The sequence below is a fragment of the Burkholderia sp. Bp9016 genome (assembly GCF_003857765.1).
Taxonomy (GTDB): Bacteria; Pseudomonadota; Gammaproteobacteria; order Burkholderiales; family Burkholderiaceae; genus Burkholderia.
In genome coordinates this window covers 230,687-343,869 of record NZ_QTPY01000003.1, presented here as the reverse complement: position 1 = coordinate 343,869, position 113,183 = coordinate 230,687, and the positions used below count along the sequence as shown (strand labels likewise).

Genomic DNA, 113,183 nt, shown 5'->3' with positions numbered 1-113,183 from the left:
GCGGAGATCGTTGCGAAGAGCCCGGCGGCGGTGCGTTACGGCAAGCAGATGTTCTACCGGCAGCGCGAGTTGCCGCTCGATGACGCGTATGCGTTCGCGGGCGACGTGATGGCGCGCAACATGATGGAAGAGGACGCCGGCGAGGGGATCGACGCGTTTCTGGAGAAGCGCAAGCCGACATGGCGTTCGTAACGCGTAGCGCAGCGGCAGGGCGGACGCGCGTTCTCGTCAGCAGGGTTTGCGTCCCGCACGCTTCATCGCATCGAGAGTCGTCAAGACAAACGGGCCGCTCGTGGCGGCGGCCCGCAAATGAACCCGGAAGAGCCGGATGCGGCGGCACGCGAGCGTGCCGCCGCATCCGCGACCTGCGTGCGTTAGCGCCCGTAGCTGCCCGTGCGCAAAGCCGGCTCGACCGTCGACGCGCCCGGCGGCACGATCACGACCGGCACGCGGCGCGCGAGTGCGCACATCAGCTCGTAGCCGATCGTGCCGCTGGCTTGCGCGACGTCGTCGACCTTCACCTGATCGCCCCATAGCTCGACGCTCGATCCGATGCCCGCCTGCGGGCACGGCGTCAGGTCGACGGTCAGCATGTCCATCGACACGCGGCCGACGACGCGCGTCATCACGCCGTCCACCGCGATCGGCGTGCCGGTCGGCGCGTGGCGCGGATAGCCGTCCGCGTAGCCGCACGCCACGACCCCGATCCGCATCGGCTGGTCCGCCGTGAAGTGGCGGCCGTAGCCGACGGTTTCTCCGGGCGCGAGCGTCTGCACGCCGATGATCCTGCTGGTGAGCGTCATCGCGGCCATCAGCGGCGTGTCGGCGATGTGCCGCGCCGCACCGGTCGGCGATGCGCCGTACAGGATCGTGCCGGGCCGCACCCAGTCACGATGCGCGCGCGGATGCCACAGCACGGCCGCCGAATTCGATGCCGAGCGCTCGCCCGGAATCCCGGCGGTGGCCGCATCGAACTGCTCGAGCTGCCAGTCGACCTCGCCTTCGTCGGCGTTCGCGAAATGCATCATCAGCGTGATCTTGCCGATCGACGGCGCGGCCGCCACGCGTTCCCATGCGGCGCGAAACGCGTGCGGCCGGTAGCCGAGCCGGTTCATCCCGGAATTCATCTTGAGCTGGATGTCGATCGGTTGCTGCGGCTTCGCGGCGATCAGCAGGTCGAGCTGCTGGTCGCAGTGCACGGCCACCGTCAGCCGGTGGCGATCGGCGAGTTCGACGTCGGCCGGCTCGAAGATCCCTTCGAGCAGCAGCACCGGCTTGTCCCAGCCGAGCTCGCGCACGCGCACGGCTTCGTCGAGATCGAGCAGCGCGATGCCGTCGGCGGCCGCGAGGCCCGGATAAATGCGCTCGATTCCGTGACCGTATGCGTTGGCCTTGACCACGGCCCACACGCGCGACTGCGCGGCGGTGCGGCGGATGAAGTCGAGGTTGTGGCGGACGGCGTCAGGACGGATATGGGCGACGATGGGACGGGGCATGGGCGGGCTCGGGTCGAAAGTCGTTCGGTGCGCGCGGCGGCGCCATTCGGGTCGGCAGGCTCGCGCGGCAACGCGTCAAGCCAGTGTTGATCGCTATATTATTGGTGTTCGACCAGTTTTAATTAACGTATTTGTCGACGATTTGGTGGAATTTTTGGTGTCGGACCACTGCCGTCGCGGCGTCCGATAGCCGCCGATGCCGAGTCTCCCGTCTAGAAAACCGGTGCGCGATCGGCGCGGCGCAATGCTAAGCTTCCGGCAATCATGTCATTGAACAATGTAATCATAAAGGAGGAGACTTTGATGACGACGTCCCAGCTGTGCCTGTTCATCGTGGCGCTGTTGCCGTTCCCGATGACGTTCCTGGCCAAGGCCCGCAAGGGTTACGACAACCATGCGCCGCGCGAGTACCTGGCGAAGCTCGCCGGCTGGCGTGCGCGGGCACAGGCCGCGCATCAGAATGCATGGGAAGCGCTGGCGCTGTTTACCGCTGCATTGGTCGTGGCATGGCACAACGGCGCGAACGCGCACCACGTCGACCAGCTCGCGATGGCGTTCGTCGCGACCCGCGTCGTCTATGCGTTGATGTATCTGCTGAACTGGGCGTCGCTGCGCTCGCTCGTGTGGTTCGCCGGCATGGCCTGCGTCGTCGCGCTGTTCTTCGCTACGCCGTGACGCGATGACGGGCGGCCGGCAGCGGCTTCGCGTGCCGGCGCGTCATGCGCCGCCCGCACCGCGCGCATGACTGTCGTTGGATGCGGGCGCAACGATCTTCGCGACATCGAACGGCGGGGCATCCGCTTCGCGGTGCAGGAACGCGATCAACGGATCGAGCAGCCGGTGCCGCGTCGCCGGATTGCGGCGCAGCACGAAGCGCCATGACGCATCGCGCGCGAGGCCCGGCACCAGCGGAACGAGACGGCCGCTGCGCAGTTCCGGCTCGATCAGCGGCACGCGGCCGAGCGCGATGCCCGCGCCGCCGACCGCCGCGCCGATCACCTGGCTGAAACTGCTGTAGCGGACGATCTTCGTTTCGAAATCTCCCGGCAGCCCGAACGCGGACGCCCAGTTGCGCCAGTCGATCTCGGGGCTGTCCTCGTGCATCTCCTGCAGCAGCCGCGAGCGGCACACGTACCCCGATGCGTACGGGAACAGCTCGGGGCTGCAGACGGGGAACACGGTTTCCCGTATCAGGATGTCGTCGTCGGCGCGCAGCCGATGCGCGGGCACGTGCACGATCGCAAGATCGACACCGCTGCGCGCGAAGTCCGGTTCGTCGTCGACCACGACGGCGTGCAGCGGCGTTTCAGGGTGGAGCGACGAGAATTCGGCGAGACGGCGCGCGAGCCACATCGACGAAAACGGTGCGTTGGCGGACACCGTGAGCCGTTGCGTGGCGGTGCCGCGAATCTCGGCGCACGCGTCGGTCAGCTTCGACAGCGCGTCGCTGACGGCCGGCAGCAGGCGGGTGCCGGCCGGTGTGAGGCTGATGCCGCCGAGCCCCGTGCTGCGTTCGAGCAGCCGTGCCCCCAGCGATTCCTCGAGCGCGCGGATCTGGTGACTGATCGCGCTGGTCGATACGTTCAGCTCGGCCGCCGCGCGCGCGAAACCGCCGAGGCGGACGGCCGCCTCGAAAGCACGCAACGCGCTGAGGGGAGGAAGGTGCGACATGCGGGGTATTGTAGTTGACTCAACACCCGTTGAAAAATCATCTTTTGCCGCGCGTCGGGTGCGCGGGTAGCCTTGGTTCGGTCAATAAAACCGCAACGAAAATCCGACCGGAGGGCTTCATGTATTTCGACCGACGACTATGGGCAATGATGGCGGGATTGCGTGGGCGGGTCGCCGCGGCGGTCGCGCTCGGGCTGCTCGCGATGGGCGTCGGCATCCTGCGTTTCGTGTTTCTCGGCCGCGTGCTGGCGCTCGTGTTTTCCGGCGCAGCGGCGCGCGATGTCGCCGAAACCGTCGCTGCGACGGCGGCCTGCGTGCTGTTGCGCGCATGGCTCGACCATCGCCGCACGCTGCTCGCGCAACATACGGCCGGGCGCGTGCAGTCCGCGCTGCGCGCGCGGCTGTTCGACCGGATCGCCGCGCTCGGACCCGCGTGGTTCAGCGGCGAGCGCACCGGGGGGGTGATGCTGGCTGTCGTCGACGGGGTCGAGCAGTTGCAGACCTTTTTCGGCGTCTACCTGCCGCAGCTCGTGATCGCCGCGTGCGCGCCGGTGATGATCTTCGCGGTGCTCGCATGGTGGGACGTGCCGACGGCCGCGGTCCTGCTGGTCGCGGCGCTCGTCACGCTCGCACTGCCGCAGCTCGTGCATCGCGCGGATCGTCGCGCGGCGCTCGCGCGTTCGTCGGCGTTCAAGGCGTTCGGCGAGGAGTTTCTCGACGCGGTGCAGGGCCTGCCGACGCTGAAGGCGTTCGGTCAGAGCCGCGCGTTCGGCGCGAAGCTGGCAGAGAAGGCGCGCGCGTTGTCCGACAGCACGTTCTGGGTACTCGCGCTCGGGCTGCTGACGCGGCTCTTCACCGATCTCGGCACCGGGCTCGGCGCGGCGGCGGCCATTGCGGTCGGCGCATGGCGCGTGCGCCACGGCGACATGAGTCTCGAAGCGCTGCTGATCGTGCTGATGGCCGGCAGCGAGATTTTCCGGCCGCTGCGCGACCTGCGCGCGGTACTGCATCAGGGGATGATCGGCCAGTCGGCGGCGAACGCGATTCACGCGCTGCTCGACGCCCGCAGCGAGACGCCGGCCACCGCGGCACCGCGCGTGCCGCACGTGCGGCCGGAGATCGCGTTCGACGGCGTCAGCTTCGCGTATCCGGGACGTCGCGCGGATGCGCATGCGGCGCTGAGCTTCACGGTCCGCGAAGGCGAGACGGTCGCGATCGTCGGCCCGAGCGGTGCGGGTAAGTCGACCATCGTGCGTCTGCTGCTGCGCCAGCACGATGCGCAGGGCGGCGCGATCCGCATCGGCGGTCACGACGTGCGCGCGCTCGACGCCGGCCAGGTGCGTGAAATGATTGCAGTGGTCGCGCAGGACGCGACGCTGTTCGACGGCAGCGTCGCCGACAACCTGCGGCTTGGCCGTCCCGACGCGAGCGACGCCGACATGATCGCCGCCGCGCACGCGGCCAACGCGCACGATTTCATCTCGGCGCTGCCCGAAGGCTATGCGACGCGCATCGGCGAGCGCGGGCTCATGCTGTCGGGCGGCCAGCGCCAGCGGATCGCCATTGCGCGGGCGCTGTTGCGCGATGCGCCGATCCTGCTGCTCGACGAGGCGCTGTCGTCGGTCGACGCGGAGAACGAGGCGCTGATCCAGCAGGCGCTCGACCGGCTCACGCGCGGCCGCACGACGCTGGTGCTCGCGCACCGGCTGTCCAGCGTGATCGGCGCGGACCGGATCCTGGTGCTCGACCAGGGGCGCGTCGTCGACGAAGGCGCGCATGCCGAACTGATCGCGCGCGACGGTCCGTATCGCCGGCTGATGGGGCCGCAGCTCGAAGCGGCGACCGAAGCCGTCGGCATGGCCGCGGCCGGCAGCGGCGCGGGCGCGCGTGCCGCATCGGGCCCGCAGGTCCGGCCCCTGAACGACGACGCGGCGACCATCGGCTGGCCGGAAACCCTGCGCGCGCTGTTGCGATTCGTGCGACCGTGGACGGGCAAGGTCGTGCTGACCGTGCTGTTCGGGATCGGCCGCGTGCTCGCGTTCATCGGCGTCGGTGTGATCGGCGCGCTGGTGGTCGGCGGCGTCTCGACCGGGCATGCGAACGGCGCGCTCGTCACGGCGCTGCTCGTCGTCGCGCCGGTCGCGGCCGTGCTGCACTGGCTCGAATCGTGGCTCGCGCACGACATGGCGTACCGGATGCTCGCGGAAATGCGTATCGCGTTGTTCGCGACGCTCGAACGGCTCGCGCCGGCCGGGTTGCTGCGCCGTCGTTCCGGCGACCTGGTCGCGCTCGCGACGCAGGACGTCGAGACCGTCGAGTACTTCTATGCGCATACGCTCGCACCGGCGTTCGTCGCGGTGCTGGTGCCGGCCGGCGTGCTGGTGCTGCTCGCGTCGATCGCATGGCCGCTCGCGCTGGTGCTGCTGCCGTTCCTGCTGTGGGCCGGGCTGGCCCCGGTGCTGGCGCGGCGCGATGTCGACCGGCTCGGCACCGGCGCCCGCGAAGCGCTCGGCCAGCTCGGTGCACATCTGACCGAAACGATCCAGGGCCTTGCGGAGCTCACCGCGTTTCAGGCGATCGCGCGGCGGCGCGCCGCGTTCGTCGCGCAAGCCGATGCGTACCGGCGGCAGCGCGCGAAGCTGCTCGACGATCTGTCGACGCAAAGCGCCGCGCTCGAAGTCGCGAGCGGGCTCGGCGGGCTGGCCGTCGCGGCGCTGGGTGCGCTGCTCTGCGCGCGCGGCTGGTTCGCCCACGAGTCGCTGCCGCTGCTGGTGCTCGTCGCGGTGGCCGCGTTCATGCCGGTTGCGGAGATCGGTCAGGTCGCGCGGCAACTGGCCGACACGATCGCGTCGACCCGCCGCTTGCGGGCGCTCGAGAAGGAACCGGTGACGGTCGTCGACGGCTTGCATGCACTGTCCGGCAGTGCGACCGTGCGGTTCGAGGAAGCGGGTTTCACGTACCCGGGCCGCGGCGTGCCGGCGATCGATCGCGTGAGCTTCGAGGTGCCGCCTGGCAGCACGGTCGCGCTGGTGGGCGCATCGGGCGCGGGCAAGTCGACCGTCGCGAGCCTGCTGCTGCGCTTCTGGGATCCGCAGCACGGGCGCGTGACGCTCGGCGGCGTCGATCTGCGCGACATGCGGCTCGACGATCTGCGCCAGCACATCGCACTCGTTGCGCAGGATACCTACCTGTTCAACGACACGCTCGAAGCGAACATCCGGCTCGCGGCGAGCGATGCGTCGGCCGCCGACGTGCAGCGCGCGATCGACCAGGCGGCGCTCGGCGATTTCGTCGCGCGGCTGCCCGACGGACTCGCGACGCGCGTCGGCGAGCGCGGCGTGCAACTGTCGGGCGGGCAGCGCCAGCGGATCGCGATCGCGCGCGCGTTCCTGAAGGATGCGCCGGTGCTGATCCTCGACGAAGCGACGTCCCATCTCGACACGATCAGCGAGCAGCAGATTCGCGCGGCGCTGGAGGACCTGATGGCGCAGCGCACGTCGGTGATCATCGCGCACCGGCTGTCGACCGTTCGCAATGCCGACGCGATCCTCGTGATGGAGCACGGCAGGATCATCGAGGCGGGAACGCATGCGCAACTGATCGCGCGGCAGGGCGTGTATGCGCGGCTGGTCTCGCATCAGGCGAGCGGGGTAGCGGCCTGACCACCGTTGGCGAAGGGCGGCGATTTCCGCACTTATTGTTGTTTATGATAATTTGTTGACAACATATGTTGTGTGGTTGTCTAATTCCTCGTCGCGCCAGGCGTGGCGGGCGCCCGGCATCGTTTGACGGGCGGCGCCGTCCGGGCGCGCGGTACGCCATCGGAATCAGACCCTAACGCCCGACATGCCGCTTTCCCTTTCTCCCGTCATCGCCGGCACGCCGTTCGACATCGGCGTGCGCCTCGGCGAACTCGCGCGCCCCGTATTCGATACGTACATGCAACAGAGCAGCGCATGGCTGGCCGTGCGCCGCTGGCGCGGCCATCCGTTCGTCGACGCGCTGCGACAGGCCGCGCTGGCCGCGTACCCGGATCTCGTCGCGGAGCTGGACGGGATCGCAGCGGGAGTCGGCTGGCCGGCCGAGGACATTTTCCTGTGGAACTGCCGAGGCGAACTGATCCACGACGCGCCGGACGGCTGCACGACGCTCGCCGCGCCCGGCGCGGACGGCGCGCGCTGGATCGCGCACAACGAGGACGGCGACCCGTACCTGCGCGAGCGGTGCCTGCTCGTCGACGTGCAACCGCATGGCAAACCCGGCTTCATCAGTTTCTATTACCCCGGCTCGCTGCCCGGCCATACGTTCGCCGCGAACCGTGCCGGCATCGCGCAGGCGATCAACAACCTGCGCATCCGCACGCCCGCGGCCGGCGTGCCGCGGATGATCCTCGCGCGCGCGGTGCTCGATGCGCCGTCGCTCGATGCGGCCACCGACGTGCTGCGCACGCATGCCCGCGCAAGCGGTTTCCATCACACGCTCGGCGCGACCGGCGACATGCGGGTGCTCAGCATCGAGGCGAGTGTCGCGCGTTGCTCGGTCGTCGATGTCGCACGTCTCACCGGCCACGCGAACCATCTCGTGCATCCGGGTTGCGACGCGGAAGCGCAGATCGTCACGCAGTCGTCCGGCGATCGGCAGCGGCGCGTCGATGCGCTGACACCGGATATCGACGCAATCGACGCAGCCGCGTTGCTGCGCGTGCTGGGCGATCGCGCGCCGGAAGGGTTGCCGATCTATCGCGACGACCCGGCCGACCCCGACGACGAAAACACGCTGGCCACCGCGGTGTTCGCGATTCGCGACGCCGCGATCGACTTCACCATTCATCAACACGGCACGCAGCGTTTCGCGACGCGCATCGTGCCGGTCGCGCACGCGCCGAGCGCGTCCTGAGCCATGAGGCAACGCATGACGACCGTTTTTCATCGCGCTCCGCGCGCCACCTTGCCCGTTGCCGTTGCAGGCGACGGCATCGAGATCGTCGATTCGACCGGCAAACGCTATATCGATGCGTGTGGCGGGGCGGCGGTCTCGTGTCTCGGGCACAGCAACCAGCGCGTGATCGATGCGATCAAGCGTCAGGCGCAGCAATTGCCATACGCGCATACGTCGTTCTTCACGACCGAGGTGGCCGAGGAACTGGCCGACCGGCTTGTCGATGCGGCGCCGGCCGGCCTCGAGCACGTGTATTTCGTGTCGGGCGGGTCCGAGGCAATCGAAGCTGCGCTGAAGCTCGCGCGCCAGTATTTCGTCGAGAGGGGCGAGCCGTCGCGCCGCCATTTCATCGCGCGGCGCCAGAGCTATCACGGCAATACGCTCGGTGCGCTCGCGATCGGCGGCAATGCCTGGCGACGCGAACCGTTCCTGCCGCTGCTGATCGAAGCGCATCACGTGAGCCCGTGCTACGCGTACCGCGATCAGCTGGCCGGCGAAACCGACGAAGCGTATGCGCAGCGTCTGGCCGATGAGCTCGAGCAGAAGATCGTCGAGCTCGGTGCGGAAAACGTCGCCGCGTTCGTCGCGGAAACGGTGGTTGGCGCGACGGCTGGCGCGGTGCCGCCGGTGCGTACCTATCTGAAGAAGATTCGCGCGGTGTGCGACAAGCACGGCGTGCTGCTGATTCTCGATGAAATCATGTCGGGGATGGGGCGCACGGGTTACCTGTTCGCATGCGAGGAAGACGGCGTTGCGCCCGACCTGCTGACGATCGCGAAAGGACTCGGCGCGGGCTACCAGCCGATCGGCGCGACGCTCGTCAGCGACCGCATCTACCGGACCATCGTCGACGGCTCGGGTTTCTTCCAGCACGGCCATACATATCTCGGCCACGCAACGGCATGCGCGGCCGCGCTCGAAGTGCAGCGCGTGATCGCCGAAGAGAAACTGCTCGACAATGTGAAGGCGCGCGGCGAGCAACTGCGTGCGTCGTTGCGCGAGCATTACGGCGCGCATCCGCATGTCGGCGACGTGCGCGGCCGCGGGCTGTTCGTCGGCGTCGAACTCGTGCATGACCGCGACAGCAAGGCGCCGTTCGATCCCGCGTTGAAGCTGCATGCGGCAGTCAAGCGCGAGGCGATGCAGCGCGGCCTGATGGTATATCCGATGGGCGGCACGATTGACGGCGTGCATGGCGATCACATCCTGATCGCGCCGCCGTTCATCTGCACCGCGCGGCAGATCGACACGATCGTCGAGCGGCTGTCCGGCGCGATCGATGCGGCGCTCGCATCGGCCGGCGCGTAAACAACGACCTCACGGAATCCTCGCCATGACAGACAGACTGCCTCCCTTCGATCCCGCATCGGCCACCGGCGAGCAGAAGGCCGTGCTCGCGGAGATCCTCAGCGGCCCGCGCGGCAACCTGAACGGGCCGTTCCTCGGCTGGATCGCGAGCCCCGAGCTCGCGCAGCACGCGCAACGCCTCGGCGCGTTCTGCCGCTATCGCACGGGTTTGTCGCTGCGCCTGTCGGAGCTCGCGATTCTCGTGACCGCCGCGCGCTGGCGCTCGCAGGCCGAGTGGCACATCCATCATCCGATCGCGCTCGATGCCGGCGTGCCGGCCGCGACGGCCGACGCGATCCAGCGTGGCGTCGAGCCGGTGTTCGAATCGGACGACGATGCGCTGATTCATGCGTTCGCAACCGAGCTGTACGACACGAAGCGCGTGAGCGATGCAACCTTCGCGCGTGCGCAGGCGCGTTTCGGCCACGAGACCGTCGTGAATCTCGTCGCGCTGCTCGGCTATTACGCGCTCGTCGCGATGACGCTCAACACGTTCGGTATGCGCGCGGACGGGCAAACTGTTTTGCCGTTTCCGGAATAATCGCCGCGCGCACGCGCATCCGCACAGGCCGAGCGTACGTTCCGATTGCGTCGAAAAGCCCGTCTGCACGGGCTTTTCGCATGTTGGGCCTGGCTCGATCGACAGGCTCGCTGCGTCGTGCCGACGCATATCGCACCGCCTGCGCTTCAGCGCAGGAAATTCTCCTCGTCCATAGAATTCCGGCAAACAGCTGACGGGGGAAATGACGATGCGCTGGGTCCTGTTGATCGTGTTCATTGCGTGTGTGGTGTACACGCATCGGCGCGGCAAGGTTCGGCACAGGTTGTTCAGGCAACTATCCGATCACTCGACCTTCACTGCACCGCTGAACTGCTTTTCCTACGCATTCTCGTCGGTGCCCACCACGCCGTTTCTCGACCTGCAGCACTTTCCGGAACTCGCGGTGCTGCAGCGCGAATGGCAGACCTTGCGCGGCGAAGCGCTTGCATTGCGCGACGCAAGCCGGATCAAGGCGTCGGTCGAGTACAACGACATCGGCTTCAATTCATTCTTTCGCAACGGCTGGAAGCGCTTCTATCTGAAGTGGTACGACGCGCCGCATCCGTCCGCGCAGGCGTTGTGTCCGCGGACGGTCGAGATTCTGTCGCGGATTCCTTCGATCAAGGCCGCGATGTTCGCGCAGCTGCCGCCGGGCGGCAAGCTCGGGCTGCATCGCGATCCGTATGCGGGCTCGTTGCGCTATCACCTCGGGCTCGACACGCCGAACGACGCTGCGTGCCGGATCGTCGTCGACGGCGAGTCGTATGCATGGCGCGACGGCGAGGCCGTGATGTTCGACGAAACCTATCTGCATTGGGCCGAGAATCGCACCGGGCACGATCGCGTGATCCTGTTCTGCGATATCGACCGGCCGATGAAATATCGCTGGGCACAGCGCATCAACGATACGTTCGGACAACTGCTGATGCGCGCGGCCGCGTCGCCGAACGAAACGGGCGACCGCACCGGCGGGCTCAATCATGCGTTCAGGTACCTGTATGCGATTCGCCGTGCCGGCAAGCGGCTGAAAGCGTGGAATCGCACGGTGTACTACATCGTCAAGTGGGTTCTGTTCGGCGGGATAGCGGTAGCGATCTTCTGCATCTGAAGGCGGAAGGCAGGCGCAGTCGAACCATCTGGCGATAGGACGGCGCGCTGTTGCGCGGCCCCGGCGACGTGGCGTCGACATCAATGCAACCAAATGTATTCGCGCGGGATCAAGCGCGAACGCACGCGTATGATGGCTTGCTCACGTCGATAAGCTCGGTGAGCAAGCATGACTCGTACCCGAAAAACCTTGATGATCGCCGGCGGATTGCTGGTAGCCGCGGCAGGCACCGGCTACGTGATTCTCCTGCGTGCGGACCACCGCGCGATCGCGGAAGCCGGCATCGGCGATTTCGCCACACCGGTCGCCGTGGCGGCCGTGAACGACGGCCACACCGCGGAAGGTTCGATTGCACCGCCTGCGGCGGTCGCGGTCCCGTCCGCGCATGTGGACGACACAGTGCCGCAACAACCGCCCGCCGCGCGCACGAGTGCGGCGCCGGTATCCGCTGCCGCCGTGCCGGGGATCGCCGCGCACGCGCCATCGGCGCAGCCGAGCGTGCCGCCGCCGACCGTCCATGTCGTGACGGTGGAGCCGGAGGGCGCGACCCCGCCGAAGGCCAAACCGGCGCAACCGGTGCAATCCACGCCGCCGGTCCAGGCGGCACAGGCGGGTCAGCCGAGCCAGCAGGCGTATCAGCAGGCGTATCAGCCGTCGCAACACGCGGCGAGCAAGCGCGATGGACTCGAGCGGCATGCAGCGGCGACCGCGGCCAGAAATGCCGAAACGCCGGAAACGGCAGAGCTCGTGCGCGAATCGGCGAAGCTCGATCCGTCGTTGCCGCCACCGCAATACGTGCCGCCGTCGAACCCCGACCGGCAGCACGCGTCGGCGGGCTCGAACGCAGTGGCTGCCGCGCTGACGGACCAACTGGTGCGCCAGTCGAGCAGTTTCACGGCACCGGCCCCGGCGAACGCGGGCCCCGCCGTGGCTCAGTAAGCGGGGCTCGGTAAGACAAGCGCGGCCGGCCAGTGCACTCGCACATCGCAAACCGACGCCGGATGAAAAAGGACCCCGCACGCCGACCAGGGCATGCGGGGCCAAGAGAGACTATTCGGTGTGGCGTGTCGCGCGTTACGCGGCGATCGCTTCTTCGGCCTGCGGCGCGGCGGCCGCAGCCGGCGTCGCGTCTTGCCGGATCAGGTAGTCGAACGCACCGAGCGATGCCTTCGCGCCTTCACCGACTGCGATCACGATCTGCTTGAACGGCACCGTCGTCACGTCGCCGGCCGCGAACACGCCCGGCACCGATGTTGCGCCGCGTGCATCGACGACGATCTCGCCGTGCTTCGACAGCTCGATCGTGCCTTTCAGCCATTCGGTGTTCGGTACGAGGCCGATCTGCACGAACACGCCTTCGAGATCGATGCGCTTCGTGTCGCCCGAACGCAGATCCTTGTAGACGAGCCCGTTCAGCTTGCTGCCGTCGCCGGTCAGCTCGATCGTCTGCGCCTGCGTGACGATCGTCACGTTCGGCAGGCTGCGCAGCTTGCGCTGCAGCACTTCGTCCGCGCGCAGTTGCGTGCCGAATTCGATCAGCGTGACTGCCTTGACGATGCCGGCCAGATCGATCGCGGCTTCGACTCCCGAGTTGCCGCCGCCCACCACCGCAACGCGCTTACCCTTGAACAGCGGGCCGTCGCAGTGCGGGCAGTACGCGACACCGCGGTTGCGGTATTCGCGCTCGCCCGGCACGTTGATTTCGCGCCAGCGCGCGCCCGTTGCGAGAACGATCGTCTTCGCCTTCAGCACCGCGCCGTTTGCGAGGCGGATCTGGTGCATGTCGCCGGGAATCAGTGCATCGGCGCGCTGCACGTCCATGATGTCGACGTCATACTGCTTCACGTGTTGCTCGAGCGCGGTTGCGAACTTCGGCCCTTCGGTTTCCTGAACCGACACGAAATTCTCGATCGCCATCGTGTCGAGCACCTGGCCGCCGAAACGCTCGGCCACGACACCTGTCGCGATGCCCTTGCGTGCCGAGTAGATCGCGGCTGCCGCACCGGCGGGGCCGCCGCCGACGATCAGCGTGTCGAACACCGGCTTGTTCTCGAGCGACTTCGCGGCGCGGGCGCTTGCGCCCGTATCGAGCTTCGCGAGGATTTCCTTCACGCTGCTGCGGCCCTGGCCGAACGATTCGCCGTTCAGGAACATCGTCGGCACGGCCATGATCTGGCGGGCTTCGACTTCGTTCTGGAACAGCGCGCCGTCGATCGCGACGTGGCGGATGCGCGGGTTGACGAGCGACATCACGTTCAGCGCCTGCACGACTTCCGGGCAGTTCTGGCACGACAGCGAGAAATACGTTTCGAATGCGTAGTTGCCGTCGAGCGCGCGGATCTGTTCGATCACATCGTCGTCCAGCTTGATCGGGTGGCCGCCCGTCTGCAGCAGCGCGAGCACGAGCGACGTGAATTCATGGCCCATCGGGATGCCGGCGAAGCGGATGCCGGCCGGCTTGCCGGGCTCGCCGATCGAAAACGACGGCTTGCGCTCGGCGTCGTCGCGGCGTTCGACCACGGTCACGCTCGACGTCAGCGACGCAATCTCGTTCAGCAGCGCAAGCAGTTCCTGCGACTTCGCGCTGTCGTCGAGCGACGCGACGAGTTCGATCGGGCGCGTGATCTTTTCGAGGTACGCTTTCAGTTGGTTCTTGAGATTGGCGTCGAGCATGGCGTTTCGGATTCCGTATTGATGATTCTGGTCGGGCACGTCGTGCCGGAGGAGGGCGCGGGCCGCGCGAGGCGGCCCGAGGTGATGCTTGTTGCGCGCCTCGTGCAAGGCGCGCAACGACCCTTAGATCTTGCCGATCAGGTCGAGCGACGGAGTCAGCGTTTCCGCGCCCGGCGTCCACTTGGCCGGGCACACTTCGCCCGGGTGCGCTGCGATGTATTGCGCAGCCTGTACCTTGCGCAGCAGTTCGCCCGCGTCGCGGCCGATGCCGTTGTCGTGGATTTCGCACAGCTTGATCTCGCCTTCCGGGTTGATCACGAACGTGCCGCGCAGGGCCATCCCTTCTTCCTCGATCAGCACGTCGAAGTTGCGCGACAGCGTGAGCGTCGGGTCGCCGATCATCGGATACTTGATCTTGCCGATCGTGTCCGACGTGTCGTGCCATGCCTTGTGCGTGAAGTGCGTGTCGGTCGACACGCCGTAGATTTCGACACCCAGCTTCTGGAATTCCGCGTAGCGGTCGGCGAGATCGCCCAGCTCGGTCGGGCAGACGAACGTGAAGTCGGCCGGGTAGAACACGACGACGGACCACTTGCCCTTGAAGTTCTCTTCAGTCACGGGCACGAAATCGCCGTTGTGGTATGCGGTTGCCTTGAACGGTTTGATTTGGGTGTTGATGATCGGCATCTTGCGAGTTCCTTTTGCTTGGGTGTTGATGAAGTGTTCCCAGTATCGGGGTTCACCCCAGGTTTGGGAAATTGCTTGTTTCAATCCGCGGCATCGGGAATTTCTATCTGCTTCCGGCCCCCGTTCGCGGCGGTCGATCCGTTCCGCGAGATAGTGCGCATGCTGTTGCCGGTGATCGACAACCCGGCCGTCGTGTCGGCGCTCTGCGTGCCGTCGCCGCCGCCGCGCGTGAAGGGCAACGGCGAACATCGTGACGCTCACCTGCGTATTGGGCGTATTGGGCGTATTGGGCGGGATGGGGGAAATGAGGCCGCTGGCCACGGGCGACCTCATGCGCCGCGTGATTCGATTGACACGCACGCGACGCTCATGCGCGGGGCCGTCGGCGTTGCGGTGATGAACTGCATGGAAATGCCGATCGCCGCATGCGCGCTGCCTGATGCGCAGTTCGCATATGCCATCGGGCACGGCTGGAGCGCGCAGCGTGATGCGGCCGGGCGGGTGTCCGTCGGGCCCGACGGACACCGCTCGCGCTAGATCTGATAAGGCGCGCGGACGCCGGGCTCGGTGACGGGAAAGTCCTTCGTGTTGCGCGACACGAACAGCAGGCCGTTCACTTGCGCGGACGCCCAGATGATCGCGTCGGGCAGGCGCATGCGATGTTCCTTGCGAATCGTTACGGCCCGATTCGCGACCGTGCCATCGAGCGGGATGATCTCGAACGACGAAAGCCACGTGCGGATCGCCGCGTCGTCGCCGGCCGTCGCGCCGACCAGGACTTCCATCCAGGAAACCATGCTGATCGCCCGGTAGTCGTAGCGGGCGAGTTCCGCTCGTGCGGCCTCCACGCCACCCAGGTAGTCGATCAGGATGTTGGTGTCGAAGAGGGCTTTTACCATTCTGGGCGCAGTGCCTCCTGATAGGCGAGCCCGTCGAGCGCGCGGTTTCTCCAGAGGCCGAACACGGTGTCGGCAGATTGCTGCCGGTGCTGCGCGCGGCAGGCGTCGGCCGGATTCGGGCGGCCGGAATGCCGGGCCGCACCGTGGGTGTCGATGAGTGCTTTTACCATTCTGAGCGCAGTGCCTCCTGATAGGTGAGCCCGTCGACCGCGCGATCCTTCCAGAGACCGAACACGTTGTCGGCATGCGAACGCTTGTGCTGCGCGATATACGCGTCGATCGCATCGCGAATGATCGCGGCGCGAGGGCGTTGCTCAGTCTCGACGATGGCGGCCAGCGCGTCGAGCTGGCCATTCGACAGATCAACCAGGATACGGCTCATCGTAACCTCCGATATACGATATGCATATCATATATATGCCTGTCGGCACCCGCAAGGCGCCGGCGTGGCAGAGCGGCCCGACGGGGGCGCAGGCAGCCGGCCGCCCGCGCGTTCACGCCGCCATCTTCCTCAGCCATTCGGCCAGCCGTCGTGCGCCGTCCGGCATATCCGCATCCTCGCGCGTGCACAGGTAGTAATCGCGCCCGTCGTCGAGCGCGTGATCGAACAGCTTCACGAGCGCGCCGCTGGCCAGTTCGCGCTCGACCAGCGGCGCGCGCAGCAGCGCGGCGCCGAGATCCGCGCGCGCCGCGCTCAGCGTGAGCTGCCCGTCCTCGAACATCGGCCCGACCGCGTGCGACACATGGCGCACGCCGGCGCCCTGCAGCCAGTTGACCCACGTGCTGCGATCCTCGTCGTGCACGAGCGGGACATGCGCGAGGTCGGCCGGCGTGCGGAACGGCCCGTGGCGCTTCAGGAACGACGGGCTGCACATCGGCACCATCGCGCCCGGCAGCAGCCGCTCGCAGCGGTAGCCGGGCCAGTCGCCGGTGCCGAAGCGGATCGACAGGTCCGACGCGTCGCTTCGGTAGTTGCGGTGGTGCGCATACAGCACCGTCACGTCCACGTCGGTGTTGTCGGCGAGGAACCCATGCAGCCGAGGAATGAACCAGCCGATACCGAGCAGCGGGATCAGGCTGATCGTGATTTGCCGCAGCGACGAACGATCGCGCACGAAGCGCGTCGCGCTGCGCAGCACCGAGAACGCGGCGCTGATCGAGCGGTAATAGTCGCGCCCTTCGTCGGTGAGCGCGAGCAGCCGCCCTTCGCGCACGGTCAACGGCGTCTGGATGAATGCCTCGAGCAGCTGCAGTTGATGACTGACCGCGGATGGCGTGATGTCGAGCTCGTGCGCGGCCCCGGTCACCGAGCCGAGACGTGCGAACGCCTCGAACGCGCGAACGGCGCGCAGCGGCGGATCGTGCGGCAATTGTTCGATATTTTTCATGTATCGAATTTTATAGAAAAGTCAGGGTAAGCGACAACAATAAAATATCCTGTATTTACAGGTAATTACGCTATCTTGTCGGGATTGGCATAAGCATCCAACAATTGAATATTTGGGGTGTGGGTGCTTAATATTTAATATTTTTCATGTTTTGATCCGAATCGGTGATCCCCGCACATGAAAATCGCTTTCCTTCCCGCCAGCCTCGCATTCTCCGCGCTCGCGCTGATCGCGTCCGTTCCCGCCTTTGCGCAATCCGCGCCGCAGACGATCCTGATCGGCCTCGCCGCGCCGCTCACCGGGCCGTCCGCACGGATCGGCAAGGACCTGCAGAACGGCGCGCAGCTCGCGATCGACGACGCCAACGCGAAGCATCCGAGCATTGGCGGCAAGCCGGTCGTCTACAAGCTCGTCGCGGCCGACGATCAGTCCGACCCGCGCACGGCCGTCGCGGTCGCGCAGCAACTCGTCGACCAGCACGTGATCGGTGTCGTCGGCCACTGGAACACGGGCTGCAGCGTGCCGGCGTCGCGCGTCTATCGCGATGCGGGCATTCCGCAGATCGCGCCGGCGTCCACCGGCCACCAGTACACGCAGCAGGGCTACGCGACGGCGTTCCGGATCATGGGGCACGACGATGCGGGCGGCAACTTCACCGGCGCCTATGCGGTGAAGACGCTGAAGGCGAAGCGCATCGCGGTGATCGACGATCGCACGTCGTTCGGCGCCGGACTGGCCGACCAGTTCATCAAGGGCGTGCAGGCGAACGGCGGCACGATCGTCGATCGCCAGTACGTGAACGACAAGACCACCGACTTCAGCGGCGTGCTGACCGCGATCAAGGGCAAGCGCGCGGATCTCGTGTTTTTCGGCGGGCTCGACGCGCAGGCGGCACCGATCGCGCGCCGGATGCGCCAGCTCGGCGTAAGCGCGCCGCTGCTGGGCGCCGGCGGCTTCGTGAGCCAGACCTTCCTGTCGCTCGCGGGCAAGGACGGCGACGGCGTGACGGCGCTCGAACCGGGCCTGCCGCTCGACCGGATGCCGGGCGGCAAGGCGTTCGACGCGCAATATCGCGCACGCTTTCGCGCGCCGATCGAGCTGCACGCGCCGTTCGCGTACGACGCCGCCGCCACGCTGATCGCCGCCGCGCAAAAGGCCGGCACGACGCAGCCGGCGAAGCTCGTTGCGGCGGTGCGTACGATCGACCGTGCCGGCGTGACCGGCCGGATCGCGTTCGATGACGAAGGCAATCTGAAGGACCCGGCATTCACGATCTACCAGGTGCGCGGCGGCAAGTGGACTGTCGTCGACGTGCTCGGCGGCGCGCGCACCGCAGCGAAATAACGACGGAGACGACCCCATGACCGATACCACCCAGGCATCCGCCGCCGCAGCGCCCGAGGACACGCGCCTCGGCATCCTCGCGCGGCGCCGCATCGAAGCGGAAATCATCAAGCCGATCTACGAGATCATGAAGCGCGACTTCGGCACCGAACGCGCGCAGGCCGTGATCGCGGAAGCGGTGCGCGGCGCGGCTGTCGACGCGGGCCGCGCGTTCGCCGCGCAGGAGCCCGGCGGCACGAGCGTGCAGTCGTTCATCGCGCTGCAGGTGCTGTGGGAGAAGGACGATGCGCTCGACGTGGAAGTGCGGCGCGCGGACGACGCGCACTACGACTACGACGTGCATCGTTGCAGCTACGCGGAGATGTATCACGCGATGGGGCTTGGCGAGATCGGCCACCTGCTGAGCTGCGCGCGCGACAGTTACTTCATCGACGGCTACGACCCGCGCATCGCGCTGACGCGCACGAGCACGATCATGCAGGGCGGCAGGCGCTGCGATTTCCGCTACGCGCTGCAGACCGCGCCGGGCGACGACGCAGCGGAGAGCGGCAATGCGTGACGACCTCGCGCTTGCGCCGCGCGTCGACGGCGAGCGCCTGTGGGCGTCGCTCGAACGGATGGCGCAGATCGGCGCGACGCCGAAGGGCGGCGTCTGCCGGCTCGCGCTGACCGATCTCGATCGCGAGTCGCGCGACCTGTTCGTGCAGTGGGCGCGCGACGCCGGTTGCACGGTGCGCGTGGACCGGATGGGCAACGTGTTTGCGCGCCGCGCGGGCCGCAATCCCGATGCCGCGCCGGTGCTGACCGGTTCGCACGCGGATTCGCAGCCGACGGGCGGCCGCTACGACGGCATCTACGGCGTGCTCGGCGGCCTCGAAGTCGTGCGCGCGCTCAACGACGCGGGCATCGAGACCGAGCGCCCGGTCGACGTCGTGATCTGGACCAACGAGGAAGGCTCGCGTTTCGCGCCGGCGATGATTTCGGCCGGCGTGTTCTCGGGCGTCTATACGCTCGAATACGGACTGTCGCGCACCGATGGCGCGGGCAAGACGATCGGCGAGGAACTCGAGCGGATCGGCTACGCGGGCACGGAGCCGGTCGGCGGCTATCCGCTGCATGCCGCGTACGAACTGCACATCGAGCAGGGCGCGATTCTGGAGCGCGCCGGCAAGACGATCGGCGTCGTGACGGCCGGGCAGGGGCAGCGCTGGTACGAGGTGACGCTCACGGGCGTCGATGCGCACGCGGGCACGACGCCGATGGAATTCCGTCGCGACACGCTCGTGGGTGCCGCGCGGATGATCGAATTCGTCGATGCGCTCGGCCGTCGCCATGCGCCGCACGCACGTGCGACGGTCGGGATGATCGAAGCGCGGCCGAATTCGCGCAACACGGTGCCGGGCGGCTGCTTCTTCACGGTGGAATTCCGCCATCCCGACGATGCGGTGCTCGATGAACTCGATGCCGCGTTGCGGGCAGAGCTGGCGCGCGTGGCCGACGCCGCCGGGCTCGGCGCGCAGATCGAGCAGATCTTCAAATATCCGCCGGTGCCGTTCGCGCCGGCCTGCGTCGGTGCGGTGCGCGATGCAGCGCAGGCGCTTGGGCTGTCGCACATGGACATCGTGTCCGGCGCGGGCCACGACGCGTGCTATATCGCGCGCGTCGCGCCGACCGGCATGATCTTCGTGCCGTGCGTCGACGGCTTGAGCCACAACGAGGCCGAGGCGATCACGCCGGAATGGGCGGCGGCCGGTGCCGACGTGCTGCTGCGCGCGGTGTTGCGCAGCGCGCAGGAAGTCTGAGCCTCGCGCGGGCGGTCTCCGGGCCGCCTGCCCGATGGCGCGACGTCGTCATGCCGCGCGGCATCGACGCGCGCCGGCACGGTTCGATTCCGTGCGATCGTCCGGCGCGGCGGCTGCTGGCTCACGGCATCGACCCGTTTGCCCGGCGGCCGTGGCACTATAGCAACCCGTTGGAACGACAGGAAAAGGCGGCGCCCGGCATGCAGATCGTGCTCGACTATTACGCGTGGAAACTGGACAACGGCGTCGACAAGACCAACGTGTTCGCGGGAACCTGGAAAGACAACTTCGCGTTTTACGCGTCCAGCCCCACGCATCCTGTTTCCCGGATTCGGTTCATCAAGGGCGCGCTTGTCGGCGGCTACGGGCTGATCGGCACGATGATCAACGACCTGACGGCCAACCCGGCGGAAATCGCGCATCTCTACGGGCTGATGCGCAGCCGCTACACGATGCTGGCCAGCGCGTTCACGCTGGCGGCCGGGCAGCCGGTCCTGACGACGAGCGTCGCGTGGAAATACATCGAGCAGTCGGAACGGACGGTGGCCTCGTTCCTGCTCGGCGGCGCGTGCGCGTTCTACGGCGTCACGACCTGGCTGAAGTCATGGCAGGTGCCGCAGGGCGTCGCGGATTTCTATCACTACGGCATTTACACGGATCCGGCGCTGTCGAATCTGGGATTGATGCCGTTCGGCGCGGCCGAGCAACGGCCGGATTATCTGTGTCGCGCATACGGCGATGGTCACACGCACTGGTTCTGGGTCGAAGCGAAGGCGCGCCTGAACAAGGGGCTCGAATGGGGCGACGAGGATGTCGCCGGGGCGATGGCGCAGGCTACGTCGGTTCCGGTACTGGTCGTCGCGGGTGTGCCCGTAGAGGTGCACTTTCCGGAGCCGGTCGTGACTTACGCCGGGATGTCGAGGAAGGGGCCGCTGTCCAGGGTCAGGCTGTCGCTGATCGATCCGCCCGCCGATCCGCTGCCGGACCAGCCCGCTCGCGATGTGCCGCGTTTGTTCGTGTCGGACGTACTGTTGCGTCTGTCGAGTATCGTCGGGGCTGTCGTCACGCGGGACGCGCTGGCGCCGCGCGAAACGCAATCGATGATGTCCGACTCGGGATACGATTTCTTTCCTATCGATGCCGACGTCTGCCTCGGATTGCCGCATTTCATGGCGGAAGAGATCGACACGCCACGTGGTGTGCGGACGATCGCGGAAGCCCTCGTTGCGGTCTATTTCGATCTAGCGAAGATCGGCGCGGCATGGTTGCGGCTGTCGTCGGCGCGTGAACGGGATGCGCTCGATCGAGCAGGCGTGCTTCGCTACTTGGAAGAGGCGGTGGCGGCCGTGGGCGGAACGTCGGCGTTTCGCGCCATGCTGGACACCATCGAAGCCGTCGAGCGGCAGCCGCCGCACACAGACGATGAGATTGTGGACGGTGCGCGATTCGTCGATCTTCTGCTACCGGAAAGACAGTCGGCGATATTGCCTGCCGACTTGCTCGTCAGGTGGCTGAACTGGATCGGCGTCGTCTCGATGGTGACTTACGTGGAAAGGCAGACGCTGGCATCGGTGCGGCTGACGAGACTCAACCTGAATCGCGGGAATGCGCTCGCCTATGGCGACTTGACGAATCCGGTCGAAGACGCTGTCGCTTGCGGCGGATTGTGGATCCTCGAGTCCGAGGTCGCGACGCGCTTGCAAAGGGCGGAGTAGCCCGCGGTAGGGCAATCGCGGGCCGGGGGCGGCCGATTCCTCTCGTTGCCGGATCCTGCCGTCCGGCGTGATCGCTGCGCTACGGCGCGCACATTACTTCCCCGTCTTGCGCCGCGCCATGTACGCGAGGTAGGCGACGATGTCGTCGAGTTCCCGGTCGCTCAGTTGCTCGGGCGGGAAGGCTGGCATCACGCGGCCCGGCCAGTCGCGCACCGACGCCGGGTTGCGGATGTAGCGGCGCAGCGCGGCGGGCTGGAAGTAGTCCACCGGGTTCATCGGCGTGTTCAGGTCCGGGCCGGCATGGCTGCTGCCCGCGCCGTCGAGCCGGTGGCACGCGAGGCACTGCGTGACGAACAGCCGCTGGCCCGCGCGGGCCGGATCGTTCGCGGGCAGCGCGGGATCCACGGCGAGCGACGGCCAGCGCGCGAGCGGCGACGACTCGATCGTGATCCGCACGATCTGATAAGGCCACTGCTCGCCGCGCACCGACGACGCGTCCGGCCCCAGCCACACGAGATAGAACGGCCCCGCGCTGACCGGCTTGCCCGGGAGCTTCGGCCATGGATGAGCCGGGTCCTCGATCGCGAGCCACGCGACGGCGCCGGCCGGCGCGCCGCGGCGCACGAGATCCAGCGGCAGTTGCGCGGCGAAGCCGTCGGCCGCACGCGTTTCGAGCACGCCGGCCGTCGGCAGCGGTGTGTCGCCGAGCAGCGCGGCAAACGGCACCGCGCGGAACGTCATCGGCCGGCCGTACGCGATGTCGCGCGGCACGTGGATGTCGGTCGCGTCGGGGCGGGCAAGCAGCGCCTGCCGAGTCAGGACGCGCGGCGTGCCGTCGGTATCGAGTTCGAGCGAGCCTTGCGCGCACGCGCGCGCGGCGATCAGGCACATCGTCAGCAGCAACAGCGAAAACCACTGGCGCTTCAGCATTCGTTCTCCGTGGAAGGGTATTCCGGCGGCGGCGGGAAGGCGAGCGCCGCGGCCGATGGATGGAATCGGGCGACAGTCTATCCGGTGCGGGCGGCGCTGGCGACTTCGGCGCGGGGGCGGCGTGGTGTCCCGGATGGAGCCGACCGGCGGATGGCGCGGGCAATCGCGCTACGCGCGGCGCGATGCGGGTCTGCGCTTCGAGACCGAACGTCGGCACGAGTTTTTGCCGCCCGTTGAGGAAAGAAATACACGTCGGACTCGCAAACGTCTGGCGATGCGATGACGTCGATCGAGCGTGGCGAACACGGCCCGATCATCGAGCAGGATCGAAAATACGCCGCGCCGGACGAGGACGCATCGCGCGAGCGCAGCGTTACCGGCTGCCGCCTGCGCTGCGACGCGCGATGCGAACGGCCGGCCCGACCGGCTGTTCGGCTGCGATGGTGCCGTCGGCCGCGGCGCGCGGCCGGTTCATGATGTAGGCCCACAGCTGTTCGGCGGCGAGCCCGCGCTTGCGCGCCGACCGGTACAGGCGGATCTCGAGTTCGGTGATCCAGTGTTCCGAGCCTGCGCGCACGAGCGAGCCCTCCGTGAGTTCCTTCGCGACGCAACTCTCCGGCAGCCAGCCGATGCCGTGCCCGGCCACGACCATGCCCTTCAGCGCCTCCGACATGTGCGTCTCGAAGCACCGGTGCAGCGCATACGATTCGGACGCGTTCAGCAACAGCATCTCCACGACGTTGCCGAGGAATGCGCCCGACGAATACGCGAGCAGCGGCAATGGCGCGTCCGGCGTGCCCGGCAATTCGAAGACCGGCTTGCCGCGCGCGTCGGGTGTCGACACCGGCAGGATCCGTTCGACGCCGAGCGTGACGAACGGGAAGTGGTTCGGATCGAGCACGATCGGCAGTTGCGGATGGTGATAGCCGAGCAGCAAGTCGCATTCACCTTCGACCAACTGCTGCACGCCCTCGGGCACGTTCACTGCATTGACGCGCGCGGTCACGTGGCCGACTTCGCCGTTCAGTTGCTTGAGCCATTCTGGAAACAGCGTGAACACGAGCGTATGCGCGACCGCAAAACGCACGACCTGGTCGCTCGCCGCGAACTGGTCGTAGCCGTTCACGAGATTGCGTGCCGCATACATGCTGCGCAGGATGTCCGCAGCCAGCCCGCGGAACATCTGTCCGGCCGGCGTCAGCGTGATTGGATTGATGCTGCGGTCGACGAGCTTCGCATCCATCCACGTTTCGAGCGCGGCAATTCGTCTGCTGAATGCCGACTGCGTGAGATGCCGATGACGCGCGGCCCGGGAAAAGCTCTTGGTATCCGCGAGGCTCAGGAAATCTTCCAGCCACTTTGCTTCCATTTCGATCTTCGCTTTTTATAGTCGGGCGCCCACGCGGGTGGCGGCGCCGTTTCGCTGCACGAACCTTCTAGCCTACCGCGCCTCGCGCGTGAGCAGCCGATGTTTTTTTTCGATTGGTGTCAGTCGAAATATGCATGAGCGTTGTCGGCGGCATTACGGCTGCATACGTTTGAGGCGCCGGACCCGGCTAACCGGTTGGTTCATCGCGTCGAACGACGGTGCAGCCGCAGACGGTACTTCCCCAGGGCCGGCCGCGCCGGTTGCGTGGCTGGCCCGCCCATCGCGAAACCCGTCGCGACGGGCGGCCACGGAAGCCGGGACGGTGGCCGGCGCGGGCCGCCGCGTCGCACAAGGGGCGCGCGACGCATGCATGGGTGCGGTGCAGATTACATACGCGTGACATGCGGGGAAACTATGTTCGGCAGGCGCGGCGCCAGCCGCGCGATCGCGACGCCTCGATGCGCCGGTTCGAGCTGTCTTGCACCGTCGTGGTGCGGCGTGGCGCGCAGGCGTGCGCGAATGACGCGAAAAGGGGGAATCGACGGGGGTCAAGCAAGGCACGTTCCTTGCAAAGCAGTGATTACGCCGGTCCGGCATGCGCAATGCCGGGGAGAACGATGGAGAACAATTCGATGAAACCGTTCGATGAAATGCTGCAATCCGGCGAAATGGTCAGAGCGCCTTATGCGCGCCTGAAGCAGTGGCTCGACACGCAGAACCCCGCGAGCCTCGCCCAGAAAGCCCACGATGCGGAAGGCGTGTTCCGCAGGACGGGCATTACGTTCGCCGTATACGGCGATGCACAGGCCGCCGAGCGGCTGATTCCGTTCGATATCGTCCCGCGCATCATTTCGGGTGCCGAATGGAGCCGGCTGTCGCTCGGCATCGAGCAGCGCGTGATGGCGCTCAACGCGTTCCTCGACGATATCTACCACCGCCAGGAAATCGTGCGCGCGGGCATCGTGCCCAAGCACCTGATCGCGCACAACGAAGCCTTCATCCCGGAAATGATCGATTTCCGGCCGCCTGGCAACGTTTATACGCACATCATCGGCGTCGACATCGTGCGCACCGGCGAGAACGAGTTCTACGTGCTCGAGGACAACGCGCGCACGCCGTCGGGCGTGTCGTACATGCTGGAAAACCGCGAGACGATGATGCAGCTCTTCCCGGAGCTGTTCCAGCAGGTCAAGGTGCGCCCGGTCGAGACCTATCCGCAGATGCTGCGCCAGTCGCTCGCGGCCGTGTGCCCGCCGGGCGGCAACGCCGACAACCCGACCATCGCCGTGCTCACGCCCGGCATCCACAATTCCGCGTACTACGAACATTCGTTCCTCGCCGACCAGATGGGCGTGCACCTCGTCGAGGGCAGCGACCTGCAGGTGGTCGACGGCCGCGTCGCGATGCGCACCACCGAGGGCTTCCGCCCGATCGACGTGCTGTATCGCCGCGTCGACGACGCATTCCTCGATCCGCTCACGTTCCGCCCCGATTCGGTGCTCGGCGTGGCCGGGATCATGGACGTCTATCGCGCCGGCAACATCACGATCGCGAACGCGCCCGGTACCGGCATCGCCGACGACAAGGCGATCTATTCGTACATGCCGGAGATCGTCGAGTTCTACACGGGCCGCAAGGCGCTGCTGGAGAACGTGCCGACCTGGCGCTGCGGCGAGGCCGACAGCCTCAAATACGTGCTCGACCATCTCGACGAACTGGTCGTGAAGGAAGTGCACGGCTCGGGCGGCTACGGCATGCTGGTCGGACCGTGCGCATCGAAGGCCGAACTCGAGGCATTCGCCGCGAAGCTGCGCGCGCGGCCCGCGAACTACATCGCGCAACCCACGCTGGCGTTGTCCACGACGCCGATCCTGACCGAAGCGGGCCTTGCGCCGCGCCACGTCGACCTGCGGCCGTTCGTGCTGGTGTCGGACCGGATCCGCATCACGCCGGGCGGGCTCACGCGCGTCGCGCTGAAGGAGGGATCGCTCGTCGTCAACTCGAGCCAGGGCGGCGGCACCAAGGACACCTGGGTGCTGGCCGACTGAGCCGGGCACGACCGCGCGCGCCGCAGCCGGCGCGCGAACCGAACGAAGACGGAGTGGACACGAGATGCTTCTGGGACGAACTGCGAGCGGTCTCTACTGGATGTACCGCTATATCGAGCGCGCGGAAAACATCGCGCGCATCGTCGATGCCGGGCTGCGGATGGCGCTCACGCGCACGTCCGATGCACCGGCCGAATGGTCGTCGGTGCTGGTCAGCTCGGGCGCGGACGACGGCTATCGTCAGAAGTACGACGCATATGCCGCCGATACCGTGACCGACTACCTGCTGCGCGACCGCGACAACCCGTCGAGCGTGCTGTCGTGCATCGAGGCCGCGCGCTCGAACGCGCGGATGGTGCGCACGGCGCTCACCCGCGAAGCGTGGGAGAGCGTGAACGGTGCGTGGCTCGCGCTGCGCGGCGCGCTCGCGCAGCCGGTGCCGGAGAGCGCGCTGCCGGCCGTGCTCGACGAGGTGAAGCGCGAAACCGCGCTGATCCTCGGCAGTTTCTACAGCACGATGCTGCGCAACGAGATTTTCGACTTCGCGCAGATCGGCGCATTTGTCGAGCGCGCGGACAACACCGCGCGCATCCTCGACGTGAAATACCACCTGCTGCTGCCGTCGGTGTCGCACGTCGGCACGATCCTCGACAACTACCAGTGGGAGACGATCCTGCGCTGCGTGGCCGCACACCGGTCATATCGCTGGGTGTACGACGTGCAGTACAAGCCGATGAACATCGCCGACTACCTGATCCTGAACGGCCGCATGCCGCGTTCGCTGCGCTATTGCTACGGGCGCGTCGTGTCGAGCCTGAACCTGCTCGCGAAGGATTACGGCGTGACACACCCGTGTCACGACACGGCCACGAAGATCCTGCAGATGCTGTCCGATACCACGGTCGAGCGGATCTTCAAGAGCGGCCTGCACGAGTTCCTGACCGACTTCATCGGCCGCAACAACAGCCTCGGGATCGACATCGCCCAGGCCTACAACTTCGACTGAGACTTAGCCATGCGACTCGCCATTCGACACATTTCGCGTTATCAGTTCGACGATCAAGCCACCCATGCGCTGCAACGGCTGCGGCTGCGCCCGCAATCGGGGCCCGGGCAGACGGTGCGCGCGTGGCAGGTCACGATCGACGGCGTCGAGCCGACGCTGTCGTATGCGGACGGGCTCGGCAACCGGATCGATCTCGTGCGTCACGAGCGCGGTGCGAAGCACGAGATCGTCGTGGTCGCCGCCGGCGTCGTCGAAACACAGGATCGTGCGGGCATCGTCGGCAATCCGGAGGGTTATGCGCCGCCCTGGATCTTCGAGCGCGAGACCGCGCTCACGAAAGCGGGCGAACTCGTGCGCGAGCTGGCGCAGGCGCTGCCGATCGAGCCGCACAGCCTCGATGCGCTGCACTGGCTGATGACGGAAGTGCACGGTCGCATCGCCTACGCGCCGAACCTGGCGGCGGACGCGCCCGTCGATGCCGAAACCGCGTTGCAAAACGGCGAGGGCACGAGCCGCGACCATGCGCACGCGTTCATCGCGGCCGCGCGTGCGTTGAAGGTGCCCGCGCGCTATATCTCCGGCTACGTGCTCGCCGACAGCGCGATGCAGCGCATCGCCGACGCGAAGCAGAGTGCCGGCGGCGAAGACGCGGAGGAAGCACTCGCGCTGCAGAGCGGCGATGGCATGCAGCAGGCGCTCGGCGCGTCGCATGCCGCGCAGTCGCAGGGTGCGCCGCACGCGGCGCTCGCCGCGCAGCAGCAGGGCGTTGCGCTGAGGCAGCAGCCGGCCGGCCATGCATGGGCCGAGGCCTATGTCGAAGGGCTCGGCTGGGTCGGCTTCGATCCGTTCATGAACCGCTGTCCGGACGAGCGCTATGTGCGCATCGCCGTCGGCCTCGACTATCGCGATGCGCAGCCGGTCACGGGGCTCGGCGCGTGCGCCGTCGGCGTCGAGATCAGCGTCGTGCAGTCGCCGGAACTGGTCTGACACGTACTTTCGCCGAACCCGTCGTGCCGTGCCGCCGCAGCAGCGGCGACGCGGCGCGCGCGGGCGGCCCAACCCGAACCGAGCGGCTTCCCCATGCCCATCCACGTCGCGCTGCATCACACCACCCGCTACCGCTACGACCGGCCCGTGAACCTCGGCCCGCAGATCGTGCGGCTGCGGCCCGCGCCGCACTGCCGGACGCCGATCGTCGCGTATTCGATGACGGTCGACCCGGCGCAGCACTTCATCAACTGGCAGCAGGATCCGTTCTCGAACTATCTCGCGCGGCTCGTGTTTCCGGAGCGCACCGAGCACTTCGAGATCACGATCGATCTGGTCGCCGAGATGTCGGTGTACAACCCGTTCGACTTCTTTCTCGAAGCGAGTGCGGAGCAATACCCGTTCAGCTATGACGACGCGCTGAAGACCGAACTCGCGCCGTATCTCGCATGCGATCCGCAAACGAGTGCCGCACCGCTGTTCCGTGCATACGTCGACGGCGTCGACCGCACGCCGGCCGGCACCGTGAACTTCCTCGTCGCGCTGAACCAGCAGTTGCAGCGCGACATCGGTTATCTCGTGCGGATGGAACCGGGCGTGCAGACGCCCGAAGAAACGCTTGAACTCGCATCCGGATCGTGCCGCGACAGCGCATGGCTCCTCGTGCAGCTATGCCGCCATCTAGGCATCGCCGCGCGCTTCGTATCCGGCTACCTGATCCAGCTCACGCCCGACGTGAAGGCGCTCGACGGCCCGAGCGGCACGTCGGTCGACTTCACCGACCTGCACGCGTGGTGCGAGGTCTACCTGCCGGGCGCGGGCTGGATCGGCTTCGACCCGACGTCGGGCCTGCTCGCCGGGGAAGGCCATATCCCGCTCGCGTGCACGCCGCAGCCGACCAGCGCGGCGCCGGTCGAAGGGCTGATCGACGAATGCGAAGTCTCGTTCGAGCACGCGATGACGGTGACGCGCGTGTACGAATCGCCGCGCGTGACGAAGCCGTATACGGAGCAGCAATGGGACGCGGTGCGCACGCTCGGCGCGCAGGTCGACGGCGCGCTGACGGCTGGCGACGTGCGGCTGACGCAAGGCGGCGAGCCGACCTTCGTGTCGATCGAGGATCGCGACGGCGCCGAATGGAACACCGATGCGCTCGGCCCGACCAAGCGCGGTTATGCGACCGAACTCGTGCAGCGGCTGCGCGCCGAATACGGCGAGGGCGGTTTCCTGCATTTCGGGCAGGGCAAGTGGTATCCGGGCGAGCAGTTGCCGCGCTGGGCGCTGTCGATCTTCTGGCGCGCCGACGGGCAGCCCGTGTGGCACGATCCGTCGCTGTTCGCCGACGAGCGCGAGCCGTCCGCCTGCACGACCGGCGACGCGAAGCGCTTCATCGACGCGCTGGCCGCGCGGCTCGGGCTGACCGACGAATTCGTGCGGCCCGGTTACGAGGACGTCTGGTACTACCTGTGGCGCGAACGCCGGCTGCCCGTCAACGTCGACCCGTTCGATTCGCGTCTCGACGACGAACTCGAACGCGCGCGGCTGCGCAAGGTGTTCGAGCAGCAGCTCGACAGCGTGGTCGGTTACGTGCTGCCGATCAAGCGCACGGAGAAGGTGCCGGGCCTCGATCGGCCGGACCTCGACGGCCCGCACTGGCAGACGGGGCCGTGGTTCTTCCGCGACGAGCGCATGTATCTCGTGCCCGGCGATTCGCCGATGGGCTATCGGCTGCCGCTCGATTCGCTGCCGTGGGTCGGCAGCGCGGACTATCCGTACCTGGTCGAACGCGATCCGTTCGCGCCGCGCGACGCGCTGCCGGACGCGGCGGCGTTGCGCGCGCGACACGCGGGCGCCGCCGATGCGCCGCGCTATCTGGCAGGCGTGCATCGTGAAGCGTCTGCCCAGACCGTCATGCAGTGGCGCAACGACGGCACGGGAGCAAGTGCCGGGGTCACCGCACAAGGCGCGCAGGACGCACACCGTCGCCCCGAGCGCTTCGAATCGGCCGCGTGGATCACGCGCTCCGCGCTGTGCGCCGAAGTGCGCAACGGCATCCTGTATATCTTCATGCCGCCGCTGGCCGCGCTCGAGGATTATCTCGACCTGCTCGCGGCGATCGAGCTGACCGCGCACGCGCTCGACGTGAAGCTCGTGCTCGAAGGCTATCCGCCGCCGCGCGATGCGCGGCTCAAGCTGCTGCAGGTCACGCCCGACCCCGGCGTGATCGAGGTAAACATTCATCCGGCCAGGAGCTTCGGCGAACTCGTCGATCAGACCGAATTCCTGTATGACGCCGCGTGGCAGTCGCGGCTTTCCAGCGAGAAGTTCATGGTCGATGGCCGGCACGTCGGCACCGGCGGCGGCAACCACTTCGTGCTTGGCGGTGCGACGCCGGCCGACAGCCCGTTCCTGCGCCGCCCGGACCTGCTTGCGAGCCTGATCGCGTACTGGCACAACCATCCGTCGCTGTCGTACCTGTTCTCCGGGCTCTTCATCGGCCCGACGAGCCAGGCGCCGCGCGTCGACGAGGCGCGCAACGACCAGCTCTACGAACTCGACATCGCGTTTGCCGAGATCCAGCGCAACAAGCTGCTGTACGGGCAGGACATGCCGCCGTGGCTCGTCGACCGCGTGCTGCGCAACCTGTTGATCGACGTGACCGGCAACACGCACCGCAGCGAATTCTGCATCGACAAGCTGTATTCGCCCGATTCGCCGACCGGGCGGCTCGGCCTGCTCGAACTGCGCGCATTCGAGATGCCGCCGCACGCGCGGATGAGCATCGTGCAGCAACTGCTGCTGCGTGCGCTGGTCGCGCGCTTCTGGGCCGCGCCGTATACGACGCCGCTCACGCGCTGGGGCACCGCGCTGCACGATCGCTTCATGCTGCCGGCGTTCCTGCGGATGGATTTCGACGATGTGCTGGCGGAACTGCGCGACGCCGGTTTCGCGTTCGATTCCGCGTGGTTCGCGCCGCACTTCGAATTCCGCTTCCCGCTGTTCGGCCAGATCGCGGTGAACGGGATGCAACTGTCGCTGCGCGGCGCGCTGGAGCCGTGGCACGTGATGGGCGAGGAGGGGGCGAGCGGCGGTACCGTGCGCTATGTCGATTCGTCGGTCGAACGGCTCGAGGTGCGCATGACGGGGCTGAACGACAACCGGTACGTCGCGACCGTCAATGGCCGCGCGCTGCCGCTGCAGCCGACCGGCACCGTCGGCGAGTACGTCGCGGGCGTGCGCTACAAGGCGTGGGCGCCGCCGTCGGCGCTGCATCCGACCATCGGCGTGCATGCGCCGCTCACGTTCGACATCGTCGATACGTGGCTGCAGCGCTCGCTCGGCGGCTGCCGGTATCACGTCGCGCATCCGGGCGGGCGCAATTACGCGACGTTTCCCGTCAACGCCTACGAGGCCGAAAGCCGCCGGCTCGCGCGCTTCGTCGCGATGGGACACACGCCGGGACGGATGACGGCCGAGGCCGCCGCGCCGAGCCGCGAATTCCCGTTCACGCTCGACTTGCGACGGCCCTGATCTCCGGATGAAAGGACGGATGTCGATGCGCCATTCGCGCGTTCCCGGCCCGCTGGCCGATGGCGAGCCCGACGGAGTGCTAGGATGCGGGCAGATTGCGCCCGCTCGCCGCGCCTGCCGAGTTCGATTGCCGATGCGGCGGCGCGCGGGCGCTGCCGCATCCTGACGACGGAACGACCCCCGTGCCGCCCATTCACCCCGACGATCTCGCCGCCGACGACGCGATGTCCACGCTCTTCGATACCGGCGCGCAGCCGGACGCCGCCGAACTGGCCGCCGCGCTCGCCGCGCCTGCCGCTGCAGGCCGCTACGACGAACTGCGCGGCAGCGCCGCCGGCCTCAACGCGCCGCTGCTCGCACCGGCGTGGCGCAGCTTTTTCACATCGCTCGGCAGCGACGGCGTGGCCGACCTCGATCGCCGCGCCGATGCGTTGCAGCGGCGCATGCGCGAGAACGGCCTGTTCTATCAACTGCACGAACAACGCGCGGGCGACGGCGCGGTCGGGCCATGGTCGCTCGACCTGTTACCGCTGATCGTCACGCCCGAGGACTGGGTTGCCATCGAGCGCGGCGTACTGCAGCGCGTACGGCTGCTGAACGCGACGATGGCCGACCTGTACGGGCCGCAGACGATCCTGCAGCGCGGGCTGCTGCCGCCCGCGCTCGTGACCGGGCATCCCGGCTACCTGCGCGCGATGCGCGGCGCACGCGTGCCGGGCGATACGTGGCTGCACGTCGTCGCGTTCGATCTCGCGCGCGGGCCCGACGGGCAATGGCGGATCGTCGCACAGCACACGCAGGGCGCGGCGGGCCTCGGCTATCTGCTCGAAAACCGGCTGATCGTGTCGCGGCTCTTTCCGCGCGGATTCCGCGGGCTGCGCGTGCAGCGGCTCGCGTCCGCGTACCGTTCGCTGCTGCAGAGCATGCAGGCGCTGAGCCCGGCCGCCAGGAAATCGCGGATCGTGCTGCTGACGCCGGGGCCGCACAGCGCGACCTATTTCGAGCATGCATATCTCGCGCGTTATCTCGGCCTTACGCTGGTCGAGGGCGGCGACCTGACCGCGCGCGACAACCGCGTATTCCTGAAGACGCTGCGCGGGCTCGAACCCGTGCACGGGATCCTGCGCCGCGTCGACGACGCGTGGCTCGATCCGCTCGAGTTGCGGCCCGATTCGCTGCTCGGCGTGCCGGGGCTGCTGCAGGCCGTGCGCGCCGGCAACGTGCTGCTCGCGAACGCGCCGGGCTCGGGCTTTCTCGAATCGCCGGGCGTGCTCGGTTTTATGCCGCGTCTCGCGGAAGGGCTGCTCGGCGAAACGCTGACGCTGCCTGCCGTGCATTCGTGGTGGTGCGGCGAGGCAGCCGCGTGCGACGATGCGCTGCCGCAACTCGCGCGCAGCATCGTGAAGCCTTCGTATCCGCCCGATGCGCAGGCGGGCGGCGCGTTCGATCCGGTGATCGGCGCGCGGCTCACGCAGGCGCAACTTGCCGAGTGGCGTGCGCGGATTCTGGCGCGGCCCGAGCATTACACGGTGCAGGCCGACCTGCCGCTGTCGCAGGCGCCCACCTGGCCGGGACACGACGCGCACGACGGCAACGGCGGCGCGCGCATCGTGCCGAAGCCGCTGCTGCTGCGCGTGTTCGCGTTCGCCGACGGCGCGCAGCGCTGGCGTCTCCTGCCGGGCGGACTGTCGCGGGTCGGCACGCGCGACACGCTGTTCAATGCGCCGATGCCGAGCGGCGGCAGCACCGTCGATACGTGGGTGATGACCGAAGGCATCGTCGATTCGACGACGCTGCTGCAGACGCATCTCGGCCCCGACGATCTCGTCGGGCGCCCGCGCGCGATCGCGAGCCGCGCGGCCGAGAACCTGTTCTGGCTCGGCCGCTACACCGAGCGCGCGACCAACCTGATGCGTCTTGCACGTGCCGCGCTCGAGCGGCTGCGCGGCGAGGACGACGTCGACAGCCCCGCCCATCTGGAGCTGATCGACACGCTGTGCCGCGATACCGGCTTGATTGCCGCTGACGCGCCGAACGCCGTCGATGCGCCGCGCGCGTTCCAGCATGCGCTCGCGACGTCGCTCACGCGCGGCGCGGACCGCACGTCCGGCATCGCATCCTGCCTGTTCGGGATGCGCGGCGCGGCCGCCGCGATTCGCGAGCGGTTGTCGAGCGATCAGTGGCGGTTGATCGACGACGCGACGCAACTCTTTGCCGACAGTGCCGATCATCCGGAAGCCGAGGAGCAGATCGGCAACGAGGCGCTGCAACTGCTGGAACGCCTCGGGCTGCTGCTCGGCGCGATCACCGGCGCGCAGACCGACAACATGACGCGCGACGACGGCTGGCGGCTGCTGTCGATCGGCCGGCAGATCGACCGGCTGGACTTCCTGTGCAGCGTGCTGAAGTTCGCGTTCGAAGAGGGCGCCGTGCACCGGCAGGACGGCTTCGAACTCGTGCTGGAGCTGTTCGACAGCACGATCACGTTCCGCTCGCGTTTCCAGCGCGGCTTCGACGTCGCGCCACTGCTGTCGCTCGCGGTGCTCGACACCGACAACCCGCGCTCGCTCGGCTGGGTCGTGCAGGCGCTGCGCGGCCGGCTGACGAAGGTCGAGCGCGGCGAAGGCTATGCGCTGTCCGAGCTGGCCGAGACGATTCCCGACGTGCCTGCCTGGTCGCTGCACGAACTGTGCGAAACCGGCAATGACGGCCGGCACGACAAGCTGCTCGAAGCGCTCGATACGACGGTGAAGGCCGTGTGGGATCTGTCGAACCGGATCGGCGAACGCTATTTCAGTCACGTGCGCGAGGCGGGCAGAACGCTATGGTGACGCCGAAACACACGGCGAAGACGCCGCCTGCATCCGGTTCCGGCAACGCCACGGCTGCGACGGCGGCGACACGCACCGAGTCGAAAACACCGGCAGCGTCGACCGTGCCGGCCACGCCGGCTGCCGTCGCGCCCGGCCGTTTGCTGCGCGTGACGCACGATACCGAGTACCGTTACGCCGCGCGCGTCGAATCCGCGCAGCATCAGGCGCGGCTGCAGCCGCTCGCGACGCTGCGCCAGCAGGTGCTGTCGTTCGCGCTGGAGATCGAACCGAGGCCGGAAGCGGTCGGCACCGAGATCGACGCATTCGGCAACGCACGCGCGTCGTTCGCGCTGAATCAGCCGCACGACACGCTGTTCGTGCGCAGTCGCAGCACCGTACGCGTGACGACCCCAGTGTGGTCGCAAGGGGCACGCGGTGCGCCGCCGCCCGCGATCGCGAACCCCGATGCCGAACGTGCGACGGCCTGGGAGGCCGTGCGCGAGCGCCTGCGGTTTCGTGCGGGGCAACCGTACGATGCCGCGAGCGAATTCGTGTTCGCGTCGCCGCATGTGGCGTGCGATCCCGAACTGGCCGCATATGCGGCCGAGAGCTTCACGCCGCAGCGGCCGCTCGTGCAGGCGGCATGGGATCTGATGCGGCGGATTCACGCCGATTTCGCATACACGCCGAACAGTACCGACATCACGACGACCGCGCTCGATGCGCTGCGGTTGCGCAAGGGCGTGTGCCAGGATTTCGCGCACGTGATGATCGGCGCGCTGCGCTCGCTCGGGCTTGCCGCTCGCTATGTGAGCGGCTATCTGCTCACGCAGCCGCCGCCAGGGCAGCCACGATTGATCGGCGCGGATGCGTCGCACGCGTGGGTCGACGTGTACGACCCAGCGTGGCCGGAGGATGGCGGCTGGCTGCAGCTCGATCCGACCAACGACCGCGCACCGGGCGACGACTACGTGATGCTGTCGATCGGCCGCGACTATGCGGACGTGACGCCGCTGCGCGGCGTGATCCGCGGCGGCGGCGCGGATCAGGAACTGAAGGTCGGCGTGACGGTCGAGCCGCTCGACGAGGAGGCGCCGTAACACGGCGTGATCGGCCCGCGGTGGCGCTGTTGCGGCGTTTAAGTCCTCGTTAATACTGCACGCCTAGCATGGTCATGCCGGCGAATGGATCGGACCCCGATCCGGCGCCGGCGGCACGCGCGGGTGCGTCGACGTTATGGCGCCGCGCCGTCGCGCGGCGCCATACCCTTGCAACGGCGGCGGACATGATCAAGCACTTCGATTACACGCTCGGCAACGAGACGATTGAGCTTTGCGCGAGCTTCGGCGCGGGCCCGGCGTTCCGCCGTGTGCTCGTGAGCCGCGCGGATTCGATGGAGACGCTGGTGGTGCTCGATGCGCGTGGCCTGTCGGGTCTGCTGAAGGTGGCGACCGAAGAGCCGGAAGGATTGCTCGACGATGCGATCCGCAAGGTCGGGGACGAACAGCTCGTCGAGCGCGCGATCCACGGCAGGACGATTGTCGAAGCCGCGCTGTGATCGGGCGGCGCGGGCAGGCCGGCAGGGCCGGCTGCAGCGCGCCGTGTGGTGTCGTACCGCGGCTTATGCGGCTTATGCGGCGAACCGGTCCGTCGCCGCGAGCAGCGCCTTCAGGATGCCCGGCTCGTTGTACGCGTGCCCGGCATCGGCGACGATTTCGAACGTCGCGTCGGGCCACGCCTTGGCGAGATCCCACGCGGTGCGCGCCGGCGTCGCGACGTCGTAGCGGCCCTGCACGATCGCGCCAGGAATGCCGGCGAGGCGATGCGCGTCTCGCAGCAACTGGCCTTCGTCGACGAACCCGCGATTCACGAAGTAGTGGTTTTCGATCCGTGCGAACGCGAGCGCGTAGTGGCCGTCCGCGAAGTGTGCGGCCAGCGCCGGATCGGGCAACAGCGTGATCGTGCGGCCTTCCCAGATGCTCCATGCGCGCGCGGCTTCGAGCTTCGCGGCTTCGTCATCGCCTGTCAGCCGGCGATGGTAGGCGGCCATCAGGTCGCCGCGCTCGGCTTCCGGAATCGGTGCGAGGAATGCTTCCCACAGGTCCGGGAACAGCCACGACGCGCCTTCCTGGTAGTACCACAGCAATTCCGCGCGACGCATCGTGAAGATGCCGCGCACGATGAGCGCGCTCACGCGTTGCGGATGCGTTTGCGCGTAGGCAAGGGCGAGCGCGCTGCCCCACGAGCCGCCGAACACGAGCCACTGTTGCGCGCCGACCATCTCGCGCAGCCGCTCGATGTCGGCCACCAGATCCCATGTCGTGTTGTGCTCGAGGCTCGCGTGTGGCGTCGAGCGCCCGCAGCCGCGCTGGTCGAACAGCAGGATGTCGTAGCGCTCGGGATCGAACAGGCGGCGATGGTCGGGGCTGCAGCCCGCGCCCGGGCCGCCGTGCAGGAACACGGCAGGCTTGCCGGCCGGGTTGCCGCAGCGCTCCCAGTAGATGCGATGGCCGTCGCCGGTATCGAGGTGGCCGTGGGCGTAGGGTTCGATCGGTGGGTACACAGGCTGGCTCCGGTTGAGGGTCGGTAGAAGGGCGGATGCAGCACGGCCGGTGCGCGGGCGCGATACGCGCAAGACGGAAAGCGCATATTGCAGCGCCGCAAGATTCGTTGTGTGGGCATCGGACCGGCCGCCGCCGGACAAGGCTTGTCATTATGCCCATTCATCGCGGCCGCTGCGCGCCGATCGGCCCCGTTTTGCCGGCCGGTATTTCGCGCTGGCTTCGCCTCGGGATCGTGTGGGCGCTGCTGGCCGCGAGCGCCAGTTACTTCGTCGTCGAGAAGCCATTCCTGCGGTTGAGGGGTCGCTTCGCCGCGCGCGAGGCACGACGGGTAAATGACGATGCGTGGCGCGTTGCGACGGCCTCCGAGGCGCGCGGACCGAAAGTGGTGGAGTAGGCGGGCAGGGTGGGCCGCCGCGGTTTTACTTGAAGCGCTTCATCGCGGCGGGCGAATACCAGAAGTTTCGGAACATATCGATCCCATACGTCTTGCCGTCGTAGTGGACGATCGTTCGCGCGGTGCGCTTGCCCGTCTCGGAATAATTGCCGTCCTTGCGTTGCGTCTTCGTGATGTGGGCGGTGATCGACAGGTCCGCGAGGCCGTGGCTCGAAGTCTTCTCGACGGCAATCGTCATGCGCGCCTCTTCGCTGTTCGCGTCGCCGACGCCCGGGCCGCAGGCTTCACCTTCGACGGCGACCCATCCGTAGCGGTTGGTGCCGAACACCGGACGGATGCGGTTGCCTTCGCGCACCCACAGCGTCAGCTCCTCGCTGGCATCGGCATCGGGGCAGCTCGGCCCGCGTGCGCTGCTCGTGAATACGACGCCGAACGCCCGCACGTCGGGCGACAGGCGGTAGGGTGCCGTGTCGATTTGATAGCTGTGCTCGCCGATCTCCGTCACGACATCTTCCTGAACCACCGACCGTTCGGCTGCCACGACCTTGCCACCCTCGACGAGCGCGACGACCTGCAGCTTGTTGCTGTCGTCCGGGTTCTCGCTCTTCGGAAGCGAGTCGAATGCGGCAGCCACGATCGTTGTTTCCGGCGCGTTCGGCATGACCTTGCACGCCGACGCGACGACGAGCCGGTCCGTGTCGCGCGCGGCAAGGCGCGCGTTCGTGATGCCGGCCCAGCGGGCAACTGCGACGAGGGTTGCGTCGTCGCAAGTCTGGTTCTCGGCGGCTTGAGCGGCGGGGGCGGCGGCGAGCGCCAGTAGCGGGGCGAAGCGGAGGATTTTCATGGTCGCGTTGGGAGAGGGTTTCACCGATTTTCGTGGGTGTCGCTTGCTGACCCACAAGGGACGATCAACTTTCCGCGAAGCGGACATTAAATTAATTGAGGCGCCCGAGACGACGTGGACCGAGTAACGGCCATCAGTCGAAGGCATCGCAACTGGCAGCGAGGTTCATCTAGGTGGCAGGTTCGAACGTCTCTGCCCCAAACGACATCGACGTGCGCTGCCACATGAAGCGGATGCTCGCTGCACGGACGATTTCAGCGTCTTGAGGACGCAAGAGGCGCGATCTGGCTGTGACGTTCGGATAGAAACGCGTCGCGAGCCCGCAATCCGACGGGCGTTTTCTGCGGTCCCGCACCATCGTCCTGTATCAGTCTCGCGAACACAAGAGTCTTGCCGTCACGCCGCGCCCATCCGACGAACCATCCCCAGCCGTGCGTCATGCCGTCCGACCCGTCAGCGTTGGCGGGGAGCCCGGTGCCGGTTTTTCCATGGACGTCCAGCGACCGACCGATGCACCGGATGCCCCTCGACGATCAGATAGATTTTGCGTGTTGCCTGCCTGAGCATGCGCTTCATGAACTCGATAAACACGGCTTTCTTGAACTTGCCCTCGAAGATCATGAAGGACAACTCACCGCGATTGGTGATCGCCGAGATCATGTTGCAACCAAAGCGCTGGCCGGTGGCGCGCACCACTGGCGTTTGGCCCATTGGCGCAAAGCTCTTTCCGTTCACATGGTCACTGCGCAATCCCATTTCATCGCCCCAATGGATGGTGGCCTTTTCTTGCGTCGCTTCCTTCACGAGCTTCGGGTAGTCCTCATTCAGCCAGCGGGCGATCGCCGCATCGTTTCGTTCGTACCCGCGGCGCACCGGCTTCCGGGCACTCGTGCCCCACGCCTTGAGATAGCGCCCGGCTGTCGTCGGCGAAACCGTGACACCATATTCCCGCTCGATCAGGCTCGCGACGCACTCGCGCGTCCACAGGTAGAACGGCATCGCCAGATGGTCCGGCATCCTGCTCACGATCAGCCCACGAATCCGGCTACCCTGACGAGCATCCAACCGTCCGCCGCCAGGGCGGCGGCCCTTTTTGCGGGGCTTCAACGCTCGTACGCCGCCTTCTCTGGACAACTTCATCCATTTGCTGACCGCTCGCAGGCTTACGCCAAACGTCGACGCCGCTCCGGTCTGCGTCATTCCCCTCGAACCGCTTCCACCACGAGTCTTCTCAGGTGGGCTTGCGTCGCGACATCCGGTTTTCGGGCATCAGTCTTTGTCTTCATGCCCGTATCACGCACCACGCACTATTTGGTGCGCACGGCAGTATCTCTCGCCTCAGCAAAGCCAGGGCCGAGGGCGACCGGCGCGATTCGCCCCATGATGGGCCGACAACGTTCCGTTGGCGAACCGTCATGATTGATCGGTGTGTGGCAGGCCCGCCAGGAAGTTCGACATGTGATCCGTTGACCGCTCGAAAGTCGAAGCCTTACCGGATGCTATCCCGGTGTATTACGAACGTTTCGGCTCGGGTACGATAATGCTTCGTCACCTCGGCATCGGCCATCAGTTTGGACGATTTCAGTATTGGTCCCGCTACCATATACAGTCGATCGGGATCGGGACCGTACATATACAAATATCCGTCATTGCCGTCAACATGAAACTCGGTCTCGCCAAGTTCGCCGACGCCCGCACGCTTTATCGCGCTTGCTAGCCGATGTTCCAGGGCCCGAATTCGCGCCCGGTCCTTGGGGTAGAAATCGAAATGGACCATCATTACTGGCCCAGGTGGCCTCTGTGGTTGTTCTGAAGATGCGTTGCCTGTGAACAAAGCCATGCATAGAAACATGACGAATACTTCTCTTCTCAACATGGGTGCGATATCGTCTGCGAAATGAAAATCAATTGTCGGCGATGTAGACAGTCTCGTCGAGCATCCTTGTGTGGTCGAATCTGGACCCACGATACGGTTGGTGCTGAGGCAACTATCTGCCTGCGCAACGCGTTTCTGCAGGCGCTACCCACGTCCGCAGACGCGACGCCGGGACAGAGACCGTGAGCCCGGCCCCCGCAATCTGCGGATCGATACGCAGCGCGGCGTGTCGATCCTGCTCGATCTGCTGCACCACTTCAACATAGCGTAGGTGCTGCGCGATACGGCCGTCGCGTAGGCATTCGGCTGGGATGCCATGCATGCCGTGGTCCGGAACGGCAACTATGGCGTCACGATGTTCTTCGTCATCTCCGGCTACCTGATCACGTCAAATGCTCGGCGCCGATGGGGCTATCTCGGTGCAATCGATGCGCGAACTTTTTATGTGTCGCGCACCGCACGCATCATGCCATGCCTGCTCCTGTTGCTCGTCCTCGTCAACGGGCTTGCGGCGGTCAGCGTGGCAATATTCAGCAATCATGCGCCGCTCGGCGTGGCCGTGTCGTTCTGGCTCGTCAATTTCGCGTCGTTGACTTTCTGGATTGCGTGGCCCATCGCGCAAAGCCACGTCTTCGGCGTGACCGGCATCGCGCTCGGCACGGCCGTGCTGCTGATCAACGCGCACGCCAGCGGTGCTCCCGGAAGCGCTCGCCTGCTGGCGCCGCTACGCTGGAGCGGCAAACTCAGCTACGAGCTTTATCTGTTTCATCTCGTTGTGCTCGGGGGGGCCTTCGCACGCTGTACCCACCATCTGCGATGCACGGTAATGAGAAACTGCTATTGCTCGGCGTTTATCTGGTGCTGTCGGCTGCCGTGAGTACACTGATCGCACGAGGCTATGCGACGCCGCTCGATCGCTTCGTTAAGCGGAAGTGGCTTCGCGTCTCGGCGTGAGCTCCGGACGGCGCTCGCCTTTGACACCACGACGCGGGTTCCCATCAGTTGCATCGATTGTCAGCGATCTAGACATCAACCGCGAATGGCCGAAAGTGGCCGGCCGCCGACGTTCGTCCCCGGCGCTCCCCGGAATCTGCGATGAACCTTTTTGTCTGGATCGGGTTACAACGGCGCGGTATGCAGTGTCGGTGGGTGATCAGGAACATCAATCGAGTGCATCGCGTTGTACTTGCAAGGGCAGCACGAATCCGCATCTCCCTTGAGCCGACCTGCACGCGGTAAACATGCAATCGTGAAGACCTGGGTGTTGTCGGATTCGTACGTCCATGCAGGCTATTCGTCGTCGGGAAGCTCGCTGGCGCGTTGCCCACGAAAGGTGGGCAAGCGCCAGCCAAACCGAAGCGAAGCAAGCCGAATGGCGACGCAGAGGATTGTCGCGAACCATGGCGTCCACCATTGCGTCCAGTGCGCGGACGAGAACAGAACTTGTGCGCCCGCACCGGCGAGCGCAGCCGTCGCATAGACCTCGCGGTCCAAAATGGCCGGCAGGCGCGAAAGCACGACGTCGCGCATGACACCGCCGCCGACCGCAGTCACGATGCCGAGCAAAATGGCGAGCTCCGCATTGTGTCCGAAGCTCAGTGCCTTTTGCGCACCCGCAACGGAGAACAGGCCGAGCCCAATCGCATCGAAGAAGAGGACGGGCTGCCGTAGACGGCGTACCGGCGCATACGCGAAAATCGCGACCGCGGTCGCGAGCACGGAAGCCGCCAGATATCTCCAGTTTGAAAGCCCTGCCGGCGGAATCGCGCCAATGCAGACGTCACGCACGATTCCGCCGCCGCATGCCACCATGAACGCGATGGACAAGATGCCGAACAGGTCCAGCCGCTTTTGGCGAGCGGCAATAGCGCCGCTCATGGCGAATACGAAAGTCCCGACCAGATCGAGGGCGAAGTAGGCCGCGTGCGAATTCACGCCGATGTATCTCGCTTGTCGAGCCACGCGCCGGCCGCACATAGCATCGCTTCCAGCCCCGTACGCAGCGTCGGGTCGAGTACCGGCGCGAACTTCGGCGAATGGTTGCTGGGGATCTCGTTGAGCTTTTTCTCTGCCAACGCTTTTCTAAACGTATCCGGATCGGTTCCGCCGATGAACCAGAACCCATATGGCACGCCCCATTCGCGCCCGAATACGCTGAAGTCCTCGCTCGCCGCTGCCGGGGGCGTTTCGTAGGCGCGCTCGCCAAAGTGTGCTTCGAAAGCCGCCTGCACACGCTCGCTTGTCTGCGCGTCGTTGATCGTCAGCGGATAGCTCGAGAGCGTCGTGAATTCGGGCTCGCGTGGTGCGTTGGAAGCCATGCATTCCGCGCAACAGATGCGACGGATCGCACCCAGCATGTATTCGCGCACGTCTTCGTCGAAGGTGCGCATGTTGAGCTTGAGCGTCGCGTCGTCGGGGATGATGTTCTCTTTCGTGCCCGCCTGCAGCGCACCAATCGTCAGCACCGCACTATCGCGCGGGGAGATTTCCCGCGATACGATCGTCTGCAGACGGAGCGTCGTCGAAGCCGCCATGATGACCGGATCGATCGAGGTTTGTGGCTGCGATCCATGCGAACCGCGTCCAAACAGCCTTACCTTCAAACTGTCGCCCGCCGAAAGAATCGTGCCACTCCGATAGCCGACCGTGCCCGCCGCGCCAACCATGACGTGCTGGCCAAGGATCACGTCAGGCTTCGGGAAGCGTTCGGCCATGCCGTCGTCAATCATGCTGCGGGCGCCGCGCGCCACTTCCTCGCCCGGCTGAAAGACCGCCATCAGCGTTCCGCGCCAGGCGTCCCGGTGCGCTGCCATCAGGTGCGTCACACCCATCAACCAGGTCACGTGCATGTCGTGGCCGCACGAGTGCGCGACGCCCACTTCGAGGCCATCCTCGTCCTTCGCCCTCGCCGTGCTGGCATACGGCAATCCGGTCGCTTCTGCCATCGGAAGCGCATCCATGTCGGCGCGCAACATTACAGTCGGACCGTCGCCGTTGCGTAACACCGCCACGACGCCGGTCACGCCGACACCCCGCGTAACGTCATAGCCGACATTTTCGAGATAATCGGCTGCAATACGTGCGGTGCGCACTTCCTGCATCGACAGTTCGGGATGCTCGTGCAGGTCCTTGTAGATCGCCTCGAGCTCAGGCAAGAGGCTTTCGATGGCGTCCTTGGTCGCTTCCACCAATGCAGGCATGATCGATCCTTTCAAATGGTTCGTTGCGGTGGCCGATGTCGCATCGCACGCACCGGCCGTCGGTGAAGCCTGGCAGCGCTTGCGCCCGATCTGGCGACCCGGCGGCAGGAGCGCGGTACGCAATCCGCCGACTCGTCCGATGTATGCGACAGGGCGAAACACGGAACATCCGGGCGAGCCGCCTCTACCCTGGCACTTCGGTTTGCGTTTCCGTCAAATATCGCCTACTGCCCCTAAGCGGGACAGGAATACAAGAGAACCATAGTCTCGATAGCGGCAATCCGGAAGTTCCTGTCGATTCATGAGACAAAGCGGTCGCCCGCAGGTCCGGCTCGGCGAGACGGCGTACGACTCCTTCTGACCGAACCTGGACAAATGTGCCGCGTTCCCCGGAATTCCGCGTTGAATCAAAAAAAGGCCCTCGCGGGCCTTTTGTCTGCACGGTGCGGGCGAGCGCTTACCGCGTCAACGCCGTAAACCCGTCCAGCAACCGATCGACATCAGCCGCCGCAATCGCGCCCATCGTCGAGATCCGGAACAGTTCCTTCGACAACCCGCCTTGCCCCGCATAGATCACGAAGCCGCGCGCCTTCAACCCGTCGTGCAGCGTCTCGTATGTGACGCCTTGCGGCAGCCGATACGCACGCAGCACGACCGACGAAGCACCTTCCGGCAACACGAGCGGCATCCCGCGCGCGGCAAGTCCGGCCTGTGCCTGATCGGCAAGCGCCTTGTAGTGCGCATGCCGCGCACGCCAGCCACCCGCCTCATCGAACTCGCGCAGCGCCTCGACAAGCGCGTAATACGCATGCACGGACGGCGTAAACGGCGTATTCCGCTGATCCTGCAGCTTGGCGAGACGACCGAGGTCAAGATAGTAAGTACGGCTCGCGGCCTTCGCGAGCGCGCTGCGGCGCACGATCACGAATGCCGCGCCCGGCACGCCATGCAGGCACTTGTTCGCGGTCGCGGCAACCGCGTCGATCACGCCACCGGCAAAATCGATCGCTTCGGCGCCGAAGCTGCTGACGCCGTCCACGAGCATTTTCACGCCACGCGAACGGCAGACTTCCGCGATCGCGCCGAGATCGTTCAGCCGGCCGGTCGTCGTTTCGTGATGAATCACCGCGACGTGCGAATAGCTGCCGGCGTCGAGCCGCGCGGCGATCTGCGCGAGATCGGGCGCCTGCATCCATTCGTGCTTCAGCACGTCGTGCGCGATGCCGTACTGCGTCGCGATCTGCGTGATGCGCTCGCCGTACACGCCGTTCTCGATCACGAGCAGCTTGCCGTCCTGCGGCACGAGCGCCGCGACCATGCTTTCGACGGCGGCGGTGCCCGAGCCCGTCATCAGCACGGCGGCCCATTCGGCCGGATCGAGTTCGTACGCGGCGACGAGTCGCGCACGCGCTTCATCCTGCAGATCGAAGAATTCGCTTTCGCGATGACACAGGTCGGGTTGCAGCAGGCTGCGGCGCACGCGTTCGGTCAGCGTTACCGGGCCGGGGTTCAGCAGCAGCATCAGTGCGCTCCTTCGGTATGGGCTTGCGCCTGCGCGGCGCCGATATGCCGCATCAGACGGGTCTTCACGTCGACCGGCGTCACGGTCGGGCGGGGCAGGCCGTCGGGCACGCCGGTGCGGATCGCGAGTCGCACGAAGCACGTGCCGTCGTTCGGGTTCGATGCGTCGAGCGCGGCGTCGAGCACGTCGAGCGTGTCGCCTTCGACGGCCGACGCATAGCCGCATGCGGCCGCGACGCCCGCGAACGACACATGTCGCGACACCGTCGCCTGGCCGCCCGTCGATTCGTGCGCGCCGTTGTCGAGCAGCACGTGCGTGAGGTTGGACGGCCCGTAGGTGCCGAGGGTCGCGAACACGCCCATGCGCATCAGCGCGGCGCCGTCGCCGTCAACGGCCACCACGCGCAGGTCGGGGCGCGCGAGCGCGAGACCGAGCGCGAGCGGCGTCACGCAGCCCATCGAGCCGACCATGTACAACTGGTTCGGGCGATCGTCGAGCGCATAGAGTTCGCGGCCGCAGAAACCGGTCGACGCGAGCACGACGGTCGAATCGACCGGCGTGTGTGCGATCACGCGTTGCAGTGCGTCCTGGCGGGTCGGCCACGCGGCCGGCGATTTCGCACGGGCCGCCGACTGCGCGGCGACATGCGCACGCGGCGCGGCCGCCGGGTTCGCCTTCAGCTCATACGGCGAGACACTGCCTTTCTGCATCACGAGCGCGTACGGGCGGCCCGTTTCGTCCATGTGCGCGATCGCGCGGTCGAGCGCCGGGCCGACCTGTTCGGGGTCGGTCGGGAACGTCTCCCATGGGATCTCCATCGTGTCGAGCATCGCCGGCGTGATCGGGCCCATCAGCGCGTGCTGCGGCTCGTCGGACACACCGGGCTGGCCGCGCCACGTGACGATCAGCAACTGCGGCAGCCGGAACGTCCACGTCAGCGACGTGAGCGGGCTCACCGCGTTGCCGAGGCCGGAGTTCTGCATCATCGCGATCCCGCGCTTGCCGCCGAGCGTGGCGCCCGCGATCAGCGCGACCGCGTCGCCTTCGTTCGCGGCCGACAGATAGTGCAGCGTCGGGTCTTGCAGCACGTAATTGATGAACGGCGTCAGGTACGAGCAGGGCACGCCCGCGTACCAGTCGAAACCGCGCTCGCGCGCGGCCTCGACGAACTGGGCCGCTTCGATCATTGCGCACTCCCGTCGCCGAGCGGCGTCTGGCCGTGCGCGAAGTCGCCCGCGCGGCGGAAGTCTTCCAGATCGTTGACGCCGCGCCAGTGGCCGTGCACGTACTGCACCTCGATCTTCTCGCCGGCGGCGATCAGCTCATTGAGCAGCATGGGGATGTCGAGCGTGTCGAAATCGGGGCGCGCCTGCAGCGTCGCGAGCATTGCCTTCAGGCGTTCGACGCCGGCGCCGCGCACGTTCAGCAGGCCGATCCAGCGGCCGTGCGGCGTGCCCGCGGCGACGTCGCTCGACACGCGTTGCAGGTAGGTTTTCTGGCCGAACAGGCCGCGGTCGTCCGCAGCCGAGCAGAGCGCGAAGTCGCGCACGCTCTGGTTGGTCGGCTCGGTGAGCGACGAATCGACGACGACGCTGAACTCGGCCTCGCTCTCCGCGAGGTCGCGCAGGATATAGCTGCGGAACAGCAGGTCGCCGTACGAGATCACGGTGTCGCCGTTCAGCCGTTCGGCCGCGCACGCGAGCGATGCGAGCTCGCCCGTCTGCGCATGGCGCTCGTTGACGACCAGCTTGATGCCCGACGTGTCGATCGCGTCGGCGCGATAGCCGCCGACCACGGTGATGTCGTTGACGCCATGCTTCTTGAAGCCGTCGACGAGCCAGCGCAGCAGCGGCTTGCCGGCGACCGGCAGCATGACCTTGGGTTTATCCTCGGTGACGGCTTCGAGGCCCTTGCCGCGGCTCGCGGCGAGCACGATCGCCGCGTTCGATGCGCGCGACGCCGACGACAGGTAGATGCGCTCGGCAGCCGAGTATTCGTCGGCGTCCTGCAGGCGGAAGATCTCGTTGACCGATGCGACGCGGTCCTCGACGTTGATCAGCGTCTGGTTTTCATGGATCTCGCGCGCGACGGACTGCATCGCCGATGCCGACGCGCGGATCAAGTGGTTCGCCCAGATCACGGTGCTGATGCCGGCCTGGCGGAACACGTCGGTCGGCGTGCTGTAGTACTTGGTCGGCACGATCACGAGCGGCGCCTTGCCGCTCCATTCGCGCGCGAACTGCAGGATCTCGTCCGGGCGCGACAGCTTGCTGTGGATCAGGATCGCGTCGGCGCCGGCTTCCGCGTACGCATTCGCGCGGCGCAGCGCCTCGTCCATCCCCCAGCCCGCGATCAGTGCCTCGACACGCGCGACGATCGAGAAGTCGGGATCGCTCTGCGAGTCCTTGCCGGCCTTGATCTTGCCGCAGAATTCGTCGATTTCCGCGAGCGGCTGGCGCTCGCCGCCGATGAAGCTGTTGGTCTTCGGGAACTGCTTGTCCTCGATGCACACGCCGGCGATGCCGCGCTGCTCGAGCTTCTTCACGAGGCGGCGCACGTTGTTGAAGTTGCCGTAGCCGGTGTCGCCGTCGAGCAGGATCGGCAGGTCGCTCGCGTCGGCCATGAACTCGAGCACGTCGACGACCTGGGTCCAGCTCGCCTCGTTGTTGTCGCGCACGCCGAACTGCGCGGAGATCGCGAGGCCCGACGCCCAGATCCCCTTGAAGCCGGCTTCGCGGACGATCCGCGCGGACAGGCCGTTGTGCGCTTCCATCAGGAATTCGAGTTCGTTGCTGACGAGCATGCGGCGCAGGCGTGCGCTGCGCGATTCGGAGAAGTTGGGTTCGCGTGCATTCATCGTGCGGCTCCTGCGGTCGTGCGTTGAATCAGGGGGAGGATTTCTTGCGTCGCGCGAGCGACGTCGTTCGGGAAGTCGATCTCGATCCACGGCGAACCGGTGACGTCGGCGACGTCGAACGAATGGCCGCCTTCGAGCAGCAGGTCGCGCACGGCTTCCTCGTGCGGCATGTTCGCGCGGCCGCTGTCGACGTAGCCCGCGACGATCTTCGCAAGGCGGCGCGCGGTGCCTTCGGTGAAGCGGAAGAAGCCGACCGATTCGCCGATCGTGTCGTAGTCGAGCTCGACCGCGAGCTGCTTGCGCAGCTCGACCGGCACGCCGTTCTTCAGGCACAGCTTCACGGGTTCGTCGCCGGCCTCGAAGTCGCGGTCGATCAGCAGGCGATCGACCGCCTTGTCCTGATCGGCCACCAGCGCGTGCAGGATGTTCTCGTCGTACAGCACGTCGGCGTCCATCAGCAGCACGTCGCCGCCGCGCGTCATCGCATCGGCGACGGTGTGCACGGTCAGCACGCTGCCAAGGTCGTAGCGCTCGTTCAGCACGATCTCGGCGGTGCGGCCGAGACGCTTCAGCTCCTGCTCGACCTTCTCGGACTGGAAGCCGAGCCCGAGCACGATTTCGTCGACGCCCGCGGCATCGAGCACGCGCAGATGGCGCTCGAGCAGGGACACGTCGTCGAAGCGCAGCAGGCACTTCGGGAACTGCGCTTCGGGCGGTTGTTGCAGGCGCAAGCCGAGGCCTGCCGCAAGAATGATGGCTCGCATGGGTTCTCCAACCAAAAAGCCGGCGGATCTGAACGATCAGTCGGCGAGCGGCTGCGGCGCGCGGCGCCGCTGCCAGTTTCTTTCACTGAAATGCAGATAGAGCAGGCCGGGCAGGCCGAGCGCGAGTTCGCGCGCGCGCTTCGCGAGCGACAGCGCGAGCGCCGCGTCGGGCGGCAGGCCGACCAGCGGGGCGAGCAGCAGGTAACCGCCTTCCTGTGCGCCGAGCGAGCCGGGAATCGCGAACGCCGCACCGCGAATCGCCTGGCCGACGCTCTCGAGCAGCAGCGCGTCGAGCCAGCTGACCGGGTGCCCGAGGAAGTGCAGCGCGAGCCACACTTCGGCGGTGCCGACGATCCAGCCGACGAGGCTCAATGCGAAGGTCTTCGCGACCTTCGCGCGATCGCGGTACAGCGCACCGACCGCGTCGTCGATCGCGTCCGCGCGGGTCGCCAGCGACGACCAGTCGCGCGGGCCGAGCAGCTTCGACGCGATGCGCAGCCCGCGGCCGAACAGCCCGCGCCGCTGCGCCGCGTAGAACGCGATGGCGAGCGCGCCGAGCACGCCGGTGGCGATCAGCGCGGGCGTGCGCAGATGCGCGACCGAATCGTGCGTCGCATAGAGACTGAACGCGGCGATGCCGATCAGCGCGAACGCCATCTGCGCGAGCGCCTGCATCGTCGTGCTGACGGTGACGACGGCGGCTGCATCGGCCATGCGCGTGCCGCGCTGCGCGAGATGGCGCACCATCAGCACCGGGCCGCCGATCTGTCCGGCGGGCAGCAGGCTGTTTACCGATTCGCCGACCCAGCGCGCGCGCAGCGCGTTGCCGAGCTCGGCGCCCGGCTGGCCGCGGCGGAACATCACGGAAATCGCCATCGCGTCGATCACGAGCGGCACGACGTGGAATGCCGCGACGAGCGCGAGCCCCCAGCCTGCCGCGAGGAACGTCGACGCAACCGCGCCGACACCCTGCCACGCGAGCAGGGCGACGAACAGTGCCGTGCCGAGCGACAGCAGGATCAGGCCGGCGCGTGTCATGACCCGCTCGTCCGTCGCGACGCCAGTTGCTTGAACACCTGGCGGAAACCGAAATACGCGATCGCGTCCTTCATGTTCGAGATGAAGCGCTTCCACGGCCGCATGCCGGGGTTCGTGACGTATTCGAAGGTGAGCGACACGCGCATCTCGTTCTGGCCGAGCGGCGTGATGCGATGGCGCAGCTTGTCGCCGTCGAACAGCACGATGCCGCCGTCGGCGATCTGCACGGAACCCGGTTCGTCGGGCACGTCCGGGTTGCGCGTGTGCAGCTCGTAGTCGAGCCGGCACGACGATTCGTCGATCACGCCGATCAGCAGCGTGTAGCGGCGGCCGTCGTAGTACGACGTGTCGTAGTGCCAGCCGATGTGGTCGCCCGGCTTCGTGTAGTAGTACAGCGCGTAAGCGTGCGGATCGTTGTCCGGCGACAGCATCAGCTTGTCGCCGGTGACCTTCTCCAGGAAGCCGAGCAGCGCCTTCGAGCGGTACAGTTCCGCGATGTACGGCGCCTGCTCGTCGATCGTATGACGGCTCACGCTGCCGCCCTGCTTGTGGCCGGGCAGGTAATTGCGGTTCAGGCCGGGCTGCATCGCGCGCGCGGCATCCGCGAGTTTCGCGTAGGCGTCGGGCGGCAGGAACGCGTCCAGATACAGGAACGACCCCTGGCGCGTGTAGTCGCCGCGCAGACGGTCGAGATCGAGGCGGCCGACGCAGTCGGCCACGGTGCGATCGGGATCGGCCGCAACCGCGCGCGCAGGCGCGGGGCGTGCCGGGCTCAGCACGGAGTCGTCGCGCGTGCTAGGAGTCATTTGGAAGCCTGGATTTCGGTTGGGTTCTGCGCGGCCGGGTTCTGCGGGCGGTTGCCGCGCCGCACGACGCGCCACCAGTCGATCACGACCCAGGCGGCGAACAGCGGAGCGCCGATCGACGCCGCGAGCAGAAACGGCTGGACGCCGCTGGTGAGGGTCACGAGCGGCAGTAGATAAAGGACGTCCTCCGTCTCGAAGCCGCCGGCGAATGCCTGCTTGGTGCCGGCCTTGCCCGCGATCGATTCGATCCGCATGCGCAGGAAGAAGATCAGCGCGACGGCCGCGCCGGCCACCGCGCCGAGCAGTACCGGCGACGTGACCATCTGGCCGCCCTGGGCGACGATGCCGACGCCCATGCTGACGAACAGCGCGACCGTCACGAGCGCATCGGCCGCGAGGTCGTAAAAGTGACCGATCTTGCTGGTTTTGCCGCTGATGCGCGCGAGTTCGCCGTCGGTGTGGTCGACGAAGTTCGACAGCACGATCAGGAATGCGCCTGCGTTGCTCCAGCCGAAACCGCCGTGCGCAAGGCACCAGGCGCCGGCGAGGCCGATCAGCAGACGTACGGTGGTGAGGTGATTCGGGGTGACGGGGGTGTCGACGAGCGGTCGGACAAGCGAGCGCGCCAGCCGCGCATCCCAGGTGCGCGGCAGGGGGGGCTCGGAGCGTGTTGCAGTTTTTCTTTGGTCCATCGGCGAAATATATACGGAATTGTAATTTGTTGCTTTTTATTCGATCAATGTCCTGACATGCGGGAGTGTTACCGCGTATTCCAGACATCGGCCGGTTGCGAACCGGATGCGCGAAACGGCGTTCGGACAGGCGGGCCATACCTGATCCAGTGTGGTTCGCGTGGCGCGACTGTCAAGGGCGCCCGGGCCTGTCGCGCGGGCTCGGCGGCGTTTTCATGCGCGTACCGCCGGTGGCTGCGCGCGTGCGCGGTTTGATGTCGATCAGGCAGGAAAAACGGTGGCGGGCGACAAATGGTCGTGCCGATCACGCGTCGGTTCTTGCAGATTCATTACGGCCGTGAGCGCGGACAATGTGCGCGTGTTTCGGCCGATTCGTCGTTCGCTTTCGCGCACCTTTCGGGTGCATCCGCTGCGTGCGCGGCGCAGCGCGCCGAGGGTTCGCGCCTGTCACAGAACGGCCGTTCGATACCCGATACATTCAGTAAGTATCTTTTGCATTCAGCGGACATTTCGCGGCGATGGCCTCTGCGATACTCCGACCGTGCCTGTGGTGCCGGCCGCTCCTCGCGGCCCCAAGGGCTTCGCGTCGCTCCGGAGACACCCCCCGCGACGTCAACGACAGACCAAAAGCGTCAGATATACAGCCATGTCTTCTTCACGCATCCTCGCTCCCGCCCTGCGTTCGCTCGTCCGCACCGCCGACGAAGCCGCCGCGCTGATCCGTCCCGGCATGACCGTCGCGATGAGCGGCTTCACCGGCTCGGGCTATCCGAAGGCCGTGCCGGCCGCGCTCGCCGCGCATATCGACGCGGCGCACTCGCGCGGCGAGGACTTCCGGATCAACGTACTGACGGGCGCCTCGACCGCGCCGGAACTCGACGGCGCGCTCGCGCGCACCAACGGCATCTCGATGCGCCTGCCGTACCAGTCCGACCCGACGCTGCGCGACAAGATCAACGGCGGCGAAGTCGACTATCAGGACGTCCACCTCAGTCATGTCGCGCAATACGCGTGGTTCGGGCTGTACGGCGACCTCGACGTCGCGATCGTCGAAGTCGCGGGCATCCGCGAAGACGGGCTGCTGATTCCGTCCGCGTCGATCGGCAACAACAAGACGTGGCTCGAGCGCGCCAGGCATGTGATTCTCGAAGTCAATGCGCGCCAGCCGCTCGGCCTCGACGGGATGCACGACGTCTATTACGGTACCGCGCTGCCGCCGCATCGCAAGCCGATTCCGCTGACGAAAAGCGACGACCGCATCGGCGAGCCGTACCTGCGCTGCCCGGCCGACAAGATCGTCGCGATCGTCGAGACCGATGCGCCGGACCGCAGCAACGCATTCTCCGCGCCGGACGCTACGTCGAAGCAGATCGCGTTGCAACTGATCGACTTCCTGCGCCACGAAGTGAAGCGCGGCCGTCTGCCGGAAAACCTGCTGCCGCTGCAGTCGGGTGTCGGCAACATCACGAACGCGGTGCTCGCGGAACTGAGCTCGGCCGGCTTCTCGAACCTGACCGCTTACACCGAAGTGATCCAGGACGGCATGCTCGACCTGCTCGACGACGGCACGCTGAGCTTCGCGTCGGCCACGGCGCTGTCGCTGAGCCCGGCCGCCGTGCAGCGTTTTGCCGACGAGATCGCGACGTTCCGCGAAAAGATCCTGCTGCGTCCGCAAGAGATCAGCAACCATCCCGAACTCGTGCGCCGCCTCGGCTGCATCGCGATGAACGGGATGATCGAGGCCGACATCTACGGCAACGTGAACTCGACGCACGTGATGGGCACGAAGATCCAGAACGGCATCGGCGGCTCGGGCGACTTCGCTCGCAACGGCTACCTGTCGTGTTTCATGTCGGCCAGTACCGCGAAGGGCGGCGCGATCTCGCGGATCGTGCCGATGGCGAGCCACGTCGACCATACCGAGCACGATGTCGCAGTGGTGGTCACCGAGCAGGGGCTCGCCGATCTGCGCGGCCTGTCGCCGAAGCAGCGCGCGCGCAAGGTCATCGCGACCTGTGCGCACCCGGATTACCGGCCGATGCTCGAGGACTACTTCGAGCGCGCGTCGCGCGAGAGCTTCGGCAAGCACACGCCGCATCTGCTCGCCGAGGCGCTGTCGTGGCACGAACGCTACGTGCGTACCGGCACGATGAAGGCCTGACGGGAGGTTTGACACGACGCAACGGGCGCGCGCGATGCATGCGCCCGGCGTGTCGTCAATCCATCGCCGCGTGCGAGACGTCGACGCTCGCCGTTTTCTGCGGCGGGCGGATCAGCAGCAACAGCGGGATCATCAGCAGCGTCGCGACGAACATCAGCTTGAAGTCGTTCAGGTACGCGATCATCGCGGCCTGCTGGTTGATCGTGCGGTCGAGCAGCGCGATGTCCAGATTGCTGCCGGCCATCGCCTGCACGGCCGGGTTGAACGGCGTGATGTGGGTCGCGAGGTCGGCGTGCGCGACCTGCGTGTTGCGCGTCATCAGCGTCTGCACGATCGAGATGCCGATACTGCTGCCGATGTTGCGCATCAGGCTGTAGGTCGCCGTGCCGTCCGCACGCAACTCGGGCGTCAGCGTCGAGAACGACAGCGCGCTCAGCGGCACGAACACCAGCCCCAGCCCGAAGCCCTGGACCACGCCGGGCCACACGATGTCCGCCTCGGACAGCACGATCGTGTACTGCATCATCTGCCACAGCGCGAGCGCGGAAATCGCCAGCCCGGCGAGCAGCAGCGCGCGCGCGTCCACGTATTTCAATAATCGCCCGACGAACAGCATCGCGATCATCGTGCCTGCGCCGCTCGGCGCGGTGACGAGGCCCGTCGTCGCGACCGGATAGCCCATCAGGTTCTGCAGCATGGGCGGCAATAGCGCACGCGTCGCATACAGCACCGCGCCGACGACGAAGATGAACAGCGTGCCGGTCGCGAAGTTCGGGTCGCGCAGCAATTCCGACTTGAAGAACGAGGCCTTGCCGACGGTCGCCGTATGCACGAGGAAGAACGCGAAGCCGAGCGCCGCGACGAGCGCCTCGATGCGGATCTCGTACGAGCCGAACCAGTCGAGCTGTTCGCCGCGGTCGAGCATCGCCTGGAACGCACCGATCGCGAGCGCGAGCGTCGCGAAGCCGAACGCGTCGAATTTCACGTGCGGGCGCGGCGCGCGCGCGGGCAGGAAGGTCAGCACGCCGGCCAGCGCGAATGCGCCGATCGGCACGTTGATGAAGAACACCCAGCGCCAGTTGTAGCTGTCGGTGAGCCAGCCGCCGAGCGTCGGGCCGAGGATCGGGCCGACCATCACGCCCATCCCCCAGATCGCCATCGCCTGACCCTGTTTCTCGCGCGGGTTGATGTCGAGCAGGATCGATTGCGACAGCGGCACCAGCGCGGCGCCGAACACGCCCTGCAGTAACCGCGCGCCGACGATCTGCACGAGCGACTCGGACAGCCCGCACAGCGCGGACGCGATCGTGAAGCCCGCGATCGAGATCGTCAGCAGCCGCTTCATGCTGAGCCGGTCGGACAGCCAGCCGGTCAGCGGCGTCGCGATCGCCGCGGCGACGATGTAGGAGGTCAGCACCCAGGTGATTTCGTCCTGCGACGCGGACAGCGTGCCCTGCATGTGCGGCAGCGCGACGTTCGCGATCGTGCTGTCGAGCGTCTGGATCAGCGTCGCGAGCATGATCGACAAGGTCAGCATCGGCCGATTGAGGGCGGGCGGCGAGGCGGCAGCGTCGGCGGCGGGGGGATTCAAGCGGTGTCTCCGTGGAGCGGTCGCCGTGGGCGGCAATCCGGTATGACCGGAATTATAAGCACGCTTATTATATTTGTGCTCATCGCCGCAGCCGTGTCGCGCGGGTCATGAACGGCTTGACCCTATAATCGCCCGATGGACAAGACCTACGAGAACCGGATCGGCTACCTGATCTCCGACGTGGCACGCCTGCACGGACGCCTGTTCGACCGGCGCGCGAAGCGCCTCGGGCTGACGCGCGCGCAAAGCCGCGTGCTCGCGTATCTCACGTGGAAAGGCGAGATGAATCAGGCGCGGCTTGCGGAATGGCTCGAGATCACGCCGATCTCGCTGACACGGCTGCTCGACCGGATGGAAGGCTACGGCTGGATCGAGCGGATCGCGAACGACGAAGATCGCCGCGCGTTCGTGATCCGTCTGACCGACAAGTCGCGCGCGATCTTTCCGCAGATGCTGGAAGTGGGCGATACCGTGTCCGACGACGGGCTGCGCGGCTTCACCCCCGACGAGCGCGACACGCTGGTGCGCCTGCTCGGGCGCGTGCGCCACAACCTGATCGACAGCGGCGGCGAATGATGCGGGCGTCCGTCAGGGCGCGCCGTTTGCAACAACAATAAAGAGAACACCGAGAGATGGCACAGGCACGACGAATCGGCCGGAAGACCCGTATTGCAATTTTCACCGCGCTCGCGCTGGTCCTGATCCTCGGGATCGGCATCGTCTGGCTCGCGCACGACGACGATGTGCCCATGACGTTCGACGAGGCGATGGCGAAGGCGAAGCTCGGCGACCCGGTCGGCGAGTACAACGTGGGCGTGATGTACGAGACCGGCAACGGCATCGAGCGCAATGTCGACGAAGCCGCGAAGTGGTACAGGCGTGCGGCCGATCAGGGCGATTCGTCCGCGCAGAACAATCTCGGCACGCTTTACGAAGACGGCACCGGCGTCCCGCAAAGCGCGTCGGAGGCCGTGGGCTGGTATCGGCGCTCGGCCGCGCAGGACAACGCGAGCGCGTGGGGCAATCTTGGCCGCGCATACGAGGATGGTCGAGGCGTGCCGCAAGATCTGGCGGAGGCGGTGCGCTTCTACCGGCTTGCGGCCGAACACGGCTCGGCCAAAGGGCAATTGTTCCTCGGGATGATGTACGACGACGGCAAGGGCGTGCCGCAGGATTACGCGGAAGCCGCGAAATGGTATCGACGGGCGGCCGAGCAGGACAACCCGAAGGCGCAGAACAGCCTCGGCTATCTGTACGACGTCGGGCACGGGGTGCCTCAGAGCGATACCGACGCATTCAACTGGTACCGGCGTGCCGCGGAACAGGGCAATGCGAACGCGCAGAACAATCTCGGCCTGATGTACGAAAACGGGCAGGGCGTGCGCAAGGACGACGCCGAAGCCGTGAGCTGGTACCGGCTGGCTGCCGAGCAGGGCATCGCATCGTCGCTGTTTCGTCTCGGCCTGATGTACTACTCGGGGGAGGGCGTCGGATACGATCCGATCGCCGCGAATGCGCTGTTCGGTCTGGCCGCTGCAGCGGGCGATACGCGTGCGCAGACGTATCTCGATCAGGGCGCGAAACTCACGGCGCCGGCCGATATCGAGAAAGCCGCGCGGCTGAAGGCGGCGATGAGCCGGCCGGGCAAACTGCTCGACGCGCTCGACCATTACGAGGAAACGGCGCAACGCAGCGACGGCGGGTGAGGTCTTGATGGCCGCTCCGCTTGGATGGACGTGGAGCACGCTTTCTCCACCGGGCAGCGGTTGCGCGACTGTTTTCGGCCTGGTCTGTCAGCGACCCGGCGCGGACAGCGCGATCGCCGCCAGATAAAGCCCCGCGCCGAACGCCAGATGCGCGACGATGCTGCGCCGGCGCACGATGGCCGGCTGCGGCGTGCGCGATGCGGCGACGCCCAAGCCGAATGCCGGCTGCATCACGAAGAACGGTGCCGCGACGCTGGCAAGGCCCGCGACGAGCGCCGGCACGGGCGTCGGCGCGCCGACCCATTCCGTGCCGGCGATCGCGACGGGCAGCACGGCGAACGCGGCACCGATCGCGTAATGCGCGATCCAGCCGAACGCCCGTTCGCCCGGCACGGGCGGCGCGGTGACGATCGACGCGTGCCGGAACCGGCCGCGCATCATGTGGCCTAGCCAGCGGCCGACCAGCGCGTAGTCGAGCGACGGAATTCCGAACATCCTGCGCCGGAACAGAGCCCACAAATCCATCAAGAGCGTGGCGCCTGCGCCGATCAGCAGGATGCGCGGCAGGAGGCCGGACGAGGTCATCGAGCGCCTCCGCAGGGAATGGCGGCGGCTGCGTGGCGCAACGGGCGACGGGACGGTTTCGGCGGTGTCATGGCGGTGGGCTTGTGTTGAAGGATGCGAGCGACTATCTTGCAACTTCAAGTTCACTTGAGGTCAAGCATGAGTCGTCTGGACATCGCCGAAGTCGCGCGCCGCTCGGGATTGCCCGCGTCGACGCTGCGTTACTACGAGGAAAAGGGCTTGATCGTGCCGATGGGTCGTCACGGGCTGCGGCGCCAATACGACGAGTCGGTGCTGGAACGCCTCGCGCTGATCGCGCTCGGCCGGGAGGCCGGTTTTTCGCTGGACGACATCCTTGCGATGTTCGGCGCGGACGGCCGGCCTGCGATCGATCGCGCGAAGCTCGACGACAAGGCCGACGAGCTCGATCGCACGATCCGCCGTCTCGGTGCGGTGCGCGATGCGTTGCGACATGCGGCCGTTTGCCCGGCGCCGAGCCATCTCGAGTGCCCGTCGTTTCGCAAGCTGCTGCGTATCGCCGCGCATCGTCATCCGGCGCGTCGTACAAAGGCGGAGGGTACGTAGGCGGCCTGGCCAGGCATCATTGCGCAACGGCCTGCCGCACCTCGCTAGTGCGCCGCTCGCCTCATCCCGCGTAATACACGCGGCATTCCATTTCGCGTCCGCGCACGATGCGCTTGCCGACGAGCGTGCCGAGCGTTTCGGTGACGATCGTCCGCTGATGCTCGCATTGCAACGCGTCGTAGAAGTAGAGCGCGACCCAGTCCGCCGTGCGAACGGCGTCCTGCGGGCGCGCGGGATACGGGCACAGCGCGGTGAAATGCCAGCCGCCTTTCGTCATGTGCATCACCGGCGGCGACACGCTGACGTCCGCGTTCACGCGCCGGGGCACGAGCGTCGGCAGGATGCCGGCGGCGGCCTTGTTGCGATACAGGCGATCGATGTAAAGCAACAGTTCGACGGGCGGTTCGGTGCCGGGGTCGGCGTTGCGCGCATGGCCTTGCCAGCGCCGCCGCCGGGTCAGCACGTCGTCGAGCGTGGCGCGGATGCCGGCCGCGCGGCGCGGGCCGACGCCGGCGATCGTTTCGAGCTGGCCGCTGCGGGCCGCGCGTTCGAGATCCTCGAGCGTATCGATGTGCAACTGGTCGTGAATCCGCAGTGCGAGCGCGTGGCCGATGCCCGGCACGGCTTCGAAGGCGGACGCGCGTTCCGCTTCGCCGCGCAGCCGGTCGAGCAGGCGCCAGCGTCCGGTCACCAGCAGTTCGGCGATCGCCTGCGCGACGCCCGTGCCGGTCTCCGGCAGCGCGCCGAGCGCATTGACACCGCCCGCGTCGAAGCGTGTGCGCAGGCTGTCGTCGAGCGACTCGATCGTGTCGGCCGACGCGCGATATGCGGCAACCCGATAGGGGTTGGCGCCCTGGTCGGCAAGCAACTGCGCGGCTTCGCGCAGGCATGCCGCGATCTGCCGGTTTTCCTCGTTCGTCTCGCTGACGCTCGTCTGCATGGAGAGGGGCCCGGGAAAGCGCAAGCGGAATGGGCGCGGCGCATCACGCGCCGGTCTATCTTGCATGTCAGCATATTGTCGCGGCAAGCGACGAACAAAACTTGATGCGCGTCAATGGCAAACGTTGCACCGGCGTGAACCGGGCCGCGCGCGGCGCTGTCGGCGTTCGTGCCGGGATGCAGCACCAACGCGCGGCCGCGCGCCGCGGCCGGTTACGCGTCGAGGAACGCGTGCGCGCCTTCGGCCTCGGCGGCCGTGCGCAGCGTCGCGAGTGCGCGCTTCTCGATCTGCCGCACGCGTTCGCGCGACATCCCCGCGTCCTGCGCAATCGCGTCGTAGGTGTCGGGCTCGGCGCCGCCGAGACCGAACCGCCGGCGCAGCACGTCGGCCTCGGCCGGCGTGACGGAGCGCAGCAGCGACGTCACGCATTCGCGCATGCGCGTGTTCGCCAGCCGCTCGAACGGGCTCGCCGAAGTCTGGTCCTCGACCAGGTCGACGAGGCCGGTGTCCGTGTCGGGCATCGGCGTGTCGAGCGACAGCGGCTCCGCGGGCAGCGCGAGCACGGCGCGCAGCTTGTCCTCGGCCATCCCGGTTTCGGCGGCGAGGTCGGCCGGCGTCGCGCGACGGCCCGTGCGCTGGCGGAAGCGCAATGCGTGCCGCTGCACGCGCTGGTACTGGTCGCCGACGTGCACGGGCACTCGGATCGTGCGCGAGCGGTCGGCGACCGCGCGGGCGACCGCCTGCCGGATCCACCAGGTCGCATAGGTCGAAAACTTGAAGCCGCGCCGGTATTCGAACTTCTCGATCGCACGCATCAGGCCCAGGCAGCCGTCCTGCACGAGGTCCGGCAGTTCGACGCCGCGGTTCATGTACTTGCGCGCGATCGACAGCACGAGCCGCAGATTCGCTTCCAGCATCGCGCGGGTGCCGTCGCGCACTTTCTGCTGACCGTCGCTCAGCGCGGCGCCGAGTGCCCGCCGCGCGACTGCGTCGAAGCAGGCGGCGTCGCTGCCGGCGGGCGTGTCCGGAGCATCGGACGGCATGGACGCGAGCGTACGCACGACGCGGCTCGCGTCGTCGACGGCCGGTGCAACCCATGCGAGCGTATCGAGCAACGCGGTGAGCCGGTTGCGCGCGTCGCGGTATTCGGTCGAGCGGCAGCCTTGCGCGTGCAGTGCGCCGCGCACGGCCGCGACCGCGTCGAGCAGCGTGTCGTAGCGCGCGGGGGCTGGCGTGTCGGCGTCGCCGTCCTTGACTTCATCGCCCTCGTCGCCGGCCGCGCCGGTTGCAGCCGTTGCGCCGTGGCGCGCGAGCAGCACGTCGACCGCCGCAGGACAACCGGCGAGCGCATGCAGGATCTGGTGGCGGCCCGTTTCGATTTCGCGCGCCAGTACGATTTCGTCTTCGCGCTTGAGCAGCGGCACGGCATGGATGCGCCGCATGTAGAGCGCGAGCGGATCGGTCGAGGCGCTCGCGCCGCGGGCGAGATCGCCTAGCAGCGCGCGGCCCTCGTCGAGCGCGTCGCGATCGACGTCGGCCTGCGCTGTGCCCGCGAACGGCACCGGCGCGGCCGGCTCGTCGAGCACGGCAATGCCGATGTCCGCCAGCGCAGCGCGCACGACGTCCAGCGCGTCGGGGCTGTCGCTTTCGGGCGGCAGCGCGTCGACGATGTCGGCGTGCGTCAGATAACCCTGCTCGCCGGCAAGGGCCAGCAACTGGATGATCGGATCGAGGGGCGTGTCCGCCCGGAGTGTGGGGCGTGGCGTGGTCATGTCGATGGCGGCGCGAGCCGCGTTCCTGTCTGGGCGGGCCGAAGTCCGCGGGTTTTTCGGGCTGCCGGTGTCCGCGGACGCCCGTCCGCGCCGGCCAGCCTGGCTAGGTTCAAGTTGAGGGCATTTGCGCGAACTTCAACTCGGGCGCGGCAGACGCGCGAGCACGCCGCATGCTCGCGGCAGCCGGGAACCGCCATTCGGTGCGGGAAACAAAAAGTAACCGATCATACCCCGCGGAAATATGCAGGAGACGTAAGCTAGAGGCAGGCGCGCGCCACGCGACGCCGCAAGGATTCCTGCGGAGCATTGTATGAACGCTATCACCGCCGCGAGGCCGATCGCCATGGCGCTGGCCATGCTGACGCTGAGCGGCTGCTATTACACGGGGCCGTATGGTTATGGACCGTATTACGCGCCCGTGCCTGCCACGGTAACGCAGCGCGAGTTGCCGGTTGGACCGGCGAGCCCGGCGCCGTCTGTCTCGTCGGCGTCTGCCGTGCCGACGGTGCCTGCCGCGCCGCCGCCGGCGGACGACTACGCGCAAGCCCCGGCTTATGTCACGCCGGCCTACGTGCCGTACCCGGCCTACTATCCCGCGTATTACCCGGGCTGGTACGGCCCGCCCGTCACGATAGGCCTCGGCTTCTGGGGGCACTGGGGCGGCGGATACCGGGGCGGATACTGGCGCCGTCCGTGGGGAGGCGGCCACTGGGGTGGCGGACATTGGGGCGGTGGCCATCGACACTGACCGGCGCGCGGCGGAACCGCGCGGGAGAGCATCATGAGCAATACCCTCATTCGAAGTCTGTGCGCCGTTCTCTTCGGCATCGCGGCCATACCGGGCATCGCCGACGCACAAAGCAGCGCCTACACGAACTCGGCGGCCGAACTGTATGCCGGGCCAGCGCCCGATTACCCGGTCGTCGCGCAGATCCCGCCGGGCACCGCGCTGGACGTGTTCGGCTGCCTGAGCGACTACACGTGGTGCGACGTCGCGCTGCCGGGCGTGCGCGGCTGGATCGACGCGGAGCAGCTCGACTATCCGTACCAGGGCAACTACGTGCCGCTGCTCCAGTACGGCGCGATCATCGGCGTGCCGATCACCGGGTTCGCGATCGGCGCGTACTGGGATCGCTACTACCGGAACCGGCCGTGGTTCCATGACCGCGACCGCTGGGAGCATCGCCCCGAGCCGCGGGTCGGCCCGGGGGGAATGCCGCCGGCACCGGGGCACCCGCAGCCGGGCGGCCCGATCCTGCACGCACCGGGCGGTGCGCCGCCCGTACAGCATGATGCACGGCCGTCGGCCACGCGCGGCGGCTGGAACGGCGCGAACCGCACACCCGCACCGATGCCGGGTGCCGGCGGCAATGCGCGTGCGCCGAGCCCGCCGCCGACTGCGCCGAGTGGCGGGCCGCGGATGATGGTGCCGCAGGGGCATCAGGGCGGCGGCGGGTATGCACGCCCGCAAGGCGGCGGAAACGGCGGCGGAAACCACGGTGGCGGTGGAGGCGGCGGTGGTGGCGGGGGCGGCGACGAATTCCGTCATTGACTGACGCCGCCGGCGCCGCGGCCCCGCCTGGCGCCGGACGAAAAAAGCCGCTCCGGGGAGCGGCTTCCTGATCAGGCAGGCGGGCCGTTCGCACGACCCGCCGTCTTGCATCAGTCGTCGAGCAGCGACAGGTCGCGCACGGCGCCCTTGTCGGCCGACATGACGAGCTTCGCATAGGCCTTCAGCGCCGCGGACACCTTGCGCGGGCGCGGTTGCGCCGGCTTCCAGCCCTTCGCGTTCTGCTCTTCGCGGCGGCGCGCGAGTTCCTCGTCCGACACCAGCACGTCGATCGTGCGATTCGGAATGTCGATGCGGATCTTGTCGCCGTCGCGCACGAGGCCGATCGCGCCGCCCGCTGCGGCTTCCGGCGAGCAGTGGCCGATCGACAGGCCCGACGTGCCGCCCGAGAAGCGGCCGTCCGTCAGCAGCGCGCACGCCTTGCCGAGGCCCTTCGACTTGATGTAGCTCGTCGGGTACAGCATTTCCTGCATGCCGGGGCCGCCCTTGGGGCCTTCGTAGCGCACGATCACGATGTCGCCGGCCTTGACCTTGTCGTTCAGGATGTTCTCGACGGCCTCGTCCTGCGACTCGGTCACGTGGGCCGAGCCCTCGAACACGTGGATGCTTTCGTCGACGCCGGCCGTCTTCACCACGCAGCCGTCGAGCGCGATGTTGCCGGTCAGCACGGCGAGGCCGCCTTCCTTCGAGAACGCATGCTCGTACGAGCGGATGCAGCCTTCGGCGCGATCGAGATCGAGGCTCGGCCAGCGCGTGTTCTGGCTGAACGCGACCTGCGTCGGAATCCCGGCCGGGCCGGCGAGATAGAACGTGCGGACCGCTTCGTCCTGCGTGCGGACGATGTCCCACTGGTCGAGCGCATCCTTCAGCGTCGGTGCGTGCACGGTCGGCACGTCGGTGTGCAGCTTGCCGGCGCGCTCGAGCTCGCCGAGGATCGCCATGATGCCGCCGGCGCGGTGCACGTCTTCGATGTGGTACTTGTTCGTGTTCGGCGCGACCTTGCACAGCTGCGGCACGATGCGCGACAGGCGATCGATGTCCTTCATCGTGAAGTCGATGCCGGCTTCCCGCGCGATCGCCAGCAGGTGCAGGATCGTGTTGGTCGAACCGCCCATCGCGATGTCGAGCGTCATCGCGTTTTCGAACGCCTTGAAGCCGACCGAGCGCGGCAGCACGCGCATGTCGTCCTGCTCGTAGTGCTGGCGCGTGAGTTCGACGATGCGGCGGCCGGCGCGCTTGAACAACTGCTCGCGATCGGCATGCGTCGCGACGACCGTGCCGTTGCCCGGCAGCGACAGGCCGAGCGCTTCGGTCAGGCAGTTCATCGAGTTCGCGGTGAACATGCCCGAGCACGAACCGCAGGTCGGGCAGGCCGAACGTTCGACTTCGGCGACGTCCGCATCCGAATACGACTGGTCGGCGGCGATCACCATCGCGTCGACGAGGTCGAGCTTCTTCAGTTCGACGGTCTTGGTCACCGGGTTCGCGAGGCGCGTCTTGCCGGCTTCCATCGGGCCGCCCGACACGAAGATCACCGGGATGTTCAGGCGCATCGCGGCCATCAGCATCCCCGGGGTGATCTTGTCGCAGTTCGAGATGCAGACCATCGCGTCCGCGCAGTGCGCGTTCACCATGTATTCGACCGAGTCGGCGATGATGTCGCGGCTCGGCAGCGAATAAAGCATGCCGTCATGGCCCATCGCGATGCCGTCGTCGACGGCGATCGTGTTGAATTCCTTCGCGACGCCGCCCGCGGCTTCGATTTCGCGCGCGACGAGCTGGCCGAGATCCTTCAGGTGCACGTGCCCCGGCACGAACTGCGTGAACGAGTTGACGACCGCGATGATCGGCTTCGAGAAATCGTCGTCTTTCATGCCGGTGGCGCGCCACAGCGAGCGCGCACCTGCCATGTTGCGGCCGGCGGTGGAGGTTTTGGAACGGTATGTGGGCATTGTGATGGCTGAAGAAATATCGCGGAAAAGGGTGGAGGCACGGGAATGAAGGCCTCTCGCGCGCCCGTGCGAACAACCTCTTGAGCTGCGCCCAGGGCAAACCCGGCGATTATCCCACAGCCGATGGGGCAGTGGCGCCCACGCGGCGGGCAATGCGCCAGGTACGCTGCGCGCAGGCGGGGCGCAGGCGGGGCGCAGGCGGGGCGCAGGCGGGGCGCAGGCGGGGCGCAGGCGGCGCCAGACGGAGCGGGGGCGGGGGGCGCACCGCCGTTCCGCTGGCGATGGAGGCCGCCGCCGCTCGCGCGTCAGTCGAGCAGCGTCAGGATTTCGTCGTACAGCGCCTGCGGAATCCGCACGCCGTTCGCGACGCTGCGCGCGCGGGCGTCGAAGCGCCGTTGCGACGGCAGACGCGCGCCTTGCCCGGTGATCGCCCCGAACATCCGCTCGCCGCGCGCGAGGCCCGCGTCGAGATCGTCGCCGAGGAACACCTTCGGGTCGAATGCGATCACGAGTTCGCCGTGGCACGGCGTCGCGCCGACGCCTTCGTCGAAGTCCATCGATTCCCGGCTCGTCATGTCGCCGATCAGCGCGCCGCCGAGCAGCTCGACCATTGCCGCGAGCGCCGAACCCTTGTGACCGCCGAACGTGCGCATCGCACCCTGCAGCGCGGCCTTCGGATCGGTGGTCGGCTGGCCGTCGGCGTCGATCGCCCAGTGCGGCGGGATCGCCTTGCCTTGCTTCGCATGCAGCTCGATGTCGCCGCGCGCGATTGCGCTCGTCGCGAAGTCGAACACGAACGGCACGCCGTCCGGGCGCGGCCATGCGAACGCGATCGGGTTCGTGCCGAACACCGGCTCGCGGCCGCCTTCCGGCGCGACCCAGCTATGGCTCGGGTTCATCGCGATGCCGACCAGTCCTGCGGCGGCGATCGCTTCGACTTCGGGCCACAGCGCCGAGAAGTGGTAGCAATTGTTGATCGCCATCGCGGCGATCCCGTGCTGCTTCGCCATCTCGACGAGCACCGGCAGGCCGGTTTCGAAGCTCAGCAGCGAGAAGCCGCGATGCGCGTCGACCGCGACGATCGACGACGACAGCCGGCGCAGCGTCGGCACCGCCTGCGGATCGACCTTGCCCTTCCTCAGCGAGCGCACGCACACGAGCAGCCGGTACACGCCGTGCGAGTGGCACTCGTCGCGCTGGCCCTGCGTGATCACGTTCGCGATCGCCTGCGCATGCGCATCGGACATCCCGTTGTGCGTCAGCACCCGCAGCGCGAGTGCGTGCACTTCATCGAGCGACAGGACGACTTCGGCGAGCGGCTCAGACATTGCGTGCTTCCCGCGGTGCGGGCACGCCGTCGATGCGTTGCGGCACGTTCAGCGGATTGCCGTCGCGGATCGCATCGGGCAGCAGGGCGTCCGGCACGTCCTGGTACGACACCGGACGCAGGAAACGCTCGATCGCGCGTGCGCCGACCGAGGTCGTGCGCGTGTCGGACGTGGCCGGGAACGGGCCGCCGTGCACCATCGCGTGACCGACCTCGACACCCGTGCCGAAGCCGTTGACGAGAATGCGGCCGGCCTTGCGCTCCAGCGTCGGGCGCAGCGTCGCGAACAGCGCGGCATCGCCGTCGGCGAGATGTGCGGCGATCGTCAACTGGCCTTCGAGCGACTTCAGCACGCGATGCAGCGTGTCCGCATCCGGGCAGCGCACGATCAGCGATGCGGGGCCGAACACTTCTTCACGCAGTTCGGGGTGGGCAATGAAGGCATCCGCAGACGTTGCGAACAGCGCCGCGCGCGCCTGATAGCGGCCGCCTTCGACGCCTTCGGCCAGCGACTCCACGGCTGCGTGATTGCGCAGCGCGGCAACGCCTTGCGCATAGCTCGCGTGGATGTGCGGCGTGAGCATCGTCTGCGCGGCGCTCGCCTGCACGGCGGTGGCCGCCGCGGCTTCGAATGCGCGCAGTGCGGGGCCGTCGATCGCGAGCACGAGGCCCGGGTTCGTGCAGAACTGGCCGGCGCCGAGTGCGAGCGACGCGACGAATTGCGGCGCGATCGCGTCGTGGCGCGCGTCGAGCGCGGCCGGGAACAGCAGTACCGGGTTGATCGAGCTCATTTCCGCGTAGACCGGAATCGGCTCGTGGCGCGCGGCCGCGATGTTCATCAGCGCGACGCCGCCACGGCGCGAGCCGGTGAAGCCGACGGCCTTGATGCGCGGATCGGCGACGAGCGCCTGGCCGATTTCGCGCGACGCGTCGAACAGCAGCGAGAACACGCCCGCCGGCAGGCCGCATTCGCGCACTGCTTGCTGGATCGCGCGGCCGACGAGTTCGGACGTGCCCGGATGCGCGGAGTGCGCCTTGACGATCACCGGGCAGCCGGCCGCGAGTGCCGATGCGGTATCGCCGCCGGCGACCGAGAATGCGAGCGGGAAGTTCGATGCGCCGAACACGGCGACCGGCCCGATCGCGACGTTGCGCAGGCGCAGGTCGACGCGCGGCAGCGGCTTGCGGTCCGGGCGGGCCGGGTCGATGCGCGCATCGACGTAACCGCCGTCGCGCACGAGCGATGCGAACAACGCGAGCTGGCCGACCGTGCGGCCGCGTTCGCCTTCGACGCGTGCGCGCGGCAGGCCCGTTTCCGTGACGCAGCGCTCGATCAGGCCGTCGCCGAGCGCCATGATGTTGCGGCCGATCGCGTCGAGAAACGCCGCGCGTTGCTCGGGGCTCGTTTCGCGGTACGTGTCGAATGCGTCGTCGGCGAGCGCGCAGGCCGTCTCCAGGTCCTGCAGGCTCGCGCCGCCGAACGCGGGTTCGAGCGTTTCGCCGGTGGCGGCGGCAATCGCGTGGAGGGTGCCGTTCTGTCCGGCGATGGCCGACTGGCCGATCAGGAGCTGACCTGTGAGTTGCATGGTTTTCCTCGGAAAATGCGGGGCCGGGCGTGATGCGCCCGGCCGGAGTGAGAAGGGAAAAAAGGGCGGCGTCAGCCTTCGTCGTCTTCGAGCTGGAGCTTGTCGGACCGGATGCCGGTGTTGGCGCCCCAGTAGTAGATGACGAGCGCGACGGCCGCAACGACGACCGTGTCGTACGGATGCGCGAGCTGGCCGGTGCCGCCGAAGCCGCCGAAGTACGACAGCACGATCATTGCCGCGTAGAACGCGATCAGCCATGCCGACGAGCGCACCTGCTCGGCGAGGCTCAGGTGCGCGGTCGGCACCCAGCGGCGGCACGCGAGATAGATCACGAACATCACGATCTGCAGGCCGAGCAGCCAGGACACCGTGCCCCAGCCCGACCAGTAGACGATCAGCGCGGCAATCACGAACGATGCGGGACCGGTGATGCCGAACGCGACCGCGCGGAACGGCCGCGGCAGGTCGGGGGCGGTGCGGCGCAACGCGGCGACCGACACGGGCGCGACCGCATAGCTCAGCACGAGCGCGGCCGACACGATGTTGATCAGCGCTTCCCACGACGGGAACGGCATCGTCCAGAAGATCGCGAGACCGAACGTGAGCCAGAGGCCAGCGCGCGGGATGCCCGACGCTTCGTCGACGCGCGTGAACACCTTGAAGAACGTGCCCGTCTTCGCCCAGCCGTAGACGACGCGCGGCGTCGCGTTCATGTAGATGTTGCCGCAGCCGCTCGGCGAGATCATCGCGTCGGCGACGACCATCACCGCGAGCCAGCCCACGCCGAGCGCGAGCGCGATGTCGCGATACGGCAGCGAGAATGCCTTGCTCACGTCGTGCCAGCCGGCGGCGAGCATGTCGGTGGGAATGCTGCCGATGAACGCGAGCTGCAGCAGCACGTAGATCAGCGTCGACAGCAGGATCGACAGGATCAGCGCGATCGGGATCGTGCGCTGCGGATTGCGCACTTCACTCGCGACCGACACGATCGGCGTGAGGCCGAGGTACGCGAAGATGATGCCGCCGGCCGACACGGCCATCTCGATGCCCGGCATGCCGAACGGCGCGAAGCCGTGCACGGTCAGGTTGGCTGGCTTGAAGAACGTGAACAGCACCGCGATCACCGACAGCGGCACGATGAACTTGAAGACGCTGATGACGTTGTTCGCCTTCGCGAACGTCTTCACGCTCGAATAGTTCAGGTAAAAGAAGAAGCAGAGCAGCCCGGCCTGCAGGAGCCAGCCGAGCGTGGTCGGATCGCTCGAGCCGGCCTTGGTCAGGCTCGGAAACCACGCGGCCGCGTACTGGCGCGCGGCGACCACTTCGATCGCGATCAGACTCGAGAACGCGATCAGCGTGATGAAGCCCATCAGGTAGCCGAGCAGCGGTCCGTGCGAGAACACCGGGTAGCGGACCACGCCGCCCGCGCGCGGCAGCGCGGCGCCGAGCTCGCAGTAGACGATGCCGAGCAGCAGCACCGAGAAGCCGCCGAGCAGCCACGAGAAGATGCCGGCCGGGCCGGCGATCGTCGACACGTGACTCGCGGCGAACAGCCAGCCCGAACCGAAAATCGCGCCGAGACCGATGAACGTCAGGTCGGTCAGCGACAACTGCTTCTTGAACTTGCCGTGACCCGCGTCGGCGGACGCTGGACCGGAAATCGGGACGGACGAGGATGTGTTGCCTTGGCCTGGCATGGGTTTGTCTCCTGGGTAATGTCGGGGCAGGTGCGTCGGGGCAGGTGCGGTTGCGCCGCGCTCTCACGGAGCAGCGGCGCACACCTGCCGGCCGGCGTGCGACCGGTGCGTGCGACCGGGGCGGGCCGCAGGGCCGTTCATGCGCCGCCGGAGGCGGTGACGCAGCGAGCGGGCCCGAACGGGCCATGCCGGACCGGAAGTGGCGACGCGACGGGGGAAGCCGCTGCGCCGCCAGGGGGGAAATCGATCGGCGCGGTCAGCGGTTCGCCCGGTTCTTTTCGGCGCGGTGCGCGGCGTCGCAAGCGATGGAAGAGCCCGGTGCGACCCCTTTGCTGATGACGGGGAAAACTCCGGCCCGCTGGATGGCGTTTCGACTCACTGCAATCTCCTGCTTCGTATCGATCGACGACAGGCGCGTCGACGTGCAACCAGTATCGCCGTGCAAACACCCATCACGCTTGAGTCGTATCGCGGAGCAAAATGACGAAATCGGCATAGTGCGCGGAAGGGCCGCGAAAGGCGCTCCTCACTATGCCGATTTCGTCGCCGTCCTCATCGAAAAGCCACAAGCGGACGGAAGCGCGACGGAGGAAGCTATGCTCCTTTCCCCACTTCGGACGGCTCATGATGAAGCGCATCCAGATCATCGATTCGCACACGGGCGGCGAACCCACGCGGCTCGTCGTGTCCGGTTTCCCCTCGCTCGGCAACGGCACGATGGCCGAGCGCCGCGACGTGCTCGCCAGCGAACACGATCGCTATCGCACCGCGTGCATTCTCGAGCCGCGCGGCAGCGACGTGCTGGTCGGCGCGCTGCTGTGCGAGCCGGTGTCGCCGGAAGCGGCGGCCGGCGTGATCTTCTTCAACAACAGCGGTTATCTCGGGATGTGCGGGCACGGCACGATCGGCGTCGTGCGCACGCTGCATCACATGGGCCGCATCGAGCCGGGCGTCCACCGGATCGAAACGCCGGTCGGCACCGTCGAGGCGACGCTGCACGACGACCTGTCGGTCAGCGTGCGCAACGTGCTCGCGTATCGCCATGCGAAGGGCGTCGCCGTCGACGTGCCGGGTTACGGCCCGGTGAAGGGCGACATCGCGTGGGGCGGCAACTGGTTCTTCCTGATCGGCGATCACGGCCAGCGCGTGGCGGGCGACAACGTCGCCGCGCTGACCGCCTATTCGTCGGCGGTGCGCGCAGGCCTCGAACAGGGCGGCATCACCGGCGCGAACGGCGGCGAGATCGACCATATCGAACTGTTCGCCGACGATCCCGAACACGACAGCCGCAGCTTCGTGCTGTGCCCGGGCCATGCATACGACCGTTCGCCGTGCGGCACCGGCACGAGCGCGAAGCTCGCGTGCCTCGCGGCCGACGGCAAGCTCGAACCGGGCGTCGTGTGGCGGCAGGCGAGCGTGATCGGCAGCGTGTTCCAGGCGAGCTATACGCAGGCCGACGGCGGCATCGTGCCGACGATCCGCGGCAGCGCGCACCTGAGCGCGGAAGCCACGCTGCTGATCGAGGAAGACGATCCGTTCGGCTGGGGCATCGTGTCGTGAGCGAGACCAGGACCGACGTCGTCGTGATCGGCGCCGGCATCGTCGGCGCGGCATGCGCGCATGAACTCGCGCAGCGCGGGTTGCGCGTGCTCGTCGTCGACGACGCGAGCGGCGGCGCCACCGGCGCCGGCATGGGCCACCTCGTCGCGATGGACGACAACGCGGCCGAGCTCGCGCTGAGCCATTACTCGATCGAGCTGTGGCGCGCGCTTGCCGCCGAGATGCCGGACGGCTGCGCGTACCGCAACTGCGGCACGCTCTGGCTCGCAGCCGATTCCCACGAGATGGACCTCGCGCGCGCCAAGCAGGCGACGCTCGCCGCGCACGGCGTGGCGGGCGATCTGATCGACGCGGCGACGCTCGCAGGACTGGAGCCGATGTTGCGTCCGGGCCTCGGCGGCGCGCTGAAGATTCCCGGCGACGCGATTCTGTACGCACCGGTTGCCGCGAGCTGGCTGCTGCAGCGCGCACCGAACATCACGTTGCGGCGCGATCGCGCGGTGGCGGTCGACGGCCCGGGCGTGATGCTCGCGAGCGGCGATACGCTGCGCGCGGAACGCGTCGTCGTCGCGAACGGCGTCGCGGCGCGCACGCTGTTGCCCGAACTGCCGCTGCGCCCGAAGAAGGGCCACTTGCTGATCACCGACCGTTATCCGGGCCAGGTGTCGCACCAGCTCGTGGAGCTCGGCTATGCGGCGAGTGCCCATGCGAGCGACGGCACGTCGGTGGCGTTCAACGTGCAGCCGCGGCCGACCGGCCAGTTGCTGATCGGTTCGTCGCGCCAGTTCGACACCGAGGACGCGCGCATCGAGCCGCCCGTGCTCGCGCGCATGCTGCGCCGCGCGGTCGGCTACCTGCCGGATCTGGCCGACCTGAACGGCATTCGCTCGTGGACGGGCTTCCGCTCCGCGAGCCCCGACGGCCTGCCGTTGCTCGGCGAGCACCCGGCGCGCCCGGGCGTGTGGCTCGCGGTCGGGCACGAAGGGCTTGGCGTCACGACCGCGCCGGGCAGCGCGCGGCTCGTCGCCGCATTGATGGCCGGCGAGCGTCCGCCCATCGACATCGAACCATATTTGCCGGGACGTTTCCTGACGACGTCCCCCGTAGCCGGAGCGCTGACATGAAACGACCCCCACGCTCACTTCGTTCGCTTCGGGGAACGCAGCCCCCCCATCCCTCGAAGGCCGATTCCCGTACGTGCAGGGCGGCCCTGCGGAGGTTGACATGATCATTCATCTGGACGGCCGCGCGCTGACGGTGGCCGACGGCGCGACTGTCGCGGCCGCCATCGCGGCGAGCGGCGACGACACGACGCGCGTGTCGTGCACGGGTGCGGCGCGTGCACCGTTTTGCGGGATGGGCATCTGCCAGGAGTGCAGGATGACGATCGACGGCCGCCGCCGTCTGGCTTGCCAGACGCTGTGCCGCGACGGGATGCGGGTGGAGCGCACGCGATGAAACAGGAACGACTGAGCGTCGACGTCGCGATCGTCGGCGCGGGCCCGGCCGGGCTGTCGGCCGCACGGGCCGCCGCGGGTAGCGGCGCAACGATCGCGATCATCGACGACAACCCGCGCGCGGGCGGGCAGATCTGGCGCCAGGCGGCTGCCGCCGCGCCGGTGCCGGCCGCCGCGGAACGCCTTGCCGTGCTGCGGCAGCCGAACGTGACCCATCTCGCGGCCACGCGCATCGTCGCCGAAACGCAGCCGGGCACGCTGCTGCTCGAGGACGACGAGCGCGGGCTTCTGCTCGAATTCCGCACGCTGATTCTTTGCTGCGGCGCGCGCGAGCTGCTGCTGCCGTTCCCGGGATGGACGTTGCCGGGCGTCACCGGCGCGGGCGGTCTGCAGGCGCTGATCAAGTACGGTCTCGACGTGCGCGGACAGCGCACGGTGATCGCCGGCAGCGGTCCGCTGCTGCTCGCGAGCGCGGCGACGGCCCGTCAGGCCGGCGCGCAGGTGTCGCACGTGCTCGAACAGGCGGAGTGGGGCGACGTGGCCGGTTTCGGCGCGGGGCTGTGGCGCTGGCCGTCGAAGGTCGCGCAAGCCGCGAAGCTCGTCACGGCGGCCTACCGGCCCAATGCGCACGTCGTCGAGGCGTTCGGCGACAAGCGGCTCGAGCGCGTGCGGATCCGGCAGGGCGAGCGCGAATTCGAGATCGACTGCGACCGACTCGCGTGCGGCTTCGGTCTCGTGCCGAACACCGTGCTGCCGAGCCATCTCGGTTGCCGGATCGAAAACGGCGCGGTGGCGGTCGACGCGCATCAGCGCACGAGCCGAGACGGGTATTTCGCGGCAGGCGAGTGCACGGGCGTCGGCGGCAGCGAACTGGCGATGGTCGAAGGCGAAATCGCCGGCTATGCGGCCACCGGGCAGACGGCGCCGCTGGCCGCGCTGGTCGCGCAGCGCGCGCACTGGCAGTCGTTCGCCGACGCGGTGCGCGAGCGCTTCGCGATCCGCGAGCCGATCCGCCGGCTCGCGCGGCCCGATACGCTGCTGTGCCGTTGCGAGGACGTGCGTTTCGACGCGGTTGCGCCGGCGCCCGGCTGGACGGCCGCGAAGCTGCAGACGCGCTGCGGGATGGGCGCATGCCAGGGCCGCGTATGCGGCGCGGCTGCGCAGGCGCTGTTCGGCTGGACGCCGCCGGTGCCGCGCACGCCGCTCGTGCCCGCGCGGGTCGGCACGCTGATGCTGGACGACACGGCATCCTGCGACGGCGCGTGACGCGCGACGGCGAAGCGGCCCCGCTCAGGCGGGCCGCTTCGCCGCTTGGTCCTCCGTCACCTTCTCCCAGCCGCCCACCTGCGGCGCCGCACAGGCGCGCAGGCATTCGATCGCGGTCGCGACGGCCGCGCGGTTCGCGCTGTCCGGATGCCAGTACATCGATACCGCGCCCTGGCCCTCGAGCTGCATCGGCAGGATGCGGATCGCGTTCAATTGTTCGAAGCGTCGTGCGGCACGATGCGACGCGACGCCGAGCAGATCGGTGTTGTTCAGCAGCGTGAGGTTCAGGATCGACGAATTCGACTCGACGCAGTGCGGCGGCTGCACGCGGCCGGCGGCCGTCAGCGCAACCTGCAGCGCGTTGTGCACCGGCGTGCCGGGCGGCCAGACGATCCACGAATAGGCGAGCACCGCGTCCCAGTCGATAGACCCTGCGCCGACGAGCGGGTGATCGGGCCGCGCGACGAACACCACCGGATCGACATACAACGCCTCGGCGTGCAGGTGCGGATCGACGGACGCGGACCCTGAGCGGCCCAGGACGATGTCGAGTTCGCCGCGCGCGAGTTGCGGCATCAGCTGGTTCATGGTGCTCTCGGCGAGCCGCACCTGCGCGCGCGGCATTCGCTTCAGCAACTGCGACACCGCGAGCGGCACCGTATCGGCGGCCGCGACGCCCGACGTGCCGATCGTCACGAGGCCGCTGCCGCCTTCGCGCAGCGCGGCCATGTCGTCGCGCGCGACGTCGAGTTGCGCCTCCACGCGGCGCGCGTGCTCGATCAGCGCATCGCCGTAAGGCGTCGGCCGCAAGCCGCGCGCGTGCCGCTCGAACAGCGGCAGCCCGACATCCTCCTCCAGCTCCTTCAGCCATTTCGACAGCGCAGGCTGCGTGGTCGCGAGCGCGGCCGCCGACTGACTCAGGTTGCCCGTACTGGCGAGGCTCAGCAGTACCTGCAGGTGGCGCAGTCGCAGCCGGTAGGTCCAGTCCATCGCGTGCTCCGTATCGGAAGGTATATCCAAAATTACATGAATTAGATGATTTAATCATTTTACTGGATATGTCTGCGTCGAATATAAATTCGTCAACGGATCGCCGCACGCGGTCCTCGACCCGACACCGAGCCGACCGCGATCGGCAGCCTCAAGGAGACATCATGACCAGCCGACACCTCGACACCACACGCGCCGACTACTACGCGCGGATCACCGGGCAGCGCCTCGCGCCGCTGTGGGAGTCGCTGCACAACCTGGTGCCGAAGACGCCGCAGCCGGCCGCGCAAGCCGCGATCTGGAAGTACGCGCAGGTGCGCGACCTGGTGATGCAGGCCGGCAACGTGATCAGCGCGGAAGAAGCCGTGCGCCGCGTGCTGGTGCTGGAGAATCCGGGGCTGCCCGGCAAGTCGAGCATGACGCCGAGCCTGTACGCGGGCCTGCAGCTGATCCTGCCGGGCGAGATCGCGCCGAGCCACCGGCATACGCAGTCGGCGTTGCGCTTCATCGTCGAAGGCAAGGGCGCCTGGACTGCGGTGAACGGCGAGCGTACGACGATGCATCCGGGCGACTTCATCATCACGCCGTCGTGGGCCTGGCACGACCACGGCAATCCGTCCGTGGAAGACGGCGGCGAGCCGGTCGTCTGGCTCGACGGTCTCGACATCCCGCTGGTCGGCAGCCTCGACGCGGGTTTCGCGGAGAACTATCCGCAAGCCGAGCAGCCCGTCAGTCGCGCGGAAGGCGACAGCTTCGCGCGCTTCGGTCACAACATGGTGCCGGTGCGGCATCGCGCGAGCGATCCGACGTCGCCGGTATTCAGCTATCCGTATGCGCGCACCCGCGAGGCGCTCGACGCGCTGTACCGCAACGGGGAACTCGACGCGTGGGACGGCGTGAAGCTGCGCTACGTAAACCCCGCGACGGGCGGCTGGCCGATGCCGACGATCGCAACCTTCATGCAGTTCCTGCCGGCCGGCTTCGACGGCCGTACGTATCGCGGCACCGACGCGACGATCTACTGCGTCGTGGAAGGCAGCGGCATCGCGCACATCGGCGGCGACGCGTTCGCGTTCGAGCCGCACGACATCTTCGTCGCGCCGTCGTGGGCGCCGGTAAGGCTGTCGGCGTCGTCCGACAGCGTGCTGTTCAGCTATTCCGACCGACCCGTGCTGTCCGCGCTGAACCTGCTGCGCGAAGCGCGCGACTGACGCCGCGCCTTTCCCGCTTTTCCCGATTCGTCGGGTGCGCCGCCCGGGCGGCGCGCATTCCTTCATTCATGCCTACGCTGGAGCCGTTCATGACTTACGTTTTCCCGCCCGAAGCGCCGGTGGCGCTTCCCGTCGCCGGTAGCGACGCCCGTTTCGCCGTCCGCCGCGTGTACTGCGTCGGCCGCAACTACGCCGCCCATGCACGCGAAATGGGCTTCGATCCCGATCGCGAACCGCCGTTCTTCTTCTGCAAGCCGGCCGATTCGATCGTGCCGGTCGCGTACGGCGAAACGCTCGAGCTCGCGTATCCGTCGCAGACGCAGAACTATCACTACGAAGCCGAGCTCGTCGCGGTGATCGGCAAGGGCGGTTCGGACATTCCGCTCGAGCAGGCACTCGAGCACGTGTGGGGCTACGCGGTCGGTCTCGACATGACGCGCCGCGACCTGCAGATGAAGATGCGCGAGATGGGGCGGCCGTGGGAAATCGGCAAGGCGTTCGACCGCTCCGCGCCGATCGGGCCCGTGCATCCGGCGAGCGAAGCCGGCCATTTCGAGCAGGCCGGCCTGTGGCTGACCGTCAACGGTACGACGAAGCAGAAGAGCGACGTGTCGCACCTGATCTGGTCGGTCGCGGAAACGGTCGCCGACCTGTCGAAGTTCTTCCGCCTCGAACCGGGCGACGTGATCTTCACCGGCACGCCCGAAGGCGTCGGCGCGGTGGTCAAGGGCGACGAGATGAAGGTCGGCGTCGAGCGTCTCGGCGAGCTGACCGTGCGCGTGGTCTGACGCGCGCTCGTCGATTTCCTCGAAAGGTTCCATCGTGCAACTGCATAGTTTTTTCAACAGTTCGACATCCTATCGGGTGCGTATCGCACTCGCGCTGAAAGGACTGTCGTACGACACGCTGCCCGTGAACATTCGCACGGGCGAGCATCGCGATGCCGGCTACGTCGCGCGCGTGAATCCCTCGGCGTCGGTGCCCACGCTGGTCGACGGCGATTTCAGTCTCGGCCAGTCGCTCGCGATCATCGATTACCTCGACCAGCTTCATCCGCTGCCGCGGCTCATCCCGCTCGAACCGCAGCGTCGCGCGCGCGTGCTGGAACTCGCGGCGCTGATCGCGTGCGACATCCATCCGGTCAACAACCTGCGCGTGCTGCGCTACCTCGATACCGAACTGAACGTCACGCCGCAGCAGAAGAGTGCGTGGTATCGGCACTGGGTCGCCGAAGGGATGGCCGGCGTCGAGCGGCTGCTCGCGCGCGCGGATACCGGCCCGTGGTGTTTCGGCGCTGCGCCGACGCTCGCCGACGTGTGCCTCGTGCCGCAGATCGCGAACGCGCTGCGGATGGACTGCGACCTGAGCGCGTATCCGCGCAGCCTCGCGATATATGAACACGCGCGGCACGAGCCGGCGTTCGACGCGGCGCAGCCGCAGCGGCAGCCGGACTACGTCGCGTAACACACGAAGAAGGAGACAGACATGGGCGAGACAAACAACTCGAGCCGACGCGTGCTCGTGATCGGCGGCGGCATCGGCGGCCTCGCGACGGCGCTGGCGCTCGCGCGCCAGGGCATTCGCGTGAATTTGCTCGAGCAGGCCGAGCAAATCGGCGAGATCGGCGCGGGCATCCAGCTCGCCGCGAATGCGTTCAACGCGCTGGACGCGCTGGGTGTCGGCGAGGCCGCGCGCGGTCGGGCGGTGTTTACCGACTGGCTGCAACTGATGGATGCCGTCGATGCGCGGGAAGTCGCGCGCATCGACACGGGCGCCGCGTATCGCGACCGCTTCGGCAACCCGTATGCAGTGATCCATCGCGCGGACATTCACCTGTCGATCTACGAAGCGGTCAAGGATCATCCGCTGATCGAGTTCCGGACCAGCACGCAGGTGTGCGCGTTCGAGCAGGATGCCAATGGCGTGACCGTGACCGATCAGCGCGGCGAGCGCTATCGCGCCGATGCGGTGATCGGCTGCGATGGCGTGAAATCCGCGATCCGTCATGCGCTGATCGGCGATGCGCATCGCGTGACGGGGCACGTCGTGTACCGCGCGGTCGTCGACGTCGACAACATGCCGAAGGATCTGCAGATCAACGCGCCGGTCGTGTGGGCCGGCCCGCATTGCCATCTCGTCCACTACCCGCTGCGCGGCGGACGGCAATACAACCTCGTCGTCACGTTCCACAGCCGCGAGCAGGAAACCTGGGGCGTACGCGAGGGCAGCAAGGACGAGGTGCTGTCGTATTTCGACGGCATTCATCCGCTGCCGAAGCAGATGCTCGACCGGCCGACGTCGTGGAAGCGCTGGGCGACCGCCGACCGCGATCCGGTCGAACGCTGGAGCGCGGGGCGTGCGACGGTACTCGGCGATGCCGCGCATCCGATGACGCAATACATCGCGCAGGGTGCGTGTCAGGCGCTCGAGGATGCGGTGACGCTCGGCGCGGCGGTCGCGCAGACCGACGGCGATTTCGAAGCCGCGTTCGCGCTGTACGAGCGTGCACGGATTCCGCGCACCGCGCGCGTGCTGTATTCGGCGCGCGAGATGGGGCGGATCTATCACGCGAAGGGCGTCGAGCGGCAGGTGCGTAACGCGCTGTGGGTCGGACGCACGCAGGCGCAGTTCTACGACTCGCTCGACTGGCTGCATGGCTGGCGTGCGGAGGATTGCCTGAAGTCCGTCGACTGACGCGCACTTCAGCCCGAATCCGGCGGCGCGCATTCCAACGACATCGCGCGCGACCGCCTTCATGGAGGAGACACCATCATGGCCGATACGCTGTCCATCGACGTCAGCGAGTGGATCGACCGGCATCGCGTTGCGCCGTTTCAGGCCGCGATCGTCGCGCTGTGCTTTCTGATCGTCGCGATCGACGGCTTCGACACGGCATCGATCGGGTTCATCGCCCCCGTCATTCGAGCGGAATGGGGGCTGTCGCCCGCGCAGCTCGCACCGGTATTCGGCGCGGGCCTTGCCGGGCTGATGGCCGGCGCGCTCGCGTTCGGGCCGTTCGGCGACCGGTTCGGCCGCAAGCGCCTGCTGCTCGCCTGCGTCGCGTGCTTCGGCATCGCGAGTGCGGCGTCGGCAAGCGCGGGCGGTTTGACCGAACTGATCGCATGGCGCTTCGTGACGGGCCTCGGGCTCGGCGGCGCGATGCCGAACGCGATCACGCTGACATCCGAATACTGTCCCGCGCGGCGGCGCTCGCTGCTCGTGACGACGATGTTCTGCGGCTTCACGATCGGCTCCGCGCTCGGCGGGCTGGTGGCTGCGTCGCTGATCGAGCGCGACGGCTGGCGTGCGGTGCTCGTCGTCGGCGGTGCCGCGCCGCTGCTGCTTCTCCCGGCGCTTGCATGGCGGCTGCCGGAATCGGTGCGCTACCTCGTCAACACCGGCGCGGCGCGCGAGCGGATCGCGGCGATGCTCGCCCGCATCGCGCCGGACCCGCATCTCGCGCACGCGTCGTTCATCGCGCCGAGCGGCAAGCCGGCCGGCTCGCCGTTCGGCCGGCTGTTCGGTGCCGACCTGCTGCGCGGTACGCTGCTGCTGTGGCTCACGTTCTTCATGAGCCTGCTCGTCATCTACCTGCTGTCGAGCTGGCTGCCGACGCTGTTGCGCACGACCGGCGCGACGCTGCAGATGGCCGCCCGCGTGACCGCGATGTTCCAGGTCGGCGGCACGCTCGGCGCGATCGTGCTCGGCTGGCTGATGGATCGCTTCGATCCGCACCGCGTGCTGGCATGCAGCTATGCGGGCGCCGGTGTGTTCGTCGCGGCGATCGGCGTGCTGGCCGCATCGCCGTCGGGGGCCGCGCTGGCCGTGTTCGCGGCTGGCTTTTGCGTGTCGGGCTCGCAGGTCGGCGCGAACGCGCTGTCGGCCGCGTTCTATCCGACCGAATGCCGCACCACGGGCGTGAGCTGGGCAAACGGAATCGGCCGCAGCGGCTCCGTCGTCGGCTCGATGGCGGGCGGCGCGATGCTCGCGATGGGGCTGCCGTTGCCGACCGCGTTTGCCTGTGTTGCCGTGCCTTGCGTGATCGCCGGGGGCGCGGTGTTCGTGCTCGGCGTGCAGAGGGCCGGGCGGACGGCGGCCGATGCGATTGCCGGCGAGCAGGCGTAGCGACGGGTGGGGTGGCGTTGTGCCGCGGGTGCGTTGAGGTGGCACTGGTGGCATAGGCGGCAACGCGGAGTAACGATATATAAATTGATATAATATTGATTCATTAATCGTTGATCTTCGTCCTCCATGAACATCGATCCTTCGGCCGGGCTGCTGCCCGCGCCCGAACTGATGCGCGCGGCAGCAGAATCGGCATGCGCGCTGCTCAAGGCGTTGTCGAATCCCGACCGGCTGCTGCTGCTCTGCGAACTGTCGCAGGGCGAGCGCTGCGTGAGCGATCTCGAGATGCGGCTGGATATCCGTCAGCCGACGCTGTCGCAGCAACTCGGCGTGTTGCGGGACAACGCGCTGGTCCGCACGCGCCGTGACGGCAAGAACATTCACTATTCGCTCGACAGCGCGGCCGCGATCGCGGTGATGGGCGTGCTGTACGAGCAGTTCTGCGGCCCGGCCGCGAAGGGGGCGCGCGATGCAGCTTGATGCGCTTCATTTCACGCCGTGGCTGTCGCTTGCCGGCGGCGTGCTGATCGGGCTCGCGGCTGCGTGGCTCGTCGCGTTCAACGGGCGCATTGCCGGGATCAGCGGCATCGTCGGCGGGCTGTTGACGGCAGGTGCCGCGGAGCGCGGCTGGCGTGCCGCGTTCGTTGCCGGCTTGATTGCCGCGCCGCTGGCGATGCGCATCGCCGGTGCGGGCGTGACGCTGCAGATCGATGCCGGTTGGGGCGAACTGCTGGCGGCCGGCCTGCTGGTAGGAATCGGCACGCGATACGCGGGCGGGTGTACGAGTGGCCACGGAGTCTGCGGGCTGTCGCGCGGTGCGTCCCGGTCGATCGTCGCGACGGCGGTTTTCATGGTCGCGGGCTTCGCGACCGTATTCGTGCGGCGGCACGTGCTCGGGGGCTGACATGCAGGCAGGATTCGCGTTTCTGGCGGGGCTGCTGTTCGGCGCCGGCCTCATCGTGTCAGGGATGGCCAATCCGCAGAAGGTGCTCGGCTTTCTCGACCTGGCCGGCCGCTGGGATCCGTCGCTCGCGTTCGTGATGGCCGGTGCGGTCGGCGTCGCCGTGTTCGCGTTCGCGTGGGCGAAACGTCGGACGCGCTCGTGGCTGGGCCTGCCGATGCAGTGGCCGGCCGCGCGGACGATTACCGTGCGGCTCGTTGCCGGCAGCGCCGTGTTCGGCATCGGCTGGGGGCTTGCGGGGTTCTGCCCGGGGCCCGCGATCGTGTCGATCGGGCTCGGGTCGGTGAAGGGCATCGCGTTTGTTGCTGCGATGCTGGTCGGGATGGCGCTGTTCGAATGGATCGAGCGTCGGCGGAAGGCGGGTTGAGCGGGTGGTGGGTAGCGCACCGCGTGCTGCAATGGGCGGTGGTGGTCGAGTCGGTCGAACGCGCGCAGGCGTTGGACCGCATCGCGGTCGTCGTCAGGCGAGGGCGATGCGATCGTTGCCTGGCGACAGCGGCGACAGCGGCGACAGCGGCGACAGCGGCGACAGCGGCGACAGCGGCGACAGCGGCGACAGCGGCGATTCCGGCGATTCCGGCGATTCCGGCGATTCCGGCGATTCCGGCTCCGGCGCGCGCCGCCGCGTCAGGACGGTTCGCGCGCATGCCGCTCGCCCGATACCTGCCCGACCAACCGGCGTAAAACCACGCGCCACCCGGCCAACCCGCCGCGCCCGCGCGCGGGTTCCACGACGGTCGCGCTGGCCGGCCCGGCGCCGCTGGACGTCAACGCCACGTGAGCGCCCATCTCGATCGTCAGGCATTCACCTTCTTCGAGCACGCGGCGAACGTATTGCGGTGCATCGGGCAGCCAGTCGAGCCCGCCGTGACGCAACGTGACCGCGAGCGCGCCGTCCAGCACGATGATCTGGCTATCCTTGTCGAACCACGCAAAGTGGCTTTGTCCGGCGTCGAGCCGGATGTCCTGCGTCCGCATGGCGAGTCCTTTTCCCGGTTGCGCACCCTCGCGACGGCGAGGCGACAGCGTGTCGTCAGGTTAGGGAAACGCGCGCGAGCGGGACAGATTCAGGGGACGGGAATCTGTTGCGGTGCAGCCGGCGATTTTGCATCGCTGTATCGGTGGGTTTACCCCGAATCTGTATCTGGCGAGCGTCCGCGCGCGCGGGCACGATGGCCCGCATGACGCCCATCACCGACCTGTCACGCACGCCTTTGCCGCTGTCCGGCGAGCCGCTTTACGAACGGCTCGCCGAGCATTACCGCCGCATCATCGCGGCTGGCACGCTGTCGCCCGGCGACCGGATGCCGTCGGTGCGCGCGTTCATGGCGCAACACGGCGTGAGTTTGTCGACCGCGATCCAGGCGTTCCGGCGGCTCGAGGATGCGGGCTGGTGCGAAGCCAGGCCGCGCTCGGGCTATTTCGTGCGGCGGCGTGCGGCGGCCGTGCTCGACACGCTGCCGGAAAGCGACGGGCCGCCGCAGAGCGTCGAGCCGCCGTTCGCGGGCCTGCACGAACGCGTGTCGCGCGTGATCGATCGCGCGAACGCGGCGCCCGATGCGCTGAACCTCGGCGGCGCATCCGCGCAGGCGACGCTGTATCCGGCCGAGCGCCTGCAGACGCTCGCGATCCGGCTGCTGCGGCGCAAGCCGACGTTGCTGACCGACGCGGGGCCCGTCGGCGGTTCGCCCGAATTCCGGCAGACGATGGCCAAACGCGCGGTGTCGTACGGCGTGACGGTATCGCCGGACGATGTGATGTCGACGAGCGGCGGGGTCGATGCCGTGAATCTCGCGCTGCGTGCGGTGGCGCGCCCCGGCGACACGATCGCGATCGAATCGCCGGCCTTTTTCGGCCTGATCCAGTTGCTCGAAAGCCTCGGCCTGCGCGCGCTCGAGATTCCGGCTAGCCCGACGACCGGGTTGTCGATCGAGGCGCTCGATGTGGCGCTGAGCGCGTATCCGGATATCCGGGCCGTCGTCGTCGTGCCGAACCTGCAAAACCCGCTCGGCAGCGTGATGCCGGACGACCGCAAGGCCGCGCTGGTCGCTCTGTGCGCGCGCCGCGGCGTGGCCGTGATCGAGGACGAGCCGTATCGCGAGCTCGTCGAAGCGCCGCATGCGGTGAAACCCGTGAAGGCATGGGACCGCGACGGCACCGTGATCTACTGCCCGTCGTTCAACAAGGTGCTGGCGCCCGGGATGCGGCTCGGCTGGATGAGCGCAGGGCGTTGGCACGCGCGTGTGAAGATGCTCAAGTTCGCGCACAGCCGGCACAACGCCGCGCTGCTGCAGGCTGTCGCCGCAGAGTTCGTCGGCTCGGGCGCGTTCGATCGCCACCTGCACCGGTTTCGCGAGCAGCTTCGCGTGCAGCGCGACGTGACGATCGACGCGATCGCCCGCCATTTTCCGGCCGGCACACGGATGAACCGGCCGCCGGGCGGCATGCTGCTGTGGATCGCGCTGCCGGACGGCGTACATTCCGAAGCGCTGTTCGACGCTGCGCTGGCGCGTGGAGTAAGAATTGCGCCGGGCTCGATCTTTTCGAATTCCGATCGCTTTGACGCGTATATCCGGCTTGCCTGCACACGCGTGTTCGACACCGCGCATGAAGCGGCACTCGAAACGCTCGGCCAGTTGATACGCGAGGCAGCAGCGGCCGCGTAACCGGGCTGATCGGCAACCGGGCTGGCGACGGCGCGCCCGAGCGCTGCCGACGCAGCGGATGCGCGAGCCGGCCGATCCGGCACGCCGTCTCTACGGCAACCTCTTGCCGCGCGATGCCGCACCGGCGATACGATTTCGGCGATTTCATCGCCCGACCGAATGCGTGGCGAGGTGCTGGCGGATCAACGACAGGTAATGATCGCCGACCGAGAAGTCGCGTGCGGCACGCGGCCGCTCCGCCTGACGCAGCGTGGCTGGCGCGCTCATGCCCAGATACCGGCACACCGCCGACGGAAACGGCTTGCGCGTATGCCCGAGCTGGCGGGCCGCGCGTTCGATGCGGGCGTCGCCGACCTGTGCACGCAGCCACGCCAGCACTTGGCGATCGGTGTCGTTGACGATACGAACCAGATGTTCCATCGCGCACCCCACTGTTCATAAATACAGTACTGTAAATATAACCAGTAAGCGGGGCGACCGCAAGCGGGTGCGCTTGCACCTGGCCGTTCGGCCAGGGTCAGCGCGCCGGCACGGCGGTTCGGGCGGCGGGAACGGCGGGGGCTGCGGGTGCTGCAAGCTTGGCGTAGCGCGCGTCGGTGAGCGTGCCGAGGAACGCGACGATGTCGTCGATTTCCGCGTCGGTCAGCGCGGGTGGCGTGCCGGGCCGGCGGTTCATCGGCGTCGAATTGACGTTGATGTTGCCGCGATAGGCGGCCGGCACGTCGTCGAAGGTTTGGGTGCCGTGATACCAGTAGCCCGGGTCGGTCGAGCGCGTGTTGTAGAACGCGACCGCGTCGCGCAGCGTCGTGAACACGCCGTTGTGCATGAACGTCTGCTTGACCGCGACGTTGCGCAGCCCTGGCGTGCGCAGGTAGCCGCACCATTGCGTCGGTTCCGGCCAGCGCAGCCGTGTGGCGGTATCGCACAGCCCGTTGTCGAAGTGGCGCGGATCGCGGTTCGCAGGCAGCGCGCGGTTACGCGGCACCGCGATCGCGTCGTAGCCGAAATCGGTGAACAGCGATCGCTCTGGCCGGCTCGACGTCTCCGACAGCGTATGGCAGGTCATGCAATTGCCCTTGTCCGGATTCCGGAACAGCGCCAGGCCGCGCATCTCGGCCGGCGCGAGCGGCGTGCGCGTGCGCAGGAATGCGTCGAAGCGCGACGTGAACGGCGCCATCTCGTCGCTCTGCAGATAGGCTTCGACGGCCGAGCCTAACGCGCGCACCAGTTGCTCGGGATCGCGCCGCACCGACGCACCGAAGCGCGTGGCGAGATCGGGCGCGAGTTCGGTGGCGTCGACCTTGCGCAGCAGCGCGGCCGGCGACCGGTTGTTCATCTCGTTCGGATCGAACAGCGGTCCGCGGATCTGCTCGGCGAGCGTGTCCGCGCGGCCGTCGCCGAACAGGCCGCCAAATGGTGACGGCGCCGGTGCGTCGTCGTCCTGGTAGAAGTGGCGGCGCGGCACGTAGCGCACGTAGAGCAGCGACGGCGCGTTGCGCTGGCTGAAGCGGCCGTGACGGCTGCCTTCCGGCACACCGGGCCCTGCCAGCGATGCCGCCGACAGCGTCGGCGCGAACGCACGGCCCGGATCGTGGCAGCCCGCGCACGACATGCCGCGCGGCTCGGACAGCCGCGGATCGAAGAAAATCCGGCGGCCAAGCGCCACGAGCGTCGGATCGGGCGCGAAGTGCGCGGCCGCCGCGTCGACCTTGCCTGTCACCTGCGGCGTGCCGTTGCCGATCGTGGCGACGATGCGCGACGGCGGCGCGCCGGGCAGCAGCGTCGTTTCGGAAGGCGCGGCGTGAGCCGCGAGGGCGATGCCGGCGAGCATGGTCGCGGCGAGTACGCATGCCGTCCGGCCGGCACGGGCTGGAACGGACGTCGAATGCAATACCGGAAGCGCCGCAAAAGCCGCCACCGAAACCCGCCACATCCGCGATCCGGCCAATTTCCGACGACGACTGCCCGAATCCGCCAAACCGCGATTCACTCGAACCTCATCACTCACGGCGCGATGAACCCCGTCTTGTCGCAGGCGAGCGTCGTGCCTGACTGGTTGCACGATGCGAGCAGCTTGCCGGCCGCCGAATACGCACGGAACACCCAGCCCGTCGCCGGTGCCGCGCGCCGTTCCATGATCAGGAAACCGAAGCTGTTGTTGTGAGAAAGCCGTTCGATCACGGCGCCCGGCGCGGGCGTCAGGTCGGCCGGGAACGGGTCGGGCAGCGCGACGTCGAGGTTGTCGCCGCCGTTGCCGGACACGATCGTCGCCGGATGCCCGGACGAGAAGTTGATTGCCTGGAAGTCGTGTACGTGCCCGTGGAGCGCGACGTGGATGCCGGGCGGGTAGTACGCCTGCGCGTTCAGGCTCGACATCACCGACTGCAGTGCGAGATTGCCCGGCGCGGGCGTGCTGCCGGCGATCGGCGCGAACGCGAGGATCGGGTGATGGTTCGTGAAGATCGTCGTCGTCATGCCGGCCTTCGACGCGAGCGACGCCACCGTCTGGAACTGCTTCTGGTAGAGGCGGAATTGCGCGTCGGTCGTCTTCAGCGGATTGCGGCCGACTTTCGCGGTATCGAACACGATCACCTGCGTGCCGCCGCCGAGCGACACCGCATACGGTTCCGAATAGTTCGCGTCGTCGTCACGGGCCGGATCGTCGCACGAACGGGCCGTCGAATACGGGCGAGGATCGAGGAAGCGATACCAGCCCTGGCCCGCCCGCGCACATTCCTCGTGGTTGCCGCGCACGACCACCCAGGGTGCCTTCGCGAACAGCGGCGCGGCCGGGCGAAACAGGTCGGCCTGCCACGTATCCCAGCCGTAGCCCCACGGGCTGTCCTTGCAGCCCGCGATGTCGGGCGGGCACGCGTTTTCGCGGTAGTGATAGTCGCCGACGTGCAGCACCAGATCCGGCGACAGCTTCGCGACGCTCGCCGCGATCGTGTCGAACGGCCAGACCGTCGCGTCGTTGCACGCCTGCCATGCGTTGTCGGCCTTCTTCATCCGGCAGCCGGTGTCGGCGATGATCGCGATGCGCTGCGGCTGGGCCTTCGGCAGCGGCAGCGCACGACCGGCGACGCTCGCCGTCTGCGCGTCGGCCGGCAACGTCGCTTCGCAGACCGATACCGGGAAGCTCGACGGTTTGGAGTCGGCCGGGTCGCTCGCGGTCGGTCGCTGCGCGACGGTTGCGGTGCCGGCGCGCAGCGTCATGCGCGACAGGTTGCCGTCGACGGACAGTTGCGGACACAGCGGATCGCTCGCGGAAGCCGGACTGTAGTTCGTGATCACGCGCGCGATTGCCTGGTTCGCATCGCCGATCTCGACCCACGCGGCCTCGACGTTGACCGCGGCACTGGCCGGATCGGCGGGCGTATCGATGTGATTCGAACACGCGGACAGCGCCGCAAGGGCGGCAAGCGGAGCGCAGCGCACGAACAGCGCGCGAGAGAGGGGTCGTCGCATGGGGGCACCGTGGGAAAACCGTCAACGGTACGCAACATGAATGTAAGAAATATGAAAGTGGAGCGCGACGGGCGTGTCGTGGCCGTGCTTGACCTCAAGCCGGCTTGAAGCCGCATAGTCAGGCTCACGATCAACGACGTACACGAAGGGGAATCGACGATGGAATCGCACCAGCCCAACGAAGCGCAGTCCGCGCTATGGAACGGCCCGTCGGGGCTTGCATGGGTCGACGCACGGACGTCGCTCGACCGGATGTTCGAGCCGTTCGAGACGCTGCTCGCGGATGCCGCGGCGGCATTGTCCGCGCGCAGCGTGCTCGACGTCGGCTGCGGCACGGGGGCGGTGACGCGCGCGATCGCCCGGAGGCTCGGCGCACATGCGCGCTGTACGGGCATCGACATCTCGGCGCGGATGATCGCCGCTGCGCAGGATCGCGCGGAACGCGAGGGCATCCGCGCAGCCTTCATGTGTGCCGACGCGCAGACGCATGCATTTGCGCGCGATCGTTTCGACCTGATCGTGTCGCGTTTCGGCGTGATGTTCTTCGACGATCCGGTGCGCGCATTCGCGAACCTGCACCGTGCGACGCACGCGAACGCGCAACTGCGATTCATCGCATGGCGCAGCGCAGCGGAAAATCCGTTCATGACGACAGCCGAGCGTGTCGCGGCGCCCTTGCTGCCGAATCTGCCGGCGCGGCAGCCGGGCGGGCCTGGACAGTTCGCGTTCGGCGACCGGCAGCGGATCGCATCGGTGTTGTCGGACAGCGGCTGGACCGACGTCGAGATCGAACCGCTCGATATCGCGTGCGCCTTGCCCGAGCCGGCGCTGCACGACTACATCGCCCGACTGGGGCCGGTCGGGCTCGCACTGCAACAGGTGGATGACGCGACACGGCGGCGCGTGGTCGATACGGTGCGCGCCGCGTTCGAGCGCTACGTGCACGGCGCGGACGTGCGTTTCGATGCGGCGTGCTGGCTCGTCAAGGCGCGTGCGCCGTCTGCGTGACGCAGGGGAAGGGGGCGGGCGATGAAGCGGCACGCGCAAAGGCGTGCCGTCAGCCACGCCTTGCACGCAGCATCAGCCACGCGCAGCCCGCCGCAACGAGTACTAGCCCGAGCAGCACCGCCTCGACGCCGAGCGCGAAGCCCGACGACATTTCGCCGCTGTTCGGCACTGGCGACAGGTTGACGGTCATCGCGATCGCGCCACCGGCCAAGAGCGCGATGCAGGCGATCCAGTAGAGCTTGCCGCGCGACGCGGCAGCGCGGATCCGCCAGAGCGCGAGGCCGGCGCCGCCGAGGTAAAGCACGGCGAGCATGACGAGCGCGACGAGGTCGCCGGCCCGATTGTGGAGGAACCCGCTCATTGCGCGGCTCCGTCGATCGTCGCGCATCGGGGCGACGGGGTGCGGGAGATGCGGTTGTTCATTCGGTCTTTGTCTCGTGGGCCGGTACGCGGTTCGCCCGCTGGGCGGTCGCCGAAGCCGTTCGCCGCAATCGGCGCCAGAAATACGGCGAAGATGGTGACGGCGAGCGCGCCGAGCAGGCCGAAGCGGGCGACGTCCGATTGCCGGCCGATGAAGAACGACGCGCCGATGACGGCGAGCGCCGGCAGGACGACCGGTGGTTCGAATGCGGTTCGGAACGGGAGGCGGGATTCCGGCATGACGGGCATCCAGGTGTGGGCGCAACGCGGCGCGACGCCGTCCGGCCACGCGTGTCGCGCGCCGGACCCTGATACGGCGTGCGTCGAACGTACCGCGATGTCAGGAATGCACGCGGGGGCGTGCAGGGATCAACCTGACGGATTGTAAGTGATCGGGAGCAAGTGCGAAAAGCGCGCGATCCGCGCGGTGCGCGAACGTCGTTGCAACGGAAGGAGGAAAAGACGGCGCCCCCGGACGATGCACGGAGAAGCATATCGTCAGGGGCGAATAGCGAGCAGCACGTTGCCGCCCGCGTTCAGAACGTCACGGCGATCCCGGCCATGCCGACGAACTGACCATGTGTGGTCGATGGCGTGAACTGCTGCGAATCGCCGACGATCGGCGCCGCATCGACGATCCGGCTTGCACCTTGTGCACCGAGCGTCTGCCAGCACGAATGCGTGCACGCCTGCAGTGCGTAGAGCGTCGTGCGTTTCGACAGGCTGTACGACTCCTTCAGCGAATACTACTCATGGCGTGCCGCATCCGGCACGCCGTTCGCTTTCGACGCGAGCGTGTACGAGAACGCGCCGGCCACCGAGAGCGCTGGCGGGAAGCCGACGCTTCAAGGGGCGTGACAACCCTGATGAAAATTTATTTTTTTCCGGGCGGCAGATTGTGTAAATTGATTTTCATTCACCTTGCAACAACCATTCGCATGACGTCTCTCGTTCCGCACGATGCCAATCAGGATGAACCCGCGATCGCCGAGCGCATTGCGTCGGCGATGCCGTTGATGACGCCGATCCACCGTCGCATGGGCGAGTTCGTGCTCGCGAACCCGTTTCGCGCGGCGACGATGCGCATCGACGAGCTCGCGCAAGCCGTGAATGCCTCGATCGCGACCGCGAACCGCTTCGCGAAAGCGCTCGGCTTCGACGGCTATCCGGCAATGCGAGCGGCGCTCGTGCGCGGCTTCGAGGCGACGCTCGGCCCGGTCGAGCGGCTGCGTTCCGCGCAGGAGCAGGAGTCGGGCGTGCGTGGTGCCGTGTGGATCGACGCGGTATTCGACCAGGCCGTCGCGAACATCGGGAACACGCGCGCGCAGCTGGACGCGGGCGACGTCGAAGCGGCCGTCGAGTCGATCGTCGGCGCGCGGCGCGTGCTGATTCTCGGCGCCGGTTCGAGCGCGTTTCTCGCCGGGTTGATGGAGCATGGGCTATCGGTGTGCCACGACAACGTGCAGTCGCTTGCGCTGCTGGGCGGCCCTTCGCATGCGGCGCGGCGTCTGTATACGGCCGACTCGCGGGATCTCGTGATCGCGCTCGCATTTCCGCGCTACGTGACGGACACGATCGAGCTCGCGCGCCGGGCGGCCGCACGCGGCGCGCGGGTGCTCGGCATCACCGACGGGCCCGATTCGCCGCTTGCCCCGATCGCGTCGCTGAAGCTGTACGTGAAGGCCGAGCGGCGTTTTGCGGCGACGTCGGAGGCGGCCGTGCTGACGATGATCGAGGCGCTGATCGACGCCGTCGCGCTGCGCACGCACCGTTCCGCGAAGTCGGCTGCCGAGATGACCGAATTCCTGTTGCCCTGGCTGGTTCAGCCTCAAGCGGCGCAGCCGGCCGCCAACCCTTCTTCCTCCGGTCCGAAAAAATCATGACTTCACCCGCGATCGTCGCGATTCACGGCGGTGCAGGCACGATCCTGCGCGATGCAATGAATACCGACACCGAACGCCAGTACCGTGCCGAGCTGACCGCGATCCTGCAGGCCGCGCAGAAGGTGCTCGCCGACGGCGGCAGCGCGCTCGACGCCGTTACCGCCGCGGTGCGGATGCTCGAGGACTGTCCGCTGTTCAACGCCGGGCGCGGCGCCGTGTATACGGCCGAAGGCAAACACGAACTCGATGCGGCCGTGATGGACGGCGCGACGCTCGCGGCAGGCGCGATCTGCTGCGCGACGCGCGTGCGCAATCCGGTGCTCGCCGCGCGGCGCGTGATGGAAGCGAGCGAACACGTGCTGTTCGCCGGCGCGGGCGCCGACGCGTTCGCGGTCGCGCAGGGACTCGAAATCGCCGAACCCGGCTACTTCGACACCGACGCGCGGCACGCGCAGTGGGTGAAGGCGCGCGCGGCGGCCGGCACGATGCTCGACCACGACGCCGCGAGCTTCACGTTCGGCGGGGCCGCACAACCCGCCGAGCCGCTCGATCCGGACCGCAAGCACGGCACGGTCGGCGCGGTCGCGTGCGACGTGCACGGCCATGTCGCGGCGGCGACGTCGACGGGCGGCATCACGAACAAACAGCCCGGGCGCGTCGGCGATTCACCGATCATCGGCGCGGGCTGCTACGCGGACGACGCGACGTGCGCGGTATCCGCGACGGGCACCGGCGAAATGTTCATCCGGCTCGCGACCGCGCATGACGTGGCCGCGCAGATCGCGTATCGCGGCGCGTCGCTCGCCGACGCCGCGCACGACGTCGTGATGAACAAGCTGCCGCGCCTGGCCGGGCGCGGCGGAATCATCGCGGTCGATGCGCACGGCAACGTCGCGATGCCGTTCAACACGGAAGGGATGTATCGCGGCTACGCGCGCGTCGGCGAGACGCCCGTGGTCGGCATCTACCGCGACGATGCGGCCTGATTGCGGATCGCACGAGGAGACCTTCGCATGACTTCGAGCCGAAACCCGTCCGGACTGGTGCTGCCCGAGCAGCGCGTCGTTGCCGTCGACGACCTGTCGGTGATGTTCCGCCGCGAAGGCGCGACGTTCGATGCGGTGCGTAACGTGTCGTTTCACGTCGATCGCGGCGAGACGCTCGCGATCGTCGGCGAATCGGGCTCGGGCAAGTCGGTCACGTCGCTCGCGCTGATGCGGCTCGTCGAGCATGGCGGCGGCGAGATCACGAGCGGGCGGATCGCGTTGCGCCGCCGCGGCGGCGCGCTCGTCGATCTCGCGCAGGCGAGCCCGGCGGCGATGCGCGGCATTCGCGGTGCGGACGTCGCGATGATCTTCCAGGAGCCGATGACGTCGCTGAACCCGGTGTTTACGGTTGGTGACCAGATCAGCGAGGCGATCGCGCTGCACCAATCGAAGGGCGCGAGCGGAGCGCGCGCGGAAGCATTGCGGCTGCTCGACCTCGTGCGTATTCCGGAGGCGCGCCGCGTGTTCGCGCGCTATCCGCACCAGTTGTCCGGCGGGATGCGCCAGCGCGTGATGATCGCGATGGCGCTGTCGTGCCGGCCCGCGCTGCTGATCGCCGACGAACCGACGACCGCGCTCGACGTGACGATCCAGGCGCAGATCCTGCAACTGATTCGCGGGCTGCAGGACGAAATGAACATGGGCGTGATCTTCATCACGCACGACATGGGCGTGGTCGCCGAAGTGGCCGACCGCGTGCTCGTGATGTATCGCGGCGAGAAGGTCGAGGAAGGCGAGTCCGACCGGATCTTCGCGGCGCCCGCGCATCGCTACACGCGCGCGCTGCTCGCGGCCGTGCCGCGGCTTGGCTCGATGCGGGGCACCGACGCGCCGGAGAAATTCCCGGTGCTGAAGGTGGACGGCACGAACGCGGTCGCGCCGGCGTCCGCGGCGAACGACGCCGCTGCGCCGCCGCACGTCGATCCGGCCTCGCCGCCGATCCTGCGCGTGCGCGATCTCGTCACGCGGTTTCCTGTGAAGAGCGGCGTGTTCGGCCGCGTGTCGCAGTACGTGCATGCGGTCGAGCGCGTGAGCTTCGATCTGCGCGCGGGCGAGACGCTCGCGCTCGTGGGCGAATCGGGCTGCGGCAAGTCGACGACCGGCCGCTCGCTGCTGCGCCTCGTCGAATCGCAGAGCGGCTCGATCGAGTTCGACGGCCGCGACATCAGCAAGCTGAAGGGCGCCGATCTGCAATCGCTGCGCCGGAACATCCAGTTCATCTTCCAGGATCCGTTCGCATCGCTGAATCCGCGCCTGACCGTCGGCTTCTCGATCATGGAGCCGCTGCTGGTGCACGGCGTCGCGAGCGGCTGCGAAGCGCAGGCGCGCGTCGACTGGCTGCTGGAGAAGGTCGGCCTGCCGCCGGAGGCCGCGCGTCGCTATCCGCACGAATTCTCGGGCGGCCAGCGCCAGCGGATCGCCATTGCCCGCGCGCTCGCGCTGAATCCGAAGGTCGTGATCGCCGACGAATCGGTGTCCGCGCTCGACGTGTCGGTGCAGGCGCAGATCGTCAACCTGATGCTCGAGCTGCAGCGCGAGCTCGGCGTCGCGTATCTGTTCATCTCGCACGACATGGCCGTGGTCGAGCGCGTCAGCCATCGCGTCGCGGTGATGTATCTCGGCCAGATCGTCGAGATCGGCCCGCGCCGCGCGGTGTTCGAAGCGCCGCAGCATCCGTACACGAAGAAGCTGATGAGCGCGGTGCCGGTGGCCGACCCTGCTCGCCGGCACGCACCGCGCCAGCTCGCGGCGGACGAGATTCCGAGCCCGATCCGCGCGGTTGGCGACGAGCCGTCCGTCGCGCCGCTCGTCGCGGTCGGCCCCGGTCACTACGTCGCGACGCATCGCGTCGGCGGTGCGTATTGAGTACGGCCGGACCCGTCGTTTCGCGCGACGCTTCCGCAAGGAGCGCGCGCCATGCAGTACGTAGTCGAAATCGAAACCGAAACGCCCGCGAGGCGTCACCGATCCAACAGGAGCCCAGCAACATGAACAAGCAGCATCCGTTCCCGATGTTTCGTCCGCGCGCATGCTTCGCCGCGCTCGCCGGCGCGATCGCGCTGACGGCCTCACTGCCGGCGTTCGCGCAGCAGACCGCGGTGATGGCAGTGGATTCGACGTTCACGACGATGGACCCGTACGACGCGAACGACACGGTGTCGCAGGCCGTCGTCAAGTCGTTCTACCAGGGGCTGTTCGGCTTCGACAAGGACATGAAGCTCGTCAACGTGCTGGCGACGAGCTACGAGGCGAGCCCCGATGCGAAGACCTACACGATCAAGTTGCGCCAGGGCGTGAAATTCCACGACGGCACCGACTTCAACGCGGCGGCCGTGAAGGCCAACTTCGACCGCGTGACCGATCCGGCGAATCACCTGAAGCGCTACAACATGTTCCGCGTGATCGAGAAGACGGAAGTCGTCGATCCGTACACGGTGAAGGTCACGCTGCGCGAGCCGTTCTCGGCGTTCATCAACACGCTTGCGCATCCGTCGGCCGTGATGATCTCGCCGGCCGCGCTGAAGAAGTGGGGGCGCGACATCGCGCTGCATCCGGTCGGCACCGGGCCGTTCGAGTTCGTCGAATGGAAGCAGACCGACGACCTGAAGGTGAAGAAGTTCGCCGGCTACTGGAAGAAGGGCTATCCGAAGATCGACGCGATCGACTGGAAGCCGGTGGTCGACAACAATACGCGCGCGGCGCTGATGAAGACGGGCGAAGCCGATTTTGCGTTCCGCATCCCGTTCGAGCAGGCGGCCGACCTGAAGGGCAATCCGACGGTCGACGTCATCGAGCGACCGTCGATCGTGCAGCGCTTCGTGTCGCTGAACACGCTGCAAAAGCCGTTCGACAACCCGAAGGTGCGCCAGGCGCTGAACTATGCGGTGAACAAGGAGGCGCTCGCGAAGGTGGCGTTCTCCGGTTTCGCGGCGCCGGCCACCGGCGTGGTGCCGCAGGGCGTCGACTATGCGACCAGGCTGGGGCCGTGGCCGTACGACCCGGCGAAGGCTCGCGCGCTGCTGAAGGAGGCCGGCTATCCGAACGGCTTCGAGACGACGCTGTGGTCCGCGTATAACAACTCGACGTCGCAGAAGGCGATCCAGTTCGTGCAGCAGCAGCTCGCGCAGGTCGGCGTGAAGGTGCAGGTGCAGGCGCTGGAGGCCGGCGAGCGCGTCGCGAAGGTCGAGAGCGCGCCGGATCCGGCGAAGGCGCCGGTGCGGATGTACTACATCGGCTGGTCGTCGTCGACGGGTGAAGCGAACTGGGCGATCACGCCGCTGCTCGCCGGCGCATCGGCGCCGCCGAAGCTCGTCAATACCGCGTACTACAAGAACGACACGGTGGACGGCGATCTCGCGAAGGCGCTCGAGACTGTCGACCGCGCGAAGAAGACCGAGCTTTACGCGGACGCGCAGAAGCAGATCTGGACCGACGCGCCGTGGATCTTCCTCGTGCAGGAGAAGATCGTCTATGCGCGCAGCAAGCGCTTGCAGGGCGCGTACGTGATGCCGGACGGCTCGTTCAACTTCGACGAAATCTCGCTGAAATGACGGCGATTCGCCCGCCACGCGGTGCCGGCGGCGCACGCTGCCGGCACGCTGATTCGATCGGTGCTGCTCCATGCTGAATTTTCTCGTCAAACGCCTGTTCGGCCTGCTGCCCACGCTCGCGATCGTCGCGGTGCTGGTGTTCCTTTTCGTGCACCTGCTGCCCGGCGATCCGGCGCGGCTCGCGGCCGGCCCCGAAGCCGACGACGCGACGGTCGCGCTCGTGCGCGCCGATCTCGGGCTCGACCGGCCGCTGCCCGCGCAGTTCGCGAACTTCTTCGTGAAGATCGCGCACGGCGATTTCGGGATGTCGACGCGCAGCAAGCGGCCGGTGTCGACCGAGATCGGCGAGCGCTTCATGCCGACGCTGCTGCTCACGCTCGTCAGCATGGTGTGGGCGACGCTGTTCGGGATGGCGATCGGGATCGCGTCGGCGGTATGGCGCAACCGCTGGCCCGACCGCATCGGGATGACGATTGCGGTGTCGGGCATCTCGTTTCCCGCGTTCGCGCTCGGCATGCTGCTGATGGAAATCTTCTCGGTGAAGCTCGGCTGGCTGCCGGTCGTGCCGGACGGCACGTGGAAGAGCTACGTGCTGCCGTCCCTGACGCTCGGCGCGGCGGTCGCGGCCGTGATGGCGCGCTTCACGCGCGCGTCGTTCGTCGAGGTGCTCAACGAGGACTTCGTGCGCACCGCGCGCGCGAAGGGCGTGCACGAGCCGATGGTCGTGCTCAAGCACTGCCTGCGCAACGCGATGATCCCGGTCGTCACGATGATGGGGCTGCAGTTCGGCTTTCTGCTCGGCGGCTCGATCGTCGTCGAGGTCGTGTTCAACTGGCCGGGACTCGGGCGCCTGCTGGTCGACTCGGTGACGATGCGCGACTACCCGGTGATCCAGGCGATCGTGCTGCTGTTCTCGCTCGAGTTCATCCTGATCAACCTGACCGTCGACGTGCTGTACGCGGTCATCAACCCGACCATCCGGTTCAAGTGAGGCTCGCATGAACGCGACTGTCCAGCCCGCGGCGCCGGCCGCATCGGCCGCGATCCGCACGCCGTGGCGCGAATTCTGGCGCAAGTTCCGCAAGCAGAGCGTCGCGCTGGTCGCGGCCGGCTTCGTGCTCGCGCTCGTCGTCCTGGCGTTCGTCGGCCCGCACATCGTGCCGTTCGATCCGGAAAACTACTTCGACTACGACGCGCTGAACGCGGGGCCGTCGGCCGTGCACTGGTTCGGCGTCGACTCGCTCGGCCGCGACATCTTCAGCCGGATCATCGCCGGCACGCGCATCTCGCTCGCGGCCGGTTTCTTTTCGGTCGCGCTCGGCGCGATCATCGGCACGTTCTTCGGGCTGCTCGCCGGTTACTACGAAGGCTGGTGGGACCGCATCACGATGCGCGTGGCCGACGTGCTGTTCGCATTCCCGGGGATCCTGCTCGCGATCGGCGTGGTCGCGATCCTCGGCAACGGCATGGTCAACGTGATCTGCGCGGTCGCGATCTTCAGCATCCCGGCGTTCGCGCGGCTCGTGCGCGGCAACACGCTGATGCTCAAGCACATGACCTATGTAGAGGCCGCGCGCAGCATCGGCGCGTCCGACTGGACGATCATCATGCGGCACATCCTGCCAGGCACGGTGTCGTCGGTCGTCGTCTACTTCACGATGCGGATCGGCACGTCGATCATCACGGCCGCGAGCCTGTCGTTCCTCGGGCTCGGCGCGCAGCCGCCGATGCCGGAGTGGGGCGCGATGCTCAACGAGGCGCGCGCGGACATGGTGACCGCGCCGCACATCGCGATCTTCCCGAGCCTCGCAATCTTCCTGACCGTGCTCGCATTCAACCTGCTCGGCGACGGGTTGCGCGACGCGCTCGATCCGAAACTGGAGCGGCGCTGATGGGGGCGGTTTCGATGTGGACACGGACGTTGCCGGCCGGGCCGCGCGGCACGATCGCCGACGTGCCGGGCGTGACCGTCGGCCATGCCACGCTCGATGCGGGCGGCGTGCAGACAGGCGTCACCGTCGTGAAGCCGCATCCGGGCGACCTGTACCGCAGCAAGGTGCCGGCCGGCGCGGCCGTGATCAACGGCTTCGGCAAGAGCGTCGGGCTCGTGCAGGTCGACGAGCTCGGCACGCTCGACACGCCGATCGCGTTGACCAACACGTTCGGCGTCGGCACGATCGCGCAAGCACAGATCCGCGCGGCCATCGCCGCGAATCCGCAGATCGGCCGCGACTGGTCGACGGTCAATCCGCTCGTGTTCGAGTGCAACGACGGGTATCTGAACGACATCCAGGCGTTCGCGGTGACGGCCGCGCATTACGACGATGCGTGCCGCACGGCCGCGCGCGACTTCGCACGCGGCGCGGTGGGCGCCGGGCGCGGGATGTCGTGTTTCGACCTGAAGGGCGGGATCGGTTCGGCATCGCGCGTGGCCGTCGCGGCGGGCCGGCCGTATACGGTCGGCGCGCTCGTGCTCGCGAATTTCGGCCGGCTGCCGATGCTCACGCTCGGCGGCGTGCCGGTCGGGCGCATCGTCGCGCAACGATGGTCCGAGGCGGCCGCGCATGCGGCGCCGCCCGAGCAAGGCTCGATCATCCTGCTGCTCGCGACCGATGCGCCGCTCGATGCGCGGCAGTTGTCGCGGCTCGCACGCCGCGCGGGCGCGGGGCTGGCCCGTACCGGTTCGGTCTACGGGCACGGCAGCGGCGACATCGCGCTCGCATTCTCGACCGCGTACACCGTCGCACACGATGCATCGACCGTCGCGCTGCCCGCCCTCGTGGCCGACGCGGCGCTCGATCCGCTATTCATGGCCGCGGGCGAAAGCGTCGAGCACGCGATTGCCGACGCGCTGCTGCAGGCCGTGACCGTTGCCGGGCGCGACGCTCACGTGCGGCAATCGCTGCGCGACGCGGTGCCCGATCTCGACCGCCTGTTCAACGAAAGCAACGAAGGACGTTCGACCCAGTCATGAGGATCCTGATCTCGACCGACATCGAAGGCGTCGCCGGCGTGTTCGCCGCCGAGCAGACGCGTGCCGGCAATCCTGAATACGAACGCGCACGCCGCTGGATGACCGCCGAGGCGAACGCGGCGATCGAGGGCGCGTTCGCGGGCGGCGCGCAGGCCGTGTGGGTCAACGACTCGCACGGCGGCTTTCGCAACCTGCTGCCCGACGGGCTCGATGCCCGTGTGCGCGTCGTGCTCGGCAAGCCGCGTCCGCTCGGGATGATGGCTGGCCTCGAACAGCAGCCGGACCTCGTATTCATGATCGGCTTTCACGCGAAATCGCAGACGCGCGGCGTGCTCGCGCATACGATCAACAGTTTCGCGTTCACGCAGGTGTGGCTGAACGGCGTCGAGCTCGGCGAAGCCGGGTTGTACGGCGCGCTGGCCCGCGAATACGGCGCGCACGTCGCGCTGGCGTCGGGCGACGACGTATTCGCCGAGGAAACGCAGCCGCTGTTTCCGGACGCGCGTTTCGAGACCGTCAAGACGGCCGGCGGCGCATCGAGCGGCGACACGCTCACGCCGGCCGCGTCCTGCGCGCGCATCGCGGCCGCCGCGCACGAAACAGTCGCGCACGCGCTGTCGGCCGGCTGGCGCGCCGGCGCGCATCGGCCCGCGCCGGCCGCATGCACGCTGCGCGTGCAGACGGCCGCGCTCGCCGATCTGTTCTGCGTGTTGCCGTCGATCGAACGGACCGATGCGGTAACGTTGCGTTTCGACGGGCCTTCGGTCGAACATGTGGTGCGCACGCTGAACAGTCTGTCGGCGATGTCGTTCATGCTGCGCTGATGCGTGCCGACCGGATGCCGCGCGTGCGCGGTGCATCACATACGGCTCGCAGTCTCGACGGGGTTCGCTGCCGTGGCGAGCAGGAACGATTCCATCGCGGCGACCAGCGCGAGCGGCGTCTCGTTCATCGGATAGTGGCCGGCATTGCGGAGCACGTCGACGGTGGCGAGCGGATAGCGCTGTAGATAAGTGCGCGCCATCAGCGCCGCGTCGAACGCCGGATCGTGTTCGCCGATCAGCACCTTCACCGGATGGCGGCCCGCGATCTCGTCGCTGAAATCCGTGTCGGCCCATGCGCGGAAGTACGCGGCGAACGCGTGTGCCGACGAACACGATGCCGAATACGCGGCTTTCCACTCGACCCACGCGGCCGGCAGCCGGCCGCCGGTGCTGCGGTCGATGATGCTCCGGCGATCGGCGAGATGGTCGGCGGCGCGTTCGAATAGCGCGCGCCGCGCGGCGTCGAACGGCAGGCCGCCGCATGGCACCGGCGCGACCGGCACCAGCGCGCGCACTCGCTCGGGCGCGATGGCGGCGACTTTCTCGATCGCCATGCCGCCCATCGAGTGGCCGACGAGGCTGAACGTGGGCCAGCCGAGCGTGTTCGCGAGTGCGAGGGTGTCGGCGGCGATTTCGTCGATGGTGTAGCTGCCGTGCGCGTCGCGCATGCGGCCGTAGCCGCGGTAGTCCATGAATACATAGGTGAAGTGCTCGCGTGACAGCCACGCTTCGAGGGGCTCGAATGCGCGTGCGTCGCCGAACCAGCCGTGCAGCACGAGAACAGGGTGGGGGCCGTCTCCCACGCGATGAAACGTATTGGGCATTTCCGCTCCGATGAAGTCGCTATCCGGCCGATTCGGCCGTCGGGTCTTGCGGCCTATCCGGTCGCGCAAGCGTGGAGCGGATCGTAGATCGATCGAAGGTGACCCGCCTTCGATATCGGGTCATTCATGATGGAATTCGGGCCTTGAGAAATACGCTGCTGGATCCCTACGAACATATTCCCCGTAGCGTGGTGGTGACCGCCAACGACTACGCGGCAGGCACGACGTTTCCCGAGCACGCGCACGTGCGCGGACAGTTCGCGTTTGCGTCGCGCGGCACGATCAGCGTGTCGACGCCGCACGGCCGCTGGCTGGTGCCGCCGCAGCGCGCGTGCTGGGTGCCGGCCGGCGTGCGGCACGAGATGACGATGACGGGGCCGGTCACGATGCTGAACACGTTCGTGTCGGGCGATGCCGCGCAGGCGGTGGGGCTGCCGGAACAGTGCGGCGTGTACGGCGTGTCGCCGCTGCTGCGGCAACTGATCGACGATGCGATCGACCTGCCGGCGATGTACGACGTCGACGGCAGGGCCGGCAAGCTGATGGCGCTGCTGGTCGCGGAAATCGCGACGATGCCGCGCCTGTCGCTGCATGCGCCGCTGCCGGCCGACACGCGTCTCGCGAAGGTCTGCCGCCATCTGTTCGCGTCGCCGTCGATCGCGGCCGATCTCGACAAGGTGGCGGCAGATGCGGGCGTAAGCCGGCGCACCTTCACGCGGCTGTTTCGTGCGCAGACCGGCGTGAGTTTCGCCGCGTGGCGTCAACAGGTGTGCATGCTCGCCGCGATTGCCCGCCTGAGCGACGGGCAGCCGGTGACGCGCGTCGCATTCGATCTCGGCTATGCGAGCGCGAGCGCGTTTACGTCCGCGTTTCGGCGCATCCTGGGCGATACGCCGAGCCGGTATCTGGAGATTCGCCGGTAGTCGGAGCGGCGGCGTCGGTGCGGGTTTTCCGCGCACGAAAAAAACGCGCCTGCCGGATCCGGTCAGACGCGCTTAAAGGCACTCGGTCAGAAAAAATGCGCGATCAGCCAGCCGGCGTGTCGCGCATTGCTCGGGGAATTGTTGCCTGTTTCGATTTAATTCCATTGATACGTTGCAGATAGCCAAGCATACGCCGCGTAACGCACAAACGATATTGTGTGCGCCGCACAATTGATGTGCTGTCGCAGCATGCGTTTGAATCGGCTGTTCCGGATCGGGGTCGGAAGGCATCGGCGAAAGGCTTCGGCGGTCGCGGACGGGTGTGTCGCGATGCAGCATCGAATGATGGTGCCGTACAACGAAAAACCGCCGCGTGATGCGATGCCAGTCGGTATCGCGCCACGCGGCGGTTCGATGCAAGGCCGGCTTGCGCCGGCCTGTGCCGGTTCGTGCGTTACACGTCGAAGAACACCGTTTCCTCGGGGCCCTGCATGCGGATGTCGAAGCGGTACACGACAGGGCGGCCCGGCTGCGCATCGCGCTTGGCGACGAGCGTCGCGCGGCGCTCGGCCGGCACCTCGTTCAGCACCGGATCGGCCGCGTTCGCCGCGGCTTCGTCGTCGAAATACACGCGGGTGAACGCGTGCGTCAGGATCCCGCGCATCATCACGGTCACGTTGATGTGCGGCGCTTCGTCCGCGGCGATGCGGCCCGGCTTCACCGTCTCGACGACGAAGCGTTGCTGCGGATCGGTGCCCGTGCCGACTCGCGCGAAGCCCGAGAAGCCGGACTTCGCGATGTCGTCGCGCGATGCCGGGTAGCGGCCCGCGCTGTCCACCTGCGTGAATTCGAGCACGGCGTCGCCGACGATGTTGCCGTCGCCGTCGAACACCTGGCCGATCAGCAGCACGTGCTCGCCTTCGGCGTGCGATGCGGCGATCGTCGGCGTGAACAGGCTCTTCAGGTCGTAATCGTATTGCTGCGGGCACAGGCCGTATGCGAAGTACGGGCCGACTGTCTGCGAAGGGGTTTGCTTCAGCGTCGTCATGGTTCAGCGCTCCATCGGGGTGGCGTCACGGCCGCGCAGCACGATGTCGAATTCGTAGCCGAGCGCATAGCCTTCTTCGGTGATGTCCATCGAGAAGCGCGAGATCAGGCGATCGCGCGCGGCCTCGGGCGTGCCCTGGAAGATCGGGTCGTACGCGAGCAGCGGGTCGCCGGGGAAGTACATCTGCGTGACGAGGCGCGAGCCGAAGTAGTCGCCGAACAGCGAGAAGTGGATGTGATTCGGGCGCCACGCGTTCGGATGGTTACCCCACGGATACGCGCCGGGCTTGATCGTCAGGAAGCGGTAGCGGCCTTCGTCGTCGGTCAGGCAGCGGCCTGCGCCGAGGAAGTTCGGGTCGAGCGGGGCGTCGTGCTGGTCGACCTTGTGCACGTAGCGGCCGGCTGCGTTGGCCTGCCACACCTCGACGAGCGTGTTGCGTACCGGCTTGCCGCCTTCGTCGAGCACGCGGCCCGTGACGACGATGCGCTCGCCGAGCGGCTCGCCGTTCTTCACGGCGTTCTTCGTCAGGTCGTGGTCGAGCGCGCCGAGATCTTCCGCACCGTAGACGGGTGCGTACTGGTCGCGCAGCTTTTCCTTCAGCGGGATCATCGGGCGCGTCGGGCCGCGCTTCACCGACGAACGGTACTCGGGGTGGACATACGCGGGATGCGACGGCCAGTCGCGCGGGGTGAGGATCGTGGGGGAATCCATCGGGCGTCTCCTGATAGGTATTTCGCGAAGTGGATGGCAGAACTTTAGCCAATCCGGAAAGTTATGCAAAATGACCTTTTTTCGCGAATCGCATAACCTTTCGTTATGTTTGGCGGCGCCAATGAAAATCCGCCGGACAGGAAGTCTGTCCGGCGGAAAAGCGATCGGGCTTCGCGTCGTCGGTGACGACCCCGTGCACGGCCCTCCAGCCAGCCCGTCACTGTTTTTTTGATATGTCGTTGTTGTTGTTATCCGGTCTCCCCGAGCGTGCCCGCGTTGCGCCGTTACCGGCAGCCGGGGTCGAACACGATCCCGTCGAATTCGAGTGCCAGCGTGCCGCTGCGCAGCAGCGTGGCTGGCGTCGCGGCCTGTTCGGCGCCGAGCACGTCGGCTACGTAGTTCGCGCAGAACCGGCGTTGCGACAGCAGGGTGAAGCGGTTGCGAAGCAGTGCGTCGATTCGCTGTTCGGCCGTCGTGTGCACGTCGCGCTGTGCTTCGACGGTCGGTGCCGCGATCCGGCGTGCCAGTGCGATGCGTGCGCCGTCGGCGCGGGCGACGAAGCGCGACAGCAGCGTGAGCTTCGTCCGAGCAAACGCGGGCTCGGCGATCAGCGGCTCGTCGCCCGACGTATCGACGACGATCCCGAACCGGTTGGCCCATGCGCCTGCGCTGCCTGTCGCATCCCGGGACGAGCCAGCCACGCGGATGAACACGAGATCGCCGACGTGTGCGCCGGCGGCCAGCGTGCGTACCGTGGCGAGCGGCAGCATGCGATCGGTGTCGCGGGCATCGCGCGAGGCGGTGTGATGCGGGTCGAAGTCGGCGGTTTCGGTTCGGGTGCTCATTGCGGCTCCGTCGGTGAGTGACAGGACGGAGCGGATTATGCAGACAAGTACCGAAAAATGCTTTTATGGATACGTGAGTAGCCTAATATCCAACCTTGAGCATCATTTTTCGATACTGATATGACCGAAACTGCCCAACTCATCGAAACGCTGAAGCGCCAGTTGAAGGCGCAGGGCATGACCTATCGCGACGTTGCGCGTGCGCTGAACGTGTCCGAGACGAGCGTGAAGCGGTTGTTCGCGAGCGGCCGCTTCACGCTGGAGCGCGTCGCGGAGATCGCGCAACTGCTCGGCTATACGCTCGCCGAGCTCGTGCAGGAGGCGTCCGCGTCCGCGCCGCGGCTGCGGGTGCTGACCGAGCAGCAGGAGGCGCTGCTCGTGTCGGACGAGAAGCTGCTGCTCGTCGCCGTCTGCGCGATCAATTACTGGACGGTACAGGACATCGTGTCGGTCTATTGCGTGACGCAGGCCGAATGCGTGAAATACCTGCTGATGCTCGACCGGATGAATGTGATCGCGCTGCTGCCGGGCGACCGGATTCGCGTGCGCGTCGCGCGCGATTTCGACTGGCTGCCGGGCGGCCCGATTCGCCGGTACTTCCATGCGCACGTGCTCGACGATTTCCTCGGCAGCCGCTTCGACGGCCCGGGCGAGACGATGACGTTCTCGCAGGGGATGCTGACCGAAGCGGCTGCCGCGGAACTGGAGCAGGAACTGCGGCGGTTGAGCAGCAAGGCGGCGGCGCTGCACGCGGAGTCGTCATCCGCGCCGCTCGGACAAAAGCACGGGACGGCCTTGCTGATCGCGAAGCGGGTCTGGGAGCCGACCGGCTTCCGCGCGTTGCGGCGTCCTGCGTGACGTATCGCCGAATGCTTGGGACTATCCGGAAAGTTATGCAAAATGGCATTTCATCGACATCCACATAACCGCGCGTTATGAATAACCGTATCGCCGACGGCCGCGTCAAATTCCGGCATCTGCAGTGCTTTCTCGCGGTCGCGCAACTGGGCGGCGTGCAGAAGGCGGCCGAGAGCCTGTCGATCACGCAGCCGGCCGTGTCGAAGACGATCGCCGAACTCGAGTCGATCCTCGGCGTGAAGCTGTTCGAGCGCGGGCGGCACGGCGCGCAGCCGACCCGCGAAGCGCAACTGTTCATGCCGCATGCGAACGCGTGCGTGCTGGCGCTGCGGCAGGGCGTCGGGTTGCTGTCGCGCGAGGGCGGGGCCGCCGCGGCGACGCTGGAAATCGGCATGCTGCCGACGGTTGCCGCGTCGCTTGCGCCCGCATTGATGAAGGCGCTGACCGCACGCTGGCCGCGCGTCGTCGTGCGGATCGCGACGGCCGCGAATGCCGAGTTGCTGGAGCGCCTGAAGGCGGGCGCGCTCGAATGCGCGATCGGGCGTTTGTCGGAACCCGAGCGGATGATCGGGCTCGCGTTCGAGCAGCTGTACAACGAGCCGCTCGTCGCGGTTGTGCGCGCCGGACATCCGCTGCTGGCCAGCGCCGCGCCGGCCGCCGAACTCGCGCGCTATCCGGTCGTGCTGCCGCCGTTCGGTACGTTGATCCGGCAGTCGGCGGAACAACTGCTGGGCGCATGCGGCGCGCCGCCGCTGGATTCGTTCATCGAGGTGCTGTCGGTGTCGGTCGCACGGGCGCTCGCGCTCGAGAACGATGCGGTCTGGTTCGTGCCGCTCTATGCGGCGGAATACGACCTGACGGCCGGTGCGCTCGCGCGTCTGGCGTTGCCGGCCGCGGGTACCGACGAACCGGTCGGTCTCGTGCTGCGCACCGATGCGCAGCCGTCGCCGGTCGCACGGACGCTGATCGACGCCGTGCGTGAAATCGCGCAGGCGCGGTTCGGCGATGCGCGCACCCCACACACGGCGCGCGGTGCGCGCAAGCCGGCTCGCCGCGCGCGGTGATACGCGGTGACGCCTGGCGCTAGGCCGACCCGCCACGCGTCGGCCTGCAGCATTCCCCTCATTGCCTTTCACTGGCCATTCGGTCAGTAGCGAGCTGCGTCGTGCTTGGCATATCGTATCTTGTTTGGTACGCTTTCTGGCAAGACGATGACGAGACAGCAGATTCAGGTCACGCTCGGCGTGCGCTTCTTTCGCACGGCGAGCGGCAACGAGCCGGTGCGTGAATGGCTCAAGCGGCTCGGGCACATCGAGCGAAGGTTGATCGGCGAAGAGATCAAGACCGTTCAACTGGGCTGGCCGCTCGGCATGCCGCTGGTGCGGAAGATGTCGAAGGATCTGTGTGAGATCCGCGTGATGTTGCCGCGACGAAGCGCGCGCGTGCTGTTCACGGTCGTCGGCGACACGATGGTCCTGCTGCACGCGTTCTTCAAGCAGTCGCAGGCGACACCATGCGACGATCTCGACGTGACCGTCGCACGGCTGAAAGCGCTGACGCGCGCCATCTGAATTCACGGCTTGTGCCGGCGCGTACCGTCGCCAGCGCCGGCCGGCAACGCGATGCATTGGAGTACCTTATGACGACCACGAACAATCCGCATATCGGCAGCGATTTCGATACCTTCCTCGACGAGGACGGCCATCTCGAAGCCGCCACCGCCACCGCGATCAAGCGCGTGATCGCATGGCAGATCGCGCAGGAAATGAAGGCGCAGCACATCACGAAAACGGCGATGGCCGCGCGGATGAAAACCAGCCGCGCCGCGCTTAACCGGCTGCTCGACGAAACCGATACGAGTCTGACGCTCGCGACGCTCGCGAGCGCGGCCACCGCACTCGGCAAGCGGCTCAGCTTCGAGCTGGTGCCGGCGTGACGCACGTCACGCGCACGACGAACCGCTGCGCAGCCGGCGGGCGATGAACGCGCGAGCGCTAGAGCGGCGCGTCGCAGCGATCGCACGCACGATCGCCGGCGCACCGGTGCACCAGCGCCGTCAATTGCGCCGGCCGGCCATCCGCAGATAAAGCAGCGCACCGCCAGCGAGCAGCAGCGGGCACAGCAAATACCACCCCGTCGTCAGGAACAGCCCGGCCACGGCGACCAGCGAAACCCACGCGCAGCGATATGCAATGCTGCCGCGCGGCAACAACTTCAGCGCGGCGGCCGCACCGAGCCCGTACACCATTACGAAGCAACCGGACGTGACCAGCACGAGCGGTTTCGGCCCGACGTCCGAGATCGTCGTCGCGGCCAGTGCGACGGCCGCGAGCAGCGCGATCACGCCGAGGCTGCGACGCGGCACGCCGCCGATCTGGCTGCCTTGCGCGAGCCACCCGGGCAGCGCGCCGTCGCGGCCGAGCGCCGCACCGAGCTTGGCCGCGCCCGCGAAATACGCATTCATCGTGCCGAGCGTGAGCAGCAGCGCGGCCGCGGCCGCCAGCACCTGCGCGTGACCGCCGATGCCGCGCGCGATCAGTTCCGCGAGCGGCGCACCCGATGCGCCGGCCGATGGCCCGAGCACCGCGACACTCGCGGCGGCGACCGACAGATACAGCAGGCCGACGACCACGACCGCGATGCCGGCCGAGCGCGGCATGTCGTGCGCGGGCCGGCGAAACTCCGCGGCGAGGTGCGTGATCGCTTCCCAGCCCGCGAAGCTCCACACGAGCAACGCGGCGGCCTGGCCGACCGCGAGCCAGCCGTGCGGCGCGAACGGATGCAGGTTCGCCGCACGCGCATGTGGCGCGGACGCCAGCACGGCGGCGAGCAGCAGCGTGACGAGCAGCGCCGACAACACGAGCTGCATGCGGCCCGATACGGTGACGCCGAACGCATTGGCGGCCGAAACCGTTGCGATCAGCGCGGCGGCCGTGACGATGACCGTCGTATGGCCGCCTCCCGTGACGGCCGCGACGTAGGCGCCGCCGAACATCGCGGCGGCCGGCGCGCCGGCCGGCACCGCGAAATAGAAGCACCAGCCGACGATCGCCGCGGCCTTCGGTCCGAATGCGCGTCGTGCATAGGTCGATACGCCGCCGGCGTCGGGGTAGCGCGCGCCGAGTGCGGCGAAGGTAGCCGCGAGCGGCCCCGACAGCACGACGAGCGCGGCCCACGCGAGCAGCGAAGCCGGGCCCGCCACTTCGGCGGCGAGCGCGGGCAGTGCAATGACGCCGGTGCCGAGCACCGCGCCGATATACAACGCAGCGCCCTGGAAAATGGTGAGCGAGCCCGCGTGATGAGCGGCGGGCGAATCGGCATGCGAAGGCATGAAGGGACGTCTCCGGAAGGCGTGTGTCGGGCATGGATGCCCGTACGTCGAATCGTTCGATGCTATCCGAACGCGCACGACGCTGCAGCCCGGCGTTCAGTAGTCCACGACGTGTCGCCTGTCAGCCGTTGTCAGTAGCGGCGCGCGAGCCGCAGGCGCGCATCCTCGCGCGCGGCGGGCGTCAGGTCGGGCGCGTAGTGGAACGCGCCCGACACGAGCGATGCGACGGGCACGCCGTCGCGGAACAACACGCGATTGCCCGCGAGCGCCGGCACCTTGTCGCCGGGCAGCAGCGTGCCGGCGAGGTTCAGCGGATCGGTGCCGGTGACGCACACGCACTGGCCGTCACCTGGTTGCCGGCGCAGTTCGCGCAGGATCGGGATCGCTTCGGGCAGCGCGAACTGCTCGCCCGCGAGCCCGGCAACGAAGCGGCCGCCGCGAATCTCGCCGCGCGCTTCGAGACGCTGCAGCACGCGCACGAGATCGCGCCAGCTCGGCAGCCAGTCGGCTTCGCGTTCGAGCAGCCGCCAGAACACGACACCATAGCGGCGCAGCAGCGTCCAAACGATGTGTTCGAGCGCATCGGGGTCGGTCGCGGCCGTGTCGCGTTTCGGCGCGGGCGCCCCGTCCGGTGGCGCGACGCGTTGCACGAGCGCCCACCGGCCCGCGTCGTCCATGCCGCCGATCAGTGCGCCGCCGCGTCGCGTGCGCGGCGCATGGGTCGCGCTGCGCTTGACGGCCGGTCTCAGCAGCGCACGCAGCCCCGCGAAGCTGTCCGCGTTCACGAGGCCGGCCGACACGAGTTCGCCGAGCGCCTGTTCGAGTTCGACGGGCAGCATGTGCAACTCGTCGAGCAGCGCATCGAAGAACATCGCACCGTGCGCGGCGAGCGCATCGCGCACCTGTGTCGCGCGTGCGGACAGCGCCGGTTGCGCAGCGGGGTCGCGCAGTGCCTGCCATGCGCCGAGGTGGCGGCGCGGCAGCAGCACGACCGGCGTCGTCTTCACGGGCGTGCCGGCTGCGCGGGCCGGCGCACCGATGCGGGTCCATACGAGCTTGCCGGAGCGGCACAGCTCGTCGAGGCCGCCGGCCGTGTAGTCGGTCAGCCGTGCGGGCAGCAGCGCGTCTTCCCATGCGCCGGCCGCGGCTTCATAGCCTTCGAGCTGTTCGACGACGGCGGCGAGTGCGTCGCGGCCCGAGCCGCGCGTGTCGGGCGTCATATGCTGCCAGTGCAACAGGAAGCGCATGAAATCGGCGCGCTCGACCGGTTCGATCTCGCGACGCAGCCGCTTCACCGTATAGCGATGAATGCGCGCGAGCAGGTGGCGTTCGCACCATTCGTCGACTGTTGCGCCCGGCGTGAAGCGGCCGCGCATCACGTAGCCTTCGCGTTCGAGCGCCGCGAGCGCGGTTGCGATCGCGGAGGGCGGCAGGCCGAGCGGCTGCGCGATCGCATCGAGCGTGAGCGGCCCGAAGCCGGTCAGCCGCGCGCGGATCACGTCGACGAGCGCGGCATCGGCTTCCCACGGCTGTGCACAGGCGGCCGGTACTTTCAGCACGGGCGCCGGGCGCGCGTCGGGATGCAGCGCGCGCAGGCAGACCAGCCGTTCGACCGGCACCCACAGCGCCGCGCCATCCGGCGTGACGAGTTTCGTTGCGCGGCGGCGTCCGGCCAGTTCCGCGAGGCGCTCGGGCCAGCCTGCGTGCGCATGCGCTTCGCGATCGGCGACGCAGGCGAGCGTGAGCAGCGCGTCGTGCATCTCGTCGGCGTCGCGCACGAGCGGCCACGCTTCGTCGCGCACCGCGTCGATCGCGTCGGCGTCGAGCGCGCCGAGATCGTCGGCCGATTCCGGGTCGCTCCAGCGGCGTGACTGCACGGCCTGCGTGCGGCGCTCTTCGAGCGGCGCGTCGTCGAGGAACGCATACGGCTTCGCGTTCAGGATTTCCGCGGCGAGCGGCGACGGCGCGGGCAGGTCGCGCGCGACCAGCTCGATCGCGCCGCTTTCGATCCGGCGCAGCAGCGCGAGCCAGCCGTCGGTATCCATCGCGTCGTGCAGGCAATCGTCGAGCGTCTGGTCGACGAGCGGGTGGTGCGGTATCTCGCGCTCGCCGACGACGTTCTCGAGGCACGCGACCTGATCCGGGAACACGGTCGCGAGCAGATCCTCGCTCTTCATTCGCTGCAGTTGCGGCGCGGTGCGCCGGCCGCCGGTGAAACGCGGCAGCGCGAGCGCGGTCGTCGCGTTCCAGCGCCAGCGCACGCCGAACAGCGGCGCGTCGAGCAGCGCCTGGATCAGCACATGCTCGGCGCTGGCCGAGCGCAGGTAGCGCCACACTTCGTCGAGCGAGAAGCTGTGCGCGAGCGACAGCGACAGAATGATCGCGTCGTCGGTCGCGGCCGCCTGCAGCTCGAAGTTGAAACTGCGGCAGAAGCGCTTGCGCAGCGCGAGCCCCCACGCGCGGTTGATGCGGCTGCCGAACGGCGAATGGATCACCAGTTGCATGCCGCCCGATTCGTCGAAGAAGCGCTCCATCACGAGCGTGTCCTGCGTCGGCAGCGCGCCGAGCGCCGCGCGCGTGCGCGCCAGGTAATCGGCGATCTGGCGTGCCGCGTCCGGCGACAAGTGCAGATCGTCGGCGAGCCAGCGCAGTGCCGGCGCGAGACGGCTTTCGGCGGTGCCGGTTACGGCGGCGTGGACGTCGGCATCGCGTTGCGAGGCGGCGGTGCTCGTGCCGGCATCCGCGCGTTTTTTTTCGTTGCGGCGGGTTCCGGGTTTTCCGGGTGCATGGCCGTTGCCATTTTCGTCGCCGCCCGCTTGCTTGCGCACATCGGCATGCGCCAGCCGGTCGCCTTCGGCGAACAGCCCGTCGAGCCGTGCGCGTAACCGGCCGACGGCCGCCGACAGCTCGTCGCTGCGCCCGGGCGCCTCACCGAGCCAGAACGGGATGCTCGGCGACTGGCCCTGCGCGTCCTCGACACGCACGCGGCCCGTCTCGACGCGAATGATCCGGTACGACTGGTTGCCGAGCTGGAACACGTCGCCCGCCAGGCTCTCGATCGCGAAATCCTCGTTGACGGTGCCAACCTGGATGCCCTGCGGTTCGAGCAGCACCGCGTAGTCGGCCATGTCGGGGATCGTGCCGCCGGACGTCGTCGCGGTCATCATCGCGTTGCGGCGCCCGCGCACCGTGCCGCCGACCACGTCGCGATGCAGATACGCGCCGCGCACGCCGCGGCGGCTCGTGAAGCCTTCGGCGAGCATCTTCATCACGTCGTCGAAGCGTTCGCGCGGCAGATGCGCGTACGGCGCCGCGCGCGTGAAGCTCGCGTACAGCGCGTCTTCCTGCCATTGCGCGCACGCGACTTCGGCGACGATCTGCTGCGCGAGCACGTCGAGCGGCGCCTCGGGAATCCGCAACGCATCGAGTTCGCCCCGTTGCACGCAGTCGAGCAGGGCCGCGCATTCGACGAGCTCGTCGCGCGACAGCGGGAACAGGCGCCCCTTCGGCACGCCGCCGACGTGGTGGCCGGAGCGGCCGACGCGCTGCAGGAACGGCGCGATGCCGCGCGGCGAACCGACCTGGCAGACGAGATCGACGTCGCCGATGTCGATGCCGAGTTCGAGCGACGCGGTCGCGACGAGCAGCTTCAGCTCGCCGCGCTTCAACCGCTGTTCCGCTTCGAAGCGGTGTTCTTTCGCGAGACTGCCGTGGTGCGCGGCGATTGCGTCCTTGCCGAGGCGGTCGGCCAGATGACGTGCCATGCGCTCCGCCGTGCGCCGCGTGTTCACGAACACGAGCGTCGTGCGATGCGCGGCCGCGAGCGAGGCGATCCGGTCGTACACCTGTTCCCACACGTCGGTTGCCATCACCGGTTCGAGCGGCACGTTCGGCAGTTCGAGCGCGAGGTCGCGTTCGCGCGTGTGACCGGTGTCGACGATCGTACAGTCGCGCGGCGAGTCGACCGGGCCGCCGACGAGGAAGCGCGCGACCGCGTCGATCGGTTTTTGCGTTGCCGACAGCCCGATGCGTGGCACCGTGCTGCCCGTGAGCGCGTCGAGGCGTTCGAGCGACAGCGCGAGATGGCTGCCGCGCTTGGACGATGCGAGTGCGTGGATTTCGTCGACGATGACCGAGCGCACGCCGGACAGCATTTGCCGCCCCGACGTCGACGACAGCAGCACGTACAGCGACTCGGGCGTCGTCACGAGAATGTGCGGCGCGCGCTTGCGCAGCGCCGCACGTTCGGCTTGAGTGGTGTCGCCGGTGCGCACGGCGGTGCGGATCGCCGGCACCGGCAGGCCGAGTTGCGCGAGCGATTCGGCGATGCCGGCAAGCGGCGCGTCGAGGTTCACGTGGATGTCGTTCGACAGCGCCTTCAGCGGCGACACGTACACGACGAGCGTCGCGTCGGGCAGCGCGCCGTCGTGCGCGAGCGCATCGCGCACGAGATCGTCGATCGCGCACAGGAAGGCGGTGAGCGTCTTGCCGGAGCCGGTCGGCGCGGCGACGAGCGTCGAGCGGCCGGCCTTGATGTGTGGCCACGCGAGCGCCTGCGCACCGGTCGGTGCGGCGAACGTGCGGCGGAACCACGCGGCGACGGCCGGGTGGAACACGTCGAGCGCACTGGCGGCGGGGCGGGTGGCGGTGACGTCCATCGGAGCGTTGAAATGGGGGTGCGAGCGCGCGGGCGGCCGCGCGTGAATCGTCAGTGTGCCAGACGACGCGTGTGCGTGCCGGGCCTCGCGAGCGGCGTGAGCGCGCGCGTCGTCGACACGGAGGAAGATGAGGCGCGGCGCCCGCGTTTCAACAGGTGTACGCAGGCGCGGCGCCCGCGAATCGCGGGTGGCCGGTTCAGACGGAGGGGAGGATGCAGCGCCGGCGACGCGCATCGCGGAGCGAGCGGTTCGCTGTGCGACGCCGCACGACTACACGCGATGAAGCCAGCCGAGCCAGGATTCGAGCAGCGGTGCGCGCTTGCACAGCGATTGCGCGAGCCACAGGGTACCGCCCCATGCGGCAGCCACCACGATCAGGTCGCAATGGCCGCTGTTCCACAGGTTGAGCGAATGACGCCGCCAGATCCACGGTACGCCGAGCGGATTCGGCCAGTCGGCGAGCAGGTGCATCACGCCGCCGCATGCGAAGCCGAACAGCGGTGCGGCCCACAGCGGATACGGATGATGGGTGAGCCCGTGCCATCCGAGCGCGAGCAGCGCGATCCAGCCGATGCCCCAGTGCGTGGCGGTGCGGTGCGTGATCCACAAGCGTCGCTTGCGCGACCACCATGCGAGTTCGAGCCAGTCGGGCGCGGTGCCGCCCGCGACGCCTGCCGCGAATGCGGCGAGCATGCCGGTGTGCCAGAGGCCCGTTGCGCCCGTTTGTGCGACGAGGACGGCGGCGGCGACGCCGGCTGCGATGCCGGTCGCATGATGTGCATTGTGTGAGGCCATACGAAGCGAGACGAGAAAACGTGAAGCGGCGCGTGAACGCAACAAATGATGCGGCGCGAAATCGGGGCGCTATCTTCTCAGATACGCGTGTGCCGCGGGTGCGAGATCGCAGGTTTTTTTACGTGCGGTTCGCGCCCGGCGTGCACGACGCAACTTTCTGTTTTTTGTGCATTGCGCGACCGCGCCTGACGCATGAAATTTCGACCGATGCGTGTGGCGGTTTTTACCGTCGGCATGTGGGGCCGCACACAATTTGCGGGCTTTCGTCGCGCACCGCGTGTTCGACCCTTTTTGTCCCCCTATACTACGAAACCGCACGTGGCCGTCGGCGCGCCAGCGGCCATAAGCGGATCAGGTGCCTTTCCTGCCTGAAGGAGATCCATATGGGGGACATGCAATGACTACGCTGAATCGCTTCAAAACATCCGCCGTCGTGCTCGCGACGGTGGCCGGCGTCGGCTTCCTGCCGAACGCGCCCGTCTATGCGAAGGGCCCGCAGCCTGCGGTCCTGACGAGCTCGGCGGTCGCGGTGGCCGACAAGTACAGCGCGGATGCCGCGGAGCGGATCTTCAAGGAAGGCGGCAACGCGATCGACGCGGCCGTCGCAATCGCGTTCACGCTCGCCGTCACGTATCCGGAAGCCGGCAACATCGGCGGCGGCGGCTTCATGACGATCTACAAGGACGGCAAGCCGTACTTCGTCGACTACCGCGAACGCGCACCGCTCGCCGCGACGAAGGACATGTACCTCGACAAGGACGGCAACGTCATCAAGGGCATGAGCCTGTACGGTCCGCGCGCGGTCGGCGTGCCCGGCACGGTCGCGGGCATGTGGGAAGCGCAGAAGCGCTTCGGCAAGCTGAAGTGGAAGCAGGTGCTCGCGCCGGCGATCCACTATGCGCGCGACGGCTTCGTCGTCGACGAGCAACTGGCGCAGCGCGGCGTCGACGCGTCGAAGGAGTTCGGCGGCAAGACCAATTTCGACAAGTATTTTTCCGGCCTGAAGGCCGGCGTGAACTTCAAGCAGCCCGATCTCGCCGACGTGCTCACGCGGATCTCCAACGACGGTGCCGAAGGTTTCTACAAGGGCAAGACGGCCGAGCTGATCGCCGCGTCGATGAAGACGGGCGACGGCAACGGGCTGATCACGACCGAGGATCTCGCGCAGTATCGCGCGGTGTGGCGTGAGCCGGTGCAGGCGAAATGGAACGGCTACGACGTGATCACCGCGCCGCCTCCGAGCTCCGGCGGCATCGGCCTCGTGCAGTTGCTGAAGATGAAGGCCGACCTGAAGAAGGACTTCGAGGGCGTGCCGCTCAACTCGCCGCAATACATCCACCTGGTCGCCGAAATCGAGAAGCGCGTGTTCGCCGACCGTGCGCAATACCTGGGCGACCCCGACTTCTACAAGGTGCCGATCGCGCAGCTGACCGACGATGCGTACATCGCGAAGCGCGCGGCCGAGGTCAACCCGAAGGA

At 67.8% G+C, this 113,183-nt stretch carries 100 protein-coding genes and 2 pseudogenes (2 of these 102 running past the window's edge); 56 read left to right on the top strand and 46 right to left on the bottom strand.

Annotation, left to right across the window (positions count from 1 at the left end; all coding sequences use genetic code 11):
* Positions 1-192 carry the 3' portion of an enoyl-CoA hydratase gene (locus tag DIE13_RS05875; protein ID WP_124826256.1) on the top strand. The gene continues 603 nt to the left of window position 1, outside the view, so 192 of the gene's 795 nt are visible here — the last part of the coding sequence; its start codon lies off the left edge, out of view; its stop codon occupies positions 190-192.
* Positions 193-374: 182 nt separating this feature from the next.
* On the opposite strand, the gene alr is transcribed toward DIE13_RS05875, so the two are convergent.
* On the bottom strand, positions 375-1,496 hold the full coding sequence (gene alr, locus DIE13_RS05870) for an alanine racemase (RefSeq protein ID WP_124826255.1): 1,122 nt from the start codon (positions 1,494-1,496) through the stop codon (positions 375-377).
* 303 nt (positions 1,497-1,799) lie between these two features.
* Here alr and DIE13_RS05860 point away from each other — a divergent pair, with 303 nt between their 5' ends.
* Positions 1,800-2,171, top strand: a complete 372-nt coding sequence (locus DIE13_RS05860; protein WP_124826253.1) for an MAPEG family protein — start codon at positions 1,800-1,802, stop codon at positions 2,169-2,171.
* Positions 2,172-2,213: 42 nt separating this feature from the next.
* Here DIE13_RS05860 and DIE13_RS05855 read toward each other — a convergent pair whose 3' ends face one another.
* Entirely contained in the window at positions 2,214-3,167 is a 954-nt protein-coding gene (locus DIE13_RS05855; protein WP_124826252.1) for a LysR family transcriptional regulator, read from the bottom strand.
* Positions 3,168-3,286: 119 nt separating this feature from the next.
* Between DIE13_RS05855 and DIE13_RS05850 the strand changes: the two genes are divergently transcribed.
* The 6 genes from DIE13_RS05850 to DIE13_RS05825 all read left to right on the top strand — a co-directional run bounded on the left by DIE13_RS05850 (position 3,287) and on the right by DIE13_RS05825 (position 12,040).
* Positions 3,287-6,829 (top strand): ABC transporter ATP-binding protein, encoded by a 3,543-nt coding sequence (locus tag DIE13_RS05850; protein WP_124826251.1) that lies wholly within the window; start codon positions 3,287-3,289, stop codon positions 6,827-6,829.
* Between the two features lie 184 nt (positions 6,830-7,013).
* A complete protein-coding gene (locus tag DIE13_RS05845) occupies positions 7,014-8,063 on the top strand; it encodes a C45 family peptidase (RefSeq protein WP_124826250.1) in 1,050 nt (349 codons plus the stop codon).
* Positions 8,064-8,078: 15 nt separating this feature from the next.
* Positions 8,079-9,413, top strand: coding sequence for an aspartate aminotransferase family protein (locus tag DIE13_RS05840; protein ID WP_124826249.1), 1,335 nt, complete (start codon positions 8,079-8,081; stop codon positions 9,411-9,413).
* A gap of 25 nt (positions 9,414-9,438) precedes the next feature.
* Complete coding sequence (locus DIE13_RS05835) at positions 9,439-9,993, top strand: carboxymuconolactone decarboxylase family protein (RefSeq protein WP_124826248.1); 555 nt, start codon at positions 9,439-9,441, stop codon at positions 9,991-9,993.
* Positions 9,994-10,201: 208 nt separating this feature from the next.
* Positions 10,202-11,101 (top strand): lipid A hydroxylase LpxO, encoded by a 900-nt coding sequence (gene lpxO / locus DIE13_RS05830; RefSeq protein WP_124826247.1) that lies wholly within the window; start codon positions 10,202-10,204, stop codon positions 11,099-11,101.
* Between the two features lie 168 nt (positions 11,102-11,269).
* Positions 11,270-12,040, top strand: coding sequence for an extensin (locus DIE13_RS05825; protein WP_124826246.1), 771 nt, complete (start codon positions 11,270-11,272; stop codon positions 12,038-12,040).
* Between the two features lie 135 nt (positions 12,041-12,175).
* On the opposite strand, the gene ahpF is transcribed toward DIE13_RS05825, so the two are convergent.
* The gene (gene ahpF / locus DIE13_RS05820; protein WP_124826245.1) at positions 12,176-13,774 is read right to left on the bottom strand and encodes an alkyl hydroperoxide reductase subunit F; all 1,599 of its coding nucleotides are present in this window, start codon (positions 13,772-13,774) and stop codon (positions 12,176-12,178) included.
* A gap of 123 nt (positions 13,775-13,897) precedes the next feature.
* Complete coding sequence (ahpC, locus tag DIE13_RS05815) at positions 13,898-14,461, bottom strand: alkyl hydroperoxide reductase subunit C (RefSeq protein WP_006750178.1); 564 nt, start codon at positions 14,459-14,461, stop codon at positions 13,898-13,900.
* 75 nt (positions 14,462-14,536) lie between these two features.
* Between ahpC and DIE13_RS32790 the strand changes: the two genes are divergently transcribed.
* Positions 14,537-14,998 carry a hypothetical protein gene (locus DIE13_RS32790; protein WP_175750525.1) on the top strand — a complete coding sequence of 154 codons (462 nt, stop codon included), beginning with the start codon at positions 14,537-14,539 and terminating at the stop codon, positions 14,996-14,998.
* Here the strand turns inward: DIE13_RS32790 and DIE13_RS05800 are convergent.
* The 4 genes from DIE13_RS05800 to DIE13_RS05790 form a co-directional block, all read right to left on the bottom strand.
* Positions 14,995-15,360, bottom strand: a complete 366-nt coding sequence (locus DIE13_RS05800; RefSeq protein WP_124826244.1) for a type II toxin-antitoxin system VapC family toxin — start codon at positions 15,358-15,360, stop codon at positions 14,995-14,997. The genes DIE13_RS32790 and DIE13_RS05800 overlap by 4 nt on opposite strands.
* A complete protein-coding gene (locus DIE13_RS32785) occupies positions 15,354-15,530 on the bottom strand; it encodes a hypothetical protein (protein WP_175750526.1) in 177 nt (58 codons plus the stop codon). Before DIE13_RS32785 ends, DIE13_RS05800 begins: the two co-directional genes overlap by 7 nt.
* Positions 15,524-15,742 (bottom strand): ribbon-helix-helix protein, CopG family, encoded by a 219-nt coding sequence (locus tag DIE13_RS05795; RefSeq protein ID WP_124826243.1) that lies wholly within the window; start codon positions 15,740-15,742, stop codon positions 15,524-15,526. The genes DIE13_RS32785 and DIE13_RS05795 overlap by 7 nt, the downstream gene beginning before the upstream one ends.
* 112 nt (positions 15,743-15,854) lie before the next feature.
* On the bottom strand, positions 15,855-16,748 hold the full coding sequence (locus tag DIE13_RS05790) for a LysR substrate-binding domain-containing protein (protein ID WP_124826242.1): 894 nt from the start codon (positions 16,746-16,748) through the stop codon (positions 15,855-15,857).
* 177 nt (positions 16,749-16,925) lie between these two features.
* On the opposite strand from DIE13_RS05790, the gene DIE13_RS05785 reads away from it, so the two are divergent.
* Genes DIE13_RS05785 through DIE13_RS05770 form a run of 4 tightly spaced genes read left to right on the top strand, consistent with a single transcriptional unit; the run spans position 16,926 to position 21,609 of the window.
* Positions 16,926-18,092 (top strand): branched-chain amino acid ABC transporter substrate-binding protein, encoded by a 1,167-nt coding sequence (locus DIE13_RS05785; RefSeq protein WP_124826241.1) that lies wholly within the window; start codon positions 16,926-16,928, stop codon positions 18,090-18,092.
* A 16-nt stretch (positions 18,093-18,108) separates the two neighbouring features.
* A complete protein-coding gene (locus DIE13_RS05780) occupies positions 18,109-18,651 on the top strand; it encodes an L-2-amino-thiazoline-4-carboxylic acid hydrolase (RefSeq protein ID WP_124826240.1) in 543 nt (180 codons plus the stop codon).
* Complete coding sequence (locus tag DIE13_RS05775) at positions 18,644-19,894, top strand: Zn-dependent hydrolase (protein ID WP_124826239.1); 1,251 nt, start codon at positions 18,644-18,646, stop codon at positions 19,892-19,894. Before DIE13_RS05780 ends, DIE13_RS05775 begins: the two co-directional genes overlap by 8 nt.
* A gap of 50 nt (positions 19,895-19,944) precedes the next feature.
* Positions 19,945-21,609 (top strand): hypothetical protein, encoded by a 1,665-nt coding sequence (locus tag DIE13_RS05770; protein WP_124826238.1) that lies wholly within the window; start codon positions 19,945-19,947, stop codon positions 21,607-21,609.
* Positions 21,610-21,702: 93 nt separating this feature from the next.
* On the opposite strand, the gene DIE13_RS05765 is transcribed toward DIE13_RS05770, so the two are convergent.
* On the bottom strand, positions 21,703-22,539 hold the full coding sequence (locus DIE13_RS05765) for a cytochrome c (protein WP_124826237.1): 837 nt from the start codon (positions 22,537-22,539) through the stop codon (positions 21,703-21,705).
* A gap of 373 nt (positions 22,540-22,912) precedes the next feature.
* Positions 22,913-23,908, bottom strand: coding sequence for a LysR substrate-binding domain-containing protein (locus tag DIE13_RS05760; RefSeq protein WP_124826236.1), 996 nt, complete (start codon positions 23,906-23,908; stop codon positions 22,913-22,915).
* 632 nt (positions 23,909-24,540) lie between these two features.
* Here DIE13_RS05760 and DIE13_RS05755 point away from each other — a divergent pair.
* The 7 genes from DIE13_RS05755 to DIE13_RS05725 all read left to right on the top strand — a co-directional run bounded on the left by DIE13_RS05755 (position 24,541) and on the right by DIE13_RS05725 (position 35,851).
* A complete protein-coding gene (locus tag DIE13_RS05755) occupies positions 24,541-25,956 on the top strand; it encodes a circularly permuted type 2 ATP-grasp protein (protein WP_124826235.1) in 1,416 nt (471 codons plus the stop codon).
* Positions 25,957-26,020: 64 nt separating this feature from the next.
* Positions 26,021-26,962 (top strand): alpha-E domain-containing protein, encoded by a 942-nt coding sequence (locus tag DIE13_RS05750; protein ID WP_124826234.1) that lies wholly within the window; start codon positions 26,021-26,023, stop codon positions 26,960-26,962.
* Between the two features lie 9 nt (positions 26,963-26,971).
* A complete protein-coding gene (locus DIE13_RS05745; protein WP_124826233.1) occupies positions 26,972-27,949 on the top strand; it encodes a transglutaminase family protein in 978 nt (325 codons plus the stop codon).
* A gap of 93 nt (positions 27,950-28,042) precedes the next feature.
* The gene (locus tag DIE13_RS05740) at positions 28,043-31,480 is read left to right on the top strand and encodes a DUF2126 domain-containing protein (RefSeq protein WP_124826232.1); all 3,438 of its coding nucleotides are present in this window, start codon (positions 28,043-28,045) and stop codon (positions 31,478-31,480) included.
* A gap of 224 nt (positions 31,481-31,704) precedes the next feature.
* Positions 31,705-34,311, top strand: a complete 2,607-nt coding sequence (locus DIE13_RS05735) for a circularly permuted type 2 ATP-grasp protein (protein ID WP_124826306.1) — start codon at positions 31,705-31,707, stop codon at positions 34,309-34,311.
* A complete protein-coding gene (locus tag DIE13_RS05730; protein WP_124826231.1) occupies positions 34,305-35,393 on the top strand; it encodes a transglutaminase family protein in 1,089 nt (362 codons plus the stop codon). Before DIE13_RS05735 ends, DIE13_RS05730 begins: the two co-directional genes overlap by 7 nt.
* 185 nt (positions 35,394-35,578) lie before the next feature.
* Positions 35,579-35,851 carry a hypothetical protein gene (locus tag DIE13_RS05725; protein ID WP_124826230.1) on the top strand — a complete coding sequence of 91 codons (273 nt, stop codon included), beginning with the start codon at positions 35,579-35,581 and terminating at the stop codon, positions 35,849-35,851.
* A gap of 72 nt (positions 35,852-35,923) precedes the next feature.
* Here the strand turns inward: DIE13_RS05725 and pip are convergent, their stop codons facing one another.
* Positions 35,924-36,856 (bottom strand): prolyl aminopeptidase, encoded by a 933-nt coding sequence (gene pip / locus DIE13_RS05720; protein ID WP_124826229.1) that lies wholly within the window; start codon positions 36,854-36,856, stop codon positions 35,924-35,926.
* A gap of 152 nt (positions 36,857-37,008) precedes the next feature.
* Here pip and DIE13_RS05715 point away from each other — a divergent pair, with 152 nt between their 5' ends.
* A complete protein-coding gene (locus tag DIE13_RS05715) occupies positions 37,009-37,251 on the top strand; it encodes a hypothetical protein (RefSeq protein ID WP_244104696.1) in 243 nt (80 codons plus the stop codon).
* A 25-nt stretch (positions 37,252-37,276) separates the two neighbouring features.
* Here the strand turns inward: DIE13_RS05715 and DIE13_RS05710 are convergent, their stop codons facing one another.
* From DIE13_RS05710 to DIE13_RS05700, 3 genes are all read right to left on the bottom strand, one after another.
* Complete coding sequence (locus DIE13_RS05710) at positions 37,277-38,095, bottom strand: multidrug ABC transporter ATPase (protein ID WP_124826228.1); 819 nt, start codon at positions 38,093-38,095, stop codon at positions 37,277-37,279.
* Positions 38,096-38,349: 254 nt separating this feature from the next.
* On the bottom strand, positions 38,350-38,595 hold the full coding sequence (locus DIE13_RS05705) for a penicillin-binding transpeptidase domain-containing protein (RefSeq protein ID WP_341772182.1): 246 nt from the start codon (positions 38,593-38,595) through the stop codon (positions 38,350-38,352).
* Complete coding sequence (locus DIE13_RS05700; protein ID WP_233409987.1) at positions 38,549-39,295, bottom strand: IS630 family transposase; 747 nt, start codon at positions 39,293-39,295, stop codon at positions 38,549-38,551. The genes DIE13_RS05705 and DIE13_RS05700 overlap by 47 nt, the downstream gene beginning before the upstream one ends.
* A gap of 878 nt (positions 39,296-40,173) precedes the next feature.
* On the opposite strand from DIE13_RS05700, the pseudogene DIE13_RS05690 reads away from it, so the two are divergent.
* Positions 40,174-40,925, top strand: a pseudogene (locus DIE13_RS05690) (acyltransferase family protein).
* Positions 40,926-41,261: 336 nt separating this feature from the next.
* On the opposite strand, the gene DIE13_RS05685 reads toward DIE13_RS05690, so the two are convergent.
* The 9 genes from DIE13_RS05685 to DIE13_RS05645 form a co-directional block, all read right to left on the bottom strand.
* Complete coding sequence (locus tag DIE13_RS05685) at positions 41,262-41,906, bottom strand: trimeric intracellular cation channel family protein (RefSeq protein WP_124826227.1); 645 nt, start codon at positions 41,904-41,906, stop codon at positions 41,262-41,264.
* Positions 41,903-43,171, bottom strand: a complete 1,269-nt coding sequence (locus DIE13_RS05680; RefSeq protein WP_124826303.1) for a M20 family metallopeptidase — start codon at positions 43,169-43,171, stop codon at positions 41,903-41,905. Before DIE13_RS05680 ends, DIE13_RS05685 begins: the two co-directional genes overlap by 4 nt.
* A gap of 457 nt (positions 43,172-43,628) precedes the next feature.
* Positions 43,629-44,693: a 2-aminoethylphosphonate aminotransferase gene (locus DIE13_RS05675; RefSeq protein ID WP_124826226.1), complete on the bottom strand. Its 1,065-nt coding sequence runs from the start codon at positions 44,691-44,693 to the stop codon at positions 43,629-43,631.
* Complete coding sequence (aepY, locus tag DIE13_RS05670; RefSeq protein WP_124826225.1) at positions 44,693-45,880, bottom strand: phosphonopyruvate decarboxylase; 1,188 nt, start codon at positions 45,878-45,880, stop codon at positions 44,693-44,695. Before aepY ends, DIE13_RS05675 begins: the two co-directional genes overlap by 1 nt.
* Entirely contained in the window at positions 45,877-47,550 is a 1,674-nt protein-coding gene (gene aepX, locus DIE13_RS05665) for a phosphoenolpyruvate mutase (RefSeq protein ID WP_124826224.1), read from the bottom strand. Before aepX ends, aepY begins: the two co-directional genes overlap by 4 nt.
* Positions 47,547-48,314 (bottom strand): NTP transferase domain-containing protein, encoded by a 768-nt coding sequence (locus tag DIE13_RS05660; RefSeq protein WP_124826223.1) that lies wholly within the window; start codon positions 48,312-48,314, stop codon positions 47,547-47,549. Before DIE13_RS05660 ends, aepX begins: the two co-directional genes overlap by 4 nt.
* Before the next feature lie 36 nt (positions 48,315-48,350).
* Positions 48,351-49,352 (bottom strand): HpnL family protein, encoded by a 1,002-nt coding sequence (locus tag DIE13_RS05655; protein WP_124826222.1) that lies wholly within the window; start codon positions 49,350-49,352, stop codon positions 48,351-48,353.
* Positions 49,349-50,158 carry a 2OG-Fe(II) oxygenase gene (locus tag DIE13_RS05650; RefSeq protein ID WP_124826221.1) on the bottom strand — a complete coding sequence of 270 codons (810 nt, stop codon included), beginning with the start codon at positions 50,156-50,158 and terminating at the stop codon, positions 49,349-49,351. The genes DIE13_RS05655 and DIE13_RS05650 overlap by 4 nt, the downstream gene beginning before the upstream one ends.
* The gene (locus DIE13_RS05645; RefSeq protein WP_124826220.1) at positions 50,155-50,850 is read right to left on the bottom strand and encodes a CDP-alcohol phosphatidyltransferase family protein; all 696 of its coding nucleotides are present in this window, start codon (positions 50,848-50,850) and stop codon (positions 50,155-50,157) included. The genes DIE13_RS05650 and DIE13_RS05645 overlap by 4 nt, the downstream gene beginning before the upstream one ends.
* A 646-nt stretch (positions 50,851-51,496) precedes the next feature.
* On the opposite strand from DIE13_RS05645, the gene DIE13_RS05640 reads away from it, so the two are divergent.
* Entirely contained in the window at positions 51,497-53,011 is a 1,515-nt protein-coding gene (locus DIE13_RS05640; RefSeq protein ID WP_124826219.1) for an acetyl-CoA hydrolase/transferase family protein, read from the top strand.
* A gap of 55 nt (positions 53,012-53,066) precedes the next feature.
* Here the strand turns inward: DIE13_RS05640 and DIE13_RS05635 are convergent, their stop codons facing one another.
* Positions 53,067-54,548, bottom strand: coding sequence for a DHA2 family efflux MFS transporter permease subunit (locus DIE13_RS05635; RefSeq protein WP_124826302.1), 1,482 nt, complete (start codon positions 54,546-54,548; stop codon positions 53,067-53,069).
* Positions 54,549-54,737: 189 nt separating this feature from the next.
* On the opposite strand from DIE13_RS05635, the gene DIE13_RS05630 reads away from it, so the two are divergent.
* A complete protein-coding gene (locus tag DIE13_RS05630) occupies positions 54,738-55,178 on the top strand; it encodes a MarR family winged helix-turn-helix transcriptional regulator (protein ID WP_124826218.1) in 441 nt (146 codons plus the stop codon).
* Positions 55,179-55,234: 56 nt separating this feature from the next.
* Positions 55,235-56,308, top strand: a complete 1,074-nt coding sequence (locus tag DIE13_RS05625) for a tetratricopeptide repeat protein (protein ID WP_124826217.1) — start codon at positions 55,235-55,237, stop codon at positions 56,306-56,308.
* 87 nt (positions 56,309-56,395) lie between these two features.
* Here DIE13_RS05625 and DIE13_RS05620 read toward each other — a convergent pair whose 3' ends face one another.
* Positions 56,396-56,893, bottom strand: a complete 498-nt coding sequence (locus DIE13_RS05620; RefSeq protein ID WP_124826216.1) for a DUF2938 domain-containing protein — start codon at positions 56,891-56,893, stop codon at positions 56,396-56,398.
* Positions 56,894-57,031: 138 nt separating this feature from the next.
* On the opposite strand from DIE13_RS05620, the gene DIE13_RS05615 reads away from it, so the two are divergent.
* Complete coding sequence (locus tag DIE13_RS05615; protein ID WP_124826215.1) at positions 57,032-57,457, top strand: helix-turn-helix domain-containing protein; 426 nt, start codon at positions 57,032-57,034, stop codon at positions 57,455-57,457.
* A 61-nt stretch (positions 57,458-57,518) separates the two neighbouring features.
* On the opposite strand, the gene DIE13_RS05610 is transcribed toward DIE13_RS05615, so the two are convergent.
* Positions 57,519-58,397, bottom strand: a complete 879-nt coding sequence (locus DIE13_RS05610; protein WP_124826214.1) for a helix-hairpin-helix domain-containing protein — start codon at positions 58,395-58,397, stop codon at positions 57,519-57,521.
* Positions 58,398-58,609: 212 nt separating this feature from the next.
* Complete coding sequence (locus DIE13_RS05605) at positions 58,610-60,169, bottom strand: sigma-70 family RNA polymerase sigma factor (RefSeq protein ID WP_124826213.1); 1,560 nt, start codon at positions 60,167-60,169, stop codon at positions 58,610-58,612.
* Positions 60,170-60,479: 310 nt separating this feature from the next.
* On the opposite strand from DIE13_RS05605, the gene DIE13_RS05600 reads away from it, so the two are divergent.
* Complete coding sequence (locus DIE13_RS05600; RefSeq protein ID WP_124826212.1) at positions 60,480-60,917, top strand: hypothetical protein; 438 nt, start codon at positions 60,480-60,482, stop codon at positions 60,915-60,917.
* Positions 60,918-60,950: 33 nt separating this feature from the next.
* On the top strand, positions 60,951-61,721 hold the full coding sequence (locus DIE13_RS05595) for an SH3 domain-containing protein (protein WP_124826211.1): 771 nt from the start codon (positions 60,951-60,953) through the stop codon (positions 61,719-61,721).
* 110 nt (positions 61,722-61,831) lie between these two features.
* Here the strand turns inward: DIE13_RS05595 and ilvD are convergent, their stop codons facing one another.
* From ilvD to DIE13_RS05575, 4 genes are all read right to left on the bottom strand, one after another.
* A complete protein-coding gene (gene ilvD, locus DIE13_RS05590) occupies positions 61,832-63,691 on the bottom strand; it encodes a dihydroxy-acid dehydratase (protein ID WP_124826210.1) in 1,860 nt (619 codons plus the stop codon).
* Between the two features lie 305 nt (positions 63,692-63,996).
* Positions 63,997-65,019, bottom strand: coding sequence for an Ldh family oxidoreductase (locus tag DIE13_RS05585; protein WP_124826209.1), 1,023 nt, complete (start codon positions 65,017-65,019; stop codon positions 63,997-63,999).
* Positions 65,012-66,604: an aldehyde dehydrogenase (NADP(+)) gene (locus tag DIE13_RS05580; protein WP_124826208.1), complete on the bottom strand. Its 1,593-nt coding sequence runs from the start codon at positions 66,602-66,604 to the stop codon at positions 65,012-65,014. Before DIE13_RS05580 ends, DIE13_RS05585 begins: the two co-directional genes overlap by 8 nt.
* Before the next feature lie 71 nt (positions 66,605-66,675).
* Positions 66,676-68,301, bottom strand: coding sequence for an APC family permease (locus DIE13_RS05575; RefSeq protein ID WP_124826207.1), 1,626 nt, complete (start codon positions 68,299-68,301; stop codon positions 66,676-66,678).
* Between the two features lie 627 nt (positions 68,302-68,928).
* Between DIE13_RS05575 and DIE13_RS05570 the strand changes: the two genes are divergently transcribed.
* The 4 genes from DIE13_RS05570 to DIE13_RS05555 all read left to right on the top strand — a co-directional run bounded on the left by DIE13_RS05570 (position 68,929) and on the right by DIE13_RS05555 (position 72,584).
* On the top strand, positions 68,929-69,861 hold the full coding sequence (locus DIE13_RS05570) for a 4-hydroxyproline epimerase (RefSeq protein ID WP_124826301.1): 933 nt from the start codon (positions 68,929-68,931) through the stop codon (positions 69,859-69,861).
* Entirely contained in the window at positions 69,858-70,985 is a 1,128-nt protein-coding gene (locus DIE13_RS05565) for an NAD(P)/FAD-dependent oxidoreductase (RefSeq protein ID WP_124826206.1), read from the top strand. Before DIE13_RS05570 ends, DIE13_RS05565 begins: the two co-directional genes overlap by 4 nt.
* Before the next feature lie 100 nt (positions 70,986-71,085).
* Positions 71,086-71,319 (top strand): 2Fe-2S iron-sulfur cluster-binding protein, encoded by a 234-nt coding sequence (locus DIE13_RS05560; protein WP_096499103.1) that lies wholly within the window; start codon positions 71,086-71,088, stop codon positions 71,317-71,319.
* Entirely contained in the window at positions 71,316-72,584 is a 1,269-nt protein-coding gene (locus DIE13_RS05555; protein WP_124826205.1) for an FAD/NAD(P)-binding oxidoreductase, read from the top strand. Before DIE13_RS05560 ends, DIE13_RS05555 begins: the two co-directional genes overlap by 4 nt.
* A gap of 24 nt (positions 72,585-72,608) precedes the next feature.
* Here DIE13_RS05555 and DIE13_RS05550 read toward each other — a convergent pair whose 3' ends face one another.
* Positions 72,609-73,574 (bottom strand): LysR family transcriptional regulator, encoded by a 966-nt coding sequence (locus tag DIE13_RS05550; RefSeq protein WP_124826204.1) that lies wholly within the window; start codon positions 73,572-73,574, stop codon positions 72,609-72,611.
* 164 nt (positions 73,575-73,738) lie between these two features.
* Between DIE13_RS05550 and gtdA the strand changes: the two genes are divergently transcribed.
* From gtdA to DIE13_RS05510, 8 genes are all read left to right on the top strand, one after another.
* Entirely contained in the window at positions 73,739-74,785 is a 1,047-nt protein-coding gene (gtdA, locus tag DIE13_RS05545) for a gentisate 1,2-dioxygenase (protein ID WP_124826203.1), read from the top strand.
* 89 nt (positions 74,786-74,874) lie between these two features.
* Entirely contained in the window at positions 74,875-75,573 is a 699-nt protein-coding gene (locus tag DIE13_RS05540) for a fumarylacetoacetate hydrolase family protein (protein WP_096499095.1), read from the top strand.
* 34 nt (positions 75,574-75,607) lie between these two features.
* Entirely contained in the window at positions 75,608-76,249 is a 642-nt protein-coding gene (gene maiA / locus DIE13_RS05535; protein WP_124826202.1) for a maleylacetoacetate isomerase, read from the top strand.
* Positions 76,250-76,270: 21 nt separating this feature from the next.
* Positions 76,271-77,479 (top strand): 3-hydroxybenzoate 6-monooxygenase, encoded by a 1,209-nt coding sequence (locus DIE13_RS05530; RefSeq protein ID WP_124826201.1) that lies wholly within the window; start codon positions 76,271-76,273, stop codon positions 77,477-77,479.
* A 78-nt stretch (positions 77,480-77,557) separates the two neighbouring features.
* Positions 77,558-78,910: an aromatic acid/H+ symport family MFS transporter gene (locus DIE13_RS05525; protein WP_124826200.1), complete on the top strand. Its 1,353-nt coding sequence runs from the start codon at positions 77,558-77,560 to the stop codon at positions 78,908-78,910.
* Between the two features lie 126 nt (positions 78,911-79,036).
* A complete protein-coding gene (locus tag DIE13_RS05520) occupies positions 79,037-79,390 on the top strand; it encodes a helix-turn-helix transcriptional regulator (RefSeq protein ID WP_124826199.1) in 354 nt (117 codons plus the stop codon).
* Positions 79,380-79,814 carry a YeeE/YedE family protein gene (locus tag DIE13_RS05515; RefSeq protein ID WP_124826198.1) on the top strand — a complete coding sequence of 145 codons (435 nt, stop codon included), beginning with the start codon at positions 79,380-79,382 and terminating at the stop codon, positions 79,812-79,814. The genes DIE13_RS05520 and DIE13_RS05515 overlap by 11 nt, the downstream gene beginning before the upstream one ends.
* 1 nt (position 79,815) lies before the next feature.
* Positions 79,816-80,238 carry a DUF6691 family protein gene (locus tag DIE13_RS05510; protein WP_124826197.1) on the top strand — a complete coding sequence of 141 codons (423 nt, stop codon included), beginning with the start codon at positions 79,816-79,818 and terminating at the stop codon, positions 80,236-80,238.
* 260 nt (positions 80,239-80,498) lie between these two features.
* Here the strand turns inward: DIE13_RS05510 and DIE13_RS05505 are convergent, their stop codons facing one another.
* A complete protein-coding gene (locus tag DIE13_RS05505; RefSeq protein WP_124826196.1) occupies positions 80,499-80,849 on the bottom strand; it encodes a hypothetical protein in 351 nt (116 codons plus the stop codon).
* A 203-nt stretch (positions 80,850-81,052) separates the two neighbouring features.
* Here DIE13_RS05505 and DIE13_RS05500 point away from each other — a divergent pair, with 203 nt between their 5' ends.
* Entirely contained in the window at positions 81,053-82,537 is a 1,485-nt protein-coding gene (locus tag DIE13_RS05500; RefSeq protein WP_175750537.1) for a PLP-dependent aminotransferase family protein, read from the top strand.
* Between the two features lie 144 nt (positions 82,538-82,681).
* Here DIE13_RS05500 and DIE13_RS05495 read toward each other — a convergent pair whose 3' ends face one another.
* The 3 genes from DIE13_RS05495 to DIE13_RS05485 all read right to left on the bottom strand — a co-directional run bounded on the left by DIE13_RS05495 (position 82,682) and on the right by DIE13_RS05485 (position 86,005).
* Positions 82,682-82,957, bottom strand: coding sequence for a hypothetical protein (locus DIE13_RS05495; protein WP_124826194.1), 276 nt, complete (start codon positions 82,955-82,957; stop codon positions 82,682-82,684).
* A gap of 97 nt (positions 82,958-83,054) precedes the next feature.
* Entirely contained in the window at positions 83,055-84,368 is a 1,314-nt protein-coding gene (locus DIE13_RS05490; protein WP_124826193.1) for a cytochrome-c peroxidase, read from the bottom strand.
* Between the two features lie 173 nt (positions 84,369-84,541).
* Complete coding sequence (locus tag DIE13_RS05485) at positions 84,542-86,005, bottom strand: metallophosphoesterase (protein WP_124826192.1); 1,464 nt, start codon at positions 86,003-86,005, stop codon at positions 84,542-84,544.
* A gap of 159 nt (positions 86,006-86,164) precedes the next feature.
* Between DIE13_RS05485 and DIE13_RS05480 the strand changes: the two genes are divergently transcribed.
* On the top strand, positions 86,165-87,013 hold the full coding sequence (locus tag DIE13_RS05480) for a class I SAM-dependent methyltransferase (protein WP_124826191.1): 849 nt from the start codon (positions 86,165-86,167) through the stop codon (positions 87,011-87,013).
* A gap of 49 nt (positions 87,014-87,062) precedes the next feature.
* Here the strand turns inward: DIE13_RS05480 and DIE13_RS05475 are convergent, their stop codons facing one another.
* The 3 genes and pseudogenes from DIE13_RS05475 to DIE13_RS33665 all read right to left on the bottom strand — a co-directional run.
* Positions 87,063-87,374 carry a hypothetical protein gene (locus DIE13_RS05475; RefSeq protein ID WP_124826190.1) on the bottom strand — a complete coding sequence of 104 codons (312 nt, stop codon included), beginning with the start codon at positions 87,372-87,374 and terminating at the stop codon, positions 87,063-87,065.
* Entirely contained in the window at positions 87,371-87,673 is a 303-nt protein-coding gene (locus DIE13_RS05470) for a hypothetical protein (RefSeq protein WP_124826189.1), read from the bottom strand. The genes DIE13_RS05475 and DIE13_RS05470 overlap by 4 nt, the downstream gene beginning before the upstream one ends.
* Before the next feature lie 296 nt (positions 87,674-87,969).
* Positions 87,970-88,269 (bottom strand): annotated as a pseudogene (locus tag DIE13_RS33665) (porin); the annotation flags it as partial.
* 102 nt (positions 88,270-88,371) lie between these two features.
* Here DIE13_RS33665 and DIE13_RS05460 point away from each other — a divergent pair.
* The 8 genes from DIE13_RS05460 to DIE13_RS05425 all read left to right on the top strand — a co-directional run bounded on the left by DIE13_RS05460 (position 88,372) and on the right by DIE13_RS05425 (position 97,711).
* Entirely contained in the window at positions 88,372-89,316 is a 945-nt protein-coding gene (locus DIE13_RS05460; RefSeq protein ID WP_124826188.1) for a MurR/RpiR family transcriptional regulator, read from the top strand.
* On the top strand, positions 89,313-90,302 hold the full coding sequence (locus DIE13_RS05455) for an isoaspartyl peptidase/L-asparaginase family protein (protein ID WP_124826187.1): 990 nt from the start codon (positions 89,313-89,315) through the stop codon (positions 90,300-90,302). Before DIE13_RS05460 ends, DIE13_RS05455 begins: the two co-directional genes overlap by 4 nt.
* Positions 90,303-90,329: 27 nt before the next feature.
* On the top strand, positions 90,330-92,228 hold the full coding sequence (locus DIE13_RS05450) for a dipeptide ABC transporter ATP-binding protein (RefSeq protein ID WP_124826186.1): 1,899 nt from the start codon (positions 90,330-90,332) through the stop codon (positions 92,226-92,228).
* Between the two features lie 122 nt (positions 92,229-92,350).
* Positions 92,351-93,913, top strand: a complete 1,563-nt coding sequence (gene gsiB / locus DIE13_RS05445; RefSeq protein ID WP_124826185.1) for a glutathione ABC transporter substrate-binding protein GsiB — start codon at positions 92,351-92,353, stop codon at positions 93,911-93,913.
* Positions 93,914-93,983: 70 nt separating this feature from the next.
* A complete protein-coding gene (gene gsiC, locus DIE13_RS05440) occupies positions 93,984-94,904 on the top strand; it encodes a glutathione ABC transporter permease GsiC (RefSeq protein ID WP_124826184.1) in 921 nt (306 codons plus the stop codon).
* Positions 94,905-94,911: 7 nt separating this feature from the next.
* On the top strand, positions 94,912-95,805 hold the full coding sequence (gsiD, locus tag DIE13_RS05435; protein WP_124826183.1) for a glutathione ABC transporter permease GsiD: 894 nt from the start codon (positions 94,912-94,914) through the stop codon (positions 95,803-95,805).
* Complete coding sequence (locus tag DIE13_RS05430) at positions 95,805-96,887, top strand: P1 family peptidase (RefSeq protein WP_124826182.1); 1,083 nt, start codon at positions 95,805-95,807, stop codon at positions 96,885-96,887. The genes gsiD and DIE13_RS05430 overlap by 1 nt, the downstream gene beginning before the upstream one ends.
* The gene (locus DIE13_RS05425) at positions 96,884-97,711 is read left to right on the top strand and encodes a M55 family metallopeptidase (protein ID WP_124826181.1); all 828 of its coding nucleotides are present in this window, start codon (positions 96,884-96,886) and stop codon (positions 97,709-97,711) included. The genes DIE13_RS05430 and DIE13_RS05425 overlap by 4 nt, the downstream gene beginning before the upstream one ends.
* 35 nt (positions 97,712-97,746) lie before the next feature.
* On the opposite strand, the gene DIE13_RS05420 is transcribed toward DIE13_RS05425, so the two are convergent.
* Positions 97,747-98,535 carry an alpha/beta fold hydrolase gene (locus DIE13_RS05420; RefSeq protein ID WP_124826180.1) on the bottom strand — a complete coding sequence of 263 codons (789 nt, stop codon included), beginning with the start codon at positions 98,533-98,535 and terminating at the stop codon, positions 97,747-97,749.
* A 143-nt stretch (positions 98,536-98,678) separates the two neighbouring features.
* Between DIE13_RS05420 and DIE13_RS05415 the strand changes: the two genes are divergently transcribed.
* On the top strand, positions 98,679-99,458 hold the full coding sequence (locus DIE13_RS05415; protein ID WP_124826179.1) for an AraC family transcriptional regulator: 780 nt from the start codon (positions 98,679-98,681) through the stop codon (positions 99,456-99,458).
* 454 nt (positions 99,459-99,912) lie between these two features.
* On the opposite strand, the gene pcaG is transcribed toward DIE13_RS05415, so the two are convergent.
* The 3 genes from pcaG to DIE13_RS05400 all read right to left on the bottom strand — a co-directional run bounded on the left by pcaG (position 99,913) and on the right by DIE13_RS05400 (position 102,062).
* On the bottom strand, positions 99,913-100,506 hold the full coding sequence (gene pcaG, locus DIE13_RS05410; RefSeq protein WP_124826178.1) for a protocatechuate 3,4-dioxygenase subunit alpha: 594 nt from the start codon (positions 100,504-100,506) through the stop codon (positions 99,913-99,915).
* Between the two features lie 3 nt (positions 100,507-100,509).
* Complete coding sequence (pcaH, locus tag DIE13_RS05405) at positions 100,510-101,217, bottom strand: protocatechuate 3,4-dioxygenase subunit beta (protein ID WP_124826177.1); 708 nt, start codon at positions 101,215-101,217, stop codon at positions 100,510-100,512.
* A 284-nt stretch (positions 101,218-101,501) separates the two neighbouring features.
* Positions 101,502-102,062, bottom strand: a complete 561-nt coding sequence (locus DIE13_RS05400; RefSeq protein WP_124826176.1) for a YiiX/YebB-like N1pC/P60 family cysteine hydrolase — start codon at positions 102,060-102,062, stop codon at positions 101,502-101,504.
* Between the two features lie 120 nt (positions 102,063-102,182).
* Here DIE13_RS05400 and DIE13_RS05395 point away from each other — a divergent pair, with 120 nt between their 5' ends.
* The 4 genes from DIE13_RS05395 to DIE13_RS05380 all read left to right on the top strand — a co-directional run bounded on the left by DIE13_RS05395 (position 102,183) and on the right by DIE13_RS05380 (position 104,856).
* The gene (locus tag DIE13_RS05395) at positions 102,183-102,920 is read left to right on the top strand and encodes a helix-turn-helix domain-containing protein (protein ID WP_124826175.1); all 738 of its coding nucleotides are present in this window, start codon (positions 102,183-102,185) and stop codon (positions 102,918-102,920) included.
* Between the two features lie 77 nt (positions 102,921-102,997).
* Complete coding sequence (gene pcaQ / locus DIE13_RS05390; protein WP_124826174.1) at positions 102,998-103,984, top strand: pca operon transcription factor PcaQ; 987 nt, start codon at positions 102,998-103,000, stop codon at positions 103,982-103,984.
* Positions 103,985-104,131: 147 nt separating this feature from the next.
* Positions 104,132-104,491, top strand: coding sequence for a type II toxin-antitoxin system RelE/ParE family toxin (locus tag DIE13_RS05385; RefSeq protein WP_124826173.1), 360 nt, complete (start codon positions 104,132-104,134; stop codon positions 104,489-104,491).
* 68 nt (positions 104,492-104,559) lie between these two features.
* Positions 104,560-104,856: an XRE family transcriptional regulator gene (locus tag DIE13_RS05380; RefSeq protein WP_124826172.1), complete on the top strand. Its 297-nt coding sequence runs from the start codon at positions 104,560-104,562 to the stop codon at positions 104,854-104,856.
* A gap of 120 nt (positions 104,857-104,976) precedes the next feature.
* On the opposite strand, the gene DIE13_RS05375 is transcribed toward DIE13_RS05380, so the two are convergent.
* The 3 genes from DIE13_RS05375 to DIE13_RS05365 form a co-directional block, all read right to left on the bottom strand.
* Entirely contained in the window at positions 104,977-106,251 is a 1,275-nt protein-coding gene (locus tag DIE13_RS05375) for an APC family permease (RefSeq protein ID WP_124826171.1), read from the bottom strand.
* A gap of 131 nt (positions 106,252-106,382) precedes the next feature.
* A complete protein-coding gene (locus DIE13_RS05370; protein WP_124826170.1) occupies positions 106,383-110,909 on the bottom strand; it encodes a DEAD/DEAH box helicase in 4,527 nt (1,508 codons plus the stop codon).
* 270 nt (positions 110,910-111,179) lie between these two features.
* Positions 111,180-111,704 (bottom strand): metal-dependent hydrolase, encoded by a 525-nt coding sequence (locus DIE13_RS05365; RefSeq protein WP_124826169.1) that lies wholly within the window; start codon positions 111,702-111,704, stop codon positions 111,180-111,182.
* A gap of 397 nt (positions 111,705-112,101) precedes the next feature.
* Between DIE13_RS05365 and ggt the strand changes: the two genes are divergently transcribed.
* Positions 112,102-113,183, top strand: partial view of a gamma-glutamyltransferase gene (gene ggt, locus DIE13_RS05360; RefSeq protein WP_124826168.1) — the 5' portion only. 640 nt of this gene lie beyond the right edge of the window; only the first 1,082 of its 1,722 coding nucleotides appear in the window; the start codon lies at positions 112,102-112,104; its stop codon lies beyond the right edge, outside the window.

Excerpts from the sequence above, each read along its gene's own strand:
- alr (WP_124826255.1), bottom strand. The coding sequence starts at position 1,496 with ATGCCCCGTCCCATCGTCGCCCATATCCGTCCTGACGCCGTCCGCCAC.
- DIE13_RS05860 (WP_124826253.1), top strand. The coding sequence starts at position 1,800 with ATGACGACGTCCCAGCTGTGCCTGTTCATCGTGGCGCTGTTGCCGTTC.
- DIE13_RS05855 (WP_124826252.1), bottom strand. The coding sequence starts at position 3,167 with ATGTCGCACCTTCCTCCCCTCAGCGCGTTGCGTGCTTTCGAGGCGGCC.
- DIE13_RS05850 (WP_124826251.1), top strand. The coding sequence starts at position 3,287 with ATGTATTTCGACCGACGACTATGGGCAATGATGGCGGGATTGCGTGGG.
- DIE13_RS05845 (WP_124826250.1), top strand. The coding sequence starts at position 7,014 with ATGCCGCTTTCCCTTTCTCCCGTCATCGCCGGCACGCCGTTCGACATC.
- DIE13_RS05840 (WP_124826249.1), top strand. The coding sequence starts at position 8,079 with ATGACGACCGTTTTTCATCGCGCTCCGCGCGCCACCTTGCCCGTTGCC.
- DIE13_RS05835 (WP_124826248.1), top strand. The coding sequence starts at position 9,439 with ATGACAGACAGACTGCCTCCCTTCGATCCCGCATCGGCCACCGGCGAG.
- lpxO (WP_124826247.1), top strand. The coding sequence starts at position 10,202 with ATGCGCTGGGTCCTGTTGATCGTGTTCATTGCGTGTGTGGTGTACACG.
- DIE13_RS05825 (WP_124826246.1), top strand. The coding sequence starts at position 11,270 with ATGACTCGTACCCGAAAAACCTTGATGATCGCCGGCGGATTGCTGGTA.
- ahpF (WP_124826245.1), bottom strand. The coding sequence starts at position 13,774 with ATGCTCGACGCCAATCTCAAGAACCAACTGAAAGCGTACCTCGAAAAG.
- ahpC (WP_006750178.1), bottom strand. The coding sequence starts at position 14,461 with ATGCCGATCATCAACACCCAAATCAAACCGTTCAAGGCAACCGCATAC.
- DIE13_RS05800 (WP_124826244.1), bottom strand. The coding sequence starts at position 15,360 with ATGGTAAAAGCCCTCTTCGACACCAACATCCTGATCGACTACCTGGGT.
- DIE13_RS32785 (WP_175750526.1), bottom strand. The coding sequence starts at position 15,530 with ATGGTAAAAGCACTCATCGACACCCACGGTGCGGCCCGGCATTCCGGC.
- DIE13_RS05795 (WP_124826243.1), bottom strand. The coding sequence starts at position 15,742 with ATGAGCCGTATCCTGGTTGATCTGTCGAATGGCCAGCTCGACGCGCTG.
- DIE13_RS05790 (WP_124826242.1), bottom strand. The coding sequence starts at position 16,748 with ATGAAAAATATCGAACAATTGCCGCACGATCCGCCGCTGCGCGCCGTT.
- DIE13_RS05785 (WP_124826241.1), top strand. The coding sequence starts at position 16,926 with ATGAAAATCGCTTTCCTTCCCGCCAGCCTCGCATTCTCCGCGCTCGCG.
- DIE13_RS05780 (WP_124826240.1), top strand. The coding sequence starts at position 18,109 with ATGACCGATACCACCCAGGCATCCGCCGCCGCAGCGCCCGAGGACACG.
- DIE13_RS05775 (WP_124826239.1), top strand. The coding sequence starts at position 18,644 with ATGCGTGACGACCTCGCGCTTGCGCCGCGCGTCGACGGCGAGCGCCTG.
- DIE13_RS05770 (WP_124826238.1), top strand. The coding sequence starts at position 19,945 with ATGCCGCGCGGCATCGACGCGCGCCGGCACGGTTCGATTCCGTGCGAT.
- DIE13_RS05765 (WP_124826237.1), bottom strand. The coding sequence starts at position 22,539 with ATGCTGAAGCGCCAGTGGTTTTCGCTGTTGCTGCTGACGATGTGCCTG.
- DIE13_RS05760 (WP_124826236.1), bottom strand. The coding sequence starts at position 23,908 with ATGGAAGCAAAGTGGCTGGAAGATTTCCTGAGCCTCGCGGATACCAAG.
- DIE13_RS05755 (WP_124826235.1), top strand. The coding sequence starts at position 24,541 with ATGAAACCGTTCGATGAAATGCTGCAATCCGGCGAAATGGTCAGAGCG.
- DIE13_RS05750 (WP_124826234.1), top strand. The coding sequence starts at position 26,021 with ATGCTTCTGGGACGAACTGCGAGCGGTCTCTACTGGATGTACCGCTAT.
- DIE13_RS05745 (WP_124826233.1), top strand. The coding sequence starts at position 26,972 with ATGCGACTCGCCATTCGACACATTTCGCGTTATCAGTTCGACGATCAA.
- DIE13_RS05740 (WP_124826232.1), top strand. The coding sequence starts at position 28,043 with ATGCCCATCCACGTCGCGCTGCATCACACCACCCGCTACCGCTACGAC.
- DIE13_RS05735 (WP_124826306.1), top strand. The coding sequence starts at position 31,705 with ATGTCCACGCTCTTCGATACCGGCGCGCAGCCGGACGCCGCCGAACTG.
- DIE13_RS05730 (WP_124826231.1), top strand. The coding sequence starts at position 34,305 with ATGGTGACGCCGAAACACACGGCGAAGACGCCGCCTGCATCCGGTTCC.
- DIE13_RS05725 (WP_124826230.1), top strand. The coding sequence starts at position 35,579 with ATGATCAAGCACTTCGATTACACGCTCGGCAACGAGACGATTGAGCTT.
- DIE13_RS05715 (WP_244104696.1), top strand. The coding sequence starts at position 37,009 with ATGCCCATTCATCGCGGCCGCTGCGCGCCGATCGGCCCCGTTTTGCCG.
- DIE13_RS05710 (WP_124826228.1), bottom strand. The coding sequence starts at position 38,095 with ATGAAAATCCTCCGCTTCGCCCCGCTACTGGCGCTCGCCGCCGCCCCC.
- DIE13_RS05700 (WP_233409987.1), bottom strand. The coding sequence starts at position 39,295 with ATGACGCAGACCGGAGCGGCGTCGACGTTTGGCGTAAGCCTGCGAGCG.
- DIE13_RS05680 (WP_124826303.1), bottom strand. The coding sequence starts at position 43,171 with ATGCCTGCATTGGTGGAAGCGACCAAGGACGCCATCGAAAGCCTCTTG.
- DIE13_RS05675 (WP_124826226.1), bottom strand. The coding sequence starts at position 44,693 with ATGCTGCTGCTGAACCCCGGCCCGGTAACGCTGACCGAACGCGTGCGC.
- aepY (WP_124826225.1), bottom strand. The coding sequence starts at position 45,880 with ATGATCGAAGCGGCCCAGTTCGTCGAGGCCGCGCGCGAGCGCGGTTTC.
- aepX (WP_124826224.1), bottom strand. The coding sequence starts at position 47,550 with ATGAATGCACGCGAACCCAACTTCTCCGAATCGCGCAGCGCACGCCTG.
- DIE13_RS05660 (WP_124826223.1), bottom strand. The coding sequence starts at position 48,314 with ATGCGAGCCATCATTCTTGCGGCAGGCCTCGGCTTGCGCCTGCAACAA.
- DIE13_RS05655 (WP_124826222.1), bottom strand. The coding sequence starts at position 49,352 with ATGACACGCGCCGGCCTGATCCTGCTGTCGCTCGGCACGGCACTGTTC.
- DIE13_RS05650 (WP_124826221.1), bottom strand. The coding sequence starts at position 50,158 with ATGACTCCTAGCACGCGCGACGACTCCGTGCTGAGCCCGGCACGCCCC.
- DIE13_RS05645 (WP_124826220.1), bottom strand. The coding sequence starts at position 50,850 with ATGGACCAAAGAAAAACTGCAACACGCTCCGAGCCCCCCCTGCCGCGC.
- DIE13_RS05640 (WP_124826219.1), top strand. The coding sequence starts at position 51,497 with ATGTCTTCTTCACGCATCCTCGCTCCCGCCCTGCGTTCGCTCGTCCGC.
- DIE13_RS05635 (WP_124826302.1), bottom strand. The coding sequence starts at position 54,548 with ATGCTGACCTTGTCGATCATGCTCGCGACGCTGATCCAGACGCTCGAC.
- DIE13_RS05630 (WP_124826218.1), top strand. The coding sequence starts at position 54,738 with ATGGACAAGACCTACGAGAACCGGATCGGCTACCTGATCTCCGACGTG.
- DIE13_RS05625 (WP_124826217.1), top strand. The coding sequence starts at position 55,235 with ATGGCACAGGCACGACGAATCGGCCGGAAGACCCGTATTGCAATTTTC.
- DIE13_RS05620 (WP_124826216.1), bottom strand. The coding sequence starts at position 56,893 with ATGACCTCGTCCGGCCTCCTGCCGCGCATCCTGCTGATCGGCGCAGGC.
- DIE13_RS05615 (WP_124826215.1), top strand. The coding sequence starts at position 57,032 with ATGAGTCGTCTGGACATCGCCGAAGTCGCGCGCCGCTCGGGATTGCCC.
- DIE13_RS05610 (WP_124826214.1), bottom strand. The coding sequence starts at position 58,397 with ATGCAGACGAGCGTCAGCGAGACGAACGAGGAAAACCGGCAGATCGCG.
- DIE13_RS05605 (WP_124826213.1), bottom strand. The coding sequence starts at position 60,169 with ATGACCACGCCACGCCCCACACTCCGGGCGGACACGCCCCTCGATCCG.
- DIE13_RS05600 (WP_124826212.1), top strand. The coding sequence starts at position 60,480 with ATGAACGCTATCACCGCCGCGAGGCCGATCGCCATGGCGCTGGCCATG.
- DIE13_RS05595 (WP_124826211.1), top strand. The coding sequence starts at position 60,951 with ATGAGCAATACCCTCATTCGAAGTCTGTGCGCCGTTCTCTTCGGCATC.
- ilvD (WP_124826210.1), bottom strand. The coding sequence starts at position 63,691 with ATGCCCACATACCGTTCCAAAACCTCCACCGCCGGCCGCAACATGGCA.
- DIE13_RS05585 (WP_124826209.1), bottom strand. The coding sequence starts at position 65,019 with ATGTCTGAGCCGCTCGCCGAAGTCGTCCTGTCGCTCGATGAAGTGCAC.
- DIE13_RS05580 (WP_124826208.1), bottom strand. The coding sequence starts at position 66,604 with ATGCAACTCACAGGTCAGCTCCTGATCGGCCAGTCGGCCATCGCCGGA.
- DIE13_RS05575 (WP_124826207.1), bottom strand. The coding sequence starts at position 68,301 with ATGCCAGGCCAAGGCAACACATCCTCGTCCGTCCCGATTTCCGGTCCA.
- DIE13_RS05570 (WP_124826301.1), top strand. The coding sequence starts at position 68,929 with ATGAAGCGCATCCAGATCATCGATTCGCACACGGGCGGCGAACCCACG.
- DIE13_RS05560 (WP_096499103.1), top strand. The coding sequence starts at position 71,086 with ATGATCATTCATCTGGACGGCCGCGCGCTGACGGTGGCCGACGGCGCG.
- DIE13_RS05555 (WP_124826205.1), top strand. The coding sequence starts at position 71,316 with ATGAAACAGGAACGACTGAGCGTCGACGTCGCGATCGTCGGCGCGGGC.
- DIE13_RS05550 (WP_124826204.1), bottom strand. The coding sequence starts at position 73,574 with ATGGACTGGACCTACCGGCTGCGACTGCGCCACCTGCAGGTACTGCTG.
- gtdA (WP_124826203.1), top strand. The coding sequence starts at position 73,739 with ATGACCAGCCGACACCTCGACACCACACGCGCCGACTACTACGCGCGG.
- DIE13_RS05540 (WP_096499095.1), top strand. The coding sequence starts at position 74,875 with ATGACTTACGTTTTCCCGCCCGAAGCGCCGGTGGCGCTTCCCGTCGCC.
- DIE13_RS05530 (WP_124826201.1), top strand. The coding sequence starts at position 76,271 with ATGGGCGAGACAAACAACTCGAGCCGACGCGTGCTCGTGATCGGCGGC.
- DIE13_RS05525 (WP_124826200.1), top strand. The coding sequence starts at position 77,558 with ATGGCCGATACGCTGTCCATCGACGTCAGCGAGTGGATCGACCGGCAT.
- DIE13_RS05520 (WP_124826199.1), top strand. The coding sequence starts at position 79,037 with ATGAACATCGATCCTTCGGCCGGGCTGCTGCCCGCGCCCGAACTGATG.
- DIE13_RS05515 (WP_124826198.1), top strand. The coding sequence starts at position 79,380 with ATGCAGCTTGATGCGCTTCATTTCACGCCGTGGCTGTCGCTTGCCGGC.
- DIE13_RS05510 (WP_124826197.1), top strand. The coding sequence starts at position 79,816 with ATGCAGGCAGGATTCGCGTTTCTGGCGGGGCTGCTGTTCGGCGCCGGC.
- DIE13_RS05505 (WP_124826196.1), bottom strand. The coding sequence starts at position 80,849 with ATGCGGACGCAGGACATCCGGCTCGACGCCGGACAAAGCCACTTTGCG.
- DIE13_RS05500 (WP_175750537.1), top strand. The coding sequence starts at position 81,053 with ATGACGCCCATCACCGACCTGTCACGCACGCCTTTGCCGCTGTCCGGC.
- DIE13_RS05495 (WP_124826194.1), bottom strand. The coding sequence starts at position 82,957 with ATGGAACATCTGGTTCGTATCGTCAACGACACCGATCGCCAAGTGCTG.
- DIE13_RS05490 (WP_124826193.1), bottom strand. The coding sequence starts at position 84,368 with ATGCTCGCCGGCATCGCCCTCGCGGCTCACGCCGCGCCTTCCGAAACG.
- DIE13_RS05485 (WP_124826192.1), bottom strand. The coding sequence starts at position 86,005 with ATGCGACGACCCCTCTCTCGCGCGCTGTTCGTGCGCTGCGCTCCGCTT.
- DIE13_RS05480 (WP_124826191.1), top strand. The coding sequence starts at position 86,165 with ATGGAATCGCACCAGCCCAACGAAGCGCAGTCCGCGCTATGGAACGGC.
- DIE13_RS05475 (WP_124826190.1), bottom strand. The coding sequence starts at position 87,374 with ATGAGCGGGTTCCTCCACAATCGGGCCGGCGACCTCGTCGCGCTCGTC.
- DIE13_RS05470 (WP_124826189.1), bottom strand. The coding sequence starts at position 87,673 with ATGCCGGAATCCCGCCTCCCGTTCCGAACCGCATTCGAACCACCGGTC.
- DIE13_RS05460 (WP_124826188.1), top strand. The coding sequence starts at position 88,372 with ATGACGTCTCTCGTTCCGCACGATGCCAATCAGGATGAACCCGCGATC.
- DIE13_RS05455 (WP_124826187.1), top strand. The coding sequence starts at position 89,313 with ATGACTTCACCCGCGATCGTCGCGATTCACGGCGGTGCAGGCACGATC.
- DIE13_RS05450 (WP_124826186.1), top strand. The coding sequence starts at position 90,330 with ATGACTTCGAGCCGAAACCCGTCCGGACTGGTGCTGCCCGAGCAGCGC.
- gsiB (WP_124826185.1), top strand. The coding sequence starts at position 92,351 with ATGAACAAGCAGCATCCGTTCCCGATGTTTCGTCCGCGCGCATGCTTC.
- gsiC (WP_124826184.1), top strand. The coding sequence starts at position 93,984 with ATGCTGAATTTTCTCGTCAAACGCCTGTTCGGCCTGCTGCCCACGCTC.
- gsiD (WP_124826183.1), top strand. The coding sequence starts at position 94,912 with ATGAACGCGACTGTCCAGCCCGCGGCGCCGGCCGCATCGGCCGCGATC.
- DIE13_RS05430 (WP_124826182.1), top strand. The coding sequence starts at position 95,805 with ATGGGGGCGGTTTCGATGTGGACACGGACGTTGCCGGCCGGGCCGCGC.
- DIE13_RS05425 (WP_124826181.1), top strand. The coding sequence starts at position 96,884 with ATGAGGATCCTGATCTCGACCGACATCGAAGGCGTCGCCGGCGTGTTC.
- DIE13_RS05420 (WP_124826180.1), bottom strand. The coding sequence starts at position 98,535 with ATGCCCAATACGTTTCATCGCGTGGGAGACGGCCCCCACCCTGTTCTC.
- pcaG (WP_124826178.1), bottom strand. The coding sequence starts at position 100,506 with ATGACGACGCTGAAGCAAACCCCTTCGCAGACAGTCGGCCCGTACTTC.
- pcaH (WP_124826177.1), bottom strand. The coding sequence starts at position 101,217 with ATGGATTCCCCCACGATCCTCACCCCGCGCGACTGGCCGTCGCATCCC.
- DIE13_RS05400 (WP_124826176.1), bottom strand. The coding sequence starts at position 102,062 with ATGAGCACCCGAACCGAAACCGCCGACTTCGACCCGCATCACACCGCC.
- DIE13_RS05395 (WP_124826175.1), top strand. The coding sequence starts at position 102,183 with ATGACCGAAACTGCCCAACTCATCGAAACGCTGAAGCGCCAGTTGAAG.
- pcaQ (WP_124826174.1), top strand. The coding sequence starts at position 102,998 with ATGAATAACCGTATCGCCGACGGCCGCGTCAAATTCCGGCATCTGCAG.
- DIE13_RS05385 (WP_124826173.1), top strand. The coding sequence starts at position 104,132 with ATGACGAGACAGCAGATTCAGGTCACGCTCGGCGTGCGCTTCTTTCGC.
- DIE13_RS05380 (WP_124826172.1), top strand. The coding sequence starts at position 104,560 with ATGACGACCACGAACAATCCGCATATCGGCAGCGATTTCGATACCTTC.
- DIE13_RS05375 (WP_124826171.1), bottom strand. The coding sequence starts at position 106,251 with ATGCCTTCGCATGCCGATTCGCCCGCCGCTCATCACGCGGGCTCGCTC.
- DIE13_RS05370 (WP_124826170.1), bottom strand. The coding sequence starts at position 110,909 with ATGGACGTCACCGCCACCCGCCCCGCCGCCAGTGCGCTCGACGTGTTC.
- DIE13_RS05365 (WP_124826169.1), bottom strand. The coding sequence starts at position 111,704 with ATGGCCTCACACAATGCACATCATGCGACCGGCATCGCAGCCGGCGTC.